General features: G+C 67.2%; 107 protein-coding genes and 1 pseudogene (1 of these 108 running past the window's edge). 71 read left to right on the forward strand and 37 right to left on the reverse strand.

Annotated features, from left to right (window positions below):
* From ABQE44_RS15920 to tkt, 6 genes are all read right to left on the reverse strand, one after another.
* Positions 1–930: DUF222 domain-containing protein (locus ABQE44_RS15920; protein ID WP_448430786.1), on the reverse strand; the 930-nt coding region annotated here is incomplete at its 3' end.
* Positions 931–961: 31 nt separating this feature from the next.
* Positions 962–1,699 carry a 6-phosphogluconolactonase gene (gene pgl, locus ABQE44_RS15925; RefSeq protein WP_448430787.1) on the reverse strand — a complete coding sequence of 246 codons (738 nt, stop codon included), beginning with the start codon at positions 1,697–1,699 and terminating at the stop codon, positions 962–964.
* Positions 1,696–2,604, reverse strand: coding sequence for a glucose-6-phosphate dehydrogenase assembly protein OpcA (gene opcA, locus ABQE44_RS15930; RefSeq protein WP_448394323.1), 909 nt, complete (start codon positions 2,602–2,604; stop codon positions 1,696–1,698). The genes pgl and opcA overlap by 4 nt, the downstream gene beginning before the upstream one ends.
* Positions 2,601–4,160, reverse strand: a complete 1,560-nt coding sequence (zwf, locus tag ABQE44_RS15935; RefSeq protein ID WP_448394324.1) for a glucose-6-phosphate dehydrogenase — start codon at positions 4,158–4,160, stop codon at positions 2,601–2,603. Before zwf ends, opcA begins: the two co-directional genes overlap by 4 nt.
* The gene (gene tal / locus ABQE44_RS15940; RefSeq protein ID WP_448430789.1) at positions 4,157–5,287 is read right to left on the reverse strand and encodes a transaldolase; all 1,131 of its coding nucleotides are present in this window, start codon (positions 5,285–5,287) and stop codon (positions 4,157–4,159) included. The genes zwf and tal overlap by 4 nt, the downstream gene beginning before the upstream one ends.
* A 16-nt stretch (positions 5,288–5,303) precedes the next feature.
* A complete protein-coding gene (gene tkt / locus ABQE44_RS15945; RefSeq protein ID WP_448430791.1) occupies positions 5,304–7,394 on the reverse strand; it encodes a transketolase in 2,091 nt (696 codons plus the stop codon).
* A 185-nt stretch (positions 7,395–7,579) separates the two neighbouring features.
* On the opposite strand from tkt, the gene ABQE44_RS15950 reads away from it, so the two are divergent.
* Positions 7,580–8,536, forward strand: a complete 957-nt coding sequence (locus ABQE44_RS15950) for a heme o synthase (RefSeq protein ID WP_448394327.1) — start codon at positions 7,580–7,582, stop codon at positions 8,534–8,536.
* A gap of 18 nt (positions 8,537–8,554) precedes the next feature.
* Here the strand turns inward: ABQE44_RS15950 and ABQE44_RS15955 are convergent, their stop codons facing one another.
* Positions 8,555–9,526: a quinone oxidoreductase family protein gene (locus ABQE44_RS15955; protein WP_448394492.1), complete on the reverse strand. Its 972-nt coding sequence runs from the start codon at positions 9,524–9,526 to the stop codon at positions 8,555–8,557.
* 29 nt (positions 9,527–9,555) lie between these two features.
* On the opposite strand from ABQE44_RS15955, the gene ABQE44_RS15960 reads away from it, so the two are divergent.
* Positions 9,556–10,221, forward strand: coding sequence for a DcsG N-terminal domain-containing protein (locus tag ABQE44_RS15960; RefSeq protein WP_448394328.1), 666 nt, complete (start codon positions 9,556–9,558; stop codon positions 10,219–10,221).
* On the opposite strand, the gene ABQE44_RS15965 is transcribed toward ABQE44_RS15960, so the two are convergent.
* Genes ABQE44_RS15965 through ABQE44_RS15975 form a run of 3 tightly spaced genes read right to left on the reverse strand, consistent with a single transcriptional unit; the run spans position 10,171 to position 12,417 of the window.
* Positions 10,171–11,121, reverse strand: coding sequence for a COX15/CtaA family protein (locus tag ABQE44_RS15965; protein ID WP_448430793.1), 951 nt, complete (start codon positions 11,119–11,121; stop codon positions 10,171–10,173). The genes ABQE44_RS15960 and ABQE44_RS15965 overlap by 51 nt on opposite strands.
* A 46-nt stretch (positions 11,122–11,167) precedes the next feature.
* Positions 11,168–11,836, reverse strand: a complete 669-nt coding sequence (locus tag ABQE44_RS15970) for a DUF429 domain-containing protein (RefSeq protein ID WP_448430795.1) — start codon at positions 11,834–11,836, stop codon at positions 11,168–11,170.
* A 5-nt stretch (positions 11,837–11,841) separates the two neighbouring features.
* Entirely contained in the window at positions 11,842–12,417 is a 576-nt protein-coding gene (locus ABQE44_RS15975; protein WP_448430797.1) for a TetR/AcrR family transcriptional regulator, read from the reverse strand.
* A gap of 89 nt (positions 12,418–12,506) precedes the next feature.
* Between ABQE44_RS15975 and ABQE44_RS15980 the strand changes: the two genes are divergently transcribed.
* Positions 12,507–13,190: a hypothetical protein gene (locus ABQE44_RS15980; RefSeq protein ID WP_448394332.1), complete on the forward strand. Its 684-nt coding sequence runs from the start codon at positions 12,507–12,509 to the stop codon at positions 13,188–13,190.
* On the opposite strand, the gene ABQE44_RS15985 is transcribed toward ABQE44_RS15980, so the two are convergent.
* The 3 genes from ABQE44_RS15985 to mptB are packed head-to-tail and all read right to left on the reverse strand — an operon-like array spanning position 13,104 to position 16,518.
* Positions 13,104–13,883: an ABC transporter permease gene (locus ABQE44_RS15985; protein ID WP_448394333.1), complete on the reverse strand. Its 780-nt coding sequence runs from the start codon at positions 13,881–13,883 to the stop codon at positions 13,104–13,106. The genes ABQE44_RS15980 and ABQE44_RS15985 overlap by 87 nt on opposite strands.
* Positions 13,880–14,788 carry an ABC transporter ATP-binding protein gene (locus tag ABQE44_RS15990; RefSeq protein ID WP_448394493.1) on the reverse strand — a complete coding sequence of 303 codons (909 nt, stop codon included), beginning with the start codon at positions 14,786–14,788 and terminating at the stop codon, positions 13,880–13,882. Before ABQE44_RS15990 ends, ABQE44_RS15985 begins: the two co-directional genes overlap by 4 nt.
* Positions 14,789–14,820: 32 nt before the next feature.
* The gene (gene mptB / locus ABQE44_RS15995; protein WP_448394334.1) at positions 14,821–16,518 is read right to left on the reverse strand and encodes a polyprenol phosphomannose-dependent alpha 1,6 mannosyltransferase MptB; all 1,698 of its coding nucleotides are present in this window, start codon (positions 16,516–16,518) and stop codon (positions 14,821–14,823) included.
* A 109-nt stretch (positions 16,519–16,627) separates the two neighbouring features.
* Between mptB and ABQE44_RS16000 the strand changes: the two genes are divergently transcribed.
* The 8 genes from ABQE44_RS16000 to ABQE44_RS16035 are packed head-to-tail and all read left to right on the forward strand — an operon-like array spanning position 16,628 to position 23,872.
* Positions 16,628–17,368, forward strand: coding sequence for a helix-turn-helix transcriptional regulator (locus tag ABQE44_RS16000; RefSeq protein ID WP_448430933.1), 741 nt, complete (start codon positions 16,628–16,630; stop codon positions 17,366–17,368).
* The gene (sufB, locus tag ABQE44_RS16005) at positions 17,365–18,810 is read left to right on the forward strand and encodes a Fe-S cluster assembly protein SufB (protein WP_448430799.1); all 1,446 of its coding nucleotides are present in this window, start codon (positions 17,365–17,367) and stop codon (positions 18,808–18,810) included. Before ABQE44_RS16000 ends, sufB begins: the two co-directional genes overlap by 4 nt.
* Positions 18,807–19,991: a Fe-S cluster assembly protein SufD gene (sufD, locus tag ABQE44_RS16010; RefSeq protein WP_448394336.1), complete on the forward strand. Its 1,185-nt coding sequence runs from the start codon at positions 18,807–18,809 to the stop codon at positions 19,989–19,991. Before sufB ends, sufD begins: the two co-directional genes overlap by 4 nt.
* Complete coding sequence (sufC, locus tag ABQE44_RS16015; RefSeq protein ID WP_448394337.1) at positions 19,991–20,758, forward strand: Fe-S cluster assembly ATPase SufC; 768 nt, start codon at positions 19,991–19,993, stop codon at positions 20,756–20,758. Before sufD ends, sufC begins: the two co-directional genes overlap by 1 nt.
* A 1-nt stretch (position 20,759) precedes the next feature.
* Entirely contained in the window at positions 20,760–22,022 is a 1,263-nt protein-coding gene (locus ABQE44_RS16020) for a cysteine desulfurase (RefSeq protein WP_448394338.1), read from the forward strand.
* Between the two features lie 9 nt (positions 22,023–22,031).
* Positions 22,032–22,502 (forward strand): Fe-S cluster assembly sulfur transfer protein SufU, encoded by a 471-nt coding sequence (sufU, locus tag ABQE44_RS16025; RefSeq protein ID WP_448394339.1) that lies wholly within the window; start codon positions 22,032–22,034, stop codon positions 22,500–22,502.
* Positions 22,480–22,827, forward strand: a complete 348-nt coding sequence (locus ABQE44_RS16030) for a metal-sulfur cluster assembly factor (RefSeq protein ID WP_448394340.1) — start codon at positions 22,480–22,482, stop codon at positions 22,825–22,827. The genes sufU and ABQE44_RS16030 overlap by 23 nt, the downstream gene beginning before the upstream one ends.
* 49 nt (positions 22,828–22,876) lie before the next feature.
* Positions 22,877–23,872, forward strand: coding sequence for a GGDEF domain-containing protein (locus ABQE44_RS16035; RefSeq protein ID WP_448394341.1), 996 nt, complete (start codon positions 22,877–22,879; stop codon positions 23,870–23,872).
* Between the two features lie 15 nt (positions 23,873–23,887).
* Here ABQE44_RS16035 and ABQE44_RS16040 read toward each other — a convergent pair whose 3' ends face one another.
* Positions 23,888–24,172, reverse strand: coding sequence for a hypothetical protein (locus tag ABQE44_RS16040; protein ID WP_448430801.1), 285 nt, complete (start codon positions 24,170–24,172; stop codon positions 23,888–23,890).
* 196 nt (positions 24,173–24,368) lie between these two features.
* Here ABQE44_RS16040 and ABQE44_RS16045 point away from each other — a divergent pair.
* The 6 genes and pseudogenes from ABQE44_RS16045 to ABQE44_RS16070 all read left to right on the forward strand — a co-directional run bounded on the left by ABQE44_RS16045 (position 24,369) and on the right by ABQE44_RS16070 (position 33,300).
* Positions 24,369–29,227, forward strand: a pseudogene (locus ABQE44_RS16045) (DEAD/DEAH box helicase).
* 54 nt (positions 29,228–29,281) lie between these two features.
* Entirely contained in the window at positions 29,282–29,809 is a 528-nt protein-coding gene (locus tag ABQE44_RS16050) for a hypothetical protein (RefSeq protein WP_448430935.1), read from the forward strand.
* Between the two features lie 304 nt (positions 29,810–30,113).
* Positions 30,114–30,479, forward strand: a complete 366-nt coding sequence (gene trxA, locus ABQE44_RS16055) for a thioredoxin (RefSeq protein ID WP_448394344.1) — start codon at positions 30,114–30,116, stop codon at positions 30,477–30,479.
* Positions 30,480–30,497: 18 nt separating this feature from the next.
* Positions 30,498–31,328, forward strand: a complete 831-nt coding sequence (locus ABQE44_RS16060) for an enoyl-CoA hydratase (RefSeq protein WP_448430803.1) — start codon at positions 30,498–30,500, stop codon at positions 31,326–31,328.
* A gap of 15 nt (positions 31,329–31,343) precedes the next feature.
* Complete coding sequence (locus tag ABQE44_RS16065; RefSeq protein ID WP_448430805.1) at positions 31,344–32,981, forward strand: ABC-F family ATP-binding cassette domain-containing protein; 1,638 nt, start codon at positions 31,344–31,346, stop codon at positions 32,979–32,981.
* A 124-nt stretch (positions 32,982–33,105) separates the two neighbouring features.
* Positions 33,106–33,300, forward strand: a complete 195-nt coding sequence (locus ABQE44_RS16070; RefSeq protein WP_427058476.1) for a helix-turn-helix domain-containing protein — start codon at positions 33,106–33,108, stop codon at positions 33,298–33,300.
* On the opposite strand, the gene ABQE44_RS16075 is transcribed toward ABQE44_RS16070, so the two are convergent.
* Together ABQE44_RS16075 and ABQE44_RS16080 are read right to left on the reverse strand one after the other, a co-directional pair.
* A complete protein-coding gene (locus ABQE44_RS16075) occupies positions 33,297–33,866 on the reverse strand; it encodes a TetR/AcrR family transcriptional regulator (RefSeq protein ID WP_448394347.1) in 570 nt (189 codons plus the stop codon). The genes ABQE44_RS16070 and ABQE44_RS16075 overlap by 4 nt on opposite strands.
* A gap of 3 nt (positions 33,867–33,869) precedes the next feature.
* Positions 33,870–36,719 (reverse strand): aconitate hydratase, encoded by a 2,850-nt coding sequence (locus ABQE44_RS16080; RefSeq protein WP_448430807.1) that lies wholly within the window; start codon positions 36,717–36,719, stop codon positions 33,870–33,872.
* 129 nt (positions 36,720–36,848) lie between these two features.
* On the opposite strand from ABQE44_RS16080, the gene ABQE44_RS16085 reads away from it, so the two are divergent.
* The 10 genes from ABQE44_RS16085 (at position 36,849) to ABQE44_RS16130 (ending at position 46,812) form a co-directional block, all read left to right on the forward strand.
* Entirely contained in the window at positions 36,849–37,367 is a 519-nt protein-coding gene (locus tag ABQE44_RS16085) for an Rv1476 family membrane protein (RefSeq protein ID WP_448430809.1), read from the forward strand.
* A 253-nt stretch (positions 37,368–37,620) separates the two neighbouring features.
* Positions 37,621–39,060, forward strand: coding sequence for an NlpC/P60 family peptidoglycan endopeptidase RipA (gene ripA, locus ABQE44_RS16090; RefSeq protein ID WP_448394350.1), 1,440 nt, complete (start codon positions 37,621–37,623; stop codon positions 39,058–39,060).
* A gap of 14 nt (positions 39,061–39,074) precedes the next feature.
* A complete protein-coding gene (gene ripB / locus ABQE44_RS16095) occupies positions 39,075–39,782 on the forward strand; it encodes an NlpC/P60 family peptidoglycan endopeptidase RipB (RefSeq protein ID WP_448394351.1) in 708 nt (235 codons plus the stop codon).
* Positions 39,783–39,930: 148 nt separating this feature from the next.
* Positions 39,931–41,091, forward strand: a complete 1,161-nt coding sequence (moxR1, locus tag ABQE44_RS16100) for a chaperone MoxR1 (protein ID WP_448394352.1) — start codon at positions 39,931–39,933, stop codon at positions 41,089–41,091.
* Positions 41,088–42,035 carry a DUF58 domain-containing protein gene (locus tag ABQE44_RS16105; RefSeq protein ID WP_448394353.1) on the forward strand — a complete coding sequence of 316 codons (948 nt, stop codon included), beginning with the start codon at positions 41,088–41,090 and terminating at the stop codon, positions 42,033–42,035. Before moxR1 ends, ABQE44_RS16105 begins: the two co-directional genes overlap by 4 nt.
* A 30-nt stretch (positions 42,036–42,065) precedes the next feature.
* The gene (locus ABQE44_RS16110) at positions 42,066–43,073 is read left to right on the forward strand and encodes a VWA domain-containing protein (protein WP_448394354.1); all 1,008 of its coding nucleotides are present in this window, start codon (positions 42,066–42,068) and stop codon (positions 43,071–43,073) included.
* A 30-nt stretch (positions 43,074–43,103) separates the two neighbouring features.
* Positions 43,104–44,114, forward strand: coding sequence for a VWA domain-containing protein (locus tag ABQE44_RS16115; protein WP_448394355.1), 1,011 nt, complete (start codon positions 43,104–43,106; stop codon positions 44,112–44,114).
* 103 nt (positions 44,115–44,217) lie between these two features.
* The gene (gene fabG / locus ABQE44_RS16120) at positions 44,218–44,985 is read left to right on the forward strand and encodes a 3-oxoacyl-ACP reductase FabG (protein ID WP_448394356.1); all 768 of its coding nucleotides are present in this window, start codon (positions 44,218–44,220) and stop codon (positions 44,983–44,985) included.
* Positions 44,986–45,000: 15 nt separating this feature from the next.
* Complete coding sequence (gene inhA / locus ABQE44_RS16125; RefSeq protein WP_448394357.1) at positions 45,001–45,810, forward strand: NADH-dependent enoyl-ACP reductase InhA; 810 nt, start codon at positions 45,001–45,003, stop codon at positions 45,808–45,810.
* A gap of 3 nt (positions 45,811–45,813) precedes the next feature.
* Entirely contained in the window at positions 45,814–46,812 is a 999-nt protein-coding gene (locus ABQE44_RS16130) for a ferrochelatase (RefSeq protein ID WP_448430811.1), read from the forward strand.
* Here ABQE44_RS16130 and ABQE44_RS16135 read toward each other — a convergent pair.
* Positions 46,809–47,666: an Rv1486c family protein gene (locus ABQE44_RS16135; RefSeq protein ID WP_448394359.1), complete on the reverse strand. Its 858-nt coding sequence runs from the start codon at positions 47,664–47,666 to the stop codon at positions 46,809–46,811. The two genes, ABQE44_RS16130 and ABQE44_RS16135, sit on opposite strands and share 4 nt — an antisense overlap.
* A 59-nt stretch (positions 47,667–47,725) precedes the next feature.
* Between ABQE44_RS16135 and ABQE44_RS16140 the strand changes: the two genes are divergently transcribed.
* Both ABQE44_RS16140 and ABQE44_RS16145 read left to right on the forward strand, forming a co-directional pair.
* Positions 47,726–48,157, forward strand: a complete 432-nt coding sequence (locus ABQE44_RS16140) for an NfeD family protein (protein ID WP_448394360.1) — start codon at positions 47,726–47,728, stop codon at positions 48,155–48,157.
* Between the two features lie 22 nt (positions 48,158–48,179).
* Positions 48,180–49,346, forward strand: coding sequence for an SPFH domain-containing protein (locus ABQE44_RS16145; protein WP_448394361.1), 1,167 nt, complete (start codon positions 48,180–48,182; stop codon positions 49,344–49,346).
* A gap of 18 nt (positions 49,347–49,364) precedes the next feature.
* Here ABQE44_RS16145 and ABQE44_RS16150 read toward each other — a convergent pair whose 3' ends face one another.
* Both ABQE44_RS16150 and ABQE44_RS16155 read right to left on the reverse strand, forming a co-directional pair.
* Positions 49,365–51,029 (reverse strand): glycine/sarcosine N-methyltransferase, encoded by a 1,665-nt coding sequence (locus ABQE44_RS16150; RefSeq protein WP_448430813.1) that lies wholly within the window; start codon positions 51,027–51,029, stop codon positions 49,365–49,367.
* A gap of 182 nt (positions 51,030–51,211) precedes the next feature.
* Entirely contained in the window at positions 51,212–51,976 is a 765-nt protein-coding gene (locus ABQE44_RS16155) for a TVP38/TMEM64 family protein (protein WP_448430815.1), read from the reverse strand.
* A gap of 104 nt (positions 51,977–52,080) precedes the next feature.
* Between ABQE44_RS16155 and mutA the strand changes: the two genes are divergently transcribed.
* Genes mutA through lipL form a run of 4 tightly spaced genes read left to right on the forward strand, consistent with a single transcriptional unit; the run spans position 52,081 to position 58,482 of the window.
* Positions 52,081–53,925: a methylmalonyl-CoA mutase small subunit gene (mutA, locus tag ABQE44_RS16160; RefSeq protein WP_448430817.1), complete on the forward strand. Its 1,845-nt coding sequence runs from the start codon at positions 52,081–52,083 to the stop codon at positions 53,923–53,925.
* Between the two features lies 1 nt (position 53,926).
* On the forward strand, positions 53,927–56,173 hold the full coding sequence (gene scpA, locus ABQE44_RS16165) for a methylmalonyl-CoA mutase (protein ID WP_448394365.1): 2,247 nt from the start codon (positions 53,927–53,929) through the stop codon (positions 56,171–56,173).
* Positions 56,174–57,148: a methylmalonyl Co-A mutase-associated GTPase MeaB gene (gene meaB / locus ABQE44_RS16170; RefSeq protein ID WP_448394366.1), complete on the forward strand. Its 975-nt coding sequence runs from the start codon at positions 56,174–56,176 to the stop codon at positions 57,146–57,148. It begins immediately after the preceding gene.
* A gap of 59 nt (positions 57,149–57,207) precedes the next feature.
* Positions 57,208–58,482, forward strand: a complete 1,275-nt coding sequence (gene lipL / locus ABQE44_RS16175) for an esterase/beta-lactamase LipL (protein ID WP_448394367.1) — start codon at positions 57,208–57,210, stop codon at positions 58,480–58,482.
* Positions 58,483–58,485: 3 nt separating this feature from the next.
* Here the strand turns inward: lipL and ABQE44_RS16180 are convergent, their stop codons facing one another.
* Together ABQE44_RS16180 and ABQE44_RS16185 are read right to left on the reverse strand one after the other, a co-directional pair.
* Positions 58,486–59,223 (reverse strand): hypothetical protein, encoded by a 738-nt coding sequence (locus ABQE44_RS16180; protein ID WP_448394368.1) that lies wholly within the window; start codon positions 59,221–59,223, stop codon positions 58,486–58,488.
* A gap of 43 nt (positions 59,224–59,266) precedes the next feature.
* Positions 59,267–59,629, reverse strand: coding sequence for an XRE family transcriptional regulator (locus ABQE44_RS16185; protein ID WP_448430818.1), 363 nt, complete (start codon positions 59,627–59,629; stop codon positions 59,267–59,269).
* Positions 59,630–59,765: 136 nt separating this feature from the next.
* On the opposite strand from ABQE44_RS16185, the gene ABQE44_RS16190 reads away from it, so the two are divergent.
* Both ABQE44_RS16190 and ileS read left to right on the forward strand, forming a co-directional pair.
* Positions 59,766–60,422 carry a hypothetical protein gene (locus ABQE44_RS16190; RefSeq protein WP_448394370.1) on the forward strand — a complete coding sequence of 219 codons (657 nt, stop codon included), beginning with the start codon at positions 59,766–59,768 and terminating at the stop codon, positions 60,420–60,422.
* A 217-nt stretch (positions 60,423–60,639) separates the two neighbouring features.
* A complete protein-coding gene (ileS, locus tag ABQE44_RS16195) occupies positions 60,640–63,903 on the forward strand; it encodes an isoleucine--tRNA ligase (protein ID WP_448430820.1) in 3,264 nt (1,087 codons plus the stop codon).
* A gap of 111 nt (positions 63,904–64,014) precedes the next feature.
* On the opposite strand, the gene ABQE44_RS16200 is transcribed toward ileS, so the two are convergent.
* Positions 64,015–64,233 carry an RNA-binding S4 domain-containing protein gene (locus tag ABQE44_RS16200; protein WP_448394372.1) on the reverse strand — a complete coding sequence of 73 codons (219 nt, stop codon included), beginning with the start codon at positions 64,231–64,233 and terminating at the stop codon, positions 64,015–64,017.
* 38 nt (positions 64,234–64,271) lie between these two features.
* On the opposite strand from ABQE44_RS16200, the gene ABQE44_RS16205 reads away from it, so the two are divergent.
* Complete coding sequence (locus ABQE44_RS16205; protein WP_448394373.1) at positions 64,272–65,636, forward strand: DNA polymerase IV; 1,365 nt, start codon at positions 64,272–64,274, stop codon at positions 65,634–65,636.
* On the opposite strand, the gene ABQE44_RS16210 is transcribed toward ABQE44_RS16205, so the two are convergent.
* A complete protein-coding gene (locus ABQE44_RS16210) occupies positions 65,618–66,088 on the reverse strand; it encodes a hypothetical protein (protein ID WP_448394374.1) in 471 nt (156 codons plus the stop codon). The genes ABQE44_RS16205 and ABQE44_RS16210 overlap by 19 nt on opposite strands.
* Positions 66,089–66,100: 12 nt before the next feature.
* Entirely contained in the window at positions 66,101–67,018 is a 918-nt protein-coding gene (locus tag ABQE44_RS16215; RefSeq protein ID WP_448430822.1) for an asparaginase, read from the reverse strand.
* Between the two features lie 63 nt (positions 67,019–67,081).
* Here ABQE44_RS16215 and lspA point away from each other — a divergent pair, with 63 nt between their 5' ends.
* The 5 genes from lspA to dnaE all read left to right on the forward strand — a co-directional run bounded on the left by lspA (position 67,082) and on the right by dnaE (position 73,830).
* On the forward strand, positions 67,082–67,642 hold the full coding sequence (gene lspA / locus ABQE44_RS16220; protein WP_448394496.1) for a signal peptidase II: 561 nt from the start codon (positions 67,082–67,084) through the stop codon (positions 67,640–67,642).
* On the forward strand, positions 67,642–68,571 hold the full coding sequence (locus ABQE44_RS16225; RefSeq protein ID WP_448430824.1) for an RluA family pseudouridine synthase: 930 nt from the start codon (positions 67,642–67,644) through the stop codon (positions 68,569–68,571). Before lspA ends, ABQE44_RS16225 begins: the two co-directional genes overlap by 1 nt.
* Positions 68,568–69,473, forward strand: coding sequence for an EamA family transporter RarD (gene rarD / locus ABQE44_RS16230; protein WP_448430826.1), 906 nt, complete (start codon positions 68,568–68,570; stop codon positions 69,471–69,473). The genes ABQE44_RS16225 and rarD overlap by 4 nt, the downstream gene beginning before the upstream one ends.
* A 64-nt stretch (positions 69,474–69,537) precedes the next feature.
* Positions 69,538–70,215 carry a TetR/AcrR family transcriptional regulator gene (locus ABQE44_RS16235; protein ID WP_448430828.1) on the forward strand — a complete coding sequence of 226 codons (678 nt, stop codon included), beginning with the start codon at positions 69,538–69,540 and terminating at the stop codon, positions 70,213–70,215.
* 72 nt (positions 70,216–70,287) lie between these two features.
* Entirely contained in the window at positions 70,288–73,830 is a 3,543-nt protein-coding gene (gene dnaE / locus ABQE44_RS16240; RefSeq protein WP_448394379.1) for a DNA polymerase III subunit alpha, read from the forward strand.
* A 14-nt stretch (positions 73,831–73,844) separates the two neighbouring features.
* On the opposite strand, the gene ABQE44_RS16245 is transcribed toward dnaE, so the two are convergent.
* A complete protein-coding gene (locus ABQE44_RS16245; protein WP_448394497.1) occupies positions 73,845–74,615 on the reverse strand; it encodes a DUF6498-containing protein in 771 nt (256 codons plus the stop codon).
* Between the two features lie 108 nt (positions 74,616–74,723).
* Positions 74,724–74,927, reverse strand: a complete 204-nt coding sequence (locus ABQE44_RS16250; RefSeq protein ID WP_448394380.1) for a hypothetical protein — start codon at positions 74,925–74,927, stop codon at positions 74,724–74,726.
* Between the two features lie 88 nt (positions 74,928–75,015).
* Here ABQE44_RS16250 and ABQE44_RS16255 point away from each other — a divergent pair, with 88 nt between their 5' ends.
* Complete coding sequence (locus ABQE44_RS16255; protein WP_448394381.1) at positions 75,016–75,453, forward strand: nitroreductase family deazaflavin-dependent oxidoreductase; 438 nt, start codon at positions 75,016–75,018, stop codon at positions 75,451–75,453.
* Positions 75,454–75,482: 29 nt separating this feature from the next.
* Positions 75,483–76,769, forward strand: a complete 1,287-nt coding sequence (gene ilvA / locus ABQE44_RS16260; protein WP_448394382.1) for a threonine ammonia-lyase IlvA — start codon at positions 75,483–75,485, stop codon at positions 76,767–76,769.
* Here ilvA and ABQE44_RS16265 read toward each other — a convergent pair whose 3' ends face one another.
* Genes ABQE44_RS16265 through ABQE44_RS16285 form a run of 5 tightly spaced genes read right to left on the reverse strand, consistent with a single transcriptional unit; the run spans position 76,770 to position 85,618 of the window.
* A complete protein-coding gene (locus ABQE44_RS16265; RefSeq protein ID WP_448394383.1) occupies positions 76,770–77,210 on the reverse strand; it encodes a hypothetical protein in 441 nt (146 codons plus the stop codon).
* A gap of 38 nt (positions 77,211–77,248) precedes the next feature.
* Positions 77,249–79,012 (reverse strand): malto-oligosyltrehalose trehalohydrolase, encoded by a 1,764-nt coding sequence (gene treZ, locus ABQE44_RS16270; protein WP_448430829.1) that lies wholly within the window; start codon positions 79,010–79,012, stop codon positions 77,249–77,251.
* Entirely contained in the window at positions 79,005–81,290 is a 2,286-nt protein-coding gene (gene treY, locus ABQE44_RS16275) for a malto-oligosyltrehalose synthase (protein ID WP_448430831.1), read from the reverse strand. The genes treZ and treY overlap by 8 nt, the downstream gene beginning before the upstream one ends.
* Positions 81,291–81,293: 3 nt before the next feature.
* Entirely contained in the window at positions 81,294–83,441 is a 2,148-nt protein-coding gene (glgX, locus tag ABQE44_RS16280; protein ID WP_448394386.1) for a glycogen debranching protein GlgX, read from the reverse strand.
* The gene (locus tag ABQE44_RS16285) at positions 83,441–85,618 is read right to left on the reverse strand and encodes an acetyltransferase SucT (RefSeq protein WP_448394387.1); all 2,178 of its coding nucleotides are present in this window, start codon (positions 85,616–85,618) and stop codon (positions 83,441–83,443) included. The genes glgX and ABQE44_RS16285 overlap by 1 nt, the downstream gene beginning before the upstream one ends.
* A gap of 23 nt (positions 85,619–85,641) precedes the next feature.
* On the opposite strand from ABQE44_RS16285, the gene ABQE44_RS16290 reads away from it, so the two are divergent.
* The 5 genes from ABQE44_RS16290 (at position 85,642) to ABQE44_RS16310 (ending at position 89,857) form a co-directional block, all read left to right on the forward strand.
* Positions 85,642–86,934 carry an adenosylmethionine--8-amino-7-oxononanoate transaminase gene (locus ABQE44_RS16290; protein WP_448430833.1) on the forward strand — a complete coding sequence of 431 codons (1,293 nt, stop codon included), beginning with the start codon at positions 85,642–85,644 and terminating at the stop codon, positions 86,932–86,934.
* A 53-nt stretch (positions 86,935–86,987) separates the two neighbouring features.
* Complete coding sequence (locus tag ABQE44_RS16295; protein WP_448430835.1) at positions 86,988–88,136, forward strand: 8-amino-7-oxononanoate synthase; 1,149 nt, start codon at positions 86,988–86,990, stop codon at positions 88,134–88,136.
* Complete coding sequence (gene bioD, locus ABQE44_RS16300) at positions 88,133–88,801, forward strand: dethiobiotin synthase (protein WP_448430837.1); 669 nt, start codon at positions 88,133–88,135, stop codon at positions 88,799–88,801. The genes ABQE44_RS16295 and bioD overlap by 4 nt, the downstream gene beginning before the upstream one ends.
* A gap of 2 nt (positions 88,802–88,803) precedes the next feature.
* Positions 88,804–89,310, forward strand: a complete 507-nt coding sequence (locus ABQE44_RS16305; protein ID WP_448430839.1) for a 2'-5' RNA ligase family protein — start codon at positions 88,804–88,806, stop codon at positions 89,308–89,310.
* 136 nt (positions 89,311–89,446) lie between these two features.
* Entirely contained in the window at positions 89,447–89,857 is a 411-nt protein-coding gene (locus tag ABQE44_RS16310; protein WP_448430840.1) for a hypothetical protein, read from the forward strand.
* Here the strand turns inward: ABQE44_RS16310 and ABQE44_RS16315 are convergent.
* Complete coding sequence (locus tag ABQE44_RS16315; protein WP_448430842.1) at positions 89,824–90,423, reverse strand: TetR/AcrR family transcriptional regulator; 600 nt, start codon at positions 90,421–90,423, stop codon at positions 89,824–89,826. The genes ABQE44_RS16310 and ABQE44_RS16315 overlap by 34 nt on opposite strands.
* Positions 90,424–90,496: 73 nt before the next feature.
* Between ABQE44_RS16315 and bioB the strand changes: the two genes are divergently transcribed.
* From bioB to ABQE44_RS16330, 3 genes are read left to right on the forward strand one after another with little or no spacing between them, the layout of a single operon-like run.
* Positions 90,497–91,492 carry a biotin synthase BioB gene (gene bioB / locus ABQE44_RS16320; protein WP_448430844.1) on the forward strand — a complete coding sequence of 332 codons (996 nt, stop codon included), beginning with the start codon at positions 90,497–90,499 and terminating at the stop codon, positions 91,490–91,492.
* 10 nt (positions 91,493–91,502) lie between these two features.
* A complete protein-coding gene (bsaP, locus tag ABQE44_RS16325; RefSeq protein WP_448394395.1) occupies positions 91,503–91,694 on the forward strand; it encodes a biotin synthase auxiliary protein BsaP in 192 nt (63 codons plus the stop codon).
* Between the two features lie 60 nt (positions 91,695–91,754).
* Entirely contained in the window at positions 91,755–92,387 is a 633-nt protein-coding gene (locus tag ABQE44_RS16330) for a DUF2567 domain-containing protein (protein ID WP_448430846.1), read from the forward strand.
* Here the strand turns inward: ABQE44_RS16330 and ABQE44_RS16335 are convergent.
* Complete coding sequence (locus ABQE44_RS16335) at positions 92,353–93,693, reverse strand: lipase family protein (RefSeq protein WP_448430848.1); 1,341 nt, start codon at positions 93,691–93,693, stop codon at positions 92,353–92,355. The genes ABQE44_RS16330 and ABQE44_RS16335 overlap by 35 nt on opposite strands.
* Positions 93,694–93,736: 43 nt before the next feature.
* Positions 93,737–94,441: an NUDIX hydrolase gene (locus ABQE44_RS16340; RefSeq protein ID WP_448394398.1), complete on the reverse strand. Its 705-nt coding sequence runs from the start codon at positions 94,439–94,441 to the stop codon at positions 93,737–93,739.
* A gap of 66 nt (positions 94,442–94,507) precedes the next feature.
* Between ABQE44_RS16340 and nadA the strand changes: the two genes are divergently transcribed.
* From nadA to nadC, 3 genes are read left to right on the forward strand one after another with little or no spacing between them, the layout of a single operon-like run.
* Complete coding sequence (gene nadA / locus ABQE44_RS16345) at positions 94,508–95,533, forward strand: quinolinate synthase NadA (RefSeq protein ID WP_448394498.1); 1,026 nt, start codon at positions 94,508–94,510, stop codon at positions 95,531–95,533.
* On the forward strand, positions 95,530–97,110 hold the full coding sequence (locus ABQE44_RS16350) for an L-aspartate oxidase (protein ID WP_448394399.1): 1,581 nt from the start codon (positions 95,530–95,532) through the stop codon (positions 97,108–97,110). The genes nadA and ABQE44_RS16350 overlap by 4 nt, the downstream gene beginning before the upstream one ends.
* Positions 97,110–97,976 carry a carboxylating nicotinate-nucleotide diphosphorylase gene (gene nadC / locus ABQE44_RS16355; protein ID WP_448394400.1) on the forward strand — a complete coding sequence of 289 codons (867 nt, stop codon included), beginning with the start codon at positions 97,110–97,112 and terminating at the stop codon, positions 97,974–97,976. The genes ABQE44_RS16350 and nadC overlap by 1 nt, the downstream gene beginning before the upstream one ends.
* On the opposite strand, the gene ABQE44_RS16360 is transcribed toward nadC, so the two are convergent.
* Positions 97,973–98,383 carry a nitroreductase family deazaflavin-dependent oxidoreductase gene (locus ABQE44_RS16360; protein WP_448394401.1) on the reverse strand — a complete coding sequence of 137 codons (411 nt, stop codon included), beginning with the start codon at positions 98,381–98,383 and terminating at the stop codon, positions 97,973–97,975. The two genes, nadC and ABQE44_RS16360, sit on opposite strands and share 4 nt — an antisense overlap.
* Before the next feature lie 82 nt (positions 98,384–98,465).
* Complete coding sequence (locus ABQE44_RS16365) at positions 98,466–99,599, reverse strand: PGRS repeat-containing protein (RefSeq protein WP_448430850.1); 1,134 nt, start codon at positions 99,597–99,599, stop codon at positions 98,466–98,468.
* Positions 99,600–100,455: 856 nt separating this feature from the next.
* Between ABQE44_RS16365 and ABQE44_RS16370 the strand changes: the two genes are divergently transcribed.
* The 10 genes from ABQE44_RS16370 to ABQE44_RS16415 all read left to right on the forward strand — a co-directional run bounded on the left by ABQE44_RS16370 (position 100,456) and on the right by ABQE44_RS16415 (position 108,418).
* On the forward strand, positions 100,456–100,953 hold the full coding sequence (locus ABQE44_RS16370; protein ID WP_448394403.1) for a hypothetical protein: 498 nt from the start codon (positions 100,456–100,458) through the stop codon (positions 100,951–100,953).
* A gap of 138 nt (positions 100,954–101,091) precedes the next feature.
* Positions 101,092–102,414, forward strand: a complete 1,323-nt coding sequence (hisD, locus tag ABQE44_RS16375; RefSeq protein ID WP_448394499.1) for a histidinol dehydrogenase — start codon at positions 101,092–101,094, stop codon at positions 102,412–102,414.
* On the forward strand, positions 102,411–103,517 hold the full coding sequence (locus tag ABQE44_RS16380) for a histidinol-phosphate transaminase (protein WP_448430852.1): 1,107 nt from the start codon (positions 102,411–102,413) through the stop codon (positions 103,515–103,517). The genes hisD and ABQE44_RS16380 overlap by 4 nt, the downstream gene beginning before the upstream one ends.
* The gene (gene hisB, locus ABQE44_RS16385) at positions 103,514–104,140 is read left to right on the forward strand and encodes an imidazoleglycerol-phosphate dehydratase HisB (RefSeq protein ID WP_448394405.1); all 627 of its coding nucleotides are present in this window, start codon (positions 103,514–103,516) and stop codon (positions 104,138–104,140) included. Before ABQE44_RS16380 ends, hisB begins: the two co-directional genes overlap by 4 nt.
* On the forward strand, positions 104,137–104,778 hold the full coding sequence (hisH, locus tag ABQE44_RS16390) for an imidazole glycerol phosphate synthase subunit HisH (RefSeq protein WP_448430854.1): 642 nt from the start codon (positions 104,137–104,139) through the stop codon (positions 104,776–104,778). The genes hisB and hisH overlap by 4 nt, the downstream gene beginning before the upstream one ends.
* Before the next feature lie 5 nt (positions 104,779–104,783).
* Positions 104,784–105,536, forward strand: a complete 753-nt coding sequence (priA, locus tag ABQE44_RS16395; RefSeq protein WP_448394407.1) for a bifunctional 1-(5-phosphoribosyl)-5-((5-phosphoribosylamino)methylideneamino)imidazole-4-carboxamide isomerase/phosphoribosylanthranilate isomerase PriA — start codon at positions 104,784–104,786, stop codon at positions 105,534–105,536.
* Entirely contained in the window at positions 105,537–106,352 is an 816-nt protein-coding gene (locus tag ABQE44_RS16400) for an inositol monophosphatase family protein (protein WP_448430856.1), read from the forward strand.
* A complete protein-coding gene (gene hisF / locus ABQE44_RS16405; RefSeq protein ID WP_448394409.1) occupies positions 106,352–107,134 on the forward strand; it encodes an imidazole glycerol phosphate synthase subunit HisF in 783 nt (260 codons plus the stop codon). The genes ABQE44_RS16400 and hisF overlap by 1 nt, the downstream gene beginning before the upstream one ends.
* 28 nt (positions 107,135–107,162) lie before the next feature.
* Positions 107,163–107,510 (forward strand): phosphoribosyl-AMP cyclohydrolase, encoded by a 348-nt coding sequence (gene hisI / locus ABQE44_RS16410; protein ID WP_448430857.1) that lies wholly within the window; start codon positions 107,163–107,165, stop codon positions 107,508–107,510.
* On the forward strand, positions 107,507–108,418 hold the full coding sequence (locus ABQE44_RS16415; protein ID WP_448430859.1) for an alpha/beta fold hydrolase: 912 nt from the start codon (positions 107,507–107,509) through the stop codon (positions 108,416–108,418). Before hisI ends, ABQE44_RS16415 begins: the two co-directional genes overlap by 4 nt.
* A 5-nt stretch (positions 108,419–108,423) precedes the next feature.
* On the opposite strand, the gene ABQE44_RS16420 is transcribed toward ABQE44_RS16415, so the two are convergent.
* On the reverse strand, positions 108,424–108,888 hold the full coding sequence (locus ABQE44_RS16420; RefSeq protein ID WP_448394412.1) for a peroxiredoxin: 465 nt from the start codon (positions 108,886–108,888) through the stop codon (positions 108,424–108,426).
* A gap of 98 nt (positions 108,889–108,986) precedes the next feature.
* Between ABQE44_RS16420 and ABQE44_RS16425 the strand changes: the two genes are divergently transcribed.
* The 7 genes from ABQE44_RS16425 to lgt all read left to right on the forward strand — a co-directional run.
* Complete coding sequence (locus tag ABQE44_RS16425) at positions 108,987–109,715, forward strand: phytanoyl-CoA dioxygenase family protein (RefSeq protein ID WP_448394413.1); 729 nt, start codon at positions 108,987–108,989, stop codon at positions 109,713–109,715.
* Positions 109,716–109,718: 3 nt separating this feature from the next.
* Positions 109,719–111,245 (forward strand): anthranilate synthase component I, encoded by a 1,527-nt coding sequence (locus ABQE44_RS16430; protein ID WP_448394414.1) that lies wholly within the window; start codon positions 109,719–109,721, stop codon positions 111,243–111,245.
* A complete protein-coding gene (locus ABQE44_RS16435; protein ID WP_448430861.1) occupies positions 111,242–111,835 on the forward strand; it encodes a TIGR02234 family membrane protein in 594 nt (197 codons plus the stop codon). The genes ABQE44_RS16430 and ABQE44_RS16435 overlap by 4 nt, the downstream gene beginning before the upstream one ends.
* 71 nt (positions 111,836–111,906) lie before the next feature.
* Positions 111,907–112,725: an indole-3-glycerol phosphate synthase TrpC gene (gene trpC / locus ABQE44_RS16440; protein ID WP_448394416.1), complete on the forward strand. Its 819-nt coding sequence runs from the start codon at positions 111,907–111,909 to the stop codon at positions 112,723–112,725.
* Positions 112,726–112,728: 3 nt separating this feature from the next.
* Positions 112,729–113,988, forward strand: a complete 1,260-nt coding sequence (trpB, locus tag ABQE44_RS16445) for a tryptophan synthase subunit beta (RefSeq protein WP_448394417.1) — start codon at positions 112,729–112,731, stop codon at positions 113,986–113,988.
* Positions 113,985–114,773, forward strand: a complete 789-nt coding sequence (trpA, locus tag ABQE44_RS16450) for a tryptophan synthase subunit alpha (RefSeq protein ID WP_448430863.1) — start codon at positions 113,985–113,987, stop codon at positions 114,771–114,773. Before trpB ends, trpA begins: the two co-directional genes overlap by 4 nt.
* Positions 114,770–115,343 carry the 5' portion of a prolipoprotein diacylglyceryl transferase gene (lgt, locus tag ABQE44_RS16455; RefSeq protein WP_448430865.1) on the forward strand. Its footprint extends 1,388 nt past the window's final position, so the window shows 574 of its 1,962 coding nt (coding positions 1–574); the start codon lies at positions 114,770–114,772; its stop codon lies off the right edge, out of view. The genes trpA and lgt overlap by 4 nt, the downstream gene beginning before the upstream one ends.

A 115,343-nucleotide genomic window follows, 5' to 3' on the forward strand; every position in this document is an offset into this window, starting at 1 on the left:
ACTGGGCCGATACCCCGGATCCGGCGCGGCGTCGGTGGGCACGTCCAACGGTTTCAACGTCGCGGTCTCGGCGAGCTCACGCACCGATTCGGCGGGCAGCACCCCAAAACCGGGCAGATAGCCCGGGGTGTCGGCGGTGCCGTCGAGGGTGGGTTGTTCGGCCAGCACATGGATGACCGCCGCCGCCGCGGCCTCACGCGTCGCGCGGGCCGGACAATCCTCGGATCCGCATTGGCACGCCAGGGTGGCTTCGCCTCGGGCCACCGGGCCGCAGGCATCGGCGCGACGCTGGCGTTTGGTGCGCGGATCGTTTTCACACACCGTGGCCGCCATCGCCTCGAGGCGCTGATCCATCGCGGCGGCATCGGCAGAGTGCAGGGTGCCCCATAAGATCGCCATGCCCGCGGTATCGCCAGGATGGATCTCCACGCAGCGATCCTCATCTTCTTTGGGCGCGACCCGCACCGCGGCCGGATCGTATTTGGCCACCCACATATCCAGCCGATCACGCAGCTTGGGCGTGGACAGCTTCATCCATTTGTGCACCCGGCGCGCCAACGCCTCATCAAGCTCACCGATCCGCTCATCCTCGACGTTTTCGGTGCGGTTGACGATCGTGTTGACCATCCGAAAGTCGATCACCCCGCTGATGAAAACCTTGGCGATCCGCGGCAGCCGCTCACGCAACGTCCTGGCCAGCCCGACCTGATACACCGCGCGGGCATGGCTGATGTTCTGGATCGGCGAGATCTCCGCGGCCACCGCAGCAACTACATCGGTGAAGTAGAACTTGGCTTCGTGATATTCGCGCTCGCGGCGAGCGAACAACTCACCGACCGCAGCCAGGCGCCGACCCATCGCCGCCGACTCCTCACGGGTCTCCTCACCCATGAAGTCGACCAACTCCACATCCGACACCGCCTCGAACATACATTCGATACTAGCCGGACCCGCCGACATTTCAGAGTTCGGCGGCGGCGTCCTCGTCGAGCAGCCAGACGGTCGCTTCACGACCGACCGCGCCCGCCGCCGGCCAATCGGCAGGGGTGGCACCGCCGACGGCGGCGGCCACCGCTTCGGCCTTGGCCCCGCCGGAGACCACCAGCCAAACCTCCCGCGCCTGCTGTACCGCGGGCAGCGTCAGCGTGATGCGCTGCGGCGGCGGTTTGGGGGAGTCGGTGACGGCCACCACCATCCGGTCCTTCTCACGCACCGCAGCAGTGTGCGGAAACAGCGAGTTGATGTGACCTTCTGGGCCCATGCCCAGCAGATGCACATCGAAGGCCGGAGCGGGCTCACCGTCTTCGGCGTTGGCCGCCAACTCCCGCTCGTAGTCCTGCGCGGCGGCCTCGATGTCGTCGCCGAACTGGCCGCCGCTGGCCGACATCGGGTGCACGTTGACATCGGGGATGTCGATGTGGTCCAGCAGCGCCTCGCGGGCCTGCTTGTAGTTGCGCTCGTCGTCGTCCTCGGGAACGAACCGATCATCGCCCCAGTACAGATGTACCTTCGTCCAGTCGATCCCGGAACTGCGCGCAGCGACGCGCTTGAGCAGGCCGATACCCGTACCGCCACCGGTCAACACGATGTGCGCGTTACCCCGCTCGGCGATCGCGTCGCCGATCGCACCGATCAGGCGATCACCTGCGGCCTCGACCAAAGCGGCGGTGTCCGGGTACTTCTCGACGATCGTGCTCACGTGTATTGCACCTTGCCTATGCCTTGTAGTGCTTCATGGTAGATCTCGTCTGGGTCCAGCCTGCGCATGTCTTCGGCAAGACACTCCTTGGCTTCTCTGCGCGCCAATGGAATTCGAGCCTCCGGCCTGCTGGTGCGGCTCAGCGTGGCGGTGACGCCATTCTGCGGCCGCTGCAGCGTGATCGTCTCGCCGCTGCGGACAAGTTCCACCTTGAGGTCACCCGACACCCGCCGTACTGGGCCGCCGATTCTACTGGCCAGCCAACCCGCCAGGATGTCCAGCGCGGGTTCGTTGCTGAGACCCGACACCAGCGCCGAGGTGATCGGCTCATGGGGATCCAGTTCGACGGCGGCAGCCAGCAGCGCCCGCCAGTAGGTGACCCGGCTCCACGCCAGATCGGTGTCGCCGTCGGCGTAGCCGTCCAGGCGGCTCTTGATCGTCGCCAGCGGATCAGCGCTGGCCGTGGCGTCCGTGATGCGTCGAATCGCCAACTTGCCCAATGGATCCTGCGCGGGCACCGGTGGCGCAGCGGTGGGCCACCAAGCCACCACCGGGGTATCGGGAAGCAGGAAGGGAAGCACCACGCTGTCGGCGTGCTCGGCGAGGTCACCATGCAGGCGCAGCACCACCACCTCACCGGCGCCCGCATCGGCGCCGACGCGAATCTCACCGTCCAGCCTAGGTTGCGGCGCGCCGCGATCGCCTGCGACCGCGACGATCACCCGGCACGGGTGCTCACGGCTGGCGTAGTTGGCCGCCTCGACGGCGTCCTCGAGACATCCATCGTCTGCTGCGATGACCAGCGTCAGCACCCGGCTGAGCGTTATCGCGCCACCTTCTTCACGCAACCCGGTGATCTTCTTGCTGATTTCGGTGGTGGTGGTGTCGGGCAGTTCGACGATCACGGCCGCCTCCATTCCCGGCCCATTTGATGCAGCATGTCGAACGCCGAAGACGGGCCCCAGGTGCCCGCCTCATAGGGTTCCGGTTTGCCGTGGGCAGCCCAATCGTTCAGTACGGGATCAAGGATCTCCCAAGATAATTCGACTTCGGCGTTCACGGGGAACAGCGAGGGCTCACCCAACAACACATCGAGGATCAGCCGCTCATAAGCCTCGGGGGAGTCCTCGGCGAACGCCGAACCGTAGGAGAAATCCATGTTGACGTCACGGACTTCCATCTGGCTGCCCGGCACCTTGGACCCGAACCGCGTGGTGATGCCCTCGTCGGGCTGGATCCGGATCACCAGCGCGTTCTGCCCGAGTTCCTCCGTCATGGTCTTGTCGAACGGCAGAAACGGCGCCTTCTTGAAGATAAGTGCGACCTCGGTGACCCTGCGTGCCAAGCGTTTTCCGGTGCGTAGGAAGAACGGCACACCGGCCCAGCGCCGGTTGTCGACCTCGAGGGTGATCGCGGCGAAGGTCTCGGTCGCGGAATCCTTCGAGAAGCCTTCCTCTTCCAGCAGCCCGGGTACTTTCACGCTGCCTTGCCACCCGGCGGCGTACTGCCCGCGTGCGGTGGTCCGGTCCAAGGGTTGCATCAGCTGGGTCGCCGAGAGCACCTTGATCTTCTCGGCCTGCAGTTCACGCGGTCCGAAGTTGGCCGGCTCCTCCATGCACACCAGCGCCAGCAGCTGTAACAGGTGGTTCTGGATCACGTCCCTGGCGGCCCCGACCCCGTCGTAGTAGCCTGCCCGCCCGCCGAGCCCGATGTCTTCGGACATGGTGATCTGGACGCTGTCAACGTAGTTGGCGTTCCACACCGGCTCATACAGCTCGTTGGCGAAGCGCAACGCCAGAATGTTCTGCACCGTTTCCTTGCCGAGGTAGTGGTCGATCCGAAACACCGACTCCTCGGGAAACACGCTGTTGACCACGGCGTTGAGCTCGCGGGCGCTCTGCAGGTCATGGCCGAACGGTTTTTCGATGACCACTCGGCTCCAGTGGCCTTGCGCAGGACGGGCCAACCCGGTCCTCTGCAGTTGCTCGCACACCACCTGAAAAGAATTGGGCGGGATGGAGAGGTAGAACGCGTGGTTGCCGGCGGTGCCCCGTTCGGCGTCCAGCTTCTCCAGCGTTTCGGCGAGCCGCACGAATGCCGCGTCGTCGTCGAAAGTGCCCTGGACGAACCGGATTCCCTCGGCCAAACGGTCCCAGACCTCTTGGCGAAACGGGGTACGCGCGTTCTTCTTGACGGCCTCATAGACCACCTCGCCGAAACTCTCGTCGGCCCAGTCGCGGCGAGCGAAGCCCACCAGGCTGAAGCTGGCGGGCAGCAGGCCACGGTTGGCCAGGTCGTAGATCGCCGGCATGAGTTTCTTGCGGGCGAGGTCGCCGGTGACGCCGAAGATCACCAGACCACAGGGGCCTGGGATGCGGGGCATTCGCTTATCCCGCTTGTCCCGCAGGGGATTACGCCATCCCGCACCGCCCGATGCGGCTCGCTGGGCCGCGGACGTCATTTGTTCGCGGCGTCGAGCTGACCCTGGGTAGCTTCGAGCAGCTCGAGCCATGACTTCTCGAACTTCTCAACTCCTTCGTCCTCCAGCACCCGGAACACGTCGGGCAGATCGATGCCGACGCCGCTGAGCTTGTCGAAGACGGCCTGCGACTCCGCGCCCTTGCCGGTCACCGTGTCGCCGCTGATGACGCCGTGGTCGGCGACCGCGTCGAGCGTCTGCTCCGGCATGGTGTTCACCGTGTGGGGGGCGACCAGCTCGGTGACGTAGAGCGTGTCGGCGTACTCGGGGTTCTTCACACCGGTGGACGCCCACAGCGGGCGCTGCACCCGTGCACCGTCGGCCTTGAGGGCCTCATACCGTGAACCGCCGACGAACACTTCCTCGTACGCGGCGTAGGCGAGCCGGGCGTTGGCAACGCCGGCCTGACCGCGCAGCGCGAGGGCTGTGTCCTTCCCCGAGTCCGAGGCTATCTTCTCCAGCCGGTTGTCGATCTCGGTGTCGACCCGGGAGACGAAAAACGATGCCACCGAATGGATCTTGGACAGGTCGTGGCCGGCTTCCTTGGCCTTTTCCAGCCCGGCCAGGTATGCGTCCATCACCATGCGGTGCCGCTCGACGGAAAAGATCAGCGTGACGTTGACCGAAATACCTTCGGCCAGCACCGCGGTGATCGCGGGCAGCCCGGCCATGGTGGCCGGGATCTTGATGAACAGGTTGGGCCGGTCGACGATCTTCCACAGTTCCACGGCCTGCAGGATCGTCTTGTCGGTGTCGTGCGCCAGCCGCGGGTCGACCTCGATGGAAACCCGGCCGTCCACGCCGTCGGAGGCCTCGTGGGCCTTGGCGAGCACGTCGCAGGCATTGCGGACGTCGTCGGTGGTGACGGTGCGGACGGTGGCGTCCACATCGGCGCCTCGGCTGGCCAGTTCGTTCACCTGATCGTCGTAGGCGGTACCGTCCGAGAGCGCCTTCTGGAAGATCGTCGGGTTGGTCGTGACACCCACAACGCATTTGGTGTCGATCAACTCCTGCAAGTTGCCGGTCTGCAGCCGGTCTCGGGAGAGGTCGTCGAGCCATACCGACACTCCCGCAGCGGACAACGCCGCCAGATTGGGATTTTGAGCCATTGCTCTACCTTTCAGTTCAGTTGTCTAGCGATCGCTCCGCGGCGGCCACCACAGCTTCTGGGGTGAACCCGTACTCGCGGAACAACGTCTTGTAATCAGCGGATTCCCCGTAATGTTCAATCGACACGATCTCGCCGGTGTCGCCGACCAGTTTGTGCCAGCTCTGCGCGACCGCCGCCTCCACGGCGACGCGCGCAGACACCGCGGGCGGCAGCACGCTGTCGCGGTACTCGACCGGTTGCGCCTCGAACCACTCGACGCACGGCATCGACACCACCGTCGCGGTGACGCCCTTGTCGCCCAGCATCTTCTGGGCTGCCACGCACAGCTGCAACTCGGAGCCGGTGCCGATGAGCACGACGTCCGGTTGCTTGTCGGGGGCGCCGCCCAAGACGTACCCGCCCCTGGCAACGCCTTCGGCGTCCGTGCCCTCGAGCACCGGGATGGCCTGGCGGGTCAGGATCAGGCCGACGGGGCCGCTGTTGGCGCCGCGTTCGATGATCGTGCGCCAGGCGTAGGCGGTTTCGTTCGGGTCGCCAGGGCGCACCACGGACAGGTTCGGGATGGCGCGCAGCGCCGCGAGGTGTTCGATCGGTTGGTGGGTGGGGCCGTCCTCGCCGAGCCCGATCGAGTCGTGGGTCCAGATGTAGATGGTGTCGATGTCCATCAACGACGCCAACCGCACCGCGGCGCGCATGTAGTCGGAGAACTGCAGGAACGTACCGCCGAAGGCGCGGGTCGGTCCGTGCAGCACGATGCCGGACAGGATCGAGCCCATGGCGTGTTCACGCACACCGAAGTGCAGCACCCGACCGTACGGGTCCGCCGTGTAGTCCTTGGTCGAAATCGACGGCGGGCCAAAGGAGTTCGCGCCCTTGATGGTGGTGTTGTTACTGCCCGCCAGGTCGGCTGAGCCACCCCACAGCTCGGGCAGCTTCGACGCGACATCGTTGAGCACCTGGCCGAACGCGGCGCGGGTCGCGATGTCCTTGGAGCCGGGCTCCCAGTAGGTCAGGTCGGCGTCCCAGCCCGGTGGCAGCTCTTTGGCCAGCAGTCGGTCCAGCAGCGCCTTGCGTTGCGGTTCGCGCTGCGCCCAGGCGTCGAATTCGCTCTGCCACTTCTCGCGGGCCTCCTTGCCGCGATCGACCAACTTGCGGGTGTGCTCGATGACATCGGGGCGCACCTCGAAACTCTTGTCCGGGTCGAAGTCGAGGATCTTCTTGACCGCGGCGACTTCCTCCTCGCCGAGCGCGGCGCCGTGGGCCTTGCCGGTGTTCATCAGGTTGGGTGCGGGGTAGCCGATGATGGTGCGCAGCGCGATGAACGACGGTTTGTCGGTGACCTTCTTGGCCTCGGCGATCGCTTCCTCGAGCCCGACGACGTTCTCGCCGCCCTCGACTTCCTGCACGTGCCAGCCGTAGGCGCGGTAGCGGGCGGGAGTGTCCTCGGACAGCGCGATGTTGGTGTCGTCCTCGATCGAGATCTGATTGCTGTCGTAGAAGACGATCAGGTTGCCCAACTGCTGGGTGCCGGCCAGCGACGACGCCTCGCTGGTGACGCCCTCCTCGATGTCGCCGTCGGAGGCGATCACATAGATGTAGTGGTCGAACGGGCTGGTGCCGGGCGCGGCGTCGGGATCGAACAGCCCGCGCTCGTACCGCGACGCCATCGCCATCCCGACCGCGGAGGCCAGCCCCTGCCCCAGCGGGCCCGTCGTGATCTCAACGCCCTTGGTGTGCCGGAACTCCGGATGGCCGGGTGTCTTGGACTTGAAGGTGCGCAGCGCCTCGATGTCGGAGAGTTCGAGCCCGAAACCGCCCAGGTAGAGCTGGATGTACAGGGTCAGGCTGGAGTGGCCGGCCGACAGCACGAAACGGTCGCGGCCCAGCCAGTGCTGGTCGGTGGGGTCGTGGCGCATCTGGCGCTGAAACAGCGTGTAGGCCAGCGGAGCCAGGCTCATCGCCGTGCCGGGATGACCGTTGCCGCGCTTCTGGACCGCGTCGGCGGCAAGTACCCGCACCGTATCGACGGCGCGCGTATCGACCTCCGTCCAATCGTCCGGGTGGTGCGGGCGGGTGAGGGCGGAAATCTCGTCGAGTGTGGTCACTAGGCGCTCCTGGTCGAGGGTTGAGCTCGGCACGCTGCTCGTAAAAACACCCTAGTGCGGGATAGTCATCCAGTGCAGGCAGCAGCGGGAGGATATGGGGAGGATTAGGACGCCGTTCGGGTGCGGTCTACCATCGTCTGTAGTAGACGCTTCGCGTCGCCGGTATTTCGACAGGAGTGACCTGCGTGAACATTCGGGAAGGCCACCTCAACGAGGAGACGCTGGACCGGACGTCGGCTACCCAAAGCTTGCGGCGACAGTTCCTCGACAAGGTGCTCGGCTACATCTCGCTGACCAAGCCGCGCGTCATCGAGTTGCTTCTGGTCACCACCATCCCGGCGATGCTTCTGGCGAACCGCGGAACCGTCGACCCGCTGCTGATCCTCAACACCCTTGTCGGTGGCCTGCTGGCGGCCGCGGGCGCCAACACGCTCAACTGCGTCGCCGATGCCGACATCGACAAGGTGATGAAGCGCACCGAGCGCAGACCGCTGGCGCGGGCCACCGTGCCGCGCAGCCACGCGCTGGTGTTCGGCCTGGTGCTGTCGGTCGCGTCGTTCTTCTGGCTGTGGTGGACGACGAACCTGCTCTCGGCGCACCTGGCCGGCGCGACCATCGCCTTCTACGTGCTGGTGTACACGCTGCTGCTCAAACGCCGCACCTCGCAGAACGTCGTGTGGGGCGGGGCGGCCGGGTGCATGCCGGTGATGATCGGGTGGTCGGCGGTCACCGGCACCATCGCCTGGCCCGCGCTGGTGATGTTCGCGATCATCTTCTTCTGGACGCCGCCGCACACGTGGGCGCTGGCCATGCGGTACAAGGAGGACTACCGCGCCGCCGGCGTGCCGATGCTGCCCGCGGTGGCCACCGAGCGTCAGGTCACCAGACAGATCCTCATCTACACCTGGCTGACGGTTGGGGCGACGCTGGCGCTCGCGCCCGCAACCGGATGGCTGTACACGGCGGTGGCGCTGCTGGCGGGCGGCTGGTTCCTGGTGATGGCGCATCAACTCAACGCCGGGGTGCGCCGCGGTGAACCGGTCAAACCGTTGCGGCTGTTCCTGCAGTCCAACAACTATCTGGCCGTGGTGTTCTGCGCGCTGGCGATCGACTCGGTGCTCGCGCTGCCGACATTGTTCTGAGCGGGCTGACTCGCCCGGCTACGGCACCAGAACCACTGAGCCGAAGGTCTTTCGGCCCTCCAGGTCACTGTGCGCGGTTGCCGCGTCCTCGAGCCGGTAGCGTTCGCTGACCGTCACGTTGAGGGTGCCGTTGGCGATGGCCTCGAGCAGTTCTCCCGCGCGCCAGGCGAATTCATCGGGTGTGCGGGTGTAGTGCACCAGCGTGGGACGGGTCAAAAACACCGAACCCGAGGTGTTCAGCAACTGCGGGTCGAACGGCGGGACGGGCCCGCTGGCCGCGCCGAACAACGCCAGCGTGCCACGCACCGCCAGGCTGGCCAGGCTGGCGTCGAAGGTAGCCGCACCCACGCCGTCGTAGACGACCGAGACGCCGCCGTCGGTGAGGTCCTTGATCTGCGCGCCGAACTCGGCCGGATCGTCGGGGTAGTCCAGCACCTCGATCGCGCCTGCGTCGCGCGACATCTCGGCCTTCTCCGGCGTCGACACCGTCGTGATCACCTGGGCGGCCATGCTGGTGGCCCACTGCGTCAGGATCAACCCGACCCCGCCCGCGCCGGCGTGCACCAGCACGGCGTCACCCTGCTGCACCGGGTAGGTCGACTTGATCAGGTAGTGCGCAGTCATCCCCTTGAGCAAGGATGCGGCGGCCACCTCGGGGGCGACGACGTCGGGCACGTAAGCGCAGAAATCGGCTGCGGCGACGCTGTACTCGGCGTAGGCGCCGTTGGCCTGGGCGGTGACGACCCGGTCGCCGACCTTGAGCGCGGGAACGTTGTCGCCGACGGCCTCCACCGTGCCGCACACCTCGTTGCCGATGATGAACGGCGTCTCCCGCGGATACAGCCCGGAACGAAAGTAGGTGTCGAGGAAGTTCACGCCGATCGCGTCGGCCTTGATCAGCACCTCGCCAGGGCCGGGAGCGGGCTGCGGTTTCTCGACGTAGGTGAGGACCTCTGGTCCGCCCGTCTCGGTGATCTCGATAGCGTGCATGCTCACATCCTCCCAATATCCTTGCAGTTGTGAAGCTGGCCCGGCCCGACGTGTTCCATCCCCGCATCGTGCTAGCGGGTAGTACCGAGCTGCCCGCCGGGGACGGCGACGACGCCGGCCTGGTCGGGGCCCTGCGCGAGCACGGCCTGCACGCCCGGTGGCTGCCCTGGGATGATCCCGCCACCCTGGCAGCCGATCTGGTGATCCTGCGCGCGGCTGGCGCCGGCGAGGAGTTCCTGGCCTGGACCCGCCGGGTCCGCAACCTGCTGAACCCGCCGGCGGTGGTCGCCTGGAACACCGGCGCGCGGTATTTGCAGGATCTGGCCGACGCCGGCGTTCCGACAGCAACGCACGGCACCAAAGAGGTCTCGCTGGTGTTCCTCGGCGGTCGGCAGTCACACGCCTTCACCCGCCGGGCGCAGGCCGAACCGGACTTCGAGGTGTGGGACGTCGGCCACGCGGCCCTGGCGGCTGCAGCCGATCGTCTGCAGCTCGCACCGGCCGAGTTGCTCTACGCGCGCGTAGACCTGACCGGGGGGCCGCGTCTGCGCCGCCTCGACCTCGTCGCGCCGACGTTGGGCTGGGCACGGCTGGACCCGACCACCCGCGCTCGGCAGCAGCGGGTGTTCGTGCGCGGCGTGGAGTCAGCGCTGGACCGGCTCGGGCTCGGCCCGTTCTCGCATCGACGCCCATAGCGCGGCGGTGGCCGCGGTACACAACGCGGCGCCGGCGACGTGCACGGCCACCAGCGCCGCGGGCACGCCGGTGTAGAACTGTACGACGCCGACCAACCCTTGCGCGCACACCAACACCAGCAGCACCGCCAACCGGATCAGCACGGGGCGGGTGGTTTTCACCGCGAGCAGCCCGAAGCCCAGTCCAACCAGCAGCGCCAGATATGCCACCAGCAGCGACGAGTGCAGGTGCACCAGCGTGGTGATCTCGACCTCGAGCCGCGGGACCGGGCGGGTCGCGCTCTTGTCGCCCGCATGCGGACCCGCGGCGGTGACCAGCGTGCCGGTCACCAGCACGGCGGCCAGTGCGACGCCGCTGAGAAATGTCAGCTGCCGCAACGGGTTCGGCGCTCGCCGGACCAGGACGCCGTCGTCGGGCTCGCCGATCTTGACGAACAGCAGCACCGCCAGCCACACCATCGTCATCGACGCCAGCAGGTGGATGGCCACCGTCCACCACAGCAGCCCGGTCAGCACCGTGATGCCGCCGATCACCGCCTGCACGACCGTCGATGCCGGCATCAGCCACGCATAGATCTGCACTTCGCGTCGCCGTCGGGCCCGGGTGACGGCGAGCACCGCGAGCGCGGCGGTGATCACCACCAGAAACGTCACCAACCGGTTGCCGAACTCGACCACCTGGTGCACGACCGGCACCTCGGCGACCGGAACCGGGGTGAAGCTGCCGGGGAAGCACTGCGGCCAGGTCGGACAACCCAGTCCGGACGCGGTGACGCGCACGATCGCGCCGGTGACCGAGATACCGCCCTGGGTCAGGATCACCAGGAAGGCGATGACACGCTGCGCCCGCAGGCTGGGCAGCGGCAGCAGGTCGACCAGCCGCAGAAAGACGCGTCGCACGCTCCGATGGTAGTTGAGGCCAACTACACGCCGTAGTAGCGGGTACTCAGTACCAGATCGCGATCAATTGGCCGTGCTCGTTGCGCTGCGGCGGATCCGGTACGCACACCGCCTCACCGCGCGCGATCCGGTCGGCGCTCCACGCCACCGCCGCGGCGTCCAGCACATCGTCGGCGGGCACCTGCCCGACCTCGGCGCCGAGGTCCTCCGGAACCACGACCCCGGCCTGGGCCAGCACCCGTAACCGCGCTCGCTGTCCGCGCCAGGTCTTCTTGGCACCGTCCTCGAAGCGCAACCCCAGCCGCTGAAACGACAACTCCGGGTGGACCTCGTGCAGCGCTGTGCCGGTGTCGTAAAGCCGGTTGGCCTCAAGTACTTTCGCGCGCAGTCCCCATGCCTGCCTGCTGGGCATCCAGCCTGCCAGAGCCTTGCAGCGACGCTTGGCCGCGTCGTAGTCGGGTTCGTCGAAGACCGGCCGCGGCGGCGTGATGTACACGCTGGCGCCGCGACGGCCGAGCATCGCGCGCGCTGCGCGGTCCGCGGTGCGTTCCCCGGACTGCACCAGCCCGAGTGGGATGTCGACGGCGACGACGTCCGCGTCGGTGAGGCGCGCGACGAGATCGTCGAGCCTCACGGCGAAGTGCGCGTCGGCGAATCCGGCGTCGTGCAGCTGCACGCCGACCCAGCCGGCGCGGCAGGCGTCCACGCCCAGCACGCACGTCATCGCCGGCGGGGCGCCACGAACGGCACCAGCACCTCGTCGACGAGCTGCCCGACCAACTCGTCGGTGATCGGGTCGCCGGTGATCAGCAGCCGGTGCCACAACACGCTCTGGCCCAGCTCGCGGGCGATCTCCACGGGGACGTCGGCGCGGACGTCGCCACGCTCGATGCCGCGGGTCAGCAGGGCTGCCATCTCCTGCTTGCGCCAGCCGATGACGTCGTTGCGGAACGCCTCGGACAGCGCTGGGTCCTGCGCCGTCGCGGCGACCGCGGCGCGCAGCACCGCCGCGTCGGGCCCGGTGAACAGCGCCGCCCAGCCGCGCAGCACGCTGAGCATGTCGGTCCGGTAGCTGCCCGTGTCGGAATGCGGGATCGACGTCGTCGCGATGCGTAGCAACGTATCTCGCAGCAGTGTCGCCGCGTCGGGCCATCTTCGGTACAGCACCGGCTTGCTGGTCTGGGCGGCGGCGGCCACGGCTTCCATCGTCACGGCTGCCGGACCGTGCTCGGCCAACAGGCCGAGCACCGCGGTGCGGATGGCGGTGTCCAGTTCGTCGCCGCGCCGTCGCTGCATCGATATCCCCTAGGAAACGCTTGCGTATCTTAGCGCCGGAGCCTAACGTACCGAATATAAGAAACGAACCCGTATCTTGGAGGTCCGTCATGGCCCGGTCAGTGCTCTACCCGCTGCGTTCGGTCGACACCGCGACGGTCCGGTACGCGAGCTTTCCGCACCACCGGCGACGAGTCACGATCGTGCACCGCCCGCTGCCCGGGGTCACCCCGGCGATGCTGCTGGATTGGTTCACCCACCTCGGCGAAACCATGCGCTACGGCGGTGAGGTCATCGACCGCTATCTCGCCTGGCATCCCATCGACCACATCGCATGGGAGCTCGCCAAGGCGGCGCCCGGCGGCGGCGCCGCCGAGGGCGCGCGCTTTCGCATCGTGGAGGCGTTCGGTGCCCGGCCGGAGTTCCGCGTCGACGTCGTGGAACGGGTCGAGAAACTCGACGAAACCGGGATCCGCCTGGTGCAGCGCCTCGGCGGGGTGGTGATCTTCGCGCTGGAGCACACCTGGTCGGCGGGTTCCGAAGGCACCCATTACGTCAGCGTGATGGACGTCGGGGCGCGCCCGGCGCTGATGGCGCCGGTCAACCGGGTGTTACGGCGCAAACTCCCCGACGAGATGCTCACCGCGTGGGTGAAACACAACATCGAGGAGGTCGGTCAGCTGGAGTATCTGCTGCCCGCGCTGGGCTCAAGTGAACCGGAACCAGCGCAGCGCGCACAACGCGGCCACCAGACCCCACACCGCGAGCACCAGCAGGCCGAACCAATCCACTGACACCGTCATCGCCTGCGACAGCGCCTCGGTCAACGCGCCCGACGGGGTCAGCCGGGCCACCCACTGGACCGCCTGCGGCACCATGCCGCCCTCCAAAGTCAGCGCACCGAGCCCGGCGAAGACGAACCACAGCAGGTTGGCCACCGCCAGCACGATCTCGGCGCGCAGCGTGCCGCCCAGCAGCAGACCCAACGCAGCAAACCCTGCGGTGCCCAGCGCGATGACCGCCGCGCCGAGCGCCAACCCGGCCAGCTCCGGCCGCCAGCCCAGCGCAAAGCCGATGCCGCCCAACACAATCGACTGCAGGAAAACCACCGCCACCACGGCCAGTGACTTGCCTGCGATGATGCCCCACACCGGAAGGGCGGTGGCCCCCAGCCGTTTGAGCGCGCCGTAGCGGCGATCGAACGCCACCGCGATCGCCTGGCCGGTGAACGCCGTGGAGATCACCGCCAGCGCCATGATCGCCGGCACGAACGTCGCCGCGCGGTCCGGGCCGAACGAGCCCAGCGGCAGCACGATCAACCCGATGAGCAGCGTGATCGGGATGAACATCGTCAGCAGCAGCTGTTCGCCGTTGCGCAACAACAACCGCAGCTCCAGCCCGAACTGGGCAGCCAGCATCTTCGACACCGCGGCCGGGCGAGGATCGGGCGAGAACGTGCCTGGCGCAAAACGATTCGGAGTGGTCACGGGCGCAGCTCCCTGCCGGTGAGGTCGAGGAACACGTCTTCGAGGCTGCGCTGTTCCACGCGCATATCGGTGGCCAGCACGTCGAGCCGAGCGCACCACGCCGTCACGGTGGCCAGCACCTGCGGGTCGATCGCACCCTCGACGAGGTACTCGCCGGGAGAGGTTTCGGTGGCTTTGTAACTCTCCGGCAGCGCCGAGATCAGCAGCGAAAGGTCGAGCCGGCGCGGCGCGCGGAACCGCAGCTGGTTCTCCGCACCGCTGCGCATCAGCTCCTCGGGCGTGCCGGTCGCCACCGGCGATCCGTTGTCGATGATCAGGATCCGGTCGGCCAGCTCCTCGGCCTCGGTGAGCTGGTGGGTGGTCAACACCACCGTCACCCCGTCGCGGCGCAACCCGTCGATCAACTCCCACACCACGATCCGGGCGTGGGCGTCCAGACCGGCCGTCGGCTCGTCGAGGAACACCAGCTCCGGACGTCCGACGACCGCGCACGCCAGCGCCAGCCGCTGCTGCTGGCCGCCGGACAGCCGCCGATAGGTCGTCCGCGCTGCTTCGGTCAGCCCCAACGTCTGCATCAACCACTGCGGATCGAGCGGGTTGGCGGCGTAGGCGGCGACGAGGTCGAGCATCTCACCGGCGCGGGCTGCGGGATAGCCGCCCCCGCCCTGCAGCATCACACCGATGCGTGCGCGCACCTGCGCGTTGTCGTCGAACGGATCGAGGCCGAGGATCTCGATGGTGCCGGAGTCGGGTTTGAGAAACCCCTCGCACATCTCGACCGTAGTGGTTTTCCCCGCCCCGTTGGGGCCGAGCAGTGCGAACACCTCGGCGGTGTGCACCTCGAGGTCGAGGTTCGACACCGCGGTCGTCGAGCCGTACCGCTTGCTGACTCCGCGCAGGCGCACGGGAGCGGACGACGCCCGCGATCCAGGGTGGCTCACGGGGAATCAGCGTAGGCGTCGGGCTTCACCGAAGGTGGGGGCGGTGGCGAGGGCTGATCGTGGGGCGCCGGCTCATCGGTGGTGGGTAGTTTGCGCCAGGGTAGGCGGTTGTGGGACAGCATCATCAACAGCAGCACCGTCACGGTGCTCGCCACCACGGCAAGCAGGATCTGGAAAAGCGTGAACCGGTCGCCGTTGGCGGTCGGGCCGAAGATCCCGACCACCAGCGTCACCACGATCGTCGTGCCGCGGAACGCCGGCCGGGTGGCCCAGGCCGCAAGGGGGATCACCGCCCACAGCACGTACCAGGGCTGCACCACGGGGAACAGCAGCACCGTCATACCGAGCGCGACGCCGAGCCCGCCGACGGGGTGCAACTTGCCCCGCAGCACGGCCAGCAGCAGCCAGGTGACCAGGATCGCGATGATGAGGACGCCGATGCCGCGGGCCAGGCCGAGGATGGCGGTGGTGTGATCGCCGAGCCCCAACAGGATGCCGACCTGACCGGTGCCCAGGGCCAGCAGCGTGGGCAGTGACATCCAACTGCGCACGACGTTGGCCGTGCCCAGCGTGAACAGCCACCCGAAGCCCAGCCCGCTGGCCCAGCCGATCAACGCCATCACCGCCACGCAGATCGCGGCCAGCGACCCTCCGGAGGCGAAGAACGCCTTGACCGTGCCGCCCCAGCGGTGCGCCAGCGCCATCGCCACAAAGCCCAGCGCCAGCAGCGACGGCAGCTTGACCTGCGACGACATCGTGATGAGCACGACGCCGAGCAGCAGCATCGCCAGCGGGTACCACTGCGCCCACTCCTCGCGGCTGCGGGGCCATGTCATCGGGTGCGGAAAAAGGGAGCTGGCGGCGTCGACGCCGCGCAGCGCGAACTCCGTGCCCGCCAGCATCAGGCCCAGCATCAGCGCCTCGTTGTGGATGCCCGCAACCAGATGCATGATCAGCAGCGGGTTGGCCGCACCCAGCCACAGCGCGCTGACCTCGGCCACCCCGCACCTGCGCGCGAGCCGCGGGGTCGCCCACATGATGAGCGCGACACCAAGCAGCACTACCAGCCGGTGGCAGAGCACCGCGGCGACGATGTTCTCGCCGGTGATCTCGGATATGCCCTCGCCCAGCCAGACGAACAGCGGGCCGTAGGGCGCGGGGGTCTCGCGCCACATGGTCGGCACCGACAGCGTGAACACGTGATCGAGGCCCAGCCCAGTGGCCGGCCCGACCAGGTACGGATCGAGGCCCTTGCTCGCGATTTCGCTTTGGGCCAGGTAGGAGTACACGTCGCGGCTGTACATCGGCGGGGCGATGAGCAGCGGCGTCACCCACAGCAACAGGGTGCGGTCGAGCTGGCTGCGCGACATGCGGCGATCGCCGAGGACGAAGCGGCCCAGCATCAGCCAGGCCAGCGCCATCATCACCGCGCCGGTGGTGGTCATGGTCAGCGACACGGTCTGAAGCCGGGACGGCAGGTTGAGCAGCCGCACCCCGAAGGTAGGGTCCTGGACGACCGGGCGGGCGCCGACGCCCAGCGCCCCGATGGCCATCAGCACGGTGCCGGTGGCTCCGAAAACCCGGGTCCGCCGCAGCGCGATGACCTCGGCGTCGTTCAGTGGCGAGCCGACCGGCCGCTCGTCGGCGTGCCAGCGGGCGATCGACGAGGACAGGGACTTGAGGCGGGCAGCCACCACAGCAGCGTAGCGGCCCGGAATCGGTGGTCTCAGGCACGTTCGCGGCGGCTAAGGGTGCCCTTGCTTTACATGTGTTTTCGAATTCCGTCACAATGGTGTTGTGAAAATAAGTCCGGAAGTCAGCAGCGACCGCCACACGCGTGGCGCGATCGTGCAGATGCTGCTGGAATCCGGACCCATCACCGCAGGTGAGATCGGCGAACGGCTCGGTATTTCCGCAGCGGGCGTGCGCCGACACCTCGATGCGCTGATGGAGGCCGGCGATGCGCAAGCCAGCGCTGCGGCGACCTGGCAGCACAGCGGCCGGGGCCGTCCGGCCAAACGGTACCGGCTCACCGCTGCGGGCCGGGCCAAGCTCGGCCACCGCTACGACGACCTGGCGGCGGCCGCCATGCGGCAACTGCGGGAGATCGGCGGCGACGATGCCGTGCGGACCTTCGCACGTCAACGCACCGACAGCATCCTGGCGGGAGTAACCGGCGGGTCCGATGACGTTGAAACAACTGCGGACCAGGTGGCGGCGGCGCTTACCGAGGCCGGTTACGCCACCACCACGACGCCGGTTGCCGGTCCGGTGGACGGCATCCAGCTGTGTCAGCACCACTGCCCGGTGTCACACGTCGCCGAGGAGTTTCCCGAACTCTGCGAGGCCGAGCGCGAGGCGTTCGCCGAGGTGCTCGGAACCCACGTGCAGCGGTTGGCCACCATCGTCAACGGCGACTGCGCGTGTACGACGCACGTGCCGCTCGCCGAGAAGAGCGCGAAGAAGAGCAAGGCCAAACCGAAGACCCTTCGGCGCACAGCCCGCGCCGAAGCCCCGACAAGCAAACAAGGAGCGTCGAAATGACGACCACCCCCGAGATCCAGAAGGTCGGCGAACCGCTCAGCCAGGAAGAGGCCATCGCCTCGCTGGGCCGGTACGGCTACGGCTGGGCGGACTCCGACGACGCGGGCGCGGTCGCCCAGCGCGGTCTGTCCGAAGCGGTGGTGCGCGACATCTCGGCGAAGAAGAGCGAGCCGGAGTGGATGCTGGAAACCCGGCTGCGTGCGCTGCGCACCTTCGACAAGAAGCCGATGCCCAAGTGGGGTTCCGACCTCGGCGGTATCGACTTCGACAACATCAAGTACTTCGTGCGGTCCACCGAGAAGCAGGCGGCCACGTGGGACGACCTGCCCGAGGACATCCGCAACACCTACGACAAGCTGGGCATCCCGGAGGCGGAGAAGCAGCGCCTGGTCTCCGGTGTCGCGGCCCAGTACGAGTCGGAGGTGGTCTACCACCAGATCCGCGAGGACCTGGAGGCCCAAGGCGTCGTCTTCCTCGACACCGACACCGCGCTGCGTGAGCATCCGGACATTTTCAAGCAGTACTTCGGCACTGTGATCCCGGCCGGCGACAACAAGTTCTCCGCGCTGAACACCGCGGTGTGGTCGGGTGGCTCGTTCATCTACGTGCCGCCCGGTGTGCACGTCGACATCCCGCTGCAGGCTTACTTCCGGATCAACACCGAGAACATGGGCCAGTTCGAGCGGACGCTGATCATCGTCGACGAAGGCGCCTACGTGCACTACGTGGAGGGCTGCACCGCACCGATCTACAAGTCCGATTCACTGCACTCCGCCGTGGTGGAGATCATCGTGAAGCCCGGCGGGCGGTGCCGGTACACGACGATTCAGAACTGGTCGAACAACGTCTACAACCTCGTCACCAAGCGGGCCCGCGCCGAGGCGGGCGCCACGATGGAGTGGATCGACGGCAACATCGGCTCGAAGGTCACCATGAAGTACCCGGCCGTGTGGATGACCGGTGAGCACGCCAAGGGTGAGGTGCTCTCGGTCGCGTTCGCCGGCGAGGACCAGCACCAGGACACCGGCGCGAAGATGCTGCACCTGGCGCCGAACACGTCGAGCAACATCGTGTCCAAGTCGGTGGCCCGCGGCGGCGGACGCTCGTCCTACCGCGGTCTGGTGCAGATCAACAAGGGCGCGCACGGCTCTAAGTCCAATGTGAAATGCGATGCGCTGCTGGTCGATACGATCAGCCGTAGCGACACCTACCCGTATGTCGATATCCGCGAGGACGACGTCACGATGGGCCACGAGGCCACCGTGTCGAAGGTCAGCGAGGATCAGATGTTCTATCTGATGAGCCGCGGCCTGTCCGAGGACGAGGCGATGGCCATGGTGGTGCGGGGCTTCGTCGAGCCGATCGCCAAGGAGCTCCCAATGGAGTACGCGCTGGAGCTCAACCGGCTGATCGAGCTGCAGATGGAAGGCGCAGTTGGGTGACGACAAGCAATCTGACCACGGCCGTCGAGGGGCAGAACAAAGGCGAGGTGTTCACCTCGTTCGACGTCGACGCCTTCGAGGTGCCGCACGGCCGTGACGAGATCTGGCGGTTCACGCCGCTGAAGCGGTTACGCGGGCTGCATGACGGCACCGCGCCGGCCACCGGAAGCGCGCGCATCGACGTGACCGAACGCCCGGGTGTGACGGTGGAATCCGTGCGCCGCGGCGACCCGCGACTGGGCGAAGGTGGCGTGCCCGCCGACCGGATTGCCGCCCAAGCGTTTTCGTCGTTCAACAACGCGACGGTCGTCACCGTCGGACGGGACACCGTGGTGGACGATCCGATCGAGATCGTGGTGACCGGGCCCGGTGAGGGCGCAACGGCATACGGTCATCTTCAGGTGCGCGTCGAAGAACTCGCAGAGGCGGTGATCGTCATCGATCACCGCGGCAGCGGAACCTACGCCGACAACCTCGAGTTCGTCGTCGGTGACGCCGCCACGCTCAAGGTGGTGTCGATCGCCGACTGGGCCGACGATGCGCTCAACGTCAGCATGCACCACGCATCGCTGGGCAAGGACTCGGTGTTTCGGCACACCGCGGTCACACTGGGCGGCGACCTGGTCCGGATGACGGGACGGGTGCGCTACCGCGCGCCAGGCGGTGACGCCGTACTGCTGGGCCTGTACTTCGCCGACGACGGGCAGCATTTCGAGTCACGCCTGCTCGTCGACCACGCCGAGCCGAACTGCCGCTCGCAGGTGACGTACAAGGGTGCGCTGCAAGGCGATCCGGCGTCGGCCAAACCCGATACCCGCACGGTGTGGATCGGCGATGTGCTGATCCGGGCCGCGGCCAGCGGCACCGACACCTTCGAGACCAACCGCAACCTGGTGCTCACCGATGGTGCGCGTGCGGACTCGGTACCCAACCTCGAGATCGAAACCGGTGAGATCGTCGGCGCCGGCCACGCCAGCGCGACCGGGCGGTTCGACGACGAGCAACTGTTCTATCTACAGGCGCGCGGCATCCCCGAGGATCAGGCGCGACGGCTGATCGTGCGCGGCTTCTTCGGCGAGATCATCCAGCAGATCACCGTACCCGCAGTGCGCGAACGCCTCAGCGACGCCATCGAACACGAGCTCGAGCTCACCGAAGTACTTCAAGGCAAGGACAGCTAATGACCACTCTGGAAATCAAGGACCTGCACGTCAGCGTCGCAGCCACTGAAGCGGCCGATGCGATCCCGATCCTCAAGGGCGTCGATCTCACCGTGAATTCGGGGGAGGTCCATGCCCTGATGGGGCCCAACGGATCCGGGAAGTCCACGCTGTCCTACGCGGTGGCCGGACACCCCAAATACGAGGTGACCTCGGGCTCGATCACGCTCGACGGCCAGGATGTACTGGAGATGACCGTCGACGAGCGCGCCCGCGCCGGCCTGTTCTTGGCCATGCAGTACCCGGTGGAGGTGCCCGGGGTGTCGATGTCGAACTTCCTGCGTTCGGCCGCGACGGCGGTGCGCGGTGAGGCCCCCAAGCTGCGGCACTGGGTCAAAGAGGTCAAGGGCGCAATGCAGGCCCTCGACATCGACACGTCGTTCTCCGAACGCAGTGTCAACGAGGGCTTTTCGGGCGGTGAGAAGAAGCGTCACGAGATCCTTCAGCTGTCGCTGCTGAAGCCGAAGATCGCGATCCTCGACGAGACCGACTCCGGTTTGGACGTCGACGCGTTGCGCGTCGTCAGCGACGGGGTGAACCAGTACGCCGAAACCGAGAACGGCGGCATCCTGCTCATCACGCACTACACGCGGATCCTGCGGTACATCCAGCCGCAGTTCGTGCACGTGTTCGTCGGTGGGCGCATCGCGGAATCGGGTGGACCCGAACTGGCCGACGAACTCGAGGAGCACGGCTACGAACGGTTCGCCCAAGCCGTGGAGGCCTGAGATGACGACCGCGCAGACTCTGGACGTCACCAGGATCCGGGCTGACTTCCCGATTCTGAAAAAGGTGATGCGCGGTGGGAAAACGTTGGCGTACCTGGATTCCGGAGCCACCTCGCAGCGGCCGGTGCAGGTGCTCGACGCTGAGCGGGATTTCCTGACCACGTCCTACGGCGCGGTGCACCGCGGCGCGCACCAGTTGATGGAGGAGTCCACGGACGCCTACGAACAGGGCCGTGAAGACATCGCCGCGTTCGTCGGCGCCCGGCCCGATGAGCTGGTGTTCACCAAGAACGCGACCGAGGCGCTCAACCTGGTGTCCTACGTCTTCGGCGACAACAGGTTCGAGCACGCGGTCGGCCCCGGAGACGTCATCGTGACCACCGAGGTGGAGCACCACGCGAACCTGATCCCGTGGCAGGAACTGGCCCGTCGTACCGGCGCGACGCTCAAGTGGTACCAAGCCACTTCCGAGGATCCCGAAGCCGGACGCATCGACCTCGACTCCCTTGCGCTCGATGACCGCGTCAAAGTCGTTGCGTTCAGCCATCACTCGAACGTGACGGGTGCCCTGGCGCCGGTGCACGAACTGGTGGCGCGGGCCAAGGCCGTCGGAGCGCTGACTGTGCTGGACGCGTGCCAGTCCGTTCCGCACCAGCCGGTGGACTTCGCGGCCCTGGATGTGGACTTCGCGGCATTCTCCGGACACAAGATGCTGGGCCCCACCGGCATCGGCGTGCTCTACGGACGGCGTGAACTGCTCGATGCGATGCCGCCGTTTCTCACCGGCGGCTCGATGATCGAAACCGTCACGATGGATGGCGCGACGTACGCCCCGCCGCCGCAGCGCTTCGAGGCCGGAACGCCGATGACGTCTCAGGTCGTCGGATTGGGCGCCGCCGCACGCTATCTCCGCGAGGTCGGGATGGACGTGGTGGAAGAGCACGAGGCGCAACTGGTGGCCGCGGCGCTCGAGGGGTTGGCCGGCATCGACGGCGTACGCATCATCGGGCCGACGACGCTTGCGAACCGGGCGTCCCCGGTTTCGTTCGTCGTCGACGGTGTGCACGCCCACGACGTCGGGCAGGTGCTCGACGACGAGGGTGTCGCTGTGCGCGTGGGTCATCACTGCGCGTTTCCGCTGCACCGCAAGTTCGGGATCGCCGCAACGGCGCGCGCGTCGTTCGCGCTCTACAACACCCTCGACGAGGTCGACCGCCTGGTGGCCGGTGTGCGGCGGGCTATCGAGTTCTTCGGCAGGGCCTGAGGTTTCGCGATGCGTCTCGAGCAGATGTATCAGGAAGTGATCCTCGATCACTACAAGCGTCCGCACCATCGGGGTCTGCGCGAGCCGTTCGCCGCCGAGGTGCACCACGTCAACCCGACGTGTGGTGACGAGGTGACGCTGCGGGTGGCGCTGTCCGCCGACGGGGAGACCGTTACCGACATCTCCTATGACGGGCAGGGTTGTTCGATCAGCCAGGCGGCGACATCGGTGCTGACCGATCAGGTGATCGGCCAGAGCGTGGGCGATGCGCTCAAGACGGTGGCGGCCTTCAGTGAGATGGTTTCGTCGCGCGGCACCGTTGCAGGGGATGAAGATGTGCTCGGCGACGGCGTGGCATTCGCGGGGGTGGCGAAATACCCCGCGCGGGTGAAGTGCGCGTTGCTGGGCTGGATGGCTTTCAAGGATGCGCTTGCGCAAGCCAGTGAGGAGATGTCAGATGAGCGACACCGCAGTGCCTAATGAGGAACTGTTGTTCGATCTCGAGGAGGCGATGCGCGACGTCGTGGACCCCGAACTGGGGATCAACGTCGTGGACCTCGGCCTCGTCTACGGTCTGAACGTCGAGAAGGGGGAGCAGGGCAACGTCGCGCTGATCGACATGACGCTGACGTCGCCGGCCTGCCCATTGACCGACGTCATCGAGGACCAGTCACGTACCGCGCTGGTGGGCACTGGGCTGGTCAACGAGATCAAGATCAACTGGGTGTGGAACCCACCGTGGGGGCCCGACAAGATCACCGACGACGGCCGCGAACAGCTGCGGGCACTCGGCTTCACCGTCTAAAGCGACAGTCAACCGGCGCCCCGATGCGGCGTCGGATTAGTCTGATCGCGTGATCAGCGGGACGGCTGTATCGCCGTTGGGAAGTGCGTTGCGCAGGCGCATGCTGGTGGCCTACCTGGTGATCCTGCTGGGCTTGTACGCGCTGAGCGTGGCGGTCGCGTTCGGGGGGGACTCACCACCGTCGGATGTGCGGGGCGAGGGTCTGGCGGTCGCGCTATGCCTGGTCGGGGTGCTACTCGCGGTGCGCACACCGCTGCGGGGCTGGCGCTACATCGCAGCGGTGGCGTGCGCGGGCACTGCCCCCATCGTCGCCCTGTTGTTTCACGAACAGCTTGCCGCGCAGGTCTGGTCGGTTGTTCCGCTGATGTTCGTGGCGATATTTCTGCGGAGCTGGCATCGGCCGGTCACGGCGCGCGCGACGTCTGCGGCTATCGCTGTCGGTGCGGCGTTGACGCTGTTGGTGGCCCCGGCCCCGGTGCCGGCAATGTGGTTGGTGCTGTACCTGGTGTGCATACCCGGGGCAGGGGAAGTGTGCGGCTGGGTGAGCTCGGCATTGATCGACCTAGCGTTGCGTGATCCGCTGACGGCGGTATGGAATCGGGCCGGTGTCGAGCGACACGCGAACGAGATGGTGGCGCGTGCGCGACGGCGGCGCCAGCCGGTTGCCGTGATCGTCCTCGACGTCGACGACTTCAAGACCGTGAACGACAGCCACGGGCACCTGGCCGGTGACGCAATCCTGGTCGAGCTGACGCAGCGGTGGACCCCGATAGTGCCTGAATCGTCGGTATTGGGCCGGGTGGGCGGTGACGAATTCGTCGTCGTTCTCACCGGGTATGACCAAAACCGGGCCCGGGCACTGGCCGCCGAACTCGCCGACGGAAATGCGGTGCACGTCACCTACGGGCTGACGCTCGATCCGACCGGCGCCGAACTTTTCGAGACACTGTTTCGGGCCGCCGATCGGGACCTCTATCGGCGCAAGCGGATGCGCAAATCCCAACCGAGGGGCACGGTTGACCTGACGAACTTCTCGGCAAGCTGAAGCCGGTCGGCGCAGCTATCTGTCGCGTAGTCCGATGATCAGGTCTGTCATCTCGGCCATGTGCTCTTCGACAGACCGAAAGCGGGAGTCCGTTAGCCGCAAGCCGTCGTCCATCCGTTGGAACCCCTGGTTCACACGTTGCTCGAGTTCGGTGAGCCTCGTGGTGTGGTCGCGCTGGTGCATCGCGAGTTCACGCTGGTTGGCACCCAACGCGTTGACGGCCGCGAGCACGGCGCGGTAGTCGGCCTGGGAGGCCTCCAGTGCCGCTATGCGCGCCTCGAAATCTTCCAGTGTCGCCACGTCACCATCATAAGGCGGGGTCCTGCATCGGATGGTCGCGTCTGTGTCGGGCTGTGAATGACGCGTCGGGCCAGGATCGCTGACTCGCCCACGTCGACGAAGTCCACGCACCTCTTTGCCAGCGCAATTGCCTGCGGCATGTCAGTTGCCTTAAGTATGGTCGTGACGCTTTGCGTGAGAGGGGAGGTGGACGGCCATGGGCTCCGTGCACGACGTCATCGACGCACTTCGTAAGGCGCCGTCGAACTCCGAGCGCGGAACGAAGTTCGAGAGGCTGATGGTGCGCTATTTCGAACTCGACCCGACGCTGTCACAGCAGTACGACGCCGTTTGGCGCTGGACCGACTGGCCGGACCGCAAGGGAAAGGTCGACACCGGCATCGACCTGGTCGCCCGCGAACGTGACACCGGTGAGTACACCGCGATCCAGTGCAAGTTTTACGAGCCCACACACACCCTCTCGAAAGGTGACATCGACTCGTTCTTCACCGCGTCGGGAAAGAAGCCGTTCACCAACCGGGTGATCATCTCCACGACTGACCGATGGGGTAAGAACGCGGAGGACGCCCTCGCCGACCAGACCGTCCAGGTCCAGCGGATCGGTATGGCCGAAATCGCCGAATCGCCGATCGACTGGGACATCGCCTGGCCGCAGGGCGATCTCGAGGTCAGTTTGTCGCCGGCGCAGCGACACGGCGCCAGACCGCACCAGGTCCAGGCGATCGAGAAGGTGTTCAACGGGTTCGCGGTCGGTAACGACCGCGGCAAGCTGATCATGGCGTGCGGCACGGGTAAGACATTCACCGCATTGAAGATCGCCGAGGGCACTGCTGTCGAAAACGGGAACAAGGCGCGGATTCTGTTCCTGGTGCCGTCCATTTCGCTGCTGAGCCAGACGTTGCGGGAATGGACGGCGCAGTCCGAACTCGATCTGCGTGCCTTCGCAGTGTGTTCGGACACCAAGGTGTCGCGGTCAGCCGAGGACTACAACATCCACGACGTGCCGATCCCGGTCACGACAGACCCCCAAGTTCTATTGCACGAAATGCAGCACCGCAGGCGCGCACAAGGCTTGACGGTGGTGTTCTGCACCTATCAGTCGCTGCCGGTGGTCGCCAAAGCCCAAGGGCTCGGCCTGGATTCGTTCGATCTGGTGATCTGCGATGAGGCACATCGCACCACCGGTGTGACGCTCGCCGGCGAGGACGAGTCGAACTTCGTCCGCATCCACGACGCCGACTACCTCAAGGCCACCCGACGGCTGTACATGACGGCGACGCCACGCATCTTCGATGAGAACGTCAAGGACAAGGCCAACGAGCATTCGGCTGAGCTGGTGTCCATGGACGACGAGCTCACCTACGGTCCGGAGTTTCACCGGCTGACGTTCGGTGAGGCGGTCGACCGGGGTTTGCTGACCGATTACAAGGTGCTCGTTCTCACCGTCGACCAGTCGGTGATCGCGGCTCGGCTGCAGCAGGAACTCGCCAACGTATCGGGTGAACTGTTGCTCGACGACGCCTCGAAGATCGTGGGTTGCTGGAACGGGCTCGCCAAGCGGGCAGGTACTGCGCCAGACGGGACGGGTTTCGCGCCAGCAGAGGCGCCGATGCGCCGGGCGGTCGCGTTCGCTCAGGACATCAAGACATCGAAGCGGGTCGCCGAGATCTTTCCCCGGGTGGTGGAGGCGTATGCCGATCTGCTGAACGAGCGCGAGGACGACGGCGAGCGTGTCGAGGAGACCAACCGTGGTTTGAAGTGTTCGGTCCGCCACGTCGACGGCACATTCAACGCGTTGGCCCGAAACGCGGAGCTGTCATGGCTCAAAGGTGTTGTCGCCGAAGATGAATGCCGCATTCTAACTAATGCCCGGTGCCTATCCGAGGGTGTCGATGTACCCGCACTCGACGCGGTGCTGTTTCTCAATCCGCGTAACTCGCAGGTGGACGTGGTGCAGTCCGTCGGCCGGTGATGCGCAAGGCGCCGGGTAAGGACTACGGGTATGTGATCCTGCCGGTCGCAGTGCCGGAGGGTGTCGAGCCGTCGATCGCCCTGGACGACAACAAGCGGTTCAAAGTGGTGTGGCAGGTACTCAATGCCCTGCGGTCACACGACGAGCGCTTCGATGCGATGGTCAACAGCCTCGCGCTTAATAGCAAGTCCGACACCAAGAGGGCCGGCGAAGGCAGCAACAAACTACTTGGCGGTCACGTAGGGCCGACAACCGATGAACCCGGTTCGGATGTCGGCTTACAGCAGCCCGGCAGCACCGCGGCGCAGATGGCGTTGTTTTCGCTGGCGCAATGGCAAGAAGCGATCTATGCGCGCATCGTCGACAAGGTCGGCACCCGGACGTACTGGGAGCAGTGGGCCGCCGACGTGGCCGACATTGCTGCGGCGCTCATCACCCGGGTCAAGGCGCTGCTCGGCGGCGCGAACCCCCGGGTCTCCGAGGCATTTGACCAGTTCGTCGCGGGCCTGCGGGACAACCTCAACGACTCGATCACCACCGAAGATGCGATCAGCATGCTCTCACAACACCTGATCACCAAGCCGGTGTTCGACGCGTTGTTCTCCGGGCACGACTTCGCGTCCCACAACCCGGTGTCGCGGACCATGCAGAAAATGGTCGACACGCTCGACGACGCGGGGTTGGAGGCGGAGACCGCGAAGCTGGAGGGCTTCTACGAATCGGTGCGGCGTCGCGCGAGCGCAGTGTCCAGCGCCGAAGGCAAGCAGCAGGTCATCGCCGAGCTGTACGAGAAGTTCTTCCGAATTGGCTTCAAAAAGCAATCTGATGCGCTGGGAATCGTCTACACACCAGTAGAAGTCGTCGACTTCATTCTGCGGGCCGCCGACCACGTGATGCGCGAACACTTCGGCAAGGGCCTGACGGACGAGGGCGTGCACATCCTCGACGGGTTCGCCGGCACCGGCACGTTCATCACGCGGTTGATGCAGTCCGGCTTGATCACTCCAGGGGATCTGGCGCGCAAGTACGCGAATGAGTTGCACGCCAACGAGATCATGTTGCTGGCGTACTACATCGCTGCGGTGAACATCGAGGCCACCTATCACGCGCTGGTGGGCAAGACTGCCGACACCGGTGACTACGAGCCTTTCCCGGGGATTGCGCTGGCCGATACGTTTCAGATCAGTGAAGCCGACGACAGCATGGACGCGATCATGTTCCCCCAGAACAACAATCGGATCCTCAACCAGCTACAGACACCGATGAACGTGATCATCGGCAACCCGCCGTACTCGGTGGGTCAGACGAGCGCGAACGATCTGAACGCGAACGTCAAGTACCCGACGTTGGATTCACGGATTGAGCAGACGTACGCGAAGCGGTCCACGGCTACGAACAAGAACAGCCTGTATGACTCGTATATTCGTGCATTCCGGTGGGCAACAGACCGGATTGGCGACGCAGGGGCTATCGCGTTCGTGTCCAATGGGGGCTGGATCGACGGCAACACCGCAGATGGCATGCGGCTGTCTCTGGCCAATGACTACTCGACGATCTATGTGTATAACCTCCGAGGCAACCAGCGGACTGCGGGCGAGCTGTCGCGCAAGGAGGGCGGCAAAGTGTTCGGCGGTGGCAGCCGCAACACCGTGGCAGTGTTCATCGGTGTCAAGGATCCCACCCACGCCGGACCGTGCCGGGTCTTCTACCGCGATATCGGCGACTACCTCAGCCGCGAGGATAAGTTGCGCATCGTCGACGCCGAGCAGGTCGACGCGGTCGAATGGACCAGCATCACGCCGAATGACCATGGCGACTGGGTGAACCAACGTGATGACGCGTTCGCCACGTGGCCTGTGCTCGGTGACAAGAAGGGGTCCGGTGCAACGGTGTTCGCGCGGCACTCGGCCGGACTGAAGACTGGACGCGACGCGTGGTGCTACAGCTACTCGAACCAACAGCTAACCGCCAACGCGGCCGAACTCATCGATCAGTACGACGTGGTGAGGGCAGCGCTGCACGCCGAGCATGCTGACGCCGCGAGCGGCGAGGATGCCTTCGACAAGCTGCTGACCTCTCGATCGGACTTGACCGGACAGGGCCGGATCAGCTGGGGCGCGAATCTCAAACAGCAGGTCGCGAAGAACAACGCCATCGCGTGGCAATTGGAGTCCGTGCGGCGCGGTATCTACCGCCCGTTCGATACCCAATGGTGCTGGTTCGACCGGCGCGTGAACGACAGGGTGTACCAGCTGCCATCGATGTTCCCGACACCCGAGCATCGCAATGTGGGCTTTATCCTTACCGGTGCCGCGTCGCACTTCGAATTCACACCGTTCATGACCGATCTTCTCCCGAACTTGCACACCCTCGATACCGCGCAATTTTTTCCCCGCTGGACCTACGAGAAAGTTGAATCCGTCACCGGGGAACTCGATTTCGGTGCGGCTACCGATATCGACGAATACGGCTACCGGCGCATCGACAACGTCACCGACGAGATCCTCAAGCTCTACCGCGAAGCCCTCGGCGAGCAGGTCACCAAGGACGACATCTTCTACTACGTTTACGGTCAACTGCACGACCCGGACTACCGCGAGAAATATGCCGCCGATCTCAAGAAAATGCTGCCGCACATCCCCACGCCGGGAAGTCATGAGCGGTTCGACCAACTCGCGGACGCCGGCCGAAAGCTCGCCGAGCTGCATGTCAACTACGAATCAGTCGAGCCGTATCCGCTTGATGTGCAACTGAAACCAGGTGTCGATCCGGATGATCGCGAGACCTGGCGCGTGCAGAAGATGAAGTGGCGGTCCAAGACTGACCACTGCGCGATCACATATAACGCCAAAGTGACTATCGCGGGCATTCCCCAGGAAACCGAGCGTTACATGCTCGGATCACGATCCGCGCTCGGCTGGGTCATCGACCGCTACAAGGTCACCACCGACAAAGCCTCCGGCATTGTCAACGACCCCAACGACTGGTGCGATGAGCACGATGACCCGACCTACATCGTCGACCTCATCAAGCGGGTTACCGCGGTGAGCATAGCGACGATGAAGATCGTCGATACCCTCTGACGCACGGGGGCGAGCCACAAAACCGACTGATCGAAGGGACGGCCGTTGGTCACGGTGCCGGCATTCGCATGGCGCGGCGGCTTTGTCCGCCGAGCGCTGACGATCGGGCCTGCGGTCGGGGTGGTCCTCGGTGTGCTGGCATGGCTGGATTCGGGTCTGGTTTTTGCAGGCGTTTGCGTTCTGGTGATTGTCGGTGTGTTCTACGGCGTCTGGATGGCGCGGCGCATGAAGCGGTATTGGCCCGGCGCCGAAGGTCTTTCGGCCGCGGAGCGGGTGAAGGTGGTGCGTGCCGCACGACGCGGTGAGCGCATCACCGATGCCCGGCTGACCCCAGCGGCTCTCGACTACCGCACCGGCATCCACGCGGCGGCGGAAGAAGCCAAACCGTTCCGCTGGCTGTTGCCCGTCGTCTTGGCTGTCGGTGTGGCCACCGCCGGGTGGGACGCCGCTTTCGGCTCATGGGGCAACGCAGTGGCCTCGTTCATCTACCTGGTGATGCTGCTGGCGGAGGTGTTGTGGTGGCCGAGGCGACGCGCGCGGCTTCTGTCCAACGTCGACCGCGCATCCAGCACCCCTCGATGAGCTTCGACCCCCTCTGCGTCGCCACCCGACGCTAGCTACGCGGGCTGGCGGAAAGCCTGATCGCGGGCTCGCTGTACCGGGTGGCGGGCACCATCCTGTCGGCGGTGCGTCCGGCCGGCTTCGCGGGCCCCGGGATCGCGCTGGCCGAACGCGCCGTTCGGAGCACTGAACGCCCTGGACCCGGCCCACGACGCCGACACGCTCACCGAGCGCATCGTCGCGTTCTTCGTGAGCGGCCGCACCGAACTGTGGGGTGGCCCGTAGGCTGGGAACATCCCACCGCCAACCAGCGTTAGGAAGCAACGTGGCTACCAAGGAATTGACCGCCGAAGAATTCAACGACACTATCAACGACAACGAGATTGTGCTGGTGGATTTCTGGGCGTCGTGGTGCGGCCCGTGTAAAGCGTTCGCGCCGACGTTCGCAGCGTCTGCGGAGGAACACCCCGACGTGGTGTTCGCCAAGGTCGACACCGAGGCCGAGCAGGAACTCGCGGCCGCCGCCGACATCCGCTCCATCCCCACCCTGATGGCGTTCAAGAAGGGCAAGCTGGTGTTCAACCAGGCCGGGGCGCTGCCGCCCGCGGCGCTCGAGGAGCTCGTGCAGCGCGTCAAGGAATTCGACGTCGACGCCGCGATCGCCGCGCAGAACGACGGCCAGCCCGAGTGAGCGGACGCACGCGATAGCGTGCAGTCCGTGACCGAGCAGACCGACTTCGTCCTCGTCGACCGCCCGCGCGCCGATATCGCGCTGGTGACCCTGAACCGGCCCGAACGCATGAACTCGATGGCGTTCGACGTGATGGTTCCGCTCAAGAAAGTCCTCGACGAGCTGAACTACGACAACGCCGTGCGGGTGATCGTGCTCACAGGCGCCGGGCGGGGCTTCTCGTCGGGCGCCGACCACAAGTCGGCGGGCAGCGTTCCGCACACCGATGGCCTGACCCGGCCGATGTTCGCGCTGCGATCGATGGAAGTGCTCGACGAGGTGGTCCTGGCGCTGCGCAAAATGCACCAGCCGGTGATCGCCGCGGTCAACGGCGCAGCGATCGGCGGGGGCCTGTGCCTGGCCCTGGCCTGCGACATCCGGGTGGCCGCCACCAGCGCGTATTTCCGCGCCGCCGGGATCAACAACGGCCTGACCGCCAGCGAGTTGGGCCTGTCGTATCTGCTGCCCCGCGCGATCGGCACCTCGCGGGCGTTCGAGCTGATGCTCACCGGCCGCGACGTCGAGGCCGAGGAGGCCCAACGGATCGGCCTGGTGTCCACGACGGTGGCCGACGACCAACTGCTGCAGACCTGCTACCAGCTGGGGGAGCGGATCGCGTCGTTCTCGCGGCCGGGAATCGAGTTGACCAAGCGCACACTGTGGAGTGGACTGGACGCCGCTAGCCTCGAAGGGCACATGCAGGCCGAAGGTCTGGGCCAACTCTATGTGCGTCTGCTCACCGCGAACTTCGAAGAGGCGGTGGCCGCGCGCGCCGAGAACCGGGCCCCCAACTTCACCGACGACAAGTAACAGGAGAGCAGCCGCGTGATCACCGCAACGGACCTCGAGGTCCGCGCCGGCGCGCGCACGCTGCTGTCCACCGACGGTTCGGCGCTGCGCGTGCAGCCCGGCGATCGCATCGGGCTCGTCGGACGCAACGGCGCCGGGAAGACCACCACCATGCGGATTCTGGCGGGTGAGGGCGAACCCTACGCCGGAAAGATCTCCCGGGCAGGTGAAATCGGGTACCTGCCACAGGATCCGAAAGAGGGCGACCTCGACATGCTGGCCCGCGACCGGGTGCTGTCCGCCCGCGGCCTCGACACGCTGCTCTCCGACCTGGAAAAGCAGCAGGTGCTGATGGCCGAGGTCGCCGACGACACCGCCCGGGACAAGGCCGTTCGGCGCTACGGCCAACTCGAGGAGCGGTTCGCCGCACTGGGCGGCTACGCCGCCGAGAGCGAGGCCGGCCGGATCTGCGCGAGTCTGGGCCTGCCCGAGCGGGTTCTCACCCAGCCGCTGCGCACGCTGTCGGGCGGACAGCGGCGCCGGGTGGAGCTGGCGCGAATTCTGTTCGCCGCCTCCGAAGACGGCTCGGGGGCCTCGGGTTCCACGACCACGCTGCTACTCGACGAGCCGACCAACCACCTCGACGCCGACTCCATCGGTTGGTTGCGCACCTTCCTGCAGAACCACACCGGCGGGCTGGTGGTCATCAGCCACAACATCGACCTGCTCGCCGACGTCGTGAACCGGGTCTGGTTCCTCGACGCCGTGCGCGGTGAGGTCGACGTCTACAACATGGGCTGGCAGCGCTACCTCGACGCCCGTGCCACCGACGAGCAGCGTCGCCGTCGGGAACGCGCCAACGCCGAACGCAAGGCGGCCGCGCTGCGCACCCAGGCCGCGAAGATGGGCGCCAAGGCAACCAAAGCCGTTGCCGCGCAGAACATGCTGCGCCGGGCCGACCGGATGATGGCCGCGCTCGACGAGGAGCGGGTGGCCGACAAGGTGGCCCGAATCAAGTTTCCGACGCCGGCCCCGTGCGGGCGCACCCCGTTGGTGGCCAAGGGGCTGACCAAGAATTACGGGTCGTTGGAGGTGTTCTCGGGCGTCGACCTGGCCATCGACCGCGGCTCGCGCGTGGTGATACTCGGTCTCAACGGTGCGGGCAAGACCACGCTGCTGCGCCTGCTGGCCGGGGTGGAGACACCGGACGCCGGCGCGATCGAGCCGGGCCACGGCATGAAGGTCGGCTACTTCGCCCAGGAGCACGACACCCTCGACGACGCCGCCACGGTGTGGGAGAACATCCGCCACGCGGCACCCGATAGCGGCGAGCAGGATCTGCGGGGGCTGTTGGGCGCGTTCATGTTCAGCGGTCTGCAACTCGAGCAGCCGGCAGGCACCTTGTCCGGCGGCGAGAAGACCCGGCTGGCATTGGCCGGCCTGGTCGCCTCCACCGCCAATGTGCTGCTGCTCGACGAGCCGACCAACAACCTCGACCCCGCGTCCCGCGAACAGGTGCTCGACGCGCTGCGCAGCTACGTCGGCGCGGTGGTGCTGGTGACACACGATCCGGGCGCAGCCGAGGCGCTGGACCCGCAGCGCGTCGTGCTGCTGCCCGACGGCACCGAGGACTTCTGGTCCGAGGAGTACGCGGAGCTGATCGAGCTCGCCTGACCGGCGGGCGGGTGTGTAGCCGAATTGCGAACCGTTTCACCCATTTCCACCCACCGGGTGTAGCAGCTTCCTACGCTGGGTATCCGTCGGGGCATCACAAGTGCGCGGGGAGGTGCCAGGCAGGATGACCCAGAAGAAGTCCAGCAAACCAAGAGACCAGCTCTTGAACGAGTTGCGCAGCGCGTACGAGAACGGCGCGAGCATCCGGACGTTGGTCGCGTCGACCGGCCGCTCGTACGGCTCGATACACAGCATGTTGCGGGAGTCAGGTACGACGATGCGCAGCCGCGGTGGTCCCAACCACCGCAGCCGCCGTTAGCGTTGCTGCTGGCGCAGCGACGCCTCGACGAGGTCCAGTACGCCGCTGAGCCTTTCAGGATCATCGCCTGACGCCAGCCGTGCGACCAGACCGTCGAGCACGAGGTCGAGGTAGGTTTGCAGGACGGCGCTGGGGACGTCGTCGCGCAGCCGCCCGGCCTGCTTCTGCCGCCGCAGTCGCGCCGTGGTCGCGGCCGACAGTTCAGCCGAGCGTTCCTTCCAGCCGCGGTGAAACTCCGGGTCGTTGCGCAGCTTGCGGGCGATCTCCAACCGGGTGGCCAGCCAGTCGAACTGATCGGGCGCGGCCAACATATCCCGCATCACCTGCACGAGGCCTTCGCGCGCCGCCACATCGGCCATCCGCTCGGCGTCCTCGCGGGCCAACTCGAAGAACAGCGTGTCCTTGTCGCGAAAGTGATGGAAGATGGCGCCGCGCGACAGCCCGATGGTCTGCTCGAGCCGCCGCACGGTCGCCTTGTCGTAGCCGTACTCCGCGAAACACCTCCGGGCACCGTCGAGGATCTGGCGGCGGCGGGCCGCCAGATGGTCGTCGGTGACCCGCGGCATCCGTCAGGACTTCAACATGTTGCGCAACACGTACTGCAGGATGCCGCCGTTGCGGAAGTAGTCCGCCTCACCGGGGGTGTCGATGCGCACCACCGCATCGAACTCGACCGGATCGACGCCCTCCTTCGTGGCTTTCACCTGCACGGTCTTGGGCGTCTTGCCTCCGTTTTTCCCGTCGCTGCGCTCGCCCCGGTCGTTGAGCGCCTCGATGCCGGTGATGTCGAACGTCTCGGTGCCATCCAGCCCGAGGCTGGCCGCCGACTCGCCCTGGGGGAACTGCAGCGGGATGACGCCCATGCCGATCAGGTTGCTGCGGTGGATCCGTTCGAACGACTCGGCGATCACCGCGCGGACGCCCAGCAGGCTGGTGCCCTTGGCGGCCCAGTCCCGCGACGAGCCCGAACCGTACTCCTTACCGCCCAGCACGACCAGCGGAATGTTCTGCGCCGCATAGTTTTGCGCGGCATCGTAGATGAACGCCTGCTCGCCGTCCTTGGTGAAGTCGCGGGTGTAGCCGCCCGCGACGTCGTCGAGCAGCAGGTTGCGCAATCGGATGTTGGCGAAGGTGCCGCGGATCATCACCTCGTGGTTACCGCGCCGCGAACCGTAGGAGTTGTAGTCCTTGCGCTCCACGCCGTTGGCGTCGAGGTACTGCGCGGCCGGTGTGCCGGGCTTGATCGCGCCGGCGGGGGAGATGTGGTCTGTGGTCACCGAGTCACCCAGCAGCGCAAGTACTCTGGCGCCGCTGATGTCGGACACCGGCTCGGGCTCGGCGGACATACCGTCGAAATACGGGGGCTTGCGGACGTACGTCGAGTCGGGGTTCCACTCGAAGGTGTTACCGCTCGGCGTCGGCAGGTTGCGCCACCGTTCGTCGCCCTTGAAGACATCGGCGTAGTTCTTGGTGAACATCTCGCGGTTGATCGCCGAGGCGATCGTGTCGTTGATGTCCTGCTGCGACGGCCAGATGTCCTTGAGGTAGACCTCGTTGCCGTCCTTGTCCCTGCCCAACGGTTCCGCGTCGAAGTCGAAGTCCATCGTGCCCGCCAACGCGAAGGCGATCACCAAGGGCGGCGACGCGAGGTAGTTCATCTTCACGTCGGGGTTGATGCGGCCCTCGAAGTTGCGGTTGCCCGACAGCACCGCGGTCACCGACAGGTCGTTGTCGTTGACGGCCTGTGAGATCTCGTCGGGCAGCGGGCCGGAGTTACCGATGCACGTGGTGCAGCCGTAGCCCACCAGATAGAAGCCGAGCTTCTCCAGATAGGGCCACAACCCGGCCTTCTCGTAGTAGTCGGTGACCACCTGCGAACCCGGCGCCATCGTGGTCTTCACCCACGGCTTGGTGCTCAACCCTTTCTCCACGGCGTTGCGGGCCAACAGCGCCGCGCCGAGCATGACCTCGGGGTTGGAGGTGTTGGTGCACGAGGTGATCGCCGCGATCACCACGGCACCGTGATCGATGATGAACTCGCCGTGCTCGTCGGACTGCACCTCCACTGGGTTGGTCGGCCTGCCGTCGGCGCCGACGGCCGCGGACGGAACCACCGCATCGTCGTCGGCGAAGGCGAGGCTGGCTGCGGGATCACTGGCCGGGAAGGTGTCCTCGACGGCCTCGTCGAGCTTGGTGTGCTCAACGGGCATGTTCTGTTCGACGTAGTTGTGGATGTCCTTGCGAAACGCGGTCTTTGCGTCGTTGAGCGCGATGCGGTCCTGCGGCCGCTTCGGTCCAGCGATCGACGGCACCACCTCGGACAGGTTGAGCTCGAGGTACTCGCTGAACTTCGGCTCCCGACTCGGGTCGTGCCACATGCCCTGTTCCTTGGCGTAGGCCTCGACCAGCGCCAGCTGCTCGTCGCTGCGCCCGGTGAACCGCAGGTAGCTGATGGTCTCTTCGTCGATCGGGAAAATCGCTGCGGTGGAACCGAATTCCGGGCTCATGTTGCCCAGCGTGGCGCGGTTGGCCAGCGGCACCTCGGCCACGCCGTCGCCGTAGAACTCGACGAACTTGCCGACCACACCGTGCTGTCGCAGCATCTCGGTGACGGTCAGCACGACGTCGGTGGCGGTGACTCCCGGCTGGCGCTCGCCGGTCAGCTTGAACCCGACCACCGGGGGGATCAGCATCGACACCGGCTGGCCCAGCATGGCGGCCTCGGCCTCGATACCGCCCACGCCCCAGCCCAGCACGCCGAGCCCGTTGACCATCGTGGTGTGACTGTCGGTGCCCACGCAGGTGTCGGGGTAGGCGGTCCCGTCGCGGTCCATCACGACGCTGGCCAGATACTCGATGTTGACCTGATGCACGATGCCGGTGCCCGGCGGCACCACCTTGAAGTCGTCGAACGCACCCTGTCCCCACCGCAGGAACTGGTAGCGCTCGCCGTTGCGCTCGTACTCGATCTCGACGTTGCGCTCGAACGCATCGGCGCGGCCGAACAGGTCGGCGATCACCGAGTGGTCGATCACCAGGTCCGCGGGGGCGAGCGGGTTGACCTGTTCGGGGTCACCACCAAGTTCGGCGATCGCCTCACGCATGGTGGCCAAGTCGACAATGCACGGCACGCCGGTGAAGTCCTGCATCACCACCCGGGCGGGGGTGAACTGGATCTCCACGCTGGGTTCGGCTTCCGGATCCCAGTTGGCGATCGCCTCGATGTGCTCTTTGGTGATGTTGGCGCCGTCCTCGGTGCGCAGCAGGTTCTCGGCTAGCACCTTGAGGCTGAAGGGAAGGCGCTCGGTGCCCGGCACCGCGTCGAGGCGATAGATCTCGTAGCTCTTGTCGCCGACCTTGAGCGTGTCACGGGCACCGAAAGAGTTCAGGGACGAATTGGCGTTATTACCTTTGCTCACATCAACTCCCGGCTAGTTCTCGCCGCCGACGGGCTGAGTCGACGGCCCACGTAACCCTAACAGTACGCTTGTCCTGCAATACGGCCAGGGTCGTCGCTTTACGGGTACCCATAACGTACGGTTCTGACTGTGAACGGACCGCACGTAATCCCGTATCTGCCGGGTTATATCCCGCCGGACGTCGACATGGACCAGATCAACGCCGACGTTGCCGACGACGGGGTTGCCGTGCCGCCCGCCGCCGCAGCCGACGTACCCGCGTTACGTGAGGTCGTCGAGCAAGCAGGCCAGGAAGGCATCGACCTCAAGATCGTCATCATCGAGCACAACCCGCCGATCGACACCCCGCTGCGCGACATCGCGACCGAGGTCGGCCAGGCGCAGCCGGGGTCCACGGTGCTGGTGCTCAGCCCGTCGGAGTCCGGCACGTACAGCCCGACCATCGACCGGGTCACGCTGGAGGCCGGCCAGGACGTCGCCGAGGGCCGCGGGCCGGTGCAGGGTGCGAAGAACTTTCTCGGCGAGTTGACGACCGAGCACTTTCCATGGACGGCCTTCACACTATTGCTCGTACTCGGGGTGGTGGCCGCCGTTATAGCGACCCGAATGTTGCAGGTTCGTAGCAAGCGCGTACTTTCCCGCGACTAACCTCAAAGTCCACGCCAGCCAGCAGCTTTTGTCTGCATTAGGTGCCGCCGGGCAAATGCAAAGATCACGGCGAGATAACACCTTCTGCAATTACAAAGTTGTAGTTTGTTACTAAAGTTTCTTCAGCGTCAGATGTGTCGTACGGTGCAAACGGTGGCTGATGTTGTAGTTGTGATTGCTGTGACTTCTGCGTACTCAGGCGCCCGACGAATGTGCCCGCACGTTCGCGTCGAGCCATAGGAGACACGAGTCGATGAGACGCAACCCTGGCGCCTCTGTTTCGCGGCCGCGCGGACGTCTTTGCGCGGCTCTGCTGGCGGTAGGCGTGTTGTTCGCGACACCCGGTTTGGTGACACCGGCCCCCGCCGCCGCGCAACCCGGCGGGGCAGACGGGGTCGCAGAGCTTGTCGCCGCCGTCGCCAACGCCAACCAGAAGCTGCAGGACCTTGGCGCGGCGATCCAGGCCGAACAGGAGAGCGTCAACAAGGCGATCGTCGACGTGGCGACCGCGCGCGACAACGCCGCCGCCGCACAGCGCGAGGTCGAGGCGAGCAGCCAGCGGGTCGAGGACGCCAACCGGGCGATCGAGGCCGCACAGCAGCGGTTCGACAAGTTCGCGGCCGCCGCCTATATCAACGGCCCCTCGGACTCGTACCTGACCGCGGGCGACCCGGGCGACATCCTCGACACCGTCGCCGTCGGACAGACCCTGGCGGTCAGCACGCAACAGGTGATCGAAGACCTGCAGCGGGCCCGCACCGATCAGGTGAACCGCGACTCCGCGGTGCGGTTGGCCAAGCAGAACGCTGACAAAGCCCTCGCTGAAGCCGAAGCCAGCCAGCACGAAGCGGTTTCGGCGCTCAAGACCGCGCAGGGCACCTTCAGCGCGCAGCAGGCCGAACTGGACAAGCTCACCGCCGAACGCGCCGCCGCGCAGGCCAAGCTCAACGAGATCCGCCCGATGGCCGCACAGGCGCCGGCGCCGGCCAGCGGCCCGCAGCCGCAAGCGGCACCGGGGGCTCCGGCGAACCCGGCCGCCGACTGGGACCGCGCACCCCAGAAGATCGACCCGGCCACCGGCAACTGGGCCACCGCGTGGGATCCGTTCCTGCCTGCCATTCCCAGCGCCTTCGTCAGCGGTGATCCGATCGCGATCATCAACGAGATCCTGGGCATCATGGCGACCTCGGCGCAGGTCACCCAGGACCTGGGCCGCAGCTTCCTGCAGAAGTTGGGGCTGCTGCCCACTCCGACCGGCTACACCAACGGCGCGATACCCCGCGTCCACGGCCGCCAAGCCACCGAGTACGTCATCCGGCGGGCCATGACCCAGCTCGGGGTGCCCTACTCGTGGGGCGGCGGCAACGCGGCCGGTCCCAGCCGCGGCATCGACTCCGGTGCAGGCACAGTCGGATTCGACTGCTCCGGGCTGATGCTTTACGCGTTCGCCGGTGTCGGCATCAAGCTGGACCACTACTCGGGTTCGCAATACAACGCGGGCCGCAAGGTTCCGTCGTCGCAGATGCGCCGCGGCGACATGCTCTTCTGGGGACCTAACGGCAGCCAGCACGTGGCCCTCTACCTCGGTGACGGCCAGATGCTCGAGGCGCCCTACACCGGGTCGGTGGTCAAGGTGTCACCGGTGCGCACCAGCGGCATGACCCCGTACGCGACACGTCTCATCGAGTGGTGACAGTAAGGACTCCCTTGCGTTTCAGGCTCTTTCGTTATCTCACCGGTCTGCTGCTCTGGGTAGCGGCCCTGGCGGTGGCGGCCGGGTTGGCCACGCCCACCGCGGCGGCGCCCAACGACGGCCAGTGGGACCCCACCCTGCCCAAACTGATCAGCGCCGGGGCGCCCGGGGATCCGTTGGCCATTGCCAACGCGTCGCTGGCGGCGACCGCCCAGGCCACCGAAGTCACGATGAACCTGGGCCGCAAGTTCTTGTCCACCCTGGGTCTCGCACCACCGGAGGCGGCGGCGGCCGGCGTCGCGCCGGGCCGGGTGCGCGGCCCGCAGGCCATCGAGTACGTGATCCGTCGCGGCGCCTCGCAGATGGGTGTGCCCTACTCGTGGGGCGGCGGTAAGCCCAATGGCCCGAGCCGCGGCATCGACTCCGGCGCCAACACCGTCGGCTACGACTGCTCGGGGTTCACCCAGTACTCGTTCGCCGGGGTCGGCGTGCTGATCCCGAAGTATTCGGGCGACCAGTACGACACCGGGCGTAAGGTGCCGACCTCCCAAGCCAAGCGCGGTGACCTGTTGTTCTGGGGTCCGGGCGGCAGCCAGCACGTCGCGATCTATCTGGGCGGCGGGAAGATGCTCGAGGCGTCCGGTAGCGCGGGCAAGGTCACCGTCAGCCCGGTGCGGCATGCGGGGCTGCAGCCGTACGTGGCGCGGATCATCGAAAGCTGAACGCACGCTGAGCGCACGCTGAGGGATTCGACGTACCGTACGGGCAACGTCGACGGATTCCGAACTGCCTGGAATAGTTGACGACGAGCTACCGGCGCAGATCGGGCCGAGCCGCCATGACCAGCGAGTTGATGTGGAAGGAACGTTGATGACGTCACCGAGTGGGCCGCCGCAGGGCGCTGGAGGGTACTCCGGCCAGGCACCGGGGCAGGGTTACCCGCAGGGCTCACAGGGCTCACACGCCGCACCGGCAGGAACGACCCCCTCCAATGGCGGGCTGCAGCAGGAGGTCCACACCCTGGAACGGGCGATCTTCGAGGTCAAGCGCATCATCGTCGGCCAGGACCAGCTGGTCGAGCGGATGCTCGTCGGGCTACTGGCCAAGGGCCACGTACTGCTCGAGGGTGTGCCCGGCGTGGCCAAGACGCTGGCCGTCGAGACCTTCGCCAAGGTGGTGGGCGGCACCTTCGCGCGCATCCAGTTCACCCCCGACCTGGTGCCCACCGACATCGTCGGCACCCGCATCTACCGGCAGGGCAAGGAGGAGTTCGACATCGAGCTCGGGCCCGTCGTCGTCAACTTCCTGCTCGCCGACGAGATCAACCGCGCCCCGGCCAAGGTGCAGTCGGCGCTGCTGGAGGTCATGGCCGAGCGCAAGATCTCCATCGGCGGCAAGACGTTCCCGCTGCCGCAGCCGTTCCTGGTGATGGCCACGCAGAACCCGATCGAGCAGGAGGGCGTGTATGCCCTGCCCGAGGCCCAGCGCGACCGCTTCCTGTTCAAGCTCAACATCGACTATCCGACACCCGAGGAAGAGCGCGAGATCATCTACCGGATGGGCGTCAAGCCGCCGGAACCCAAACAGGTGCTCGCCCCCGGTGATCTGCTGCGCCTGCAGGACGTGGCGGCCAACACCTTCGTGCATCACGCCTTGGTCGACTATGTGGTGCGGGTGGTCACCGCCACCCGCCAGCCCGAGAAGTTCGGGATGCCCGACGCCAAGGCGTGGATCGCCTACGGCGCCTCACCGCGCGCGTCGCTGGGCATCATCGCGGCATCGCGCGCGCTCGCACTCATCCGGGGCCGCGACTACGTGGTCCCGCAGGATGTCGTCGAGGTGATCCCTGATGTGCTGCGGCACCGGTTGGTGCTGACCTACGACGCGCTTGCCGACGAGATCTCGGCCGAGACGGTGATCAACCGCATCCTGCAGACCGTGGCCCTGCCGCAAGTGAATGCCATTCCGCAGCAAGGTCATTCGGTGCCGCCCGTCGTGCCCGCCGCCGCAGGCGCGGCCAGCAGTCGGTGACTAGTTCGCGGCGCCCGGTCGACCTGCCGTCGCTCAAGCGCGGGGAGATCCGTGATCCGGCGCTGAGCGCGGCGCTGCGCAAGCTCGAGCTGACGGTGCGGCGCAAGCTCGACGGTGTGCTGCACGGCGATCACCTCGGGCTGCTGCCCGGCCCGGGTTCGGAACCGGGGGAGTCGCGGCTCTACCAGCCCGGCGACGATGTGCGCCGGATGGACTGGTCGGTCACCGCGCGCACCACCCATCCGCACGTGCGCCAGATGATCGCCGACCGCGAGCTGGAGACGTGGTTGGTGGTCGACATGTCGGCCAGCCTGGACTTCGGCACCACCGGCTGCGAGAAGCGCGACCTCGCGGTGGCCGCCGCCGCGGCGATCACGTTCCTCAACAGCGGTGGTGGCAACCGGATCGGCGCCGTCATCGCCAACGGCGACACGGTGCGCCGAGTACCCGCGCTGTCCGGCCGCATGCACGAGCAGCAGATGCTGCGCACCATCGCGACGATGCCCAAGGCGCCGACGGGGGTGCGCGGTGATCTGGCCGCCGCGATCGACGCGCTGCGCCGTCCGGAGCGCCGCCGCGGCATGGCGGTGATCATCAGCGACTTCCTGGGCCCGATCAACTGGATGCGGCCGCTGCGCGCCATTGCCGGCCGCCACGAAGTGCTCGGCATCGAGATCATCGACCCGCGCGACGTCGAACTTCCGCCGGTCGGCGAGGTCGTCCTACAAGACGCGGAAACCGGTGTGACCCGCGAGTTCACCATCGACGAGCAGCTGCGCGACGACTTCGAACGCGCCGCGGCCGCACACCGCGCGGAGGTCGCCAGAACGCTGCGGCGCTGCGATGCACCGCTGTTGACGCTGCGCACCGACCGGGACTGGATCGCCGACGTCGTCCGATTCGTCGCCAACCGTAGGCGCGGCGCGCTGGCGGGCCACGCCTGATCGGGTTGGCCGTGAAATGATTAGGCGCACATGACATTGCCGTTGCTCGGTCCGATCACCCTTTCGGGCTTCGAACACGCTTGGTTCTTCCTGTTCTTCCTCGTGGTGCTCGCGGTGATCGGGCTCTACATCATCGTTTCGCTGTCGCGGCACCGGCGCATGCTGCGCTTCGCCAACATGGAGTTGCTGGAAAGCGTTGCGCCCAAACGGCAGACACGCTGGCGGCATCTGCCCGCGATCTTGCTCGTGGCCGCGTTGGTGTTCTTCACCGTGGCGATGGCCGGGCCGACGCACGACGTTCGCATCCCGCGAAACCGCGCGGTGGTGATGCTGGTGATGGACGTGTCGCAGTCGATGCGGGCCACCGACGTGCTGCCCAATCGGATGGCCGCCGCTCAGGAGGCGTCCAAACAGTTCGCCGACGAGCTCACTCCGGGCATCAACCTCGGGCTGATCTCGTATGCGGGTACGGCCACGGTGCTGGTGTCGCCGACGACCGGGCGCGAGGCCACCAAGAACGCGATCGACAACCTGCAGTTCGCCGACCGCACCGCGACCGGTGAGGGCATCTTCACCGCGCTGCAGGCGATCGCCACCGTCGGCGCGGTGATCGGCGGCGGCGACGAACCGCCGCCGGCACGCATCGTGTTGTTCTCCGACGGTAAGGAGACCGTGCCGTCGAACCCGGACAACCCCAAGGGCGCCTACACCGCGGCCCGCACCGCCAAGGACCAGGGGGTGCCGATCTCGACGATCTCGTTCGGCACGCCGTACGGCTACGTCGAGATCAACGAGCAACGCCAACCGGTGCCCGTCGACGACGAGATGCTCGCCAAGATCGCCGATCTGTCCGGCGGCGAGGCGTTCACCGCTTCCAGCCTCGAACAGCTGCGCCAGGTGTACGCCAACCTGCAGCAGCAGATCGGCTACGAGACCATCAAGGGTGACGCAAGCACCGGCTGGCTGCGGCTGGGAGCGCTGGCGCTGGCGCTGGCAACGCTTGCGGCGCTGGCCATCAACCGTCGGCTGCCGAACTGAGCCGAACGCGAAGACAGGGACGACCTTGACATGACCCTTCCGATGCTGGGACCGGTATCGCTCACAGGCTTCCAACACATCTGGTGGTTCGTGCTGTTCCTGGCCGTCGTGCTGGGCCTGGCCGGCTTCTACGTCATCACCCAACTCGCCAGGCGCCGGCGGCTGCAGCAGTTCGCCAACACCGAGCTGCTCGACAGCGTCGCGCCGAAACGGCCGAGCCCGTGGCGGCATGTTCCGGTAGCGCTGCTGGGAATCGCGTTGCTGCTGTGCACGGTTGCGCTTGCCGGGCCCACCCACGATCAGCGGCTTCCGCGCAACCGCGCGGTCGTGATGCTCGTCATGGACGTGTCGCAGTCGATGAAGGCCACCGACGTCGAACCCAGCCGCCTGGCGGCCGCGCAGGAAGCGTCGAAGAACTTCGTCGACGAACTCACCCCGGGCATCAACCTTGGCGTGATCGCCTATGCCGGCACTGCCACGGTGCTGGTCTCGCCGACCACCAACCGCGACGCCAGCCGGCGCGCCATCGAAAATTTGCAGGTGGCCGACCGCACCGCCACCGGTGAGGCGATTTTCACCGCGCTGTCGTCGATTTCGACCGTCGGCGCGGTGATCGGCGGCGGCGACACCCCGCCGCCCGCGCACATCGTGTTGTTCTCCGATGGTAAGGAGACCTCGCCGAACAACCCGGACAACCCCAAGGGCGCCTACACCGCGGCCCGGGCCGCCAAAGACCAGGGCGTGCCGATCTCGACGATCTCGTTCGGCACCGCCAACGGTTCGGTCGAGGTCAACGGTGAGCGAGTGCCGGTGCCCGTCGACGACGCGATGTTGAAGCGCATCGCCGAACTCTCCGGGGGCGAGCCCTACACCGCGGCCAACCTCGACGAGCTCAACAAGGTCTACGACACGCTTCAGGATCAGATCGGCTATGAGACCGTCCGCGGCGAGGCCACCACGGGCTGGTTGCGGTTGGCCGCTCTGGTGGCCGCCGTCGCGGCGGTGGCGAGCCTGTTGATCAACCGTCGGCTGCCGCTGTGACCCCCGCGCCCATCTGTGCCAACTTCGCCCAAACGTCGGTTTCGATGGCGGCACCGGCCCAGTGATTTCAGTCAACCGCAGCTCGCACGTTAGGTTGGCGGGCATGACCGAGACTGAAACAGGTGAATCGGCCAGCCAGACGCCCGGCGCCCGTCCGGCGTTCGTGTCCCGTTCGGTGCTGGTCACCGGTGGTAACCGGGGGATCGGGTTGACGATCGCGCAACGGCTGGCCGCCGACGGGCACAAGGTGGCCGTCACGCACCGCGGTTCGGGTGTGCCCGACGAGAACCTGTTCGCCGTCGAGTGCGACGTCACCGACAGCGCCGCCGTCGACCGCGCGTTCACGGAGGTCGAAGACCATCAGGGCCCGGTCGAGGTGCTGGTCTCCAACGCCGGCATCTCCAAGGACGCCTTCCTCATCCGGATGACCGAGGAGCGGTTCGAAGAGGTCATCAACGCCAACCTCACCGGCGCGTTCCGGGTGGCCCAGCGCGCGTCCCGCAGCATGCAGCGCAAACGTTTCGGCCGGATCATCTTCATCGGGTCGGTGTCGGGCATGTGGGGCATCGGCAACCAGTCCAACTACGCGGCCGCCAAGGCCGGCCTGATCGGCATGGCCCGCTCGATCTCCCGTGAGCTGTCGAAGGCGGGCGTCACCGCCAACGTGGTGGCCCCCGGCTACATCGACACCGAGATGACCCGCGCGCTCGACGAACGGATTCAGGCCGGGGCGCTGGACTTCATCCCGGCCAAACGGGTCGGCACCGCAGCGGAGGTGGCCGGCGCGGTCAGCTTCCTGGCGTCCGAGGACGCGTCTTACATTGCCGGCGCGGTGATTCCGGTCGACGGCGGCATGGGCATGGGCCACTAAGAGATAAGGACAGACATGGCAGGGCTTCTGGACGGCAAACGCATACTCGTCACGGGGATCATCACGGACTCCTCGATCGCATTCCACATCGCGCGGGTGGCACAGGAAGCCGGCGCCGAAGTGGTGCTGACCGGATTCGACCGGATGAAGCTCATCCGGCGCATCGCCGACCGGTTGCCGAAGGAGGCGCCGCTACTCGAACTCGACGTGCAGGACGAGAAGCACCTCGACACGCTCGCCGACCGGATCACCGAGGCGATCGGTGACGGCAACAAACTCGACGGCGTGGTGCACTCGATCGGGTTCATGCCGCAGTCGGGGATGGGCATCAACCCGTTCTTCGACGCGCCCTACGAGGACGTCTCCAAGGGCATCCACATCTCCGCCTATTCGTACGCCTCGCTGGCCAAGGCGACGCTGCCGATCATGAACCGCGGCGGCAGCATCGTCGGCATGAACTTCGACCCCACCCGCGCGATGCCCGCCTACAACTGGATGACGGTGGCCAAGAGCGCGCTGGAGTCGGTCAACCGGTTCGTCGCGCGCGAGGCAGGCCACCACGGTGTGCGGTCCAATCTCGTTGCGGCAGGCCCGATTCGCACGTTGGCGATGAGCGCGATCGTCGGCGGCGCGTTGGGCGAGGAAGCCGGTGAGCAGATGCGGCTGCTCGAGGAGGGCTGGGACCAGCGCGCACCCGTCGGCTGGGACATGAAGGACCCGACCCCGGTCGCCAAGACGGTGTGCGCCCTGCTCTCAGACTGGCTGCCCGCCACCACCGGTACGGTGATCTACGCCGACGGCGGCGCCAGCACGCAGTTGCTGTAAGCGATGGTCGACTCGGCCGTTGACGCCGTCCTGCTGCTGTCGTTCGGCGGGCCGGAGGGTCAGGCCGACGTGATGCCGTTCCTGGAGAACGTCACCAGGGGCCGCAACATCCCGCGGGAGCGGCTGGCCGACGTCGCCGAGCACTACCTTCACTTCGGCGGAGTGTCGCCGATCAACGGGATCAACCGCGCGCTGATCGAGCAATTGCGTGAGCTCATCGACGTGCCGGTCTATTACGGCAACCGCAACTGGCAGCCGTACGTCGAAGACACCGTCGCCGCGATGGCCGACGACGGCGTTCGACGCGCGGCGGTGTTCGCCACGTCGGCGTGGGGCGGCTACTCCAGCTGCACCCAGTACGTCGAGGACATCGCACGGGCCCGTGCGGCCGCGGGTGAGCGCGCGCCGCATCTGGTCAAACTGCGCCAGTACTACGATCATCCGCTGTTCGTGCAGATGTTCGCCGACGCGGTCACCGCCGCCGCGCAGACCGTGCCCGACGGCGCGCGGCTGGTGTTCACCGCGCACTCGATCCCCCTGTCGGCCCGATCCCGTTGCGGACCGGACCTCTACCCACGCCAGGTCGCCCACGCCGCCCGGTTGGTCGCGACCGCGGCGGGCTACGACGACTACGACCAGGTGTGGCAATCACGCTCCGGTCCACCGCAGGTGCCGTGGCTGGAACCCGATGCGGCCGACCACCTCACCGAGCTCGCCGACGGCGGCACGACGGCGGTGATCGTATGTCCCATCGGCTTCGTCGCCGACCACATCGAGGTGGTGTGGGATCTGGACCACGAGCTGAGATTGCAGGCCCAGGACGCCGGCATCGCGTTCGCACGGGCCGCCACCCCCAACGCCGACCTCGCGCGGGTGGCCGCCGATCTGTTCGACGAGCTGCGTACCGGACGCGAACCCTCCCGCGTCACTACCGCGAACCCGCCTCCGCTGCAGGGATATTCGGTCGACGGGGTGGTGTGCACACCCAACTGCGAGGGTTAGTTACGCCACGCGGAGTGCAGGATCGCGGTGACTGCAGCCAACCGCGCCGAACGCACCACGGCCGAAAGCGGCTGCAGCACATCGGAGGCCAGCCGTAGCTCCGAGGAGCTGTGCAGGCCGATCGGAATCAGCCCTGCGCTCACGGTGATGATCGCGTCGACCTGTGCCGCGTTCTCGAGCACCCGAAGCGCCCGGGTCGGCGCATGGTCGGGGAGCCGGTGTCGACGCTCGGATTCCAGCACCTGGGCCACCAGCCCGCGCGGGTCGTCCACGTCCAACTCGGCGGCGCCCGCGCGCAACGTGGCCAACGCCTCCGCCGCCGAACGCACCGCGGAGCGCAACTCGTACTCGGCGTCCCCGAGATCCGGCATCGCCGCGGGCGCAACGGCGGGCACCGAGTAGACGGTCCACGCGATCGCGCACGGATACGCATCCTCGTCGGCGTCGTCCTCGAGGTCGGCAAGCTCCGGGTACTCGAAATCGGGCACCAACCCGACGGCCTCGGTGCCGTCACCGGTGACGATGACGGCCTCCCCGGCGGTCACCGCGTCGCGCTGGAACTGGGTTCCGGCCGGTAGACCACGCACGTCGCCGGGGACCGGCAACGCAAGCGCCACCGGAGGAGTCGACGTCGTGCCCGACGCGGTGCGCAACGTCTGAAGCATCGAGACCGCGCCCGCATCGACTAGATCCGGCCACGGCAGGCCGGTGCGGCCGGCGGCGACGGAATCATAAGCGAGAACGGAATGCTTTGGTGCCCAAAGCGATAACGCGTCGAGGAGATCGTCGGGAGCGGCCGCGCCTGCGAGCCAGGCGTTGGCCCACACCGACAACGAGACACTGGGACACCACATGATGGTCGCAGTGTAGTTGTTCCCAGGGGCGTATCGCGGACCCGCGCTAGGCTGGCGGTATGCCCGTTGCATTGATCTGGCTTGTCGCCGCGCTGGCCCTCGCCGGGGCCGAGGCGCTGACCGGCGACATGTTCCTGCTCATGCTGGGCGGCGGCGCGTTGGCCGCGGCGGGCTCCAGCCTCATCTTCGATGAGCTGTGGGTCCACGGCGCGGTGTTCGCAGTCGTGTCGGTGCTGCTGCTGGTGCTGGTCCGGCCGGCACTGCGCAGACACTTCCAGTCCGGTCGGGGCCTGTCCGAGCCGGTCAAGGCGCTGGAGGGCAAGAGCGCGCTGGTGCTCGACCGGGTGGCGCGCCACGAAGGGCAGGTCAAGCTCGAGGGTGAGGTCTGGACCGCACGCCCCCTGAACGCAGACGATGTGTATGAACAGGGCGACCACGTGACCGTGGTGCACATCGACGGCGCCACCGCCGTCGTCCACAGGCTCGACTAGGGGCACGAAAGAAGGAACCACCATGGACGGTGCCGTTGCCGGTTTGATCCTCCTCGCCGCGTTGGTGGTGTTCGCCGCCATCATCGTCGCCAAGTCGATCGCGCTGATTCCGCAGGCGGAGGCCGCGGTCATCGAGCGGCTGGGCCGCTACAGCCGCACGGTCAGCGGCCAGCTGACACTGCTGGTGCCGTTCGTCGACAGGATCCGCGCCAGGGTGGACCTGCGCGAACGGGTGGTGTCGTTTCCGCCGCAACCGGTGATCACCGAGGACAACCTCACGGTCGCGATCGACACGGTGGTCTACTTCCAGGTCACCAACCCGCAGGCCGCGGTCTACCAGATCAGCAACTACATCGTCGGCGTGGAGCAGCTGACCACGACGACGCTGCGCAACCTGGTCGGTGGCATGACCCTGGAGCAGACGCTGACCTCGCGCGACCAGATCAACACCGCACTGCGCGGAGTACTCGATGAAGCCACCAACCGGTGGGGGCTCCGAGTGGCGCGGGTGGAGCTGCGCGCCATCGATCCGCCGCCCTCGATCCAGGATTCGATGGAAAAGCAGATGCGCGCCGACCGGGAGAAGCGCGCGATGATCCTGACCGCCGAGGGCCAACGCGAGTCGGCGATCAAACAGGCCGAAGGGCAGAAGCAGGCGCAGATCCTGGCCGCCGAGGGCGCCAAACAAGCAGCGATCCTGGCGGCGGAGGCCGATCGGCAGTCGCGGATGCTGCGGGCGCAAGGTGAGCGCGCCGCCCAGTATCTGCAGGCCCAGGGCCAGGCCAAGGCGATCGAGAAGACGTTCGCCGCGATCAAGGCCGGCCGTCCGACCCCTGAGCTGCTGGCCTACCAGTACCTGCAGACCCTGCCGCAGATGGCCAAGGGGGAGGCCAACAAGGTGTGGCTGGTGCCCAGCGATTTCGGCGCCGCGCTGCAGGGCTTCGCGAAGCAACTCGGCGCGCCCGGCGACGACGGCGTGTTCCGGTACACCCCCTCGCCGGTCGAGGACGACCTGCCCAAACCCGAGGACGACTCCGACGAAGTGGCCGACTGGTTCTCCACCGAGACCGACCCGGCCATCGCGCAGGCCGTCGCCAAGGCCGAGGCGGAAGCCCGCATCCCGGTGCAGCAACCGGGTTACCCTGCGCCGCAACTGGATCGGTCGTCGAGCAGCCAGCCCGAACGCTGAGCCGGCGACCGCCAGGTCCTACTGGGCAGGCTTGCGGAACCGCTGGATCCCCCACGCGAGGTGGCCCTCGTCGGCGGCCTGCACCCAGTTGCGCAGGCCGACCATCATCTTGTCGAGGTAGGCCTTCGACGACTGCTGTTCGAGCTCGTCGCGGCGGGCCTCGAGTTCGGAATGCACCCGGTCGTAGTGGGTCCGCAGGTTGTGCACCAGGTCGATCTGCTCGACCACCTCGAACCCGAGCGCCAGTGCGGCCTGCTGGTAGAACCGCATGGATCCCAGGTCGGGCAGGTTGAGCCGGTCGTAGACCGGCTGCAGAACGCCGTCGGGCACGTCGTCGGCCTGCATCGGGTCGGTGAAGATCATCTCCCCGCCCGGTTTGAGCACCCGAAACGCCTCGCTGAGCACTTTGCGGCGGTCCGACGCGTGCAGGATCGCGTCCTGGGACCATACGACGTCGAACGTGTTGTCCGGTGCGGGGATGTCGTCGAAGCTGCCGTGCACGACGCGGATGCGGTCGGCGAGTCCGGCCGCAACGTTCTTGGCGCGGTTGGCGTCGTTCTGGGTTTCGGAGATGTTCAGACACGTCACCGTGCAGCCGCGCGTGGCGACCAGGCGCCGTGCCGAACCTCCGTAACCGGAGCCCAGATCGAGCACGTTGCTGCCGGGTTCCAGATGCGGCAGCCGCCCGATCATCCGGTCGACGGTCTCGACGCTGGCGGCCCGGATATCGCGGCTGTTCTCGTAGCAGCCGACGTGGATGTCTTCGCCGCCCCAGATCATCGAGTAGAACGCGTCGGCGTCGTCGCTGTCGTAATAGGCCTCAGCGTCCGCGCGGGTGGTCACCGTCGCATCTTCGACCACCGACTTCTCGGCGATGTGGATGAAGAAGTCGGGCTCGTTCTCCTGGTAGGTCTCCTGGAAGTCGCCGTAGGTGCGGACCCGTTCGAACCCGGCCTCGCGCATCAGGCGCCGAACGTAGTTCTTGCGCAACGGGTACATGTTCAGCGTGTACTTGGCGCCGTCTGGGAACTCGTAGTTGAAGCGGGCCAACCCGTCGTCGATGTGCTCGGGTTCGGCGGACACCTGATCACCGCAGTAGTAGTACTTGTGCTTCGACGAGAAGCCGTTGTCGAGCATCTCGTCGTAATTGCGCTGGTCCAGGATCAGGATCCCGTCGTGGCGCAGCGCGGCGTAGAACTCGGCCAGCGCGCGCCGCCGGTCCTGCTCTTCGTGCAGGTGGGTGAACGAGTTACCGAGGCAGATGATCGCGTCGTACTTACCCTTTATGCCGCGGTTCAACTGTCGCCAATCGGCCTGCACCGTCTTGAGGATCAGCCCGCGGCGTTGGCCGTTCTCGAACGCTTTGGCCAGCATCGCCGCCGAGCCGTCGGCGCTGGTGACGTCGAAGCCCGCCTCCGTGAGACGCACGGAATGAAATCCGGTGCCGGTCGCGACGTCGAGCACAGTCTGCTTGTTGCGCGCCCGCAGCACGTCGATGAAGAACTGTCCCTCGGACTGAGCGCGCGCCTCCCAGTCGATCAGCTCGTCCCACTTCTCGACGAAGCTCATCACGTATTCGCCTCGGTACAGATCGGTTTCGCGATCAGCTAGCGGGTCATCGCCGTAACTTTGTTCGCGCAACACCAATTCCGCGTTGTCTTGAAGGCCAGGTGGCCGGGACACTTCAACCTCCTCCTGTAGTAGTGCTCCCAACGTCGACACGTAAAAGAGCACCGGTTACGCGGGCGGAAACACTGCGGCGGGACCAAGAATCGTGCGGAGGGCAAGCTGGCCGCGCCGGCCAACGCTCGAATCATCCTCGCTTTTCACCGCTTAACCAGCCTAACGGTTGCCGATAACGCAGGTCACAGCGGGTCAGCGGCAAATTCACCTTCGGTCGAGATCGCCTGTGCCACAGGAGGAGCCACTTTCACCGGATGGTGGCGGCGGTGTGCGCGGAGTTCGTATACCAAACCGGCGATGCCGACACTGGCGGTGCACGCCGACACCAACACCAGCAGCGGGTTGACATTGCCGGTGAGCGCGTCGCCGAGGATGACCACGGCCGCGGTGCCTGGGAGCAGTCCGACCAGGGTGGCCAGTGTGTAGGGCAGCGCCCGCACCGCAGAGGCACCCGCGGCGTAGTTCAGCACCGAGAACGGCACGGCGGGGATCAACCGCATGGACACCACGGTCGGCCAACCGCGTTGGCGTAGCCGCGCGTCCAGCAAGTCGATGCGTGGATGGCGCACAACGCGGGCCAGCTGCCACCCGACTGCGCGGACCAACAGCAACGCGATCAGGGCGCTGACGGTGGCCGCCGCCACCGCCAGCGGGATGCCCAGCGCCGGGCCGAAGAGCAACCCGGCGGTCAACGTGAAGACCGTGCGCGGAAACGGGAAGACCGTCGCCACGATGTGCGCGCCCAGAAACGCCAGCGGGAACCACGGGCCGACCGAGGTGGCCCAGTCGCGCAGTTGAATCGCGGTCGGCAGCGGCACGAGCAGCGCAACTGCGATGAGGATCACAATCGCGGCGACGATCGTGGCGATGCGTCGCCGGGGCACGCTGGTAGCCGTGACGATCACCGCCGCGCGGACCGCGCGCAGGGTGCTGACGACTGTGTTCACGCCTACTAAGAGTACGGAACTCCGCCCGGTATCGGCGCTCAGCGGCGCGGGGAGTCGCCTGCCCGGCGAACAACCGCTCCAGGGTGATCAATTAGCCTGATGGCGTGCAGAAATCCACTGCGATCGAAGCCGATGTCCAGCGTTGGCGCTCGGCGGTGGCCGGGGTGTTGGCGAAGAGCACCAAGCGGGACCCTGCCGATCTGCCCGCCGAACCTGAACGGCTGCTGGACTCGCCGACCTACGAGGGCTTCCCGATCCGGCCGTTGTACACCAGCCTCGACAGCGTCGCCGAGCATCCGCTGCCCGGCCAGTGGCCCTACGTACGCGGCGGCGACGCGCTGCGGGACGTCAAGGCGGGCTGGAAGGTCGCCGAGGCCTTCCCCGCCAACGGCTCGACCGCGGCGGCCGGTGAGCAGAACGGCGCCCTGCTGCTCGCGCTGACCGAAGGTGTCAGCAGCCTGGTACTCAACATCGGCGGACCGGGCGGGGTACCCGCGGCCGAACTGGACCAGCTGCTAGACGGCGTATTCCTGGACCTGGTCCCGGTGGTGCTGGACGCGGGAAGCGACTACGTCTCCGCCGCCGAAGCAATTCTTGCTCTGTTGACCGATTTCGACGACGACCAACGCGCGCGGTTGTCGCTGGACCTGGGTGCCGATCCGCTGACCGCCGCAGTCAGCGGCCGACCCGCGCCCGACATTGCCGACGTCGTGCAGACCGCGGCCAAGGTCACCGGCCACGACGGACACGTGCGGGCCATCACGGTCGACGGCCCGGCGTTCCACAACATCGGCGCCAACGCATCGTGGGAGCTGGCGGGCAGTATTGCGGCGGCGGTGACGTACCTGCGGCTGCTTGGCAACGGCGGCGTCGGCGGAGTCGATGCGGTGCGCCAGATCAGCTTCCGGCTGGCCGCCGACGATGACCAGTTCATGACGATCGCGAAGATGCGTGCGGCGCGGCTGCTGTGGGCGCGGGTGGCTGAGGTCGTCGGCGCGCCGACCGCCGGCGGTGCCGGCAATCTGGCCGAAGCTGGGGCGGCGACGCTGCACGCGGTGACGTCGTTGCCGATGATGGCCAAACGCGACCCGTGGGTGAACATGTTGCGCACCACGCTGGCCGCCTTCTCCGCGGGCGTCGGCGGCGCCGACACCGTGCTGGTGCATCCGTTCGACGTCGCGATCGTCGGCGGATTTCCTGGCACCGCAGCCAGTTTCGCGCGCCGCATCGCCAGAAACACGCAGCTGCTGCTTATCGAGGAGTCCCATGTCGGCCGGGTAATGGACCCGGCGGGGGGCTCCTGGCACGTCGAAGACCTCACTGAGCAACTGGCCGAGCAGGCGTGGAAACAGTTTCAGGACATCGAATCCCGCGGCGGTTTCCAGACGGCCCGCGACTACGTCGTCGAACAGATCACCGCGGTGGCCGAGCGGCGCGCGGCCGACATCGCCCACCGCCGCACCGCGATCACCGGTGTCAACGAATATCCGAACCTCGGTGAACCGCCGCTGCCACCGGGGGAGACGTTGCCCGGCGTGGCCCGCTACGCGGCCGGGTTCGAAGCGCTGCGGGACCGCAGCGACGCGTTCCTGGAGCGCACCGGCGCCAGGCCCCAGGTGCGGTTGCTGCCGCTGGGTCCGCTCGCCGAACACAACATCCGGGCGACGTTCGCGACGAACCTGTTGGCCTCCGGCGGTATCGAGGCCGTGACCGACGCAGACGGGGCCGACCCGGCGAAGGTGGCGGTGATCTGCGGCACCGACGCCCGCTATGCGACCGAGGCGTCGGCCGCCGTCGATGCGGCGCACCGCTCAGGTGTCGAGCACGTACTGCTGGCCGGACCGGAAAAGGCGGTCGCCGAAGCGGATTCGAAACCGGACGGCTACCTGACAACGAAGATCGACGCGGTCAGCGTGTTGTCGGACCTGCTCACCAGATTGGGGGCCTGAGATGACTGTCAACGATGTCGCCGGGACGGATATCGCGAGCTTCGCCGACGTGCCGTTGCGCGGCGAGCAGACACCGCCGCCGCCGACGCCGACCGACGTCGCGGCCCATGTCGAAGCCGCGGCCGCTGCCCACGGTTACGCCGCCGAGCAACTGACCTGGATCACCCCGGAGGGCGTCGACGTCAAACCGGTCTACGTCGGCGCCGACCGGGACACCGCCGTCGCGGCCGGCTACCCGCTGGACACCTTCCCAGGGGAACCGCCCTACATCCGCGGGCCGTATCCGACCATGTACGTCAACCAGCCCTGGACCATCCGCCAGTACGCCGGGTTCTCCACCGCCGCGGAATCCAACGCGTTCTACCGGCGCAACCTGGCCGCCGGCCAGAAGGGTTTGTCGGTGGCGTTCGATCTGGCCACCCACCGCGGCTATGACAGCGACCATCCCCGGGTGCAGGGTGACGTCGGAATGGCCGGCGTGGCAATCGATTCGATCCTGGACATGCGACAGCTCTTCGACGGCATCGACCTGTCGACGGTGTCGGTGTCGATGACGATGAACGGCGCGGTGCTGCCCATCCTGGCGCTGTATGTGGTGGCCGCCGAGGAGCAGGGTGTGCCGCCGGAGAAACTGGCGGGGACCATCCAGAACGACATCCTCAAGGAGTTCATGGTCCGCAACACCTACATCTATCCGCCGAAGGCCTCGATGCGGATCATCTCCGACATCTTCGGCTACACCAGCGCGAAGATGCCGAAGTTCAACTCGATATCGATTTCGGGCTACCACATCCAAGAGGCCGGTGCCACAGCGGATTTGGAGCTGGCCTACACGCTGGCCGACGGAGTCGAGTACATCAAGGCGGGGCTGGACGCCGGGCTGGACATCGACAAGTTCGCACCGCGGCTGTCGTTCTTCTGGGGTATCGGCATGAACTTCTTCATGGAGGTGGCCAAGCTGCGCGCCGGGCGGATGCTGTGGAGTGAGCTCGTCGCGCAGTTCGAACCCAAGAACCCCAAGTCCAAGTCATTGCGTACGCACTCGCAGACGTCTGGCTGGTCGCTGACTGCCCAGGACCCGTTCAACAACGTCGCGCGGACCTGCATCGAGGCGATGGCGGCCACCCAGGGCCACACCCAATCGCTGCACACCAACGCGCTCGACGAGGCGCTGGCGTTGCCGACGGACTTCTCGGCCCGCATCGCCCGCAACACGCAGCTGCTGTTGGCTCAGGAGTCCGGCACCACCAGGCCGATCGACCCGTGGGGCGGCTCCTACTACGTCGAATCGCTGACCCAGGCGCTGGTGGAGAAGGTCCGCGAGCATATGCAGGAGGTCGACGAGCACGGCGGCATGGCGCAGGCGATCAGCGACGGCATCCCCAAGCTGCGCATCGAGGAGGCCGCCGCACGCACTCAGGCCCGCATCGACTCCGGGGCGCAGCCGGTGATCGGCGTCAACAAGTACCAGGTTGCCACCGGCGATGGCACCGACCACGAGATCGAGGTGCTCAAGGTCGAAAACAGCAGGGTGCGCGCCGAGCAGCTCGCCAAGCTGGAGCAGCTGCGCGCGGACCGTGATCAGGGCGCCGTCGACGCCGCGCTGGCGGCGCTGAGCCGCGCCGCGGAATCAGAAGGCAACCTGCTGGAGCTCGCCGTCGACGCCGCCCGCGCCAAAGCCACCGTCGGCGAGATTTCTGACGCGCTGGAGAAGGTTTGGGGCCGCCATCAGGCCGAGATCCGTACCATCGCCGGGGTCTACCGCGACGAAGTCGGAAAGGTCAGCAACATCTCAAGCGCGAGCGAGTTGGTGCAGAAGTTCGCCGAGGCCGACGGCCGTCGGCCACGCATCCTGGTGGCCAAGATGGGGCAGGACGGCCACGACCGCGGACAGAAGGTCATTGCCACCGCGTTCGCCGACATCGGCTTCGACGTCGACGTCGGCTCGCTGTTCTCCACCCCCGACGAGGTGGCCCGGCAAGCCGCCGACAACGACGTCCACGTGGTCGGCGTCTCCTCACTGGCCGCGGGGCACCTCACGCTGGTACCCGCGCTGCGCGAGGCGCTGGCCGAGGTCGGCAGGCCCGACATCATGGTCGTCGTCGGCGGCGTCATTCCGCCCGGTGACTTCGACGAGCTCTACGCCGCCGGTGCCACGGCGATCTTCCCGCCGGGCACCGTCATCGCCGACGCCGCGGTCGGTCTGCTGAAGAAGCTGGCCGAGCGGTTGGGATACCAGCTGAGCTAAATGGTCGCCACGAAGCTTGCGTCGGGCATTTCAGATGGCGACCGCGCCGCGCTGGCCAAGGCGATCACGCTGGTCGAATCCACCCGACCCGACCACCGTGAACAGGCCCAGCGGCTGCTGCTCGAGCTGACCCCGAGAGCCGGGGACGCGATCCGCGTCGGGATCACCGGGGTGCCCGGCGTCGGCAAGTCGACGACGATCGAGGCGCTGGGCATGTACCTCATCGAGCAGGGCCACCGCGTCGCGGTGCTGGCGGTCGACCCGTCGTCCACCCGCACCGGCGGATCGATTCTCGGCGACAAGACCCGGATGGCGCGGCTGGCCGTGCACCCCGACGCCTACATCCGCCCGTCGCCAACATCGGGCACGCTGGGCGGGGTCGCCAAGGCGACCCGCGAGACCATCGTGCTGCTGGAGGCGGCCGGCTTCGACGTCATCCTGGTCGAGACCGTCGGCGTCGGACAGTCCGAAGTGACGGTCGCCGACATGGTGGACACATTCGTGTTCCTGACCCTCGCGCGCACCGGAGATCAGTTGCAGGGCATCAAGAAAGGTGTCCTCGAACTGGCCGACGTCGTCGTGGTGAACAAGGCCGACGGTGAGCATGCGGTGGAGGCCAGAAAGGCCGCCCGTGAGCTGTCCCAGGCGATCCGGCTGATTTACCCGCGCGAGACGCTCTGGCGTCCGCCCGTGCTGACGATGAGCGCGCTGGAAGGCGTCGGCCTGGCCGAGATGTGGGACACCGTGCTCAAACATCGTCAGGTGCTCACCGAGGCGGGGGAGTTCGAGGTGCGCCGCCGTGACCAGCAGGTCAACTGGACCTGGTCGATGGTGCGCGACGCCGTGCTGGACCGTGTGCTGTCCCATCCGGCAGTAAAGGAGATCCGTACCGAGGTCGAGCGCCAGGTCAGATCCGGCGAATTGACCCCAGCGCTTGCTGCGCAACAGCTACTCGATGCGGCTGAACTGGGCTGACCTAACAAATGGGTAACGGCTGGTTTATTTGCCGGGCTAACAGGTAAATTATATTCATTGTGCTGTACGTCAATAATGGGGAGCGCAGCGCCGCGCTCCCGCACGGTATCCAGGGCGCAGCCGACGCGAACTTCGCATGCTCACTGCGCGCTTTCTCCCAGCTGTTCCCGGGGCGCCGATTCGGCGGCGGTGCCCTGGCGGTCTACCTGCACGGCGAACCGGTCGTCGACGTGTGGACGGGTTACGCGGACCGGCGTGGCACCGAGTACTGGACCGCCGACACCGGCGCCATGGTCTTCTCGGTCACCAAAGGCATGGCGTCGACCGTCATCCACCGGCTGGCCGACCGCGGGCTGATCGACTACGACCGGCCGGTGGCCAAGTACTGGCCGGAGTTCGGCGCCAACGGCAAGGAAGCGATCACCGTGCGCGAGGTGATGCAGCACCGCGCCGGGCTGTCGCACCTCAACGGCTGCACCAGGGCCGAGTTGCTCGACCACCAGGCGATGGAGAAGCGTGTCGCGGCCGCGCCGGTGAACCGGCTGCTGTACGGGCATCAGGCGTATCACGCGCTGACGTACGGCTGGCTGATGTCGGGGCTGGGACGCGCCGTCACCGGCAAGGGGATGCGCGATCTGATCCGCGAGGAACTCGCCGAGCCGCTCAACACCGACGGGCTGCATCTCGGCCGTCCACCGGCGAAGGCTCCGACCCGTTGCGCGCAGATCCTCGCACCGCAAGGCACGATGGCCAACCCGATCTTCAACTTCGTCGCCCCCCGCGTGGCCGCGATGGGCATATCGGGCATGTTCGGCTCGATGTACTTCCCGGGCATGAAGGCCGTCGTACAGGGCGACACACCGTTTCTGGACTCCGAGATCCCCGCGGCCAACGGCGTGGCCACCGCTCGGGCGCTGGCCAAGATGTACGGCGCGATCGCCAACGGTGGCCGCATCGAAGACACCCAGTTCCTCTCCCAGGAGCGCGTCGCGGCGCTGACGGGGAAACCGGTGTACTGGCCGGACCGCAACATCTTCGTGCCGCTGAGCTTTCACCTGGGCTACCACTCCGTGCCCTTCCCGCCGGGAATTCTGCCCGGCTTCGGGCACGCCGGTTTGGCCGGTTCGGTCGGGTGGGCCGACCCGTCGACGGGACTGTCGTTCGGCTTCGTGCACAACCGGCTGCTCACCAGAATGGTGTTCGACCAGGTGACGTTCGCCGCACTGGGAACGCTGATCCGGCGCGACGCCGCCAAGGCGCGGCGGCGCGGTTACGAGACGGTGCCGCGGTTCGGCGCGCCGTACTACCCGGCGCTCAAACCGGTCGCAGGTTAGCGGTCAGTGGTTTGCACTGGTGAACCACTTGGTCTTGTTGCGCCACGACTCCGCTGAGGTGATCGCGAACCCGGCGCCACAGCCGCACGCGAACACCCATACGAGCACCGAACCGTTGTCCCACGCCTGCAGCTGAGGGATGAACGCGGTGGCGAGCCGGGCCAGGCACGCAGCCACCCCCGAGGCGGACGCGACGAGGTAGATGTTGGCGACCTTCCGGGAGCGCGGGTCCTGACGGAGCACCATCAGCGCCCGCGCACCGTAGCCCAGCAAGTAAATCAGGGTGGCGCACAGCAGCAGCCAGTACATATTGAGCCAGAAGTCGGTGGGCACCGTGAAGAAGTCGGGCCGGTAGATCTTGGCGCCGTTGCCGAGCGTGAAGGTCACCAGCAGCAGCGGGATGCACAGCGTTGCGGGTAACTCGACGTACTGCTTGAACGAGCGCTGCAGGTCATGGTCGTCTTGAAGCCGGCCGAGGGTGTTGTAGACGACCGCGGAGGCGGCGACGATGTAGAGGTCGTGGCCAATGTAGTCCTCGAGATTGTATTTGCCGGTGAGCGAGTGCAGCACGACGCCGACCGTCTCGGACGCCCACGGCGACATCAGCAAAACGGCGCCGCCTTGCAAGGCGATGTTCAGTGTCGCCGCAAACTCCCACCGTGATGACCACGTGACCCGGCGAATCCACAAGCTCCATGCGATACAGCAAAGGGTGATCACGATGAGTGTCGCCAGAGCCATTTGATTCGCCTTAGAACTGCGGTGTACTCAGCAAAGTATAGGGCTAGAGCGGGGGTGCGTCACTGCGTGGCTTGAGTTCAGAAAGTTTGGGACGTCGCGACGTACGCGTGGCTTTCGTTTCGCGTACAGCAGTGACGGTGAAAGCGGGAGACTCGATGTAGCTCCACACCTCTTGGCGGCTCATCAGGCCGAATCGGATTTGCAGGTCCGGATAGCTGAGATCGAACCTCTCAGCCACCCGCCGCAGCTCCTCGGCGTTGGGATAGTCGGATTCCTTGATGCGCCGATAATACGTGCTGCTCGACGTTCCCAGCGCGTCGTAGATGTCCTTGGCTTCGACCTCGCCGTCAAGGAGATAGTCGAGCAAGGCCTTGAGCTGTCTGCCGTTCTCGTCGGTGCGTGGCACCCCATCACCTTAAACCAATCTCCTGGTCTTGGGCAGTGCCAACCGCAAACAGGAAAAGGTTGCTTTAATTGACACAGCCGTCACAGTTTTGGGAGGGGTCTCCCATATTTGGGACATGTCCGCTATCTTGATGCCCATGGTTGCTCCTTTTCTGGACACGCCCGCAAAACAGGTCGGGTACCCGGTCGGCAATTTTGCTCTAGCAACAGTCAGCATCGCCGACTACGACATCGCCGAAGCTGCGAGTACCGACACGTCGGCCGCGATGGCGAAGGTGTCCACCCCGGCGAACGACGAGTTGACCGCTGAACTCGACGGCGCCACCGAGTGGCTGGGTCTGGCCCCGGGCGAGATCCTGCTGGCCGCACTGACCCGGACCATCGCCCGCACCCTGGGTGAGGGCATCGTCGCGGTGGATGTCGCCAGTGGGCGCGGACCGCTGCTCGACGCCGTACCGCTGGTATGCGCGACCTCGCACCAGATGAGCGCCACCGACGTCCTCGCCGGCGTGCACCGCGCGCTGGCGGCAGGCTCCGAAAGCCTCGCGTCGGCGCCCTCGGAGGTGTACTTCAACTTCATCGGCGAGGCGCCGGACGAGGCGCAGCCCGTGCAGGAGACGCCGCCGACCCTCGGCCACTTGCTGGAGGTCCGGATGTACCGCGCCGACGGCGACATCCACATCGACTGGTGGTACGACACCCGCCGGTTCACCGGCCACACGATCACTGAACTGTGCGAGCAGTTCCCGCTGGCCCTCTACGAGATGACCTCGGACGCGCTGCCGCCGTTCTGACGATTAGAATCGGGTCATCGGCGTCGAACCGGCCATCACCGGGGAGCCTTCGGAAGAACAGCTGAGCCAGCCCAGTAGAACCGAACGGGTGGGTCCGTCATCGCCCGAAGTGAGTGGCGCACATCAAGTGCGCAAGCGGGGTGGTACCGCGGCGCTCGCGTATCGCGCGACGTCGTCCCCGTGCCTGGACTTGTGGCACAGGAGACAACGCAGCACCGTGACCGCCTATCCGAAGCCGAGCAGCGGAGCGCCGGACTTCCCGGCGCTCGAAACCGACGTCCTCGACTACTGGGAGCGCGACGACACGTTCCGGGCGAGCATCGCCCGACGTGACGATGCGCCGGAATACGTGTTCTACGACGGCCCGCCGTTCGCCAACGGCCTGCCGCACTACGGGCACCTGCTCACCGGGTACGTCAAGGACATCGTGCCGCGCTACCGCACCATGCGCGGCTACAAGGTCGAGCGCCGGTTCGGCTGGGATACGCACGGCCTGCCCGCCGAACTCGAGGTGCAGCGCCAGCTCGGCATCACCGACAAGGCCCAGATCGAAGAGATGGGCATCGAGAAGTTCAACGACGCCTGCCGGGCGTCGGTGCTCAAGTACACCGACGAATGGCGTGCGTACGTCACCCGCCAGGCGCGCTGGGTGGACTTCGACAACGACTACAAGACGCTGGACCTGGGCTTCATGGAGTCGGTGATCTGGGCGTTCAAACAGCTCTGGGATAAGGGCCTGGCCTACGAGGGCAACCGGGTGCTGCCGTACTGCTGGAACGACGAGACCCCGTTGTCCAGCCATGAGCTGCGCATGGACGACGATGTCTACCAGAGCAGGCAGGACCCCGCGATCACCGTCGGCCTGAGAGTCACCGACGGCCCGTTCGAAGGGGCCTATCTGTTGATCTGGACCACCACGCCGTGGACGCTGCCGTCCAACCAGGCCGTAGCCGTCAATCCGGATGTCACCTATGTCCACGTCCAGGGGCCCGACGGAAGGCGCTACCTGCTGGCCCAGGCGCGGCTCGCGGCGTACGCGCGCGAACTCGGCGAGGAGCCCGAGGTGCTGGACACCGTCGCCGGCCGCGACCTGCTCGGCGCGCGCTACCTGCCACCGTTTGCGTACTTTGTCGATGATGACAAGGCGCACAACGCATTTCAAGTGCTACCCGCCGAGTTCGTCAGCACCGAGGACGGCACCGGGATCGTGCACATGTCACCGGCCTACGGCGAGGACGATATGGCCACCGCTCAGGCCGCGGGCATCGTCGCCGTCACACCGGTCGACGCCAAGGGCCGGTTCGACGACACCGTGCCCGACTACACCGGCCAACACGTCTTCGACGCCAACCCGCAGATCATCCGCGATCTGAAGGACGGTGCCGCGGGCGCAGCCGTCAATGGCGCGGTGCTGCTGCGCCACGAGACCTACGACCACTCCTATCCGCACTGCTGGCGGTGCCGCAACCCGTTGATCTACCGCGCGATGTCGTCGTGGTTCATCAAGGTCACCGACTTCCGCGACCGCATGGTAGAGCTGAACCAGGACATCACCTGGTATCCCGAACACGTCAAGGACGGTCAGTTCGGCAAGTGGCTGGCCGGCGCGCGGGATTGGTCGATCTCGCGAAACCGCTACTGGGGCACGCCGATTCCGGTGTGGAAGTCCGACGATCCAAGATATCCGCGCATCGACGTCTACGGCAGCCTCGACGAGTTGGAACGCGATTTCGGGGTGCGCCCCAAGGACCTGCACCGGCCCTACATCGACGAGTTGACCCGGCCCAACCCCGACGACCCCACCGGCCGCTCGACCATGCGCCGCATCGAGGATGTGCTCGACGTGTGGTTCGACTCCGGATCCATGCCGTTCGCGCAGGTGCACTACCCGTTCGAGAATCAGAAATGGTTCGACGGGGTCAGCGCCGGCGACGGGGCCGAGGACTCTGACCAGCGCGTCGAAGCGCACTTTCCGGGCGACTTCATCGTCGAGTACATCGGCCAGACCCGCGGCTGGTTCTACACGCTGCACGTGCTGGCCACCGCGCTGTTCGACAAGCCAGCGTTCAAAACCTGTGTGGCACACGGGATCGTGCTGGGCAACGACGGGCAGAAGATGAGCAAGTCGCTGCGCAACTACCCCGACGTCACCGAGGTGTTCGACCGTGACGGTTCCGACGCGATGCGCTGGTTCTTGATGGCGTCGCCGATCCTGCGCGGTGGCAACCTCATCGTCACCGAGCAGGGCATCCGCGACGGCGTGCGCCAGGTGCTGCTGCCGCTGTGGAACGCCTATACGTTCTTGTGCCTGTACGCGCCGAAGACGGGCACCTGGCGCACCGACTCCACGCACGTACTGGACCGCTACATCCTGGCCAAGCTCGCCGCGTTGCGCGACGATCTGACCGAGGCGCTCGATGTCTGCGACATCTCCGGCGCCTGCAACCAGTTGCGCCAGTTCACCGATGCGCTGACGAATTGGTATGTGCGGCGGTCGCGTTCGCGGTTCTGGGAGGAAGACCCCGACGCGATCGACACGCTGCACACCGTGCTGGAGGTCACCGCCCGGTTGGCGGCGCCGTTGCTGCCGTTGACCACGGAGAAGATCTGGCGTGGCGTGACGGACCAGCGGTCGGTGCACCTGACCGACTGGCCGGAAGCCGATCTGCTGCCCGCCGACACCGACCTGGTTGCGACCATGGACCTGGTTCGGGAGGTGGCCTCCGCGGGCTCGTCGTTGCGCAAGGCCAAGAAGCTGCGGGTGCGGCTGCCGCTGCCGAAACTGACTGTGGCGGTGGAGAACCCGCAACGTCTGCAGCCGTTCATCGACCTGATCGCCGACGAGCTCAACGTCAAGTCGGTGGAGCTGACCGACGATATCGCGGCGTACGGTCGCTTCGAGCTCACCGTCAACGCCAAGGTCGCCGGGCCGCGGCTCGGCAAGGACGTACAGGCGGCGATCAAGGCGGTCAAGGCGGGCGAGGCGGTGGTGAATGCCGACGGCACGCTGACGGCGGGTCCGGCGGTGCTTGGGCCCGAGGAGTACAGCTCGCGGCTGGTGGCCGCGGATCCCGACTACACTAGTGCGCTGCCCGACGGGGCGGGCCTGGTGGTGCTGGACGCGACCGTGACACCCGAACTGGAGGCCGAAGGCTGGGCGCGCGACATGATTCGCGAGTTCCAGGAAGCCCGGCGGCGCTTCGGCCTCGATATCGGCGACCGCATCGAACTGGAGTTGACCATTCGAGATTTTCCCGATGGTTGGCGCGGCGGCTTGTCGGATCTCATCGCCAACGAGCTGTTGGCGACGAGCTTCACCATCAAGACCGACCCGAGTCTGCAACTTCACGCACAGGATGATTCCGGGCTCGACATGGTCAGCGGTGCATTGAAGCGCGAGGATGGCGAGTGGATGACGGGGACTGTGGGCGGCGGCTACCCATTCCGCCTCAGGAGAAGGAACGAGAGCCAGAAGAGCTAACTTTCGCGCGTGCGTTAGCCCCGCTGGGAGCACGCCGCCGAGTGTGGCCTAGATATACGCGTTTCGCGAATCTGCGTGACATAACCCCACACTCGGCGCCCGGAGTGAGCGTTAGGCGCGCACGACCACCGCGGTGCGCCCGGCGAGCGATACCTCGTCGCCGGCGCTGAGCTTTCGACCGCGTCGTTGCTCGACTTCGCCGTTGACGCTGACCAGGCCGTTGGCGATGACGGCCTTGGCGTCGGCGCCGGAATCGATCAGCCCGGCGAGCTTGAGAAACTGGCCGAGCCGAATGGTGTCGTCGGTGATCGCGACTTCATCAGTAGCCACCCCGCCAGGATGACACGACCCCAATAGCATCAGCAGATGTGGACGGTCGCTGGGTGCTGCACCTCGACATGGACGCATTCTTCGCGTCCGTCGAGCAGCTGACCCGGCCCACCCTGCGCGGGCGTCCCGTGCTGGTGGGCGGGCTCGGCGGTCGCGGCGTCGTGGCGGGCGCGAGCTACGAGTCGCGGGTGTTCGGCGCCCGCTCGGCGATGCCGATGCACCAGGCGCGCCGGCTGGTCGGCGTGTCCGCGGTGGTGTTGCCGCCGCGCGGTGTCGTCTACGGGGTCGCGAGCCGCCGGGTGTTCGACACCGTGCGCACCGTCGTGCCTGTGCTGGAACAGCTTTCGTTCGACGAAGCGTTCGGCGAGCCCGCCGAGCTGGCGGGCGCGTCGGGTGACGAGGTGGAGGCGTTCTGCCGGGCACTGAAAGCCAGGGTGTTCGACGAGACCGGGCTGGTGGCCTCCGTCGGCGCGGGATCAGGCAAGCAGGTCGCCAAGATCGCCTCCGACCTGGCCAAGCCCGACGGCGTACGGGTGGTGCGCCGCGAGGAGGAGCGTGCGCTGCTCGACCGGTTGCCGGTGCGCCGGCTGTGGGGCATCGGGCCCGTCGCCGAGGAAAAGCTGCATCGGCTCGGCATCGAGACCATCGGGTCGTTCGCCGCGCTGAGCGACGCCGAAGCCGCCAACATCCTCGGCGGCACCGTCGGTCCTGCACTGCACCGGCTCGCCAGGGGCATCGACGAGCGGCCCGTCGCCGAGAACGCGCCCGCCAAACAGATCAGCGCCGAATCCACCTTTCCCGCCGACCTGATCACCCTGGATCAGCTGCGCGAGGCGGTCGCCACCATCGGCGAACACGCCCACACCCGGCTGGAGCGCGACGGCCGCGGCGCACGCACGGTCACGGTCAAGCTGCGCAAGTCCGACATGAGCATCCTCACCCGCTCGGCCACCCTGCCGTACGCCACCGTCGACGCCGCCACGTTGATCGCCACCGCCCGGCGGCTGCTGCTGGACCCGGTCGAGATCGGCCCGATCCGCCTTGTCGGCGTGGGCTTTTCGGGGCTGTCCGAAGTGCGCCAGGAGTCACTGTTCCCCGATCTGGACCTCGTCGCAGAAGAGGTGTCCGACACCGAGTTGCCGCCCACGCTGACCGACGTCGCGGCCACCGCTGTAGCCTGGCGCATCGGCGACGACGTGACGCACACCGAGCACGGACACGGCTGGATCCAGGGCGCCGGGCACGGTGTGATGACGGTGCGGTTCGAGACCCGCGCCACCGGCCCCGGCGTCGCGCGCACGTTTCCCGACGACAGCGCCGACGTCACCCGCGCCAACCCGGTCGACAGCCTGGACTGGTCGGACTATCTCGACGAGCTCAGCCGCTACCAGAGCTCGCCGTAGCCGGTTGCCAGAAGGAACCCGTGTGAGTTGTAGGTCTCACAGCGCACCAAGCCGACGTCTTCGACCGCGCACGAGGCACCCCAGTTCTCCAGCCGCTGTCCCACCGGGAGCACGTCGACGTCGCGGGTGAACGTGGCGGTGTCGGAGTGGCGGTACTGCGCGGGCGCCCAGCTGTTTACGACGGTCTGGTTGGTGCCCGGCGGCGCGTCGCCCGGCACGGCGTCGCAACCCACCGGACCTCCGTTCGGCCCGATTCCGCAGGAGCGGCCGTCGGGCGTCTTGAAGAAGACGTAATAGAAATCGTCGGGTGTGCTGTACCGGCCCTGGGCAACCGGGTAGTCGCGGATGTCCTTGACGTCGAGGTCGGGTGCCGGTTGGGCGGCCGCGACCGGTGCCACGGTGACAACCAGGCCGACGAGGGCGGCGGCGAGGGCGGCGCAACAAACAGTCACCGCTCCTCTTTATCAACCCCAGCGGGCGAAGGCATCCGCGATGGGGCAATCGGCGCCCAGCGCCGCCATCAACAGCACCCGGGCCTGCGGCGAGCGCAGCCGCGGCACCACGACGGCGCCCGCGTCGGCCAGTTCGGCGCCGGGTCCGTAGCTGGCGGTCACCCGCCCGCCGGGGACGCGCGTGGTCACTGCCACCGCGACACCCGCACCGCAGTGCCGTCGCACCCCGTCGATCAGCGCTTGCCCGGCGTTGCCCGCACCGAGCGCCTCCAGCACGATGCCCCGGGCTCCCGCGGCCACACACGCGTCCAGCGCCGCCGTGTCCGCGCCGGGATAGGCGGTGACGATGTCGACCCGCGGGGCGGCGGCCGCCGACAGCGCACCGAGGTACGGCCGTTCCTTCGAGGCGTGCAGCGTGACGTCACCGTCGGCGACGGTGCCGAGCGCCCGGCCGGCAAAACACTGCAGGTCGTCGGTCGTCTCCTTGTGCATCGCCAGCGGCTGCCAGACCGTGTGCGCGAAGCACACCGCGACGCCCAGACCGCGCGCCGTCGGGCTGACGGCCAGCGTCAGCGCGTCACGCAGGTTGGCCGGTCCGTCGGCGTCGGCGGCGTCCGCACTGCGTTGGGCGCCGGTGAGCACGACTGGCACCGCACCGTCGTAGGTGAGTTCCAACCACAGCGCCGTCTCCTCCATCGTGTCGGTGCCGTGGGTGATCACCACACCGGCCGCTTCGGCGGGCAACGCTGAACGGATCCGGTCCCAGTCGGCCGGGGTCAGCTGCGAGCTGTCGACGGCCATCAGGTCCACGACCTCCACGTCGAGGCCCGAGGTCAGGTCCGCGCCGCTGCGGGCCGGGCGCTTGATGCCGTCGTCGCCGGCGGCCGCGGCGATGGTGCCACCGGTGGTGACGACAACGAGGCGAGCCATGGGCCGAATTCTTCCTCATCGAATCTTTGGAATGATGGGGGAGTGACTGATGAAGCCCGGCCCGTGACCGACGAGGGCGAGCACGCCGCAGTGCCGGCCGACGCGGCGCCGCAGCCTGCGCCGAAACGCCGGCTGCGCATGCTGCTCACCGTCGCTGCGGTGGTGTTGGCGGCCGACATCGTCACGAAGGTGCTCGCGGTGAAACTCCTGACGCCAGGGCAGCCGGTGTCGATCATCGGCGATACCGTGACCTGGACCCTGGTGCGCAACTCCGGGGCGGCGTTCTCGATGGCGACCGGTTACACGTGGGTGCTGACATTGATCGCGACGGGCGTGGTGATCGGCATCATCTGGATGGGCCGCAGGCTGGTGTCGCCATGGTGGGCCGTCGGACTGGGCATGATTCTCGGTGGTGCGATGGGCAACCTGGTCGACCGGTTCTTCCGCTCGCCGGGTCCGCTGCACGGCCACGTCGTCGACTTCCTGTCCATCGGCTGGTGGCCGGTGTTCAACGTGGCCGACCCCTCGGTGGTCGGTGGTGCCATCCTGCTGGTGGTGCTGTCGCTGTTCGGGTTCGATTTCGACACGGTCGGTAGGCGTAGCGCCGGCAACGACGGCGGCTGATGGCCAGCCGATCGATGCCGGTCCCCGACGGGCTGGCCGGGATGCGCGTGGACGCCGGATTGGCGCGGCTGCTCGGGTTGTCGCGGACGGCGGTTGCCGCCATGGCCGACGACGGCGGCATCAACCTGGACGGTTCGCGGGTCGGCAAATCCGACAAGCTCACGGCCGGGGCGTGGCTAGACGTGCAGTTGCCGGAAGCCCCTGCGCCGGTTGAGAATACGCCCGTCGAGATCGAGGGCATGGCGATCCTGTACTCGGACGCCGACATCGTGGCGGTCGACAAACCGCCCGGCGTGGCGGCCCACGCCACCGTCGGGTGGAGCGGGCCGACGGTGCTGGGCGGGCTGGCCGCCGCCGGGTATCGCATCAGCACGTCGGGCATCCACGAGCGCCAAGGCATCGTGCACCGCCTCGACGTCGGCACCTCGGGTGTCATGGTGGTGGCGCTGTCCGAGCGTGCGTACACCGTGCTGAAGCGGGCGTTCAAACAACGCACCGTCGAGAAGCGCTATCACGCGCTGGTACAAGGACATCCGGATCCGTCGAGCGGAACCATCGACGCGCCGATCGGGCGGCACCGGGGCCACGACTGGAAATTCGCGGTCACCGAGCACGGCAGGCACAGCATCACCCACTACGACACCCTGGAAGCCCACCAGGCCGCCAGCCTGCTCGACATCGAGCTGGAAACCGGGCGTACCCACCAGATCCGCGTGCATTTCGCCGCGCTGCATCACCCCTGTGTCGGTGACCTCACCTACGGCGCGGACCCCACCCTGGCGAAACGGCTTGACCTGACCCGCCAGTGGTTGCACGCCAGGTCGTTGGCCTTCGCGCATCCGGCCGACGGCCGGCGCGTGGAGATCACCAGCCCATACCCGGCCGATCTGCAGCACGCCCTTGACGTGCTGCGCAAACACGAACTGTGACCCAGACCCGTCGATCCGGGTTGTTGTTCGGGGTCGGCGCCTACGTCTGGTGGGGTTTGTGCCCGGGTTTCTTCCTGCTGCTGCTGCCGGCCACCGCGACCGAGGTGCTGGCGCACCGCTTCGTGTGGAGCGCCGTGTTCCTGCTGACGATCCTGGCGGTCGCGCACCGGATCGGTGACCTGCGTCGGCTCAGCAGGCGGGCCTGGCTGCAGCTGTTGGCCGCCTCGGCGTTCATCGCGATCAACTGGGGCACCTACATCTGGTCCGTCACCAACGGGCACGTGGTGGACGCCGCGCTCGGGTACTTCATCAACCCGTTGATCAGCGTGGCGCTGGGGGTGGTGATTTTCCGGGAGCGGCTGGGTACCTGGCAGCTGGTGGCGTTGGTGCTGGCGGTCGTCGCGGTGGCGATCCTGACCGTCGAGGTGGGCGAGCCGCCGTACATCGCGCTCGTGCTGGCCGTGTCGTTCGGTCTGTACGGGCTGATCAAGAAGGTGGTCGATGCCGACCCGCGGGTGAGCGTGACGGTGGAAACGCTATGGGCGCTGCCGGCGGCGATCGGCTACCTGCTGTGGCTACAGGCCGTCGGGCAGGCGCACTTCGTCAACCACGGGCCCGACCAGGCCGCGCTGCTGTTGCTGGCCGGACCAGTGACCGCAATCCCGTTGCTGCTCTTCGCCGCTGCGGCGCAGCGTTTGCCACTTGTGACGCTGGGCGTGTTGTTCTACCTGAACCCGGCGCTGCAGATGGCCTGGGGCGTGGTCGTCGGAGGTGAGCCGATGCCGCCTGCGCGCTGGCTGGGCTTCGCGTTGATCTGGATGGCGCTGCTGGTGTTCAGCTTGGACGCCGTGCGGCGCGCGCGAGACGATCGGCGCGCGTTGGCGTTGGCCGCTGACAGCTAACTTCGCGTGCCCTCGGCGACACGTTGCTGTTGACCTTGATTCAGCAATGCCCTAGCGTTTGCTCGTGACCTGTCGGAACGAGCTGGCGCGAGGTGGACGCGGACGTGGCCGTCCGGCCGGATCCGACTCAGGCGAGACGCGCGCGAGCATCCTGCGCGCGGCACGCCACGTATTCAGCGAACGCGGCTACGAGGCGACGACGTTTCAGGCCATCGCGCAGCGCTCCGGGTTCAGCCGCCCGACGATGCATTACTACTTCGACACCAAAGAGCAGATCTACGACGAGCTGGGCCGACAAGCCCATGCGATGGTGTCCGATTGCATCGCGGTCGCCAAACGCGAGCAGAACCTGCTGAAACAGTTAACGGCGTTCGTTGCCGCCGTGCGCCGGGCGGACACTCCCGACGGCTCGGCCACCCGGTTCGTCATCACGTCGCGCCTGGACCTGCACCGCAGCCCCGCGCTGCGCGGCGGCAGCTCACTCATCGCCGAAGCGGTGGGCGGATTCTACCGCTGGCTGGTCGAGGACGCGGCACGGCGCGGCGAGGTCCCCGCCGACGTCGACGTGGCCGCCGTCGCCGATCTGCTGGCCGCGATGTTTTGGGGGGTGGGTTTTTTCGCCGGCTTCGTGCATTCGTCCACCGACGTCGACGAAATTGCCAAGCAACTACATCGACTCCTGGCAGGGAGATTGCTGGACGGTCCGTCGTGCACCCGGCCGCTCACTGCCGCCCCGACCTGAGAAGGGCCGGCCAGAGACACGCAGCGCGACACGCCGGGAAGTGTCGCAGCTCGGCCATAGACTGGCCTGCCTATGAGCGGTTCGTCTTCGCGGTCCTTCGTGCACCTCCACAACCACACCGAGTACTCGATGCTGGACGGTGCCGCGAAGATCACGCCGATGCTTACCGAGGCGCAGCGCCTGGAGATGCCTGCGGTCGGGATGACCGACCACGGAAACATGTTCGGCGCCAGCGAGTTCTACAACAAGGCGACCGAGGTGGGAATCAAGCCGATCATCGGTGTCGAGGCCTATATCGCCCCGGCGTCGAGGTTCGACACCAAACGCATCCTGTGGGGTGATCCGGGCCAGAAGAGTGACGACGTCTCGGGCAGCGGTTCCTACACCCATATGACGATGGTCGCCGAGAACGCGACCGGGTTGCGCAACCTGTTCAAGCTGTCGTCCCTGGCGTCCTTCGAGGGCCAGTTGGGCAAGTGGTCGCGGATGGACGCCGAACTCATCGCCGAACACGCGGCCGGCATCATCGCTACCACCGGCTGTCCTTCCGGCGAGGTGCAGACCCGGCTGCGGCTCGGCCATGACCGCGAGGCGCTCGAGGCGGCCGCCAAATGGCGCGAGATCTTCGGGCCCGACAACTTTTTCCTCGAGTTGATGGATCACGGCCTCGACATCGAACGGCGCGTGCGCGAGGGTCTGTTGGAGATCGGCCGCAAGCTCGGCATCCCGCCGCTGGCCACCAACGACTGCCACTACGTCACCCGCGACGCCGCCCAGAACCACGAGGCGCTGTTGTGTATCCAGACGGGAAAAACGCTGTCGGATCCCAACCGGTTCAAGTTCGACGGTGACGGCTACTTCCTGAAGTCCGCCGCCGAGATGCGCGCCCTGTGGGACGACCAGGTGCCCGGAGCCTGCGATGCCACGCTGCTGATCGCCGAACGGGTGTCGTCCTACGCCGACGTGTGGGAACAGCGCGACCGGATGCCGACATTTCCGGTGCCGGAAGGCCACGACCAGGCGTCCTGGCTGCGCCATGAGGTCGACGCGGGGCTGGCGCGACGCTTCCCGGCGGGGGTCCCGCAGCACTACGTCGACCGCGCGGCCTACGAGATCGACGTCATCTGCGCGAAGGGCTACCCGTCGTACTTTCTGATCGTGGCCGACCTGATCAACTACGCACGCTCGGTCGACATCCGGGTGGGTCCGGGCCGCGGATCGGCGGCGGGATCGCTGGTCGCCTACGCGCTGCGGATCACCGACATCGACCCGATCGAACACGGGCTGCTGTTCGAGCGGTTCCTCAACCCCGAACGCGCGTCGATGCCCGACATCGACATCGACTTCGACGACCGTCGCCGCGGTGAGATGGTGCGCTACGCCGCCGAGCGCTGGGGTAACGACCGGGTGGCCCAGGTCATCACGTTCGGCACCATCAAGACCAAGGCCGCGCTCAAGGACGCGGCCCGGGTGCACTACGGGCAGCCCGGCTTCGCCATCGCCGACCGGATCACCAAGGCGCTGCCGCCGCCGATCATGGCCAAGGACATCCCCGTCGCCGGGATCACCGACCCCAACCATGAGCGGTACAAGGAAGCCGCCGAGGTCCGCAACCTGATCGACACCGACCCCGACGTGCGCACGATCTACGAAACCGCGCGCGGCCTCGAGGGTTTGGTCCGCAATGCGGGCGTGCACGCCTGCGCGGTGATCATGAGCTCCGAACCGCTGATGGATGCCATCCCGCTGTGGCGGCGTCCGCAGGACGGCGCCGTCATCACCGGTTGGGACTACCCGTCGTGCGAAGAAATCGGCCTGTTGAAGATGGACTTCCTCGGGCTGCGCAACCTGACGATCATCGGCGACGCGCTGGAGAACATCAAAGCCAACCGCGGCATCGACCTGGATCTGGACACCGTCCCGATGGACGACCCGGCGACCTACGAGCTGCTGGGCCGCGGGGACACGCTGGGGGTGTTCCAGCTCGACGGCGGGCCGATGCGCGATCTGCTGCGCCGCATGCAGCCCACCGGGTTCGACGACATCGTCGCGGTGCTGGCGTTGTACCGGCCCGGCCCGATGGGCATGAACGCCCACAACGACTACGCCGACCGCAAGAACGGCCGCCAGGGGATCAAACCCATCCACCCCGAGCTCGAGGAGCCGTTGCGCGACATCCTCGCCGAGACCTACGGCCTGATCGTCTACCAAGAGCAGATAATGCGCATCGCGCAGAAGGTGGCCGGTTACTCCCTGGCCCGAGCCGACATTCTGCGCAAGGCCATGGGCAAGAAGAAGCGCGAGGTGCTCGACAAGGAGTACGAGGGCTTCTCCGACGGGATGAAAGCCAACGGGTTTTCCGCCGGTGCCATCAAGGCGTTGTGGGACACCGTATTGCCGTTCGCCGACTACGCGTTCAACAAGTCGCACGCAGCCGGCTATGGGCTGGTGTCGTACTGGACCGCCTACCTCAAGGCCAACTACAAGGCCGAGTACATGGCGGGGCTGCTGACGTCGGTGGGCGACGACAAGGACAAGGCGGCCGTCTACCTCTCCGACTGCCGCAGGCTCGGCATCACGGTGCTGCCCCCGGACGTCAACGAGTCCGCGGTGAACTTCGCCTCCGTGGGGGAGGACATCCGGTACGGGCTGGGCGCTGTGCGCAACGTCGGTGCGAATGTCGTTGCGTCGCTGATTAATACCCGTACGGAGAAGGGTAAGTACATCGACTTCTCCGACTACCTGAACAAGATCGACATCGCCGCCTGCAACAAGAAGGTGACCGAGTCGCTGATCAAGGCGGGCGCGTTCGACTCGCTGGGCCATCCGCGCAAGGGTCTGTTCCTGATTCACACCGACGCGGTCGACTCGGTGCTGGGCACCAAGAAGGCCGAGGCGATGGGCCAGTTCGACCTGTTCGGCGGCGCCGACACCGCCACCGACGCGGTGTTCACGATCAAGGTGCCCGACGAGGAGTGGGAGGACAAGCACAAACTCGCGCTCGAACGCGAGATGCTGGGCCTGTACGTATCGGGCCATCCGCTCAACGGAATCGCCCATCTGCTGACCGCGCAGGTCGACACGCAGATCCCAGCCATCCTCGACGGTGACGTCCCCAACGACACTCAGGTGCGCATCGGCGGCATCCTCGCCTCGGTGAACCGCCGGGTCAACAAGAACGGACTGCCCTGGGCCTCAGCGCAATTGGAGGACCTCACCGGCGGGATCGAGGTGTTGTTCTTCCCGCAGACCTACTCCATGTTCGGTGCGGAGATCGCCGACGATGCGGTGGTGCTGGTCGGCGCGAAGGTGGCGATCCGCGACGACAGGATCTCGGTGATCGCCAACGAGTTGGTGGTGCCGGACTTCTCCACCGCCGTATTGGACCGGCCGGTGGCGGTCAGCCTGCCGACGCGGCAGTGCACGGTCGACAAGGTCAGCGCGCTCAAACAGGTGCTGGCCCGCCACCCGGGCACCTCGCAGGTGCATCTGAGGCTGATCAGCGGTGAGCGGATCACCACCCTGGAACTGGATTCGTCGCTGCGGGTGACGCCGTCGTCGGCGTTGATGGGTGATCTCAAGGCCCTGCTCGGTCCCGGCTGCCTCGGCGGTTGATCCGCGGCCGTCGATCAGCGTCGGACGCCGGCCCAGGGTTGTTCGTTTCTTTCGCGCCGGTCAGCTTCGTCGGCTCGGTCTTTTATCCAGCGATCTTCGAAGCTCTCACCCGGACGCACGTTGGGTAGGCGGTTCATCACACGGCTGAGCCGCTCGGGCGCGGTGGCCGGTTCCCACTGTGGCAGCGCCATGGTGAGTGCGTACAGGGTTTTCAGCACCACAAAGATCCCGAACAACGCTGCGGGCGTATCGGTCATCGCCATACCGAAAAGACCGAAAATGAGTGTCAGATGGACGACGCCGACGCGTCCGAGGCCGCGGTAGGCCGTCCGCTCGATCCGCAAGAAGGTCCAACTGCGCACCCGAACGAGATCGACAGCGAGATCGATGACGAGTAAGACCAGCACGATCACGCACCCGGTCAGCACGCTTGGCCAGGCCACCACAGCGAGACCGCGCTGGCCACTGTGGTCGAGCAGGAGCAAAATCACGCCGAGGAAGATGCCGTGCGCCGCGCAGAACGCCAGGCTGGTGATGAGAAAACCGCTGATGAAGGACGACGACTGGGCGCCGCGCCGGTCGGGTGCCTGATACGCGAAATGTCCGCGGCGAGGACGCAACCGCTGATGCGCGGCGATGAGGACCGCGACACACACCGATCCCGCAAGGTTCTCGAACCAGTACACCGCGAGGGTCGTCCCGGCTGACCAGTCCCCGATGAACCAACCTGCAGCCGGAACAGCGTTGACTGCCAGCAGCGTGATCAACCGGGTCACGGCGAGTATCGTCGCACGCTCGCCCGGTACATCGACCGCGCCGAAGCATACGAATTTGACGCCCGACGCTGCCCCGGTGGCCGCCGGCCTATCGACGTTGCGTCAACTCGTCCAGAATCAGTCGGTGCTGCCGGAACGCTGAAACGGGCGCAGAAAAAGCCACGTCACGGTGGCTGCGGCCGCGGCGGCCAGCACAGCCGGCGCCGCCGACATCGTCGCGAACGCCACGATCGCCAGGACCACGAAACCGATGACCAAAGACAGCACCTTGTACACCGGCCAGGGAACGCCGGCGATGCTGACTTCGTCGCGTACGGTCATATGGCCACGATAGCTCGTAACCGAAGTTTCGGCTAGCCGAAACACTGGATCCGGGGATCGGATCACATAGCGGATCTAAGGTGGTCACATGGCTTTTTCCGGAGAATACGAGCCCAGCCCGTGGGACTGGGTGCGCGAACACGCCGACAAGATCCTGGAGTCCGGCACCACCACCGGCGTGGACCTGAATGGTAGGCCGATCATCCTGCTGACCACGGTGGGCGCGAAGACCGGCAAGATCCGCAAGACGCCGCTGATGCGGGTGGAACACGACGGTCAGTACGCGGTCGTTGCGTCGTTGGGCGGCGCGCCGAAGAATCCGGTCTGGTACTACAACGTCAAGGCGCATCCGCTGGTGCAGTTGCAGGACGGCGCGGTCACCAAGGACTACGAGGCGCGCGAGGTCTTCGGCGAGGAAAAGGCGCTGTGGTGGGAGCGCGCGGTCGATGCCTACCCGGATTACGCCGACTACCAGATCAAGACCGACCGGGCGATCCCGGTGTTCGTGTTGACCCCGATTAGCTGATAACCGCAGGTTGGTGGCACCATTGTCCGGTGACCGCTGAACTGAGCCAGAGTATCCGCACGCGTGCGCGGCAACTTCGTGCTGCGGACATTGACGATGCGGCTCAGCGAATTGCCGGCGTGGTGCTGCGCAGCCCGCTGCAGTTCAGCGAACGGCTCTCGGATGCGACCGGCGCCACGGTGTACCTCAAGCGCGAGGATCTACAGCCGGTCCGCTCGTACAAGCTGCGCGGCGCCCACAACATGTTGATGCAGTTGTCCTCGGAGGAGACTGCCGGCGGGGTGGTGTGCTCGTCGGCGGGCAACCACGCCCAGGGGTTCGCGATGGCGTGCCGGTCGATGGGTATCCACGGCCGCGTCTACGTGCCGGGCAAGACACCCAAACAGAAGCGGGACCGGATCCGTTATCACGGCCGTGAGTTCATCGAGTTGATCGTCGTCGGCAAGACCTACGACGAGGCCGCGGCGGCAGCGCTCGACGACGTCGCGCGGACCGGTGCGACCTTGGTGCCGCCCTACGACGATCTGCGCACGATGGCCGGCCAGGGCACCATCGCCGCCGAGATCCTCGATCAACTCGACGAGGAACCGGATCTGGTGATCGTTCCGGTCGGCGGCGGCGGCTGTATCGCCGGTATCACCACGTATCTGGCCGAACGGACATCGGGCACCTCGGTGCTCGGCATCGAACCCGCGGGTGCGGCGGCGATGATCGCCGCGCTGGCCGCCGGCGGGCCGGTGACCCTGAATTCCGTCGACCAGTTCGTCGACGGTGCGGCGGTGAACCGGGCGGGTGAGTTGACGTACGCGGCGCTGGCCGCCGCAGGGGACATGGTGTCGATCACCACGGTCGACGAGGGCGCGGTGTGCACGGCGATGCTCGACCTGTACCAGAACGAAGGCATCATCGCCGAACCTGCGGGCGCGCTGTCGGTCGCGGGGTTGATGGAGGCCGAGATCGAACCCGGATCCACCGTGGTGTGCGTGGTGTCCGGGGGCAACAACGACGTGTCGCGCTACGGGGAGGTGCTCGAGCGTTCACTGGTGCACCTCGGCCTAAAACACTATTTCCTCGTGGACTTTCCGCAGGAGCCCGGCGCGCTGCGGCGTTTCCTCGACGGCGTGCTGGGGCCGGGCGACGACATCACGCTGTTCGAGTACGTCAAGCGCAACAACCGCGAGACCGGTGAGGCGCTGGTCGGTATCGAGCTCAGCTCGGCGGCCGACCTCGAAGGGCTGCTGGAGCGGATGGCGGCCTCCGATATGCACGTGGAGGCGCTCGAACCCGGTTCGCCGGCATACCGTTTCCTGCTCTAGTCACACCGCGGCGTCCACGCGAGGCTCCACAAGCACGAGCGACTCGTCGTGCGCACGGAAGATCGGCTCGAGCGCAACCTCGTGGGCGGCAGCGGCTTCGGTCAACAGCGCCGACCACCGCCGGTCCAGGTGCGAGACCGGCCCGATGCCCGGCCGTGTCAACAGCAGTGCCACCGTGGTGCCCTGTGGAAAGTCGAGCAGGACGTCAGACACCCCGGATATGACCAATTCGGCGAGTTCCGGGTTGGCCCCCGAGCCCAGCGGAATCTGGCTGTACGCCTTGATCATGCACTGGTCGGGACCGACGAAGCCGACCCACAGCAACCGCTGGCCGAATCCGAGCGGCCCCATCAGGGCGCGCCATCGTTGGCATAGGTCGGCGGTCGAGTGGATCGGGTCGGTTGCGGTTTCGATGGGCGGCGGGGGATAGCAGTCGGTCATACCGCCGAGCATCACCCGCGCTCGACGAATTGCGCCAATCAGTTATCCACAGGGTCGTCGCCTGTGGACAGCGACTTGACAACCACGAACGAATGACCCGGCAGCCGGGTGGCTTCCGCGCCGACCGTCGGATCGTCCGAGGCCAGCACCACCTCGCCGGTGACCGGGACGTCGACGGCTTCGATGCCGAGATTGCACGCCACCGCGAACGCGCCGCGGTGCATCACGATCCACCGCTGCGCCTCGTCGTACTCGATCCGCAGGTGGTCCAGCCACGGGTCGGTGAAATCGGAGTGGTTGTCACGCAACGCGATCAGCTGCCGGTAGAGGTCGAGCAGCCGGGCATGGTCGCCGTCGTCGACTTCGTCCCAGTTGAGTTTGGACCGCAGAAACGTCCCGGGGTCCTGCGGGTCGGGGATCTCGTCGGCGTTCCAGCCGTGCTCGGCGAACTCGCGTTTGCGCCCCTCGGCGGTGGCCCTGGCCAACTCCGGCTCCGGATGGGAGCTGAAGAACTGAAACGGCGACGACGAACCCCATTCCTCGCCCATGAACATCATTGCCGTGTAGGGGGATCCGAGTACCAGCGCCGCCTTGACCGCGAGTTGGCCGGTCGTCAGGTTCTGCGACGGTCGGTCACCGACCGCCCGGTTGCCCACCTGGTCGTGGGTCAGCGTGTAGGCCAGCAGTCGGGTCGCCGGAATTGTCGACGTGTCCAACGGCCGGCCGTGGCGGCGGTGCCGGAACGAGGAGTAGGTCCCCGCGTGGAAGTAGCCGTTCTTCAGTGTGGCAGCCAGCGCGTCCAGCGATCCGAAATCGCCGTAGTAGCCCTGACGTTCACCTGATACCGCGGCGTGGATGGCGTGATGGATGTCGTCGTCCCACTGGGCGGTCATCCCGTAGCCGCCGCGGTCACGCGGCGTGATCAGCCGCGGGTCGTTGAGGTCGCTTTCGGCGATCAGCGACAGTGGGCGACCCAACTCCGCTGCCAGCGCGTCGGTTTCGGCGGACAGTTCCTCGAGGATGTGGATGGCGGTGGTGTCCACCAGCGCATGCACGGCGTCCAAGCGCAGCCCGTCAGCGTGGAAGTCCCGCATCCACCGCAGCGCGCAGTCGAGGATGTAGCGGCGCACTTCGTCGGCGTCGGGGCCGGAGATGTTGATGGACTCGCCCCACGGGTTGCTGCCCGACGACAGGTAGGGCCCGAACCGCGGCAGGTAGTTCCCGGACGGACCGAGGTGGTTGAAGACGGCGTCGATCAGCACGCTCAGGCCGCGCGCGTGGCAGGCGTCGATGAGGCGGACCAGCCCGTCGGGTCCGCCGTACGGTTCGTGCACCGCGTACCACAGCACACCGTCGTAGCCCCACCCGTGTGTCCCGCCGAACGCGTTCACCGGCATCAACTCGACGAAGTCGACCCCCAGGTCGACCAGGTAGTCCAGTTTTTCGATCGCGGCGTCGAACGTGCCCTCGCCAGTGAAGGTGCCGACGTGCAGCTCGTAGATCACCTGACCCTCGATCGAGCGGCCCGTCCACCCGTCGTCCGTCCACACCGACGGATCCGGCTGCCACAGTTGCGATCTGTCGTGCACACCGTCCGGTTGGCGGGCGGAGCGCGGGTCGGGCAGCACGGTGTCGTCGAAACCAGCACCGTCGTCGAGAACGAAGCCGTAGCGGGCGTCCGGGCGGGCGGTCACCTCGGCACGCCACCAGCCGTCGTCGCCGCGGTCCATGTCGTAGCGGGTGCCGTCGACGTCGAGACGGACCCGCTCGGGCACCGGCGCCCAGACCGCGAACTCAACCATCGATCTGCTCCAGCAAGGCCACCGGCAGGTCGGCGAACAGCTCAGCGGCCAACACGTCGCCACGGTGCCGGACACCCGAGAGCCGGTCTGCCCATATCCCCGCTGGCAGCGTCAATGACGTGTCGCCCCAGCCGGTTTCGGACAGTCGCACGGAGTGGCGGGTCACTGCGGTCAGCACGTCACAACCGCGCAGGAAGCCCAACAGGTGCTCGGCGGCGGGTCCGTCGGCCAGCATCGGACGGTAGCCGCCCTCAGAAAACGTATCCGGGCGCTCCCGCCGCAGCGCCAGCGCCGCCGCCACCACCCGCAGCTTCGGATGTCGCATCGCGTGCAACGCGTCGCGGCGCACCGAATAGTCGACGGGCCTGCGGTTGTCGGGGTCGACGAGGCTGTCCTCCCACAGTTCGGTGCCCTGGTAGACGTCGGGAACACCGGGCACAGTGAGGCCCAGTAGCTTCTGGCCCAGCGCGTCGCTGTGCGCGTGCGCGTCGAGGCGGGCCACCAGCGACGTCATCTCGGACGCCACCGGCCCGTCGAACACCGCGTCGAGCCACGCGTGCACCGTGGACTCGAAGTCGCTGTCGGGATCGTTCCAGGTGGTGTGCACCGCGGCTTCGCGGATTGCCTTCTCGGCGTAGCCGTGCACTCGCTGCCGCAGGGTGTCGGTGATGTCCCCGTCGGCTGGCCATACGCCGAACAGGTTCTGCCACAGGAAAAGACCGGTGGCCGCATCCGGCGGCGGGGTGGACAGGCCCCATTTGCCGGTCAGCTCCGCCCACAGCGCAGGGACCTGGGACAGCACCCCGATCCTGGCGCGCACATCCTCACCGCGTTTGGTGTCGTGGGTGGTCAGACCGACCATCGCGGCCGGCCATATCCGCGCACGCACCGCCGCCCGTTGATGAAACTCCGCGACGCTGACCCCGAACAGGTGCGGTTCCGAGCCGACCTCGTTGAGCGAGACCAACCGCGCGTCGCGGTAGAACAGGCAGTCCTCCATGGACTTCGCCGTCGCGGCACCGCACAGCTGCTGTAACCGGACGTCGACTTCCGGGCGCGCAGCCAACGCCGCAGCGACCAGCGCTAGCGGGGCCGCCAGATCCGGTCGCACGGTAGCGGTTTGGGCGAACGCGATGGGCAGCACTGCCGACAACGACCGGTAATCGGATCGGTAGACGCCGACGCGGCTGAGCAACGCAGCGATCGCCGCGGGCAGATCGTCGTGGTCGGCGCCGGTGGCGGCCACGACGGTGCGGCGCAACCGGGCCAGCTCGCTGGCCAGGGTCTCGGTCACGGCCTCGGACTTGAGGTTTCGGGCCAGCTCCGGCATCGAGCTGTAGGGCACGCCGGCGGAGTCGAACAGGTTGGTCAGCGGCTGCTCACCGCCGGAATCGAGGAACACACCACCGATTTCGCGCATCACGTCGTATCCGGTGGTGCCTGCGATCGGCAGCGTCGGTTCCAGCGGCTCGTCGGGCGCCAGGATCTTCTCGACGACGATCCACGCATCCGGTCCGGTGAGCTCACGCAACCACGCCAGGTATCCCGTGGGGTCCGACAGCCCGTCGGGGTGGTCGATGCGCACCCCGTCGACCAGGCCCGCGTCGAACCAGCGTTTGACCTCGACATGGGTGGCGTCGAACACCGCCCGGTCCTCCTGACGGAGTCCGGCCAGTGAGGTGATCGAGAAGAAGCGGCGGTAGCCGCAGATGCCGTTTCGCCACCCGATGAGACGGTAGTGCTGCCGCTCATGGACTTCGGCGCCCGATCCGTCACCGGTCCCGGGGGCGATCGGGTACACCAGATCGCCGAGGCGCAGCACGTCACCGTCGACCTGCAGATCAACGACGTCGTCGTCGGAACCCAGCACCGGAAGCACGACCCGCCCGTCGCCTAGCTCCCAGTCGATATCGAAGAACGAGCTGTACGCGGAATCACGGCCGTTTTTGAGCACATCCCACCACCACGGGTTCTGCTCGGGCCGCTCGACGCCGACGTGGTTGGGCACGATGTCAACGATCAGCCCCATGCCGCGTGCCCGCGCCGCCTGCGACAGCCGCGCCAACCCCTGCGGTCCGCCCAACGCCGCCGACACCGTCGTGGGGTCGGTGACGTCGTAGCCGTGGCTGGACCCCTCGGCGGCCGTCAGGATCGGCGACAGGTACAGGTGTGAAACACCCAGCGACGCAAGGTAATCGAGCTGAGCTTCGGCGTCGGCGAAGGTGAAGCAGTCGCCGCGCATCTGCAGCCGATACGTCGAAAGCACCCGGGACGGCATACGCTAGGCGGTCTTACGCATCACCAGCAGGGACCGCGCCTGCAGGGAGATCTTCTCGCCCGCTCCGACCACCAGATCGCTGGCGCCGGTGGGATGCGCGGTGTCCAGCGCGGCGCTCCACTGAGCGGCGTAGTACCCCGTCGGTGCGACGAAGTCCTGCGGTTGGTCGTAGGCGTTGAAACACAGCAGAAACGAATCGTCGACCACACGTTGACCGCGCGCATCCGGTGTCGTGATGGCATCCCCGTTGAGGAACACCGCGACGCATTTGCCGAGACCGTGCTCCCAGTCCTCCAGCGTCATCTCCTCACCCGCGGGGGTCAGCCACGCGATGTCGCGGACCTGGTCGCCGGAGCGGATCGGCTTACCTTCGAAGAACCGTCGCCTGCGGAACACCGGGTGGTCGGTGCGCAACTGCACGACCTTGCGGGTGAACTCCAGTAGGTCGGCGTTTCTCTCGCACAACGACCAGTCCATCCACGAGATTTCGGAGTCCTGGCAGTAGACGTTGTTGTTGCCGCCTTGGCTGCGGCCGACCTCGTCGCCGTGCGAGATCATCGGTGTGCCCTGCGACACCATCAGCGTGCCCATGATGTTGCGCATCTGCCTGGCGCGCAGCGCCAGGATGTCGGGGTCGTCGGTCGGGCCCTCCACACCGCAGTTCCACGACCGGTTGTGGCTCTCGCCGTCGCGGTTGTCCTCGCCGTTGGCCTCGTTGTGCTTCTCGTTGTAGGACACCAGATCAGCCAGCGTGAACCCGTCGTGGCAAGTGACGAAGTTGATGCTGGCGCTCGGGCGCCTGCCGGTCTCCTCATAGAGGTCCGACGATCCGGTCAGCCGCGAGGCGAACTCACCCAGGGTTGCGGGCTCGCCCCGCCAGTAGTCACGCACAGTGTCGCGATACTTCCCGTTCCACTCGGTCCACAAACCTGGGAAGTTGCCCACCTGGTAGCCGCCCTCGCCGACGTCCCACGGTTCGGCGATCAGCTTGACCTGGCTGACCACCGGATCCTGTTGCACCAAGTCGAAAAACGCGCTCAGGCGGTCGACGTCGTAGAACTCCCGGGCCAGGCTGGCGGCCAGGTCGAAACGGAAGCCGTCGACGTGCATCTCCAGCACCCAGTAGCGCAGCGAGTCCATGATCAACTGCAGCGTGTGCGGGTTGCGGGCGTTGAGGCTGTTGCCGGTGCCGGTGAAGTCCTTGTAGAACCTCAGGTCGTCGTCATCGAGGCGGTAGTAAGCGGTGTTGTCGATGCCCCGGAAGTTCAGCGTGGGGCCCAGGTGGTTGCCTTCGGCCGTGTGGTTGTAGACCACGTCGAGGATGACCTCGATCCCGGCTTCGTGAAACGCGCGGACCATGGCCTTGAACTCGGCGACCGCGCCGCCGGCATGTTTGTTCGCTGCGTATTCGTAGTGCGGGGCGAAGAAGCCGAACGTGTTGTAGCCCCAATAGTTTCGCAGACCCAAGTCGATCAGCCGGTGATCGTGGAGGAACTGGTGCACGGGCATCAGCTCGATCGCGGTGACGTTGAGCGACTTGAGGTGGTCGATGATGACCGGATGCGCCAGGCCGGCGTAGGTGCCGCGCAGCTCCTCGGGAATGCCGGGATGGGTCTGGGTCATGCCCTTGACATGCGCCTCATAGATCACCGTCTCGTGGTACGGGGTACGTGGTGCGCGATCCGACGCCCAATCGAAGTAGGGGTTGATCACCACGCTGGTCATGGTGTGGCCCAGGGAGTCGACCTGCGGAGGCACGCCGCCGGACGCCGGGTCCTCGGCGTCGAGGTCATAGGAGTACAGCGCCTGCGAGAAGGCGAAGTTGCCGTGGAAGGACTTGCCGTACGGGTCCAGCAGCAGCTTGCTCGGATCGCAGCGGTGGCCTGCCGCGGGGTCCCACGGCCCGTGCACCCGATAGCCGTAGCGCTGCCCCGGCACGACGGTGGGCAGGTAGCAGTGCCACACGTAGCCGTCGACTTCGTCGAGTGCGATGCGCTGTTCGGTGCCGTCCTTGGCGATCAGACACAGTTCGACCTTCTCGGCCACTTCCGAGAACAGCGAGAAGTTCGTACCGCCACCGTCGTAGGTGGCGCCCAACGGGTAAGGCGCACCGGGCCATACGGTCAATACCGGTGCGCGTCCTGATGTCATCAATCAACCCACCAGCCGGTGGCGGCGGCCATCTGACGACCGAGTTCGGCCGTCATCGTGCGCATGTAGGTGCTGGAGATGTGGTGCGCGTCGTGGTAGACGAGCACATTGCCTTCCACCACGCGGCAGATGTCCTTGCGGCACACCGCATCGCTCATGTCCAGCGGGCGCAGGTTCGGGAATCGCGCGAGGTAGTTGCGCGTGGGGTTGCGCGACGACAGCACGTCGGACCGTTTGATCCCGCACGACGTGGCGTCGCCGCCGTTGGCGATGCAGTCGGCGGCCAGATACGGCTTGTTGTTGCGCACCAGCCAGGGGGTGTCCCGCATAGCCAGCACGGGAATACCGTTGTCGGCGAACGCCTGCCAGATGCCGAGATAGAAGCTCGGCATCACGTCACCGGGTTTGATGTTCCACGGCCGGGTGGATGTGGTGAATACGTAGTCGGGCCGATCGGCGATGAGCTGCGGCAGCACCCGCTCATTCCATTGGCGACATTTCGGGTACGGCCGGTTGTTGCCCATCACCCTCGGCATCTTCTCGGTGCTCAACGGGCAACCCATCTTCAGATAGGTGACGACCTTGAAATGGTGCAGGCGGCCGAGCAGGTCGAGGGCGGTGATCCAGTGCTCGGCGTGCGATCCGCCGGCCAGCGCGATGGTGCGGATGGCGTCTTTGTCGCCGTAGGTGCAGTTGATGATGTCGACGTCGTCGAAGTCGCTGATGCAGCCGTCGGTGGTGGTCTGCGGGATGTCGTTCTTGGCCTCCAGCACCGTCGGGCGCATCGGCAGCTTGGGCACCCGAACCTTCTCGACCAGCGCGCGGGCACCGGGATAATCGCGTGACGAAAGACCGGCCAGCTCTTTGCCGCTCGCGCGTTCGACGATGATGTGCTCCCGCCACGTGAACGATGTCGCGGTCAACGCGACCCCCAGCAGCGCGACCATCGAGCCCAGCACCATCGTCGGCCGTCGCAGCCGGATCCGCAGCGGCACCACAGGCGCCGACGACGCCTGAGCGCGGTAACGCAGCGGGTTCTCCACGTACTTGGTGGTCAGCCAGGCCAGCACACAGGAGACCAGCAGCACGCCGGCACCCTCGAGGAAGCCGGCACTGTTGTGCCCGGTGTAGGCCAGCCAGAAGATCAGCAGCGGCCAGTGCCACAGGTACAGCGAGTACGCCATCGATCCGAGCGAGACGAACGGCGCCGACGCCAGCAACCGGTTGGGCGCGGGCATCCGGCCACCGGTGTGTGGATCGGCCGCCCGGTTCGCCGCCGACAGGATCAGCAGGACCGTCGCGCCCACCGGCACCAGCGCCCACGGGCCGGGGAACTCGTTGACCCCGTCGATCAGCGCGCCGCAGGACAGGATCGCGGCCAATGCCACCACCGCGACCGTCGTGCGCAACCACATCGGCCAGCGCACGTAGGGCACCAGCGCGCCGACCAACGCACCGAGCAGCAATTCCCACGCCCGCGCGAAGCTGTTGTAGTAGGCGGCCGACTGATCGGCGTTGTGGGCGAAGATCGCGTAAACGAACGACGCGACGGTCAGCGCGGTCAGCAGCGCGACGAACACGGCCCGCATATGCCGCCCGAGGATGCGACGGAACAGGTACGCGAACCCGAAGATCAGGATCAAAAACGCGATGTAGAACTGGCCCTGCACCGACATCGACCAGATGTGCTGCAGCGGGCTGACGGCTTCACCGGCGCGTAGGTAGTCCGCCGCGGAGGTGGCCAACTCCCAGTTCTGGTAGTAGCCGAGGCTGGCCAGGCTCTGGGAAGCGAAGGCTTCCCAACGGGTTTCGGGTTGGATGAGGATCGTCAGCACTGCCGACGCCGCGAGCACCACCACCATCGCCGGCAGCAACCGCCGCACCAGCCGCGTCACCTCCGGCACCGGCGACAGCGACGCCCCCGGTTTCATCGCCGCGCGCAGCAGCTTTCCGCCGAAGAAGAATCCCGACAGCGCAAGAAACACGTCCACGCCGCCGGAGACCCGCCCGAACCACACGTGAAAGACCGCGACCAGAAGGATCGCGATGCCACGCAGACCGTCGAGGTCGTGCCGGTAGAACCCCGATGCGCGCGCACTCGTGTTCGCCGTATTGGCGCGCGAGGACTGTCCCGGTCCGGTGGCAGACGCCGGCCGGGGAGGGGCGAGGGTCATCATGGTTGACCGATAATCTACCTAAGGTGCCGAAAATGACGCCTGCCGAGATCATCGCGGTCGACGCCGCGCACGTCTGGCATCCGTACAGCAGGATCGGTGCGGGCGCACAGGCTCCGGTCGTCGCCGTTGGCGCGCGCGGCGCCTGGTTGACGCTGCACCACCGCGGCCGCGACGTCGAGGTGCTCGACGCGATGGCGTCGTGGTGGACCGCCGTCCACGGCCACGGTCACCCGGTGCTGGACGCGGCGATCACCGAGCAGCTCGCCACCATGAACCACGTCATGTTCGGCGGGCTGACCCACGAACCCGCCGCGCGGCTCGCCCAGCTGCTGGTCGAGCTGACACCCGACGGGCTGGACACCGTGTTCTTCAGCGACTCCGGGTCGGTGTCGGTGGAGGTGGCGGCGAAGATGGCGCTGCAGTATTGGCGCAGCATGGGCCGCGCTGCCAAGCACCGGCTGATGACCTGGCGTGGCGGATATCACGGCGACACCTTCACGCCGATGAGCGTCTGCGACCCCGACGGCGGCATGCACCAGCTGTGGACCGATGTGCTCACCCGGCAGGTGTTCGCGCCGCAGGTGCCGTCGGACTACGACCCCGCCTACAGCGAGGTGTTCGAGAAGCAGCTTGCGGGCCACGCCGATGAACTGGCGGCCGTCATCGTCGAACCCGTGGTCCAGGGCGCAGGCGGCATGCGATTCCATGACCCGCGCTATCTGAGCGACCTTCGCGAGATGTGCCGTCGCCACCACGTGCTGTTGATCTTCGACGAGATCGCCACCGGCTTCGGCCGCACCGGCGAACTGTTCGCCGCCGACCACGCTGGGATCACCCCCGACATCATGTGCGTCGGCAAGGCGCTGACGGGCGGTTACATCACGCTGGCGGCCACGCTGTGCACCCGCGAAGTGGCGCAGACGATCGGCGGCTCCGAACCCGGCGCGCTGATGCACGGCCCGACGTTCATGGCCAACGCGCTGGCGTGCGCGGTCGGGGTGGCGTCGGTGGAACTTCTCCGCGACGACGACTGGCGGGCGCGCGTGGGCGCCATCGAGGACGGCCTGCGTTCGGGGCTGGCGCCCGCCGCGACGCTGCCCGGCGTCGCCGACGTCAGGGTGCTGGGCGCGATCGGCGTCATCGAGATGGAAAGCCCCGTGGATCTGGAGGTGGCCACGCCCGTCGCGATCGAGCACGGGGTGTGGCTGCGTCCGTTTCGCAACCTCATCTACGTCATGCCGCCCTACATTTGCACGCCCGAGGAGATCGCGCAGATCTGCTCGGCGATGCTCGCCGTCGCCCGTGCACTAACCTGAACGGTGTTCAATGGTCGGCTCGCCGACGTCTTCAAGTCCCGGGAGGTGCTCAGGTGACGCGCGCAGGTCTATCCCCGCTGGCGTGGCTCGACGACGTCGAGCAGCAGCGCCGCGAGGCCGGGCTGCGGCGGTCGCTGCGCGCCCGAGCACCCGTCGGCACCGAACTGGACCTGGCGTCCAACGACTACCTCGGCCTGTCCCAGCACCCCGACGTCATCGAAGGCGGGGTGGCCGCACTGCGCACCTGGGGCGCCGGATCCACCGGCTCGCGGCTGGTCACCGGCAACACCGAACTGCACGAAGGCTTCGAGCAGGCGCTCGCCGACTTCGTCGGTGCCGAATCGGCCCTGGTGTTCTCCTCGGGCTACACCGCCAACATCGGCGCGGTGGTCTCGCTGTCCGGGGCCGGGTCGCTAGTGGTATCCGATGCGCTGACGCATGCCTCTTTGGTCGACGCCTGCCGGCTCTCGCGGGCCAGGGTGGCGGTCACCCCGCACCGTGACGTCGACGCGGTGGAGGCGGTGCTGACCGGCCGCGACGAGCAGCGCGCGGTGGTGGTCACCGACTCGGTGTTCTCCGCCGACGGTGTGCTGGCCCCGCTGCGGGCGCTGCACGACGTCTGCCGGCGGCACGGCGCGCTGCTGATCGTCGACGAAGCGCACGGGCTGGGGGTGCGCGGCACCGGCGGACGCGGACTGCTGCACGAGGTCGGGTTGGCCGGTGCGCCCGACATCGTGATGACGACGACGCTGTCGAAGGCCCTCGGCAGCCAGGGCGGCGTCGTGCTCGGACCCGCCGCGGTGCGCGACCATCTCATCGACGCGGCGCGGCCGTTCATCTTCGACACCGGCCTGGCGCCCGCGGCCGTCGGGGCGGCGTGGGCGGCGCTGAACGTGTTGATCGCCGAGCCGCAGCGCGCCGACGACGTGCTCGCCCACGCGCAGACGCTGGCGTCGGTGTGCGGCGTGCCGACACGACCGGACTCGGCCGTGGTGTCGGTGGTCCTCGGTGAGCCGGAAGTGGCGTTGGCCGCCGCGGTGGCATGTCTGGACCGCGGGGTGCGGGTCGGCTGTTTTCGCCCGCCGACGGTGCCCGCGGGCACCTCGCGGCTGCGGCTGACGGCCAGGGCGTCGCTCACGGAGCACGAGATTGCGTTGGCGCGTGAGGTTTTGGCCGACGTGCTCGCACAAGCCCGCCGGTGAGCACGCTCGTCATCACCGGGACCGACACCGGCGTCGGAAAGACGGTGGCGACCGCGGCGCTGGCGTGTTCGGCGCGGTTGGCCGGTATCGACGTGGCGGTGTGCAAGCCCGTGCAGACCGGAAGCCGCCGCGACGACGATCTCGCCGACGTGGGCCGGCTGTCCGGGGTGACCGCGCTGCACGGCGGCTGGCGTTATCCGGAACCGTTGGCGCCGCGCGCGGCTGCACAGCGGGCGGCCATGGCGCTGCCCAGCCGCGCGGAACTTTTGGCGTCGGTGCGCGGTGTCGGTGCGCAGTTGGTGCTCGTCGAAGGGGCAGGCGGGCTGCTCGTCGAGCTGGGGGACGACGGAGTCACGTTGCGCGACGTCGCGGCAGATCTCGGCGCGCAGGTGCTCGTCGTCGTCGCTGCCGGGCTCGGTACCCTCAACCACACCGCGTTGACTCTGGAAGCCCTTGCTGCGCAACATGTTTCATGTGCTGGTCTGGTGATCGGCGCGTGGCCGCCAGATCCCGGTACCGCCGAGGAGGGCAACCGTGAGGCGCTGGCGGGGCTGGCGCCGCTGCGCGGTGTGCTGCGCTCTGGCGCGGGGACGATGAGCGCGTCGCAGTTCGAGGCCATGAGCGCGAACGCTTTCGACGCCGACTGGGTCAAAAGCCTGGTTTAGCCATGGTGCATTCCGTTGAGCTGGTGTTCGACGCCGACACCGAGGCAACGATCCGCAGCATCTGGGATCAACTGCGCGAAGCCGACATTCCCAGCCAGGCGCCGGCGAGCAGACCACACGCGACGCTGGTCGTCGCCGAGCGCATCGATCCTGAGGTCGACGCGCTGTTGGCGCCGGTGGCCGCGCGGCTGCCGATGCCGGTGCGGATCGGCGCACCGTTGCTGTTCGGGCGAGCGAAGCTGATCCTGACCCGTCTGCTCGTGCCCACCGTCGGGCTGCTCGAAATGCACGCCGAGGTGTACCAACTGGCGCTACCGCATGTACACCCCGCGCCGATGGCCAACTCGCTTCCTGGGCAGTGGACCCCGCACACCACGCTGGCGCGGCGGGTCGTGCCTGCCCAGATGGGTCGCGCGGTTCGGATCGCGGGGAAACCCGCCGAGATCGAGGGCACCATCGTCGGACTGCGCCGCTGGGTCGGCGAGACCAAGCGCGAATTCGCGATCTGAGGAGTCTGCGTCCTCCGATCGCGGGAGCCGACATTCATCCCCCTAATCAGTCGATCAGCGGAGTGAATTCCTGTCCGTAGCTCGGCACGCTGATGGCAGCGGAAAAATCAGCAATCCTTATCCGGCAGGAGAAACCATGAATTCACGACATTCGACGAAGCGCGCCGCGCGCTGGGCCCTCGCAGCGGTGGCCGCAGCCGCGGCCGCGGGCGCGGCGCAGTTCATCTCGACGGCCATCGCCGCCGCCGACGACAGCACCGATCCGGGTTCGGAAACGTTCGCCTCGAGCGACTTCGACATGACGCCCATCGATCCGCCGTCTGCGACGTTCACCCCGTCTGAGCAGTCGACAGGCGACTTCACCGGTGGCTCCGGTGATCTCGTCGGCGTGCCGAACGGACCGATCAGCGTCGGGAGGGCTCCGTTTACGTTTACCGAGCCGGAAGTCGTCGTGTGGTTCGAGGACCCTGGTGCAGATTCCGGTCCTGGCGTGGCACCCAACCTGGGCGAGTTTTATGAGGTGCTTCCAGACGACGCGGGCTGGTGAGCTTCGCGCACGAGCTCACGTTCGGCGGCGATACCGTTCAGCAGCAGGCGCAACCCGAACGCAAAGCGTGCGTCGGCGTCGTCGCTCAGCACCGACTGCTCGTCGGGCAACTCGGCGCCTGCGGCGTCCCACTGCAACCGCGACTGTTCGTCGACGGTGAAGCCCAGCACGTAGTAGACGACCGTGCGAGCGGCCAGTTCGGCGTGCGTGCCGTCTAGGCCGGCTTCGGCCGCCGCGGCGGCGAGCGACGCCAGAACTTGCTTCATCGCCTCCGACTGACCCGCGGCGAAACTGGCCGACACCAACTCGGCACCGTCGGTATGCGACAGCAGGGCATTCCGCAGCCGGGTGCATACATCGACGACGTCCACGGCAGCAGACACCCCGTCGAGAATCCCGTCGGCCACCGCGCCCAGCAGCTCCTGCTTGTTCGCGAAATGCCAGTACAGCGCGCCGGGGGAGACCTCGAGCTCGCGGGCCAGCCGGCGCATCGTCAGGTCGGCGAGCCCGTAGTTGTCCAGCAGGGCGGCGGCGGCCGCCACCACGTCGCGTTTGGTCAGCTGCACGCCCGTACCCTAACCTGAACAGCGTTCAATTGTCGGCTCGCCGACGTGTTCAAGAAACAGGAGGAGCCCACCGGTGAACGACATTCTGGTTCAGGCGCGCGAACAGGTGCTCGAGCGCGGCGAAGGCCTCGACCAGGACCAGACGTTGCAGGTGCTGCAGCTTCCCGACGACCGGCTCGACGACCTGCTAGCCCTGGCCCACGACGTGCGGATGCGCTGGTGCGGACCCGACGTCGAGGTCGAGGGCATCATCAGCCTCAAGACCGGCGGCTGCCCGGAGGACTGCCACTTCTGTTCGCAGTCAGGACTTTTCGCGTCACCGGTGCGCAGCGCGTGGCTGGATGTGCCGAGCCTGGTGGAGGCGGCCAAGCAGACCGCCAAGACCGGTGCGACGGAGTTCTGCATCGTGGCCGCGGTGCGCGGTCCCGACGAGCGGTTGCTGGCTCAGGTCGCGGCGGGTATCGAGGCGATCCGCAACGAGGTCGACATCCAGATCGCCTGCTCGCTGGGCATGCTCACCAAGGACCAGGTCGATCAGCTCGCCGAGATGGGCGTGCACCGCTACAACCACAACCTCGAGACCGCCCGGTCGCACTTTCCCAACGTCGTCACCACCCACACTTGGGAAGAGCGGTGGGACACGCTGCAGATGGTGCACGACGCCGGCATGGAGGTCTGCTGCGGCGGCATCCTCGGCATGGGCGAAACCCTCGAGCAGCGCGCCGAGTTCGCCGCCAACCTCGCCGAACTCGACCCGCACGAGGTGCCGCTGAACTTCCTCAACCCACGGCCGGGCACCCCGTTTGGAGATCTGGACGTGCTGCCCGCGTCGGAGGCGCTCAAGGCCGTCGCCGCGTTCCGGCTCGCGCTGCCGCGCACCATGCTGCGTTTCGCGGGGGGCCGCGAGATCACGCTGGGCGATCTGGGCGCCAAGAAGGGCATCCTCGGCGGCATCAACGCCGTCATCGTCGGCAATTACCTGACCACGTTGGGCCGCCCGGCCGAGTCCGACCTGGAACTGCTCGACGATCTGCAGATGCCGATCAAGGCGCTCAACGCCACCCTGTAAGACTTCTTGGATGGCGTTCAACGTCTACACCGGCGAACCCGACGGCACCATGGTGCCGACCGCGGCCCAGCTTGGGCTGGAACCGCCCCGGTACTGCGCCGAGTGCGGTCGCCGGATGATCGTTCAGGTGCGCCCCGACGGCTGGTCGGCCAAATGTTCCCGGCACGGCGTCACCGATTCCAAGGACGTGGAGCTGCGATGAGCGCTTGCGCGAAGAGCCGAGGATTGCGATGAGCGCTTGCGCGAAGAGCCGAGGATTGCGATGAATGATGTTGGTGCACCCCGTATTTCACGTCGTCGCGCGGCGGTGATCATCGTCGCCGGGCTGACGTTGGCCGGTGTGGCGGTCGGGGCGCTCTGGGGCTGGCTGGCGCCGGCGATCCACGGCGTCATCGCGCTCACCAAAGACGGGGACCGCATCCGGGCCTACCTCGGCAACGAAGGCGACCATTTCTTCACCGCGGCCTTTCTGCTCCTCGGCATGACCAGCGTCGTCGCGGTGGTGGCCGCAGTGTTGGTCTGGCAGTGGCGCGCGCACCGCGGCCCGATGTTGGCAGCGGCGCTTTCGATCGGTTGCGCGGCCGCCGCTACCGTCGCCGCGGTGGTGGGTGCCGTGCTGGTGCGCATGCGCTACGGGATCATCGACGTCGCGGCGGCACCAGTCTCACCCGAGAACCGCGTCCACTATGTCGTCGAGGCGCCGCCGGTGTTCTTCGGGCATACGCCGCTGCTGATCGCCGTGACGCTGATGTTTCCCGTGGCCACCGCGGCGTTGGTGTACTCACTGATCGCCGTCGCGACCCCGCGCGACGACCTGGGGGCGTGGCCGCCGATCGACGAAGCGCCGGTCGGGTCTGCCCTCACAGCGGGCGGCGCTCCACCGTCCGCCCCGTGATCACCTTGGCGGCGATCTTCACCAACCGCGCCATCCCCACGTAGGTGATCGGGTTCAGCAGCGTCGGCCACTTGGTCCGCACCAGATGCTCGTTGACCGGCCTGCCGTCGAAGCGATCGATCAGCCAGCGCAACGCCATCGGCGCCGACATCGGGTGCAGCAGCATGTGCTCGCTGAACATGTCGCGGTGGTAGGTCACCGAGGCCCCACCAGAGATGTACATCTCGGTCAGCTCATCGATGTCGTCGACGGCCACGATCCGGTCATGCACCGCCTGCACCACCAACACCGGGGGTGTGGGCACCGCCGTGCCGAGCTTGATGCTGTCGAAGACGTTCTTGACCTCGGGCATGTCGAGGATCGCCTCGAGCGGCATATCGACCAGCTTGTCCATGTCCATACCGATCAACCGCAACACCGCGTGTGCAGTGGTCATGTTCTGCACCCGCAGCAGCATCGCCTTGCCCTCGTCGGTGGCGTGCTCCTGGATGACCCGGTCGAGGTCGGGATAGACGTGCGAGAGCGCCGCGACCACCATCGCGGGCAGCCCCGAGTACAGGCTTCCGTTGAGCCTGCGGAAGGCGTGGCCGAGATCGGCGACCGGCGAGCCCAACACGGCGCCGACGATGTTGAGCTCGGGGGCGTACTGGGCGTGCATCTCGGCCGCCCACGCCGACGCCAGACCGCCGCCCGAGTAACCCCACAGCCCGATCGGCGCGGTCGGGGCCAGGCCCAGCCGTTCGCAGCTCACCGCGGCCCGCAGGCCGTCGAGGATGCGGTAGCCCGGCTCGAACGGGGTGCCCCAGATGCCGCGCGAGCCCTCGTGGTCGGGCACCGAAACCGCCCAGCCCTCGGCCAGCGCGGCGGCGATCAGGAAGAACTCGACCTGCGCGAGCGCACCCGGCGCCACGGCCCCGCGGCGCAACGCATACGACGGAAAGCAGCGCGACGTCACCGCGTCGATCGCGCACTGGTACGACAACACCGGAACCACCGGCCGGTCCGTGCGCTCAGCAGGCACGATCACCGTGGTGACGGTCGCCTCCGGGTTTCCGTTCATGTCGGAGGTGCGGTAAAGCACCTGGGTGGCGGTGAACTTCTGCGGGATCAGGCCGAAGAAGGCCAACTCGACGTCGCGGCTGCGCAGCACGGTGCCCGGCGTCGCATGCTGAAAACCAGCCGGTGGTTCATAGAACGGGTCGTCGACAGGCAGTTTCGGGCGGCTACCACCGCGGACCAGGTCCTCGTGCGGTACGCGGCCGATCCACTCGGCACCGGTTGCCGGTGCGGCGCTGCCCAGGTCCATTCGGTCCTTTCTACCTTAAGAAAGCTTTAAGAAGCTAGCCGGGTCAGCCTGGTGGCCGAAGCGCGGCGAACTCGTCGGTTACCCGGTAGCGCGCGTCGGCGAACCTGTACAGCGCCGCGGGCCGCCCGCCGCTGCGACCGGACCGCGCCGTAGTGCCGGTGCGGGTGATGACCTTGCGTCGCTCCAGCACACGTTGCAGGTTCGTCGCGTCGACCTGGTGTCCGAGCGCCGCGTGGTAGATGTCTCGCAACGTGGACAACGCGAATTCCGTTGGCGCCAGGGCGAAGCCGATGTTGGTGTAGGACAGCTTGGCGACCAGTCGGGCGCGGGCGTGCTCGACCATGGGCCCGTGGTCGAACGCCATCTGCGGCAGCGCGCTCACCGGGTGCCAGCGGGTGTCGGGTGGCAGCTCGGGCGTCGCGGGGGAGGGCACCAGGCCGAGGAACGTCGACGCGATGGTGCGCACGCCGGGCACCCGATGGGGATCGGAGAACACCGCCAGCTGCTCGAGGTGAGCAAGTTCACGAAGATCGACTTTTTCGGCCAGTTGCCGGCGAACGGAGCTGGTCAGATCCTCGTCCACGCCCAGCCGGCCACCCGGTAACGACCACTTGCCGCGTTCGGGTGCCAGCGCCCGCTGCCATAACAGCACGTGAAGTCCCGGTTTCTCGGATTCGTCCTGCGGGTGCACACCCCGAACCTGGAACACGACGGCGAGCACTTCATGTGCGGTGTTACCATATTGCATGTTTTCGATTGTAAGTCGAAAACCCCGATACGGGATGGAGGAGACACCGTGACGGTTCTCGACCGTATGCCCGCCAACGATCTGGCCAGCCGGATCACCGACGGCGCGACCGGCTACTCCGGCGTCGACGGCGACGAGCAATGGGCCGCCGAGGTGCGTCGGTTGGCCGATCTGCGGGGCGCGACGCTGTTGGCGCACAACTACCAGCTGCCGGCGATTCAGGAGGTGGCCGACCACGTCGGCGACTCCCTGGCGCTGTCGCGCATCGCCGCCGACGCGCCCGAAGACACCATCGTGTTCTGCGGCGTGCACTTCATGGCCGAGACGGCCAAGATCCTGTCTCCGGACAAGACCGTGCTGATCCCGGACCAGCGCGCCGGCTGTTCTCTGGCCGACTCCATCAGCGCCGACGAGCTACGCGCCTGGAAAGCCGAACACCCTGGGGCCGTGGTCGTTTCCTACGTCAACACCACGGCTGCGGTGAAAGCCGAGACCGACATCTGCTGCACGTCGTCCAACGCGGTCGACGTGATCGAGTCGATTCCGGCCGACCGAGACGTGTTGTTCTGCCCCGACCAGTTTCTGGGCGCCCACGTGCGACGGGTCAGCGGCCGCGAGAACATCCACGTGTGGGCGGGTGAGTGCCACGTGCACGCCGGCATCAACGGTGATGAGCTCGCCGACCAGGCGCGCAGCCATCCGGACGCCGAACTGTTCGTCCATCCCGAATGCGGTTGCGCCACCTCCGCGTTGTACCTGGCCGGTGAGGGCGCATTTCCGCAGGACCGGGTGAAGATCCTGTCCACCGGCGGCATGCTGGAAGCCGCCCGTGAGACCGGCGCGCGGCAGGTGCTGGTGGCCACCGAGGTCGGCATGCTGCACCAGTTGCGGCGGGCCGCACCGCAAGTCGACTTCCAAGCGGTCAACGACCGGGCGTCGTGCAAGTTCATGAAGATGATCACGCCTGCCGCCCTGTTGCGTTGCCTGCTGGAGGGCAAGGACGAGGTCGACGTCGACCCGGAGACGGCGCGGCTGGCGCGGGCCAGCGTGCAGCGGATGATCGAGATCGGCCGGCCCGGCGGCGGCGAATGACGCGTCCCGCGGCCTGCGGCGGGTCGGGCCCCTGGGCGGGCCACTGGCAGCAGCGCGCTGACGTCGTTGTGATCGGCACCGGGGTCGCCGGGCTGGTCGCGGGTCTGGCCGCGCACCGGCTCGGCCGCAAAGTGGTGGTGCTGAGCAAGACTGGCCAGTTGTGGGGGACCACCGCAACCTATTTCGCGCAGGGCGGTATCGCCGTGGTGTTACCGGACGCGCTGCGCGAGGACGGGGATTCGGTCGAGGCGCACGTCGCCGACACACTGGCCGCCGGTGCGGGCCTGTGCGACCCCGAGGCGGTGCGCTCGATCGTGGCGGACGGCTATCGGGCCGTCAGCGACCTGGTCGGCGACGGTGCCCGATTCGACGAAGCTGTGCCGGGGCGGTGGTCGTTGACCCGGGAAGGGGGCCATTCACGCAGGCGGATCATCCACGCGGGGGGAGACGCGACCGGCGCGGAGGTGCAGCGGGCACTCAACGGCGCGGCCGCGGTCCTGGACATCCGACACAACCATGTGGCCGTCGAACTGCTCTGCGATGACGATGCGGTCACCGGGGTGCTGGTGCTCAGCGACGACGGTCCCGGCGTCCTGCACACACCATCGGTGATCCTGGCGACCGGCGGACTGGGCCATCTGTACTCGGCGACCACCAACCCTGCCGGGTCGACCAGTGACGGTGTGGCGCTGGCGATGTGGGCGGGGCTGCCAATCGGCGACCTGGAGTTTGTGCAGTTCCATCCGACCATGCTGTTCGACCGAAACGCCGGCGGTCGACGTCCGCTGATCACCGAGGCGGTCCGCGGCGAAGGCGCTGTTCTGATTGACTCCCAAGGGATTTCGGTCACCGAGGGCGTGCACCCGATGGGGGATCTGGCTCCGCGCGACGTGGTCGCCGGTGCCATCCACGCCCGGCTGGAGGCCACCGGCGACGAGTGTGTGTATCTGGACGCTCGGCGGATCGCCAACTTCACCACCCGGTTTCCGACCGTCACCGCCGCCTGCCGGGCCGCCGGTATCGACCCCACCGTTGAGCCCATTCCGGTGGTTCCCGGCGCGCACTACAGCTGCGGCGGCGTCCTCACGGACGTGCACGGCCGCACCGACATCGCGGGCCTGTTCGCCGCGGGTGAGGTGGCCTGTACCGGCATGCACGGCGCGAACCGGCTGGCGTCCAACAGCCTGCTCGAGGGACTGGTGGTCGGCGGTCGCGCCGGAAACGCCGCTGCCGCACATGCTCTGACGGCCGGACCGGTGACGGCACAGCCGCCTGAGCCGGTGACACGGTGCGCACTGCGGCGCGTGGACCTGCAAGCAGCGATGTCACGCCACGCGTCGGTGATGCGCGACGCAGACGGCCTCGGCGTGCTGGCAGCGCAGCTGGAGGACGCGCCGCAGCGCGCCATCCGCTCGCGCACCGATTTCGAGGATGTCGCGCTGAGCACGACTGCGGGTGCCCTGGCCTCGGCGGCCTTGGCCCGCACCGAATCCCGCGGCTGCCACCATCGGCGTGACCATCCGGCCACCGATCCCGCGCTGACGCGCAGCCTGGTTGCCGCGGCGGCGTACTGCTGATGGAACTGACCGCCGACGAGTTGACCGAGGCGCGCCGGGTGATCGCCCGCGCGCTCGAGGAGGACCTGCGCTACGGCGCCGACGTCACCACACTAGCCACGGTTCCCGCCGATGCGACGACGACCGCGTCGATGGTCGTCCGCGAGGCGGGGGTGATCGCCGGTGTGGATGTCGCGCTGCTGGCGTTCGACGAGGTGCTCGGCGCGGACGGATACCAGGTGTCGCACCGGGCGGCCGATGGGACACGGGTGGAACCCGGCGCCGCCGTGCTGACCGTCGAGGCGCCGACTCGGGGCCTGCTGACGGCCGAACGGACGACGCTGAACCTGGTATGCCATTTGTCGGGTATCGCGACGGCCACCGCGGCGTGGGTGGATGCGGTGTCCGGGACGAAGGCCAAGATCCGCGACACCCGCAAGACGCTGCCGGGTCTTCGTGCCCTGCAGAAGTACGCGGTGCGCGTCGGCGGCGGCGTCAACCACCGCATGGGTCTGGGCGACGCAGCGTTGATCAAGGACAACCACGTGGCGGCCGCCGGTTCAGTGGTCGCCGCGCTGCGGGCCGTACGCGCGGCCGCACCGGGGCTGCCGTGTGAAGTCGAGGTTGATTCGCTCGAACAACTCGATGAAATCCTGGCCGAGGATCTCGGCGATGAAGCGCTGGTGCTTCTCGACAACTTCCCGGTGTGGCAGACGCAGATTGCCGTGCAGCGCCGCGACTCCCGTTCGCCGGCAACCAAACTCGAGTCCTCCGGCGGATTGTCGCTGGCAACCGCCGCCGAGTATGCGGGCACCGGAGTCGACTATCTGGCCGTGGGCGCGCTCACGCACTCGGTGTCGGTTCTCGACATCGGCCTGGACATCTAGGCGATATCGGCGACGAGCACACCCATTTTCTTGGCCTGCAGGCGGGCCGGAAACGGCAGGCCTTCCGCGTCGCCGCCGGCCGGCACGATCCGCGGATTGACGATGCGGATCGTACGCGAGCCGAAGACCACCTCGGCCTCGTCGGCAGCGAGCACGTTCTTCACCCAGTCCGTCTTGCCGTGGCCCAGCACGATGGCAACGGTGTTGTCCTTGCGGAACGGGGTGATGACGGTCTCATAGGTCTTCCCGGACTTGCGGCCGCGGTGGCGGATCTTGGCAAGGCCGGGCAGAAACCGCGCCATCCGTTTGACAACCGGGTTCATGTACTTGATCTGCAGGCGCTCGAACGCCGGCGGATAAACCATCGGAACGCCCGGAGCGTGGTTGGGGTGATCCTTGGCGGACATGAACGTTGAGATTACGTGACGATGCCCGCCCCACAAGGGGACGGGCATCGCCATTTTGGTGCGGTGTCAGCCGATGGGACAACTACTCATCGGAGTCGCTGCTATCCGTGCTGTCCGCGCTATCGGCGCTGTCGCTGCCATCGTTGCCGTCCGGGCCATCGCTGCCATCGTTGCCGAAGATGCCACCGGAACCGCCGTTGCCGCCGTTGCCGCCGGTCGAATCGCCACCGCTGGCATTTCCGCCGCTGGCACCGTTGCCACCGTCGGAGAAGAAGCCGCCGTTGCCGCCGTCACCACCGTTACCGCCGTTGGTGTTGCCGCCCGCGGACGTGGCGTTGCCGGCGTTGCCGCCGTTACCGCCATCGCCGACGAACCCGCCGCTGCCGCCGTCACCACCGTTGCCGCCGGCGGATGTGCCGGTGGTTGAGGTGGAGTGACCGGCGTTGCCGCCGCTGCCGCCGCCGCCGAAGAAGTCGGCGTTGCCCGCGTCGCCGGCGTCGCCGCCGGTAGCCGCGCCGGTGCCGACAGCGTTGGCGTTGCCGCCATCACCGCCGTCACCACCACCGATGGTGCCGTTGGCGCCGTCGGCGCCGGTGCCGCCAGTGGCCGTGCCGGTGCCGAGTGTCTGGGCGTCGCCGCCGTCGCCACCGGAGCCGCCGGTCCCGACGAATCCGCCCTGGCCGGCCGCGCCGCCGTTGCCACCGGTCGCATCGCCGACGAGAACGCCGAGATCGTCGCCGCCGTCGCCGCCGTTGCCGCCGTTACCGAAGAAGCCGCCGTTGCCACCGGCGCCGCCGTTCTGAGCGGGACCGATCCCGAGGAGTCCATTGGCACCGTTGCCACCGTTGCCGCCATTGCCGCCGAAGAGGCCGGCGTTGCCGCCATTGCCGGCGGGGATGAGAAGACCGTCGATCTCGGTCGGGCTGTAGCCGTCGCCACCGCTGCCGAACAGGAAACCGCCGTTGAAGCCGTCGGGGTGCAGCGCGTTGCCATCGGCGCCGTTGCCGATCATGCCGAAGGTGAACACCAACGTCAGCGGGTTGTCGAGGATGGGATTGAACAAGTTCACCGCATCGCCCGGGTTGAACGCGAGAGCCTGCGGCGCACCGCCGTCGCCGACCAAGCTGCCCCCCGCGAAATCACAGAACAGTGGGCAATCAAGCGGTGCGGCCTGGGCCGTACCGACCGAGCCGAAACCGACGAATGCCGCGGCCATGGCCCCGCCAGCCATTGCGCCGCCAACCGCGCGCCGGACGTTGGTACCTCGTGCAGCTGCGCGGTGTTTACCGACAGAAGTTGCAGTGGACATGTTTCTCCCCTTCATGAAATGGATCACGCACCCGACCCCCGCCGATTACCATTCGCGCAACCGTGGACCGATTTTCTTCAGCCCCCAACGTCTGGTCTTCACACAGCTAATCGATGAATGCCGGTTGGGAACATATTGACAGTTCTGAAGAGCAAAGGCCAGCAACTTGGCCAAATCAGATTCAGAATTTTTCGCAAACCGTTCTGACGTGCTGACACAGCCGTTGATTTCCTAGTGGTCGCTTGCTGCGCGCGACGTTGTCGAGTCTGGCGCATGAGCCTGTGGCGACTATCCGTCCCGACCTCGGTGTTACTAAAAACGCAGGTAGACACGTAGAGTCTGGACGGTCCTGCAAAGGTCTGCAACGCCAAGGGGCCCGTAGGGGTGCCCAGTCGGCCGGCGGCTGGTCCCGTCGGAGTGTTCGCTGGCGCACCCTTTCGTCGCCGGCAAGTTACGCGTCCGGTAACTAGAACCATCTAAATGTTCGTTATTTGGCTAACGGTCAAGATCAGCTACTTTCAAGCGAAACTATCTCTTCTAGCAATGCTAGCTAACTGATCTTGATAGCCAGGAAATTGGCAAATTATTCCTGCACGAGTTTGCTGAAATTGCGTCGGGCTTCGCATTTCCCGGTCAGAGAGCAACAACAGACGCCACCGGGTTCTTGCCGTATTCGTCATTTGCTGCACGCGTGACGCAGTTTCTGCGTACTCGCCGACCCAACTTCGCAGTCGAGCCGGGCGCGGTCGCTACGATCGGCCGCATGTCTGAAGCATCGGGGTCGTCAAGAAGTTTCATCGTTTCGGTCGCGGCGTTGGTCGTCGCGCTTGTCGCAGGGGGTCTCGCCGTCTGGGCGTTGATGAAGGAACCGGAGCAGCCGCCGCAGTCCACGTCGCTGTTCGCCGGCACGCCCACCGACGACCCCAAGGCCAGCATCTGCCAGACCTTCGCCGTCGTGCGCAACGGCGTACAGATCAACACCAACCTTGAACCCCCCGGCGGACCGGAAGACGTCACCGGCTCACTGGCGGTCGCGGCCAACGCCCGCCTCGCGCTCTACGACGGCGGCCAGTACTTGCTGGCCCGGCTGCAGCCCGACACCCCACAGGAGCTTGCGGACGCCGTGCGGACGTTCGCCAACCATCTGATGGACATCGGTTCGCGCTCCACCGCAGGCATCCCCAACACCGATCCCGAACAGACCGCGCGGTTGCAGGAGGCTGATGCCGCCAGCAACAAGCTCATCGAACTGTGCCAGTAAGCGCCTGCTCTAGCTGACCGCAGAGCCTTGCCGTTGCCGCGGCGATATCGATTTGGCCTGTTCTGGGACAATGGCAGGGTGAGCGCATCGTCCCCGGATACCTCCCCGGATGCCAAGGCCACCGCGATGGCCACCGCGATGGCGCGCATCGACCTGCGCGGCGCCGAACTTTCGGCTGCCCGGTTACGCTCGGCCCTGCCCAGGGGCGGTGTCGATGTCGACGCTGTGGTGCCCAAGGTCCGTCCGATCGTCGATGCGATAGCCGCACGCGGCGCTGAAGCGGCCCTGCAATACGGCGAATCGTTCGACGATGTGCGTCCCGACCGGGTACGGGTGCCGCACGAGCGTCTGCAGGCGGCGCTGGCCGAACTCGACCCCGAGGTACGCACCGCGCTCGAGGTGGCCATCGACCGTGCTCGCGCCGTGCACGCCGACCAGCGTCGCAGCGATACGACGACGACGCTGGCCCCCGGCGCGGCGGTCACCGAGCGCTGGGTGCCCGTCGAACGAGTCGGGCTGTATGTGCCGGGCGGCAACGCTGTTTACCCCTCCAGCGTGGTGATGAACGTCGTGCCGGCGCAGACGGCCGGGGTGGCTTCCCTGGTGATCGCCAGCCCGCCGCAGTCGGAGCCCGGACCCTTCCGTGGCCTGCCGCACCCCACGATCCTGGCCGCCGCCGCGCTGCTCGGGGTCGACGAGGTGTGGGCGGTCGGCGGTGCACAGGCCGTCGCGCTGCTGGCCTACGGCGGAGCGGACACCGACGGTGCCGAGTTGGCCCCCGTCGACATGATCACCGGGCCCGGAAACATCTACGTCACCGCCGCCAAGCGCATCTGCCGGTCCCAGGTCGGCATCGACGCCGAGGCGGGTCCGACCGAGATCGCGATCCTCGCCGACCACACCGCCGATCCCGCGCATGTCGCCGCGGACTTGATCAGCCAGGCCGAGCACGATGAGATGGCCGCCAGCGTGCTGGTCACCCCCGACGTGGCGCTGGCCGACGCCACCGAGCGTGCGCTTGCCACCCAGCTCGAGACCACAGTGCACCGCGCCCGGGTGACAGCCGCGCTCGGCGGCAGGCAGTCGGCGATCGTGCTCGTCGACGACCTCGACGCGGCCATCCGCACGGTCAACGCGTACGCCGCCGAGCACCTGGAGATCCAGACCGCCGACGCGCGCGCCGTCGCACAGCGAATCCGTTCGGCCGGCGCGATTTTCGTCGGGCCCTACGCACCGGTCAGCCTCGGCGACTATTGCGCGGGGTCGAACCACGTGCTGCCCACGGCAGGCTGCGCACGGCACTCCAGTGGCCTTTCGGTGCAGACTTTTCTGCGCGGCATCCACGTCGTCGACTACGACGAGACTGCGCTCAAGGACGTCTCCGGATACGTCATCACGCTGGCCGAGGCCGAAAACCTGCCCGCGCACGGCGAAGCGGTGCGGCGGAGGTTCGAAACGTGACGCTAGCCAAGAACGTCACGCTCGACGACTTGCCGCTGCGCGACGATCTGCGCGGCAAGTCGCCCTACGGGGCACCGCAGTTGGACGTTCCGGTCCGGCTCAACACGAACGAAAACCCGCATCCGCCGACCAAGGCGCTCGTCGACGACGTGACGGTTTCGGTCCACGCGGTCGCCGGCGAATTGAACCGGTATCCGGACCGCGACGCGGTCGCGCTGCGCGCCGACCTGGCCGCGTACCTCACCGTGCAGACCGGTACCGCGCTGAGCATGGAAAACCTCTGGGCCGCCAATGGGTCCAACGAGATCCTGCAGCAGCTGCTGCAGGCCTTCGGCGGCCCGGGCCGCAGGGCGATCGGTTTCGTGCCGTCCTACTCGATGCACCCGATCATCGCCGACGGCACCCAGACGACGTGGCTGGTGGCCAACCGGGCCGCCGACTTCAGCCTCGACGCCGACGCCGCCGTCGCGGCCATCAGGACGCACCGACCGGACATCGTTTTCCTCGCGAGCCCGAACAATCCGTCGGGACAGAGCATTACGCTCGACCAGCTGCGTCTGCTGCTGGAGGCCACACCGGCAGGGGTCGTCATCGTCGACGAGGCTTACGGCGAGTTCTCCTCGCAGCCCAGCGCGGTCAACCTCATCGACGACTATCCGACCAAGCTCGTCGTCACCCGCACCATGAGCAAGGCCTTCGCTTTCGCCGGCGGGCGACTCGGATATTTGGCGGCCGCGCCTGCGGTGATCGAGGCGCTGCTGCTGGTCCGGTTGCCGTATCACCTCTCGTCGATCACCCAGGCCGCCGCGCGTGCCGCGCTGCGCCACGCCGACGACACCCTCGGCAGCGTCGCCGAGCTGATCGCCGAACGTAACCGCGTGACAGCGGCGTTGGGCAGCATGGGGTTTCGCGTCATCCCCAGCGACGCCAACTTCGTGCTGTTCGGCGAGTTCGCCGACGCGCCCGCGACCTGGCAGCGCTATCTGGACGCCGGGGTGTTGATCCGCGACGTCGGCATCCCCGGATACCTGCGCTCGACCATCGGTCTGGCCGAAGAGAACGACGCGCTGCTGACCGCCAGCGCCCGAATAGGAGCATCGTGACCGAACCCGTGCGCGCGCCACGCCGCGCGAAAATCGAACGCAAGACCAAGGAATCCGACATCACCGTCGAGCTCGACCTCGACGGCTCCGGCCGCGTCGACGTGAAAACCGGCGTGCCGTTCTACGACCACATGCTCACCTCGCTGGGCAGCCATGCCAGCTTCGACCTGACCGTGCGCGCCGACGGCGACGTCGAGATCGAAGGCCACCACACCATCGAGGACACCGCGATCGTGCTGGGCCAGGCGCTGGGTCAGGCGCTGGGCGACAAGAAGGGCATTCGCCGCTTCGGCGACGCCTGGATCCCGATGGACGAAACCCTGGCCCACGCCGCCGTCGACGTCTCCGGTCGGCCCTACTGCGTGCACACCGGTGAGCCCGAGCACATGCTGCACACCACGATCGCCGGCTCAGAAGTGCCGTACCACACCGTGATCAACCGGCACGTGTTCGAGACCTTGGCTTCCAACGCCCGCATCGCGCTGCACGTGCGCACCATCTACGGCCGAGATCCGCACCACATCACCGAGGCGCAGTTCAAGGCCGTCGCCCGCGCGTTGCGTCAGGCAACCGAATACGACCCGCGGGTCAGCGGGGTGCCGTCCACCAAAGGGCTGCTATGAGCACCAAAGCACATTCGCGGCACCGCCGCGTCGTCATCCTCGACTACGGTTCGGGCAACCTGCGCTCCGCGCAACGGGCACTCGAGCGCGTCGGTGCCGACGTCACGGTGACCTCAGACACCCAGGCCGCCGAGAACGCCGACGGTCTCGTCGTTCCGGGTGTCGGCGCATTCGAAACCTGCATGACGGGGCTGCGCCGAATCGGCGGTGAGAAGGTCATCGCCGGTCGGGTGGCGGCGGGCCGCCCGGTGCTCGGGGTGTGCGTCGGCATGCAGATCCTGTTCAGCCGCGGCGTCGAGTTCGGCAACGAAAGCGAGGGCTGCTGCCAATGGCCAGGCGCGGTCGTGCGGCTCGACGCCCCGGTCATACCGCACATGGGCTGGAACGTCGTCGACGCGCCGCAGGGCACCCGGCTGTTTGACGGGCTGGACGCCGAAACCCGCTTCTACTTCGTGCACTCCTACGCCGCGCAGCAATGGGAAGGTCGGCCCGACGCGCAGTTGACGTGGGCCACCCACCACGTCCCGTTCCTGGCCGCGGTCGAGGACGGAGCGTTGTCGGCGACACAGTTTCACCCCGAGAAGAGCGGGGACGCCGGTGCCGCGTTGCTGACCAACTGGGTCAGGGGGCTAGGTTGACCGATGTGTCGAAGCGACTGATCCTCCTTCCCGCCGTAGACGTCGTCGAGGGCCGCGCGGTGCGCCTGGTACAGGGCCAGGCCGGCAGCGAAACCGAATACGGTTCGGCGCTCGACGCGGCGATGACGTGGCAACGCGACGGCGCGGAGTGGATCCACCTGGTCGATCTCGACGCGGCGTTCGGCCGCGGCAGCAACCGGGAACTGCTCGCCGAAGTGGTCGGCAAGCTCGACGTCGCGGTGGAGCTGTCCGGCGGCATCCGCGACGACGAATCGTTGGCCGCCGCGCTGGCCACCGGGTGCGCCCGCGTCAACCTCGGGACCGCCGCGCTGGAGGACCCGACGTGGTGCGCCGGCGTCGTTGCAGAACACGGCGACCGCGTCGCGGTCGGGTTGGACGTGAAGATCGACCCCTCCTCGCCTGGCGGCGCGCACCGGTTGCGCGGGCGCGGCTGGGAAACCGACGGCGGGGAGCTTTGGGAAGTGCTGGAACGCCTTGACCGCGAAGGATGTTCACGCTTCGTGGTCACCGACGTCACCAAAGACGGCACGCTCAAAGGCCCTAACCTCGAGTTGCTCGGGCAGGTCACCGAACGCACCGAGGCCCCGGTGATCGCGTCCGGCGGCGTCTCGAGCCTCGACGACCTTCGGGCCATCGCGACCCTGACCGACCGTGGCGTGGAAGGCGCGATCGTCGGCAAGGCGCTATATGCCGGGCGGTTCACGCTGCCGGAGGCGCTGGCCGCGGTGAGGTCGTAGATGGCGCTTGACACAACCGAACTCGACAGGCTCGTGACTGAGGCCACTGCGATCCTCGACGATGCGGCCAAGCCGTTCATCGAAGGCCACCGCGCGGAATCCGCTGTGCAGAAGAAGGGCAACGACTTCGCCACCGAGGTGGATTTGGCCATCGAACGGCAGGTGGTCGAGGCGCTGAGAGCCAACACCGGCATCGACGTGCACGGCGAGGAATTCGGTGGCGCCGACCTGGATTCGTCGCTGGTGTGGGTGCTTGACCCGATCGACGGCACATTCAACTACGCGGCCGGATCTCCGCTCGCCGCGATCCTGCTGGGCCTGCTGCAGGATGGTAAGCCGGTGGCCGGTCTGACGTGGCTGCCGTTCACCGGTGAACGGCTCACCGGCGTCCAGGGTGGACCGCTGCGCTACAACGGCGTCGAGCAGAACCGGCTGCAACCCGGCGAACTCGACGACTCCATCGTCGGGGTTAGCACCTTCAACGTCGACTCACGCGGCAGGGTTCCCGGACGGTACCGCCTCGCGATCATCGAAAGCCTGAGCCGGAAATGCTCGAGGCTGCGGATGCACGGCGCGACGGGTATCGACCTCGCCTACACCGCCGCGGGCATCCTCGGCGGCGCAGTCAGTTTCAGTGGCCACGTGTGGGACCACGCCGCCGGGATCGCACTGGTGGAGGCCGCCGGCGGCATCGCCACCGACCTGGCCGGAAACGAATGGACAGCGCAGTCACCGTCGGTGCTGGTCGGAGCGCCCCGCGTGCACGGGCGGCTGCTCGAACTAGTCCAATCGGTCGGTGAAGCCAAGGATTACTGATGAACCCCAAAGACCTTGCGGTGCGGATCATCCCGTGTCTCGATGTTGACGACGGCCGGGTGGTCAAGGGTGTCAACTTCGAAAACCTGCGCGACGCAGGCGATCCGGTCGAGCTGGCCGCCGTCTACGATGCCGAAGGCGCCGACGAGCTGACGTTCCTCGATGTCACGGCGTCGTCGTCGGGCCGGGCCACCATGCTGGAGGTCGTCAAGCAGACGGCCGAGCAGGTGTTCATTCCGCTGACCGTCGGCGGCGGGGTGCGGTCGGTGGCCGACGTGGACGCGCTGCTGCGGGCCGGCGCTGACAAGGTCTCGGTCAACACCGCCGCGATCGCCAACCCCGAACTGCTGGCCGAGTTGTCGCGTCAATTCGGGTCGCAGTGCATCGTGCTGTCCGTCGATGCCCGCACGGTTCCGCAGGGCGAGCAGCCGACATCGTCGGGTTGGGAGGTCACCACACACGGCGGCCGACGCGGCACCGGCATCGACGCCGTTGAATGGGCCTCTCGCGGGGCCGAACTCGGCGTCGGTGAGATCCTGCTGAACTCAATGGACTGCGACGGCACCAAGGCGGGTTTCGATCTGCCGATGATCAAGGCCGTCCGCGGGGCGGTCACCGTGCCGGTGATCGCCAGCGGTGGTGCCGGGGCGGTGGAGCATTTCGCACCCGCGGTGGCCGCCGGCGCCGATGCCGTGTTGGCGGCCAGCGTGTTTCACTTCCGCGAACTGACTATCGCCGAGGTGAAGGCGGCGATGGCGGCCGAAGGGATCGTGGTGCGATGAGCGCTTGCGCGAAGAGCCGAGGGTACAGGTGAGCAGCCTGGATCCGCGGATCGCGGCGCGGCTAAAACGCGACGCCAACGGCCTGTTCGTCGCTGTGGCGCAGGAACGCAGCACCGGTCAGGTGCTCATGGTGGCGTGGATGAACGACGACGCGCTGGCCCGCACGCTGGAAACCCGTGAAGCGACGTACTATTCGCGCTCACGCGGCGAACAGTGGATCAAGGGTGCGACGTCGGGCCACACCCAGTACGTGCACTCGGTGCGGCTGGACTGCGACGGAGACACTGTGCTGCTGCAGGTCGATCAGGTCGGCGCGGCCTGCCACACCGGCGCTCACACCTGCTTTGACGCCGACGAGCTGCTCGGGCCCGCATGACCGAAGCAGAGCCCGCGACCGCCGTCGCAATAAAGGGATCGGGTATCGAACCGCCGGTCGACCCGGGGGTGCGTCGGGCGTTCTGGTGGCTGGAGCGCATCGCGCCCGTCATCGGGTCGCGATGGGCGGTCGAACTGTGGTGCACCCCGCCGGTGATGGATTTTGACCTCCGCCTGCCGCCAGGTGTCGCCCCCGGCGAGCCGCTGGAAGCGCACTGGGACGGCCATCGGATCGTGGGCGAATCGTGGGGCGAGGGGCCACCGGTCTATCTCGTGCATGGCTGGGGCGGGCGACGCCCGCATTTGGGCATGTTCATCAAACCGCTCGTCGAATCCGGCCACCGGGTGATCGCGTTCGACCTGCCCAGCCACAACGAGTCCGGAGCGGGGGCGCTCAAGCCCGGGCGCACCACGCTCATCGAGTGCGCAGAAGCGGTACGGGCCATGATCGGAGAACACGGCCCGGCGCGAGCGGTGATCGCTCATTCCCTCGGCGCCAACGCGACCACGTTCGCGGTCGCGGATGGCGCGCAAGTCGAGCGTCTGGTGTATCTGGCGCCGATGGGCGAATTCCCGCTCTACCTTGATCTTTTCGCTGTACGCCACGGCTTTGGTCCGCGCATCCGCGCGGGCCTGCATCGGCGTCTGGAACGTCGCATCGACATGGCGCTACACGAAACCAACATGACCGTCGTCGGCGCCCCCACCGGCTATCCGCCGCTGTTGCTCATCCATGATCCGGACGACCCGGACACGCCCTACGAGACGAGCGAACGGGTCGTCGCGTCCTGGCCGGGCGCACGGCTGATGACCACCAAGGGTCTGGGCAGATTGGCGCATTACCGGCTGCTGCGGCATCGCCCCGCGATCCGCGCGGCGGTCGACTTCATCGGCCCTGCTTCACCGTGAGCGGGTCATGCTGACTGGCGCTGCCTGAGCACTTCGAGGGCTTTGTCGGCGTGGCTGTCCATACTGACCTCGGAGGCGATCACGGCGAGCACAGTGCGGTCGCTGTCGATGACGAAGGTGGTGCGCTTGACCGGCATGAACTTTCCGAGCAGGCCGCGCTTTACGCCGAACTGCTCGGCTACGGTGCCGTCGGCGTCCGAAAGCAGCGGATAGTCGAATCCCTCTTTGTCGGCGAACTTGGCCTGCTTGTCGACGGGATCCGTACTGATCCCGACCCGGCTAGCGCCGACCGCGGCGAATTCGGCCGCCAGGTCGCGGAAGTGGCACGCCTCCTTGGTGCAGCCCGGGGTCATCGCGGCGGGATAGAAGAACAGCACGATGGGCCCGTCGGCCAGTAGCTCGGTGAGGCTGCGGACGGTGCCCGTCTGGTCCGGCAGTTGGAAGTCGGCAACTTTGTCACCCTTTTTCATGCACGTCACGCTACGCCCTATCGCCAGGCCGACGTTTTGGTTGGTTTCGGGCGACCAGATCGACCATTGCGTCGGTTTCGAGGAGAGAATATTCGGCGATGCCCGAGACCATCGATATCCACGCGTTCATATCCGACGGCTACCTCAAGCTCGAGCAGGCGGCGCCGCGCGAGACCGGCGATGCGGCGCGAGACCTGCTGTGGCGTCAACTCGGGCTGTCCCCGCAGGACCCAAACGGATGGTCGGAACCGGTGCGGTGGGCCGTCGACCCGGCCGGCGCGGGCCCGTTCGGCGAGCTGCTGAAAAGCCCGACGCTGGCCGCCGCGCTGGATCGCATCTGCGGTGTCGGCGGGTGGCAGCCGCGCGGCACATTGGGCAACATCCCGGTGCGCTTTCCGGTCGCCCCCGCCGCCGACGACCGCGGCTGGCATATCGACGCGAACACACCGCTACCGGACGGGGCGTGGGCGGTCACCGGGCGTCCGCATACGATGCTGCTGCTCACCCTGCTCTCCGACGTCGGACCACACGACGCGCCGACGCGCATCCGGGTCGGGTCACACCGCGACGTGGCCAAAGCCCTCGGGCCCGAACCGGTCGACTTCACCGAGATGGGCGCGCTGGTGGACCGCGTCAGCACCGGACGCGACGTGGCGTACGCGACCGGGGCGCCCGGCGATATGTACCTGCTGCACCCGTTCACCGCACATGCCGCCGACGAGCACCGCGGCACCACCCCACGGTTCATGGCCCAGTCACCCGTCGTGCTCACCAGCCCCCTGACACCGGCGTCGTCCTCGGCCCTGGGCTGCGTCTGGGAGGATTGACAGGTGCCAACCACCGCCAGCCTGTCCGTGACCACGTCGCGCGAAGATTTCCGGGCGCTGGCCGGCGAGCACCGGGTGGTGCCGGTGACACGCAAGGTGCTCGCCGACAGCGAGACGCCGCTGTCGGCCTACCGCAAGCTCGCCGCCAACCGGCCGGGAACGTTTCTGCTCGAGTCGGCCGAGAACGGCCGGTCCTGGTCGCGCTGGTCGTTCATCGGCGCGGGCGCCCCGTCGGCGCTGACGGTGCGCGACGGGGAAGCGGTATGGCTGGGCACCACACCGCAGGACGCGCCCAGCGGCGGCGACCCGCTGGCGGCGCTGGCCGCGACACTGACACTGCTCGAAACCGAACCCCTGCCGGGTCTACCGCCGCTGTCGAGCGGTCTGGTCGGCTTTTTCGCCTACGACATGGTGCGCCGCCTCGAGAAGCTGCCGTCGCTGGCGGTCGACGACCTCGGCCTGCCCGACATGCTGCTGCTGCTGGCCACCGACATCGCCGCCGTCGACCACCACGAGGGCACCATCACGCTGATCGCCAACGCGGTGAACTGGAACGGCACCGACGAACGCGTCGACTGGGCCTACGACGACGCGGTCAAGCGCCTCGACGTGATGACCGCGGCGCTCTCCGAGCATCTGCCGTCGACGGTGGCCACGTTCAGCCGGCCCCAGCCGCGGCACCGCTCGCAGCGCACACTCGAGGAGTACACCGCGATCGTCGACAAGCTCGTCGGCGACATCGAAGCCGGTGAGGCGTTCCAGGTGGTGCCGTCGCAGCGGTTCGAGATGGACACCGACGCCGACCCGCTCGACGTGTACCGGATGCTGCGGGTGACCAACCCGAGCCCGTACATGTACCTGGTCAACGTGCCCAACGCCGATGGCGGGCTGGATTTTTCGGTGGTGGGCTCGAGTCCGGAGGCGTTGGTGACGGTCAAGGACGGCCGCGCCACCACGCACCCGATCGCAGGCACGCGGTGGCGCGGGGCGAGCGAGGAGGAGGACCTGCTGCTCGAAAAGGAGTTGCTGGCCGACGACAAGGAACGCGCCGAACACCTGATGCTCGTCGACCTCGGCCGCAACGATCTGGGCCGGGTCTGCACGCCCGGGACCGTGCGGGTCGAGGACTACAGCCACATCGAGCGTTACAGCCACGTCATGCATCTGGTGTCGACGGTTACCGGGCTGCTCACCGACGGCAAGACCGCGTTGGACGCGGTGACGGCGTGCTTTCCGGCAGGCACGCTGTCGGGGGCGCCGAAAGTGCGTGCGATGGAGCTCATCGAAGAGGTTGAAAAGACCCGCCGCGGCCTCTACGGCGGCGTGCTGGGCTACCTGGATTTCGCGGGCAACGCCGACTTCGCGATCGCGATCCGCACCGCGCTGATGCGCAACGGCACCGCCTACGTGCAGGCCGGCGGGGGAGTCGTGGCGGACTCGAACGGGCCCTACGAGTACACCGAGGCGGCCAACAAGGCCCGCGCGGTGCTCAACGCCATCGCCGCCGCCGAAACCCTGGCCGAGCCGTGATCCGGATCGCCCAGGTCGCCCTCGTGCTCGCCGCGGCCGCGCTGTGGGGTGCGTCGCGCATGACGTGGGTCGAGGTGACATCGTTCGACGGTCTGGGACAGCCCAAGACCGTCGCGCTGTCCGGCGCCCAGTGGTCGACGGCGGTGGTGCCGCTGGCCGTGCTTTTGGTGGCCGCTGCTGTCGCGGTGTTGGCGGTGCGGGGCTGGCCGCTGCGGTTGCTGGCGCTGCTGGTCGCGGCCAGCAGCGGTGGAATGGCTTATCTGGCGATCACCCTGTGGACGACGGCCGACGTCGCGGTACGCGCGTCGCACATCGCCGAGGCGCCCGTCGCACACCTGATCGGCAGCCAGCGCCACTACGGGGGCGCGGTGCTTACGTTGGTCGCCGCGGTGGTCACGCTCGTCGCCGCGGTGCTGCTCCTGCGGTCGGCGACCACGAAACGCTCCGGTGTGTCCCGCTACACGCGCCGGGCCGCGGCGCCGTCCAAGGAGCCCGGTGACGAAATGTCCGAACGCAGGATCTGGGACGCCCTCGATCAGGGCGCCGATCCGACGCGCGACCCGGCCGATCCAGAGACCAAGGGCCGGTGATCGACGGTGGCGTGCGGCCGGTACCCTTCGATGCAGACCATTGGGCGCGACGGCGGAAGGGATTCGGACCCATGAGTTCGGCAACCGTACTCGACTCGATCATCGAGGGAGTCCGCGCCGACGTCGCCGCCCGTGAGGCCGTCATACCGTTGGCCGAGATCAAGGCACGCGCCAAGGACGCCCCGCCGCCGCTTGATGTGATGGCTGCGTTGCGTGCGCCCGGCATCGGCGTGATCGCCGAAGTCAAACGTGCCAGCCCCTCGCGCGGCGAGTTGGCGCCGATCGGTGATCCGGCCGAGTTGGCCCGCGCCTACGAGGACGGCGGCGCACGCATCGTCAGCGTGCTGACCGAACAGCGCCGGTTCAACGGATCCCTTGAGGATTTGGACTCTGTGCGCGCCACGGTGTCAATTCCGGTGTTGCGCAAGGATTTCATCGTCCGGCCGTATCAGATCCACGAGGCACGCGCACACGGCGCGGACATGCTGCTGTTGATTGTCGCGGCGCTGGAGCAGCCGGTGCTGGATTCGCTGCTGGAACGCACCGAATCGCTGGGCATGACTGCGCTCGTCGAGGTGCACACCGAGGAGGAAGCCGACCGGGCGCTGTCGGCCGGTGCCACCGTGATCGGCGTCAACGCACGGGATCTCAAGACGCTCAACGTCGACCGTGATTGCTTCGCGCGGATCGCGCCGGGGTTGCCGACCGACGTCATCCGCATCGCGGAATCCGGGGTGCGCGGCCCCGCCGACCTGCTGGCCTACGCCGGCGCGGGCGCTGACGCGGTGCTCGTCGGCGAGGGGTTGGTCACCAGCGGCGACCCCCGCGGCGCCGTTGCCGATTTGGTCACTGCCGGCGCGCATCCGTCGTGCCCTAAACCCTCACGCTGACACGTGGCCGACCTCACCGGGCCGGAACTGCCGCGTTCGAGCGCCGGCGTCGCCGAACCCAGCGGCCATGACCCCGACACCCGCGGCCACTTCGGCGCCTACGGCGGACGGTTCGTTGCCGAGGCGCTGATGGCGGTCATCGAGGAAGTCACCGCCGCCTACGAGAAGGCCCGCGGCGATCAGACGTTTCTCGACGAATTGGACCGGCTGCAACACCATTACAGTGGACGGCCGTCACCGCTGTACGAAGCTGAGCGGCTCTCCGAGCACGCCGGCGACGCACGGATCTTCCTGAAGCGAGAAGACCTCAACCACACCGGATCCCACAAGATCAACAACGTTTTGGGCCAGGCCCTGCTCGCGCGGCAGATGGGCAAGACGCGGGTGATCGCCGAGACCGGGGCGGGCCAGCACGGGGTGGCTACCGCGACGGCGTGCGCGCTGCTGGGCTTGGAGTGCGTCATCTACATGGGCGCCGTCGACACCGCGCGCCAGGCGTTGAACGTGGCGCGGATGCGGCTGCTCGGCGCGGAGGTGGTGTCGGTCGAGGCGGGTTCCAAGACCCTCAAGGACGCCATCAACGAAGCGTTCCGCGACTGGGTCACCAACGCCGACAGCACCTACTACTGCTTCGGCACGGCCGCGGGGCCGCACCCGTTCCCGATGATGGTGCGTGACCTTCAGCGGGTGATCGGCCTGGAGGCCCGCGCGCAGATCCAGGCCCAGGCGGGCAGATTGCCCGACGCGGTGACGGCGTGTGTGGGTGGCGGCTCCAACGCGATCGGCATCTTCCACGCGTTCATCGATGATCCGACGGTGCGGCTGGTCGGCTACGAAGCCGCCGGTGACGGCGTTGAAACCGGCCGCCACGCCGCGACTTTCACCGGCGGTTCACCGGGGGCCTTCCAGGGTTCGTTTTCGTATCTGCTGCAGGACCAGGACGGCCAGACCATCGAATCGCATTCGATTTCAGCCGGTTTGGACTATCCGGGCGTCGGCCCCGAACACGCCTACCTGAAGGACATCGGCCGTGCGGAGTACCAACCGATCACCGACGCCGAGGCGATGGACGCGTTCGGGCTGCTGTGTCGCACCGAGGGCATCATCCCGGCCATCGAATCGGCGCATGCGGTGGCAGGCGCTTTGAAGTTGGGCCGCGAAATCGGCCGCGGCGGCGTCATCTTGGTTAACTTGTCCGGCCGTGGCGACAAGGATGTCGAGACCGCCGCGAAGTGGTTCGGGCTGCTGGACGGTGCATCGTGAGTCGACTGGGGCCACTGTTCGAAGCGTGCCGTGCCGAGCAGCGCGCGGCGTTGATGGGCTATCTGCCGACCGGGTTCCCCGATGTGCCGACGTCGATCTCGGCGATGACGACGTTGGTGAAGTCGGGCTGCGACATTGTCGAGGTCGGGATCGCGTATTCGGATCCCGGGATGGATGGCCCGACGGTCGCGGCGGCCGCAGATGCGGCGCTGCGCGGCGGGGTGAGGGTGCGTGATGCGCTCACCGCGGTCGAGGCGATCAGCGACGCCGGCGGCCGAGCCGTGGTGATGTCGTACTGGAATGTGGTGCTGCGCTGGGGCGTCGATGCGTTCGCGCGTGATCTGGCATCGGCCGGTGGGCTGGGCATCATCACCCCGGATCTGATCCCCGACGAGGCAGACGAGTGGTTCGCAGCGTCAGATGCCCACGATCTGGACCGAATCTTCCTGGTGGCGCCGTCGTCGACGCCGGAGCGGCTGGCGACGACGGTGGAGGCGTCACGCGGGTTCGTCTACGCCGCTTCGACGATGGGGGTGACGGGCGCACGCGACGCGGTGTCGGCGGCGGCCCCCGAACTGGTGCGTCGCGTGAAGGACGTGTCCGACATCCCGGTCGGGGTGGGGCTGGGTGTGCGCTCGCGGGAGCACGCCGCGGAGATCGCGGCCTACGCTGACGGGGTGATCGTGGGCTCAGCGCTGGTCTCCGCGCTGGAAAACAGCGTGGAAGTGCTCGGAAAGCTGACCGAGGAACTGGCCGACGGTGTCCGGCAGAGGGTCACCGCGTGACGACGACCGTCCTGGCCTACATTCCCAGCCCGTCGCAGGGCGTCTGGCAGCTCGGCCCGGTGCCGCTGCGGGCCTACGCGCTGTTCATCATCGTCGGCATCGTGGCGGCGCTGATGATCGGGGACCGGCGTTGGGCGGCCAGGGGCGGCGAACGCGGCGTCATCTACGACATTGCGCTCTGGGCCGTGCCGTTCGGTCTCATTGGCGGTCGGCTCTATCACGTCATCACTGACTGGTGGCGCTATTTCGGCGAGGGCGGTGCGGGCCTCGCCGGGGTGATCCGGATCTGGGACGGTGGCCTGGGCATCTGGGGCGCGGTGGCGTTCGGCGGGGTGGGGGCGTGGATCGCATGCCGTCGCCGCGGTATTCCGCTACCGGCGTTCGGCGATGCGATCGCGCCGGGAATCATTCTGGCCCAAGGCATCGGCAGGCTCGGCAACTACTTCAACCAGGAGTTGTACGGCCGCGAGACGACGGTGCCGTGGGGTTTGGAGATCTACGAGCGCAGGAGCTCCAACGGTCTCATCGACAACCTCAACGGCGTGTCGACCGGTGAGGTGCTGCAGGTCG

Source organism: Mycolicibacterium sp. XJ2546 (assembly GCF_053483195.1).

What these genes read in the sequence shown, in the direction of transcription:
- zwf (WP_448394324.1), bottom strand. Translation starts at nt 4,160, where the DNA reads ATGACGTCCGCGGCCCAGCGAGCCGCATCGGGCGGTGCGGGATGGCGT.
- tal (WP_448430789.1), bottom strand. Translation starts at nt 5,287, where the DNA reads ATGGCTCAAAATCCCAATCTGGCGGCGTTGTCCGCTGCGGGAGTGTCG.
- ABQE44_RS15955 (WP_448394492.1), bottom strand. Translation starts at nt 9,526, where the DNA reads ATGCACGCTATCGAGATCACCGAGACGGGCGGACCAGAGGTCCTCACC.
- ABQE44_RS15975 (WP_448430797.1), bottom strand. Translation starts at nt 12,417, where the DNA reads ATGCAGCGACGGCGCGGCGACGAACTGGACACCGCCATCCGCACCGCG.
- ABQE44_RS15980 (WP_448394332.1), top strand. Translation starts at nt 12,507, where the DNA reads ATGGCCCGGTCAGTGCTCTACCCGCTGCGTTCGGTCGACACCGCGACG.
- sufB (WP_448430799.1), top strand. Translation starts at nt 17,365, where the DNA reads ATGACGACCACCCCCGAGATCCAGAAGGTCGGCGAACCGCTCAGCCAG.
- sufC (WP_448394337.1), top strand. Translation starts at nt 19,991, where the DNA reads ATGACCACTCTGGAAATCAAGGACCTGCACGTCAGCGTCGCAGCCACT.
- ABQE44_RS16020 (WP_448394338.1), top strand. Translation starts at nt 20,760, where the DNA reads ATGACGACCGCGCAGACTCTGGACGTCACCAGGATCCGGGCTGACTTC.
- sufU (WP_448394339.1), top strand. Translation starts at nt 22,032, where the DNA reads ATGCGTCTCGAGCAGATGTATCAGGAAGTGATCCTCGATCACTACAAG.
- ABQE44_RS16030 (WP_448394340.1), top strand. Translation starts at nt 22,480, where the DNA reads ATGAGCGACACCGCAGTGCCTAATGAGGAACTGTTGTTCGATCTCGAG.
- ABQE44_RS16070 (WP_427058476.1), top strand. Translation starts at nt 33,106, where the DNA reads ATGACCCAGAAGAAGTCCAGCAAACCAAGAGACCAGCTCTTGAACGAG.
- ABQE44_RS16075 (WP_448394347.1), bottom strand. Translation starts at nt 33,866, where the DNA reads ATGCCGCGGGTCACCGACGACCATCTGGCGGCCCGCCGCCGCCAGATC.
- ripA (WP_448394350.1), top strand. Translation starts at nt 37,621, where the DNA reads ATGAGACGCAACCCTGGCGCCTCTGTTTCGCGGCCGCGCGGACGTCTT.
- moxR1 (WP_448394352.1), top strand. Translation starts at nt 39,931, where the DNA reads ATGACGTCACCGAGTGGGCCGCCGCAGGGCGCTGGAGGGTACTCCGGC.
- ABQE44_RS16110 (WP_448394354.1), top strand. Translation starts at nt 42,066, where the DNA reads ATGACATTGCCGTTGCTCGGTCCGATCACCCTTTCGGGCTTCGAACAC.
- ABQE44_RS16115 (WP_448394355.1), top strand. Translation starts at nt 43,104, where the DNA reads ATGACCCTTCCGATGCTGGGACCGGTATCGCTCACAGGCTTCCAACAC.
- fabG (WP_448394356.1), top strand. Translation starts at nt 44,218, where the DNA reads ATGACCGAGACTGAAACAGGTGAATCGGCCAGCCAGACGCCCGGCGCC.
- inhA (WP_448394357.1), top strand. Translation starts at nt 45,001, where the DNA reads ATGGCAGGGCTTCTGGACGGCAAACGCATACTCGTCACGGGGATCATC.
- ABQE44_RS16130 (WP_448430811.1), top strand. Translation starts at nt 45,814, where the DNA reads ATGGTCGACTCGGCCGTTGACGCCGTCCTGCTGCTGTCGTTCGGCGGG.
- ABQE44_RS16135 (WP_448394359.1), bottom strand. Translation starts at nt 47,666, where the DNA reads ATGTGGTGTCCCAGTGTCTCGTTGTCGGTGTGGGCCAACGCCTGGCTC.
- ABQE44_RS16140 (WP_448394360.1), top strand. Translation starts at nt 47,726, where the DNA reads ATGCCCGTTGCATTGATCTGGCTTGTCGCCGCGCTGGCCCTCGCCGGG.
- ABQE44_RS16145 (WP_448394361.1), top strand. Translation starts at nt 48,180, where the DNA reads ATGGACGGTGCCGTTGCCGGTTTGATCCTCCTCGCCGCGTTGGTGGTG.
- scpA (WP_448394365.1), top strand. Translation starts at nt 53,927, where the DNA reads ATGACTGTCAACGATGTCGCCGGGACGGATATCGCGAGCTTCGCCGAC.
- meaB (WP_448394366.1), top strand. Translation starts at nt 56,174, where the DNA reads ATGGTCGCCACGAAGCTTGCGTCGGGCATTTCAGATGGCGACCGCGCC.
- ABQE44_RS16180 (WP_448394368.1), bottom strand. Translation starts at nt 59,223, where the DNA reads ATGGCTCTGGCGACACTCATCGTGATCACCCTTTGCTGTATCGCATGG.
- ABQE44_RS16190 (WP_448394370.1), top strand. Translation starts at nt 59,766, where the DNA reads ATGGTTGCTCCTTTTCTGGACACGCCCGCAAAACAGGTCGGGTACCCG.
- ABQE44_RS16215 (WP_448430822.1), bottom strand. Translation starts at nt 67,018, where the DNA reads ATGGCTCGCCTCGTTGTCGTCACCACCGGTGGCACCATCGCCGCGGCC.
- ABQE44_RS16225 (WP_448430824.1), top strand. Translation starts at nt 67,642, where the DNA reads ATGGCCAGCCGATCGATGCCGGTCCCCGACGGGCTGGCCGGGATGCGC.
- dnaE (WP_448394379.1), top strand. Translation starts at nt 70,288, where the DNA reads ATGAGCGGTTCGTCTTCGCGGTCCTTCGTGCACCTCCACAACCACACC.
- ABQE44_RS16250 (WP_448394380.1), bottom strand. Translation starts at nt 74,927, where the DNA reads ATGACCGTACGCGACGAAGTCAGCATCGCCGGCGTTCCCTGGCCGGTG.
- ABQE44_RS16255 (WP_448394381.1), top strand. Translation starts at nt 75,016, where the DNA reads ATGGCTTTTTCCGGAGAATACGAGCCCAGCCCGTGGGACTGGGTGCGC.
- ABQE44_RS16265 (WP_448394383.1), bottom strand. Translation starts at nt 77,210, where the DNA reads ATGACCGACTGCTATCCCCCGCCGCCCATCGAAACCGCAACCGACCCG.
- treZ (WP_448430829.1), bottom strand. Translation starts at nt 79,012, where the DNA reads ATGGTTGAGTTCGCGGTCTGGGCGCCGGTGCCCGAGCGGGTCCGTCTC.
- treY (WP_448430831.1), bottom strand. Translation starts at nt 81,290, where the DNA reads ATGCCGTCCCGGGTGCTTTCGACGTATCGGCTGCAGATGCGCGGCGAC.
- glgX (WP_448394386.1), bottom strand. Translation starts at nt 83,441, where the DNA reads ATGACATCAGGACGCGCACCGGTATTGACCGTATGGCCCGGTGCGCCT.
- ABQE44_RS16285 (WP_448394387.1), bottom strand. Translation starts at nt 85,618, where the DNA reads ATGATGACCCTCGCCCCTCCCCGGCCGGCGTCTGCCACCGGACCGGGA.
- ABQE44_RS16305 (WP_448430839.1), top strand. Translation starts at nt 88,804, where the DNA reads ATGGTGCATTCCGTTGAGCTGGTGTTCGACGCCGACACCGAGGCAACG.
- ABQE44_RS16310 (WP_448430840.1), top strand. Translation starts at nt 89,447, where the DNA reads ATGAATTCACGACATTCGACGAAGCGCGCCGCGCGCTGGGCCCTCGCA.
- bsaP (WP_448394395.1), top strand. Translation starts at nt 91,503, where the DNA reads ATGGCGTTCAACGTCTACACCGGCGAACCCGACGGCACCATGGTGCCG.
- ABQE44_RS16330 (WP_448430846.1), top strand. Translation starts at nt 91,755, where the DNA reads ATGAATGATGTTGGTGCACCCCGTATTTCACGTCGTCGCGCGGCGGTG.
- ABQE44_RS16335 (WP_448430848.1), bottom strand. Translation starts at nt 93,693, where the DNA reads ATGGACCTGGGCAGCGCCGCACCGGCAACCGGTGCCGAGTGGATCGGC.
- ABQE44_RS16340 (WP_448394398.1), bottom strand. Translation starts at nt 94,441, where the DNA reads ATGCAATATGGTAACACCGCACATGAAGTGCTCGCCGTCGTGTTCCAG.
- nadA (WP_448394498.1), top strand. Translation starts at nt 94,508, where the DNA reads ATGCCCGCCAACGATCTGGCCAGCCGGATCACCGACGGCGCGACCGGC.
- ABQE44_RS16350 (WP_448394399.1), top strand. Translation starts at nt 95,530, where the DNA reads ATGACGCGTCCCGCGGCCTGCGGCGGGTCGGGCCCCTGGGCGGGCCAC.
- nadC (WP_448394400.1), top strand. Translation starts at nt 97,110, where the DNA reads ATGGAACTGACCGCCGACGAGTTGACCGAGGCGCGCCGGGTGATCGCC.
- ABQE44_RS16360 (WP_448394401.1), bottom strand. Translation starts at nt 98,383, where the DNA reads ATGTCCGCCAAGGATCACCCCAACCACGCTCCGGGCGTTCCGATGGTT.
- ABQE44_RS16365 (WP_448430850.1), bottom strand. Translation starts at nt 99,599, where the DNA reads ATGGCCGCGGCATTCGTCGGTTTCGGCTCGGTCGGTACGGCCCAGGCC.
- ABQE44_RS16370 (WP_448394403.1), top strand. Translation starts at nt 100,456, where the DNA reads ATGTCTGAAGCATCGGGGTCGTCAAGAAGTTTCATCGTTTCGGTCGCG.
- hisD (WP_448394499.1), top strand. Translation starts at nt 101,092, where the DNA reads ATGGCGCGCATCGACCTGCGCGGCGCCGAACTTTCGGCTGCCCGGTTA.
- hisH (WP_448430854.1), top strand. Translation starts at nt 104,137, where the DNA reads ATGAGCACCAAAGCACATTCGCGGCACCGCCGCGTCGTCATCCTCGAC.
- ABQE44_RS16400 (WP_448430856.1), top strand. Translation starts at nt 105,537, where the DNA reads ATGGCGCTTGACACAACCGAACTCGACAGGCTCGTGACTGAGGCCACT.
- hisF (WP_448394409.1), top strand. Translation starts at nt 106,352, where the DNA reads ATGAACCCCAAAGACCTTGCGGTGCGGATCATCCCGTGTCTCGATGTT.
- ABQE44_RS16415 (WP_448430859.1), top strand. Translation starts at nt 107,507, where the DNA reads ATGACCGAAGCAGAGCCCGCGACCGCCGTCGCAATAAAGGGATCGGGT.
- ABQE44_RS16420 (WP_448394412.1), bottom strand. Translation starts at nt 108,888, where the DNA reads ATGAAAAAGGGTGACAAAGTTGCCGACTTCCAACTGCCGGACCAGACG.
- ABQE44_RS16425 (WP_448394413.1), top strand. Translation starts at nt 108,987, where the DNA reads ATGCCCGAGACCATCGATATCCACGCGTTCATATCCGACGGCTACCTC.
- trpC (WP_448394416.1), top strand. Translation starts at nt 111,907, where the DNA reads ATGAGTTCGGCAACCGTACTCGACTCGATCATCGAGGGAGTCCGCGCC.